Raw genomic sequence first — 115343 nt, 5'->3', positions numbered from 1 at the left:
CTGCGCGCCCTGGGCGTCCCCGAGAGCGACCTCCGCGACCCGGACTACGTGAAGGCCAAGGGCCGGATCGCGGACGTCGACGTCTTCGACGACAACCTCTACGGCATTCCGCCGGCCGAAGTGGAGGCGACCTCCCCGCAGCTCCGGCTGCTGTACAAATGCTTCTGGCAGGCCTGCGAGGACGCCGGATACGACCCCAGGTCGATCCCGGGCCGGACCGGGGTGTTCGCCGGCGGGAGCGACGACTTCGCCTGGTACCGGAGAGCGCTGCTCGGCCCCTCGGCGTTCGGCGACCTCTACCAGAACTTCACGCTGGCCACCAACCACTTCCTGAGCACGCGCCTGTCCTACCACTTCGACCTGACCGGGCCGTCCATCTCCACCCTGACCGGCTGCTCGACCTCGCTCCTCACCGTCCACCAGGCCGCCCAGTCGCTGCGCGCCGGCGAATGCGACACGGCCGTGGCCGGAGGCGTCACCATCGAACTGCCCAACGAGGGCGGATACCGCTACGTCGACGGCATGATGCTGTCCGCCGACGGGCACTGCCGCCCGTTCGATGCCGCCGCCGACGGCACCGTCTTCTCCAACGGCGCGGCGCTCCTGATGCTCAAGCCGGTCGACGCGGCGCTCCGGGACGGCGACCCGGTCTACGCCGTCATCAAGGGGTCGGCGGTCGGCAACGACGGCAAGCGCAAAGCCTCCTACACCGCCCCCAGCGAGGACGGCCAGTACGAGACCATCCGCGCGGCCTACGAAACGTCCGGCATCGACCCCTCGAGCGTGACGTACGTGGAGGCGCACGGCACCGGCACGCTCCTTGGCGACCCGATCGAGGTCGCGTCGCTGACCCGCGCCTTCGACGGCGGCCCGGAAGGCGGGTGCCTGCTCGGATCGGTGAAGGGCAACGTGGGCCACACCGACACCGCCGCCGGTGCGGTGGGACTGAGCAAGGTGGCGCTCAGCCTGAAGCACCGCTACGTGCCCGGCACCCGCAACTACGACAAGCCCAACCCCAACATCGATTTCGACGCCACCCCCTTCGAGGTCACCGGCGAAGGCCGGGCCTGGCGCGGACGGCGGCTGCGGGCGGGCATCAACTCCTTCGGTGTCGGAGGCACCAACGTGCACATGATCCTCGAAGAGGCGCCGGAGACCCGGCCGACGGACGACAACCCCTACGAGCTGCTGCAGTTCTCCGCGGCGAGCCGGGAAGCGCTGGACCGCACCGCCGAACGCGTCGTCCGCCACGTCGCCGACCACGACGACGTATCGCTGAGCGACGCGGCGGTCACCCTGCGCCGCGGGCGCGCCGAACTGCCCTACCGGAAGTCGATCGTCGTGGCCGCCGACGAGGACCGGGACGCCGAGGCCTGGAGCGAGCGGATCGCCGCCGCCGGCGCGGCGAAGGCCGCCGACGGCGGTAAGACCGCCCTGCTGTTCTCCGGCCAAGGCAACCAGTACCGCGCGATGGGCCTCGGCCTCTACCGGAGCCCGAGCCCCGCGGGCGCGGTGTTCCGGCACTGGATGGACGAACTGACTGGCCTGCTGCCCGGCGCCGAGGCGGCCGAGTTCCGGGACCTGCTGTACGGCGATGACGACGACGGTCGCGTCGACCGCACCGAATGGTCGCAGTACGCCCTGTTCAGTACCCAGTTCGCCATGGCCAAGGTCCTGGAGTCCCTCGGTATCGAGCCGGAAGTCCTGGTGGGGCACAGCATCGGCGAGCTGACGGCCGCCGCCCTCGCGGGAGTGTGGCGCCTCGAGGACGCGGCCCGGCTCGTCCGCGAACGCGGCACCCTCATGCAGCGCCAGGAACCGGGCGTGATGGTCGCCGTGACCTCGCCCGCCGAACGCGTCCGATCCATCGTCGACGGCATGCCCGGCGTCTGGGTCGCGCTGGACAACTCGGCCGAGCGCTCCGTCCTCGGCATGACCCGGGAGGCGTTCGGCGACGTGGTGGGGCGGCTCGAGGACCACGGCGTCCAAGGCAGCAGGCTGCACACCTCGCACGCCTTCCACACCCCGATGATGGCCGACGCCGCAAAGGCCTTCGAGGCGGTCGTGTCGGGCGTCGAGTCCCGGGACCCGTCCGTCCCCATCATCTCGAACCGGTCCGGCCGCATCGCGCGGCCGGGGGAGATGACCGCCCCCGCCTACTGGAGCGACCACATCACCGACGAGGTCCACTTCGCCGAGAGCGTCCGGACCCTGCTGTCGGAGGGACCGCTCTACGGGATCGAGCTGGGCCCCGGTCGCACCCTGTCCACCTTCGCCGCGCACGATCCGCAGCGCCGCCCGGACCAGAGCTTCCAGAACCTGCTGCGCCACGCCGCCGAGCCGACGCCCGACGACGCCTACCTGCTGAACTCGCTCGGCAGGCTCTGGGCCGCCGGGCTGCCGATCGACTGGAGCCGCCACGACACCGGCCGCAGGATCTCCCTGCCCGGGTACGCCTTCGACCCGGTCGCCCACCCGCAGGACACCGGCGTCGCCACCGAACCGTCCACTCCGGAGGAGACACCGTCCGCCTCCGCGGCCGACGCCCCGGAGGGCGTCCTCGACGCCTTCCGGCAGGTGCTCGGGTACCGGGACATCACCCCCGACGACGACTTCTTCGCCCTGGGCGGCGACTCGCTGAAGGCCACGGGACTGGCCACGCACCTGCGGAGCCGCCTCGGCTTCGACGTCGCCGTCGCCGACATCTTCACCGCCCCGACTCCCGCGGCGCTGGCCGAACGTTTCGACGGGACCGGCACCGCCGAACGCCTCCGCCCGGCCCCCGCAGCCGACGACTACCCGCTGAGCCCGGCCCAGACCCGCATGTACATCGCCGCGCAGATGGACCCCGGCCGGCTCATCTACAACATGCCGTCCGCGACACGGCTGGACGGCTCGCTCGACCCCGAGCGGGTGCGGACCGCACTCCGGCGGCTGATCGAACGGCACGAACCGCTCCGCACCACCTTCGCCATGCGCGGCGGCGAGGTCCGGCAGCGGGTGGCCGACACCGGGTCACACCCGGAGCCGCCGCTCCGGTTCACCCGGGGCGACCTCCCCGAGGACGACGCCGTCGACGATCTGATGGCCGAATTCGTCCGGCCCTTCGACCTCGAGCGCGGCCCCCTGTTCCGCATGGAGATCGTCGACGGCGGGCCCGACGGCAGCCTGCTGCTGTTCGACATCCACCACATCGTCGCCGACGCGGTGTCGGCCGAGGTCCTCACCCGCGACTTCAGCCGGCTGTACGCCGGGGAGCTCGATCCGCTCCCCCTGCAGTACAAGGACTTCGTCATGCACGAGGGGGACCCCGAGCGCCGGGACGCCCGATCGGAATCCGAGGACCATCTCGCGGCCGCGCTCGCCGACGCGCCGGTGCGCGATCTCCTCCCCACCGACCACCCGCGCGGGCGCCGGGACGCCGAGGCCGGCCGGGTGACCCTGCGCCTGGGCCCGGACCGCGTGGACGCGGTGAAGGCCCTCGCGGAGGCCCACAACGCGACGCCGTTCATGGCGATGCTGTCGGCGTGGGGCGCGGTGTTCTCCCGCTACGCCGAAACCGAGGACCTGGTAATCGGCGTACCGGTCACCGGCCGGACCATGGCCGAGACGCAGGAGATGATCGGCATGTTCGTCAACATGATGCCGATCCGGCTCCGGCCGGACGCCCGGACCGCCTTCGGCGAATACCTGGACGCCGGACGCGAGGCGGTGCTCGACGCCCTGACCCATCAGGACGTGCCCTTCGACCGACTGGTCGAAAAGCTCGAACTGCGCCGGGTCCCCGGCCGCCACCCCCTGTTCGACGTCTCCTTCGACTACCACAACATGGACCACCATGACCTGCGGATCGACGGGATCGGAGCGCGGCCGCTCGAGGTGATGCCGCCCGCGGTCGGCATGGACCTCGTCATCACCTGCACCGAGGCCGAGGACGGGCTGACGGTCGACATCGACTACGCGGCCGACCTGTTCGAACGGCCGACCATCGAGAAGCTCGCCGCCCACTTCGATACGCTGCTGGACCGCGCCTGCGCCGACGACTCCCGGCCGATCGGCCGGATCCCGCTGCACGCCGACGCCGAGCACGAGGCCGTCCGCGCCCGCCTGACCGCCGCGCCGTTCACACCGATCCACGAGCTCATCGCCCGGAACGCGGCACAGACCCCGGACGCGACCGCCGTCATCGACGCGGACGGCGAACGGTACGGCTACGCCCGGCTCGACGCCCTGGCGAACGCCCAGGCCGCCCGCCTCCGCGCGGCCGGGCTGGAGACCGGCGAAACCGTCGCGCTGTTCACCGTCCGCGACGTCAACCTCCTGATCGCGCAGCTCGCGATCCTCAAGGCCGGCGGCGCCTACGCGCCCTTCGACCCCTCCCAGCCCGAGGCGCGACACGAACGCATCATCGCCGACATGAGGCCCAGGTTCGCCTTCGCGCCGGCGGGCCTGGCCGCGACCTCCCGCATCGACACGGTCTTCGACATCGGCACCTGCACCGACCAGGCCCTGCCGGAGTTCGAGGCTCCCCCGACCGGGCCGGACGATCCGATCTACACCATCCACACGTCGGGGACGACCGGAAACCCGAAAGGCATCGCGGTCAGGCACCGCGGCGTGTGCAACCTCTTCGCCGACCACCGGGAGCGCGACCTGTTCGGACCCGGGGACGTCATCATCAGCCTGGCCGACCCCACCTTCGACATCTTCGCCTTCGAGAGCCTCATCCCGCTGGCCTCGGGCGCGGCGGTGCACATGTGCCCCGCCGGCGACCACAAGGACGCGGCGGCGATCGCCGACCGCATCGCCGCCCACGACGTGACCCACATCCAGGTACCGGTGTCGAAGATGACCGCGATGTGCGGCAACCGCCGCTTCGGCGCCCAACTCCACAAGCTGCGGGTCGTCGTCTGCGGCGGCGAGCACTTCTCGGAGAACCTGCTGACGCACCTGCAGGAGGAGACCGGTGCCCGCATCTTCAACATGTACGGGCCCACCGAGACGACGGTGACCGCCACCGTCAAGGAGTTCGCACCGGGCGACGAGGTCACCATCGGCAGCGCGATCTCCGGCGCCGAGGTGCTGGTGGTCGGCGACGACGGGATGATCCGGCCCGACGGCGTGCCCGGCGAGCTCTGCATCGCCGGGGAGGGCCTGGCCGCCGGCTATGTGAACAATCCGGAGGAGACCCGGCGGGCCTTCACCGCCCTCCGGGAACTGCCGGACGTGCCCGTCTACCGGACCGGCGACGTCGGCGTCCGCCTCCCGAACCGGGAGATCGCCCTCAAGGGCCGCCTGGACCACCAGGTGAAGCTCAACGGCAACCGCATCGAACTCGGCGAGATCGAGAAGACCGCGATGCGCGCCGACGGCGTGTCCTACGCGGTAGCCGCCGCCGAGGACGACGACCTCGTCCTCTACTACACCTCCACCGGCGCCCGGGACCTCTCGGCGCCGATCGAAGCCGAGATCGGCCGGGCGCTCCCGGCCTACATGAAGCCCACGCGACTGCAGCGAGTGGACCGGATGCCGCAACTGCCCAACCACAAGATCGACCGCCGGGCGCTGCGGAACGCCGCCCGCGCGCAGGACGCGCCCGAGCCGGACCGGGCCCCCGCCGCGCCCGCCCCGGCCGACGTCCTGGAGACCATCCTCGCGGCGTGGGAGGCGGTGCTCGACCGCCCGGCGGCGCCGTCGGACAACTTCTTCGACATCGGCGGGAACTCCTACAAGCTCATGCTGGTCAACAACCGCCTCGGCGAGAGCCTGGGCACGGACGTGCCGCTCGTGAAGCTGTTCGAGAACCCGACCCCGCAGAGCCTGTCGGAAGCGCTGGGAACCCCCGCGGCGCCCGAGCCCCGCGACGCGCCCGACGCCATCACCCTCGGGGACCTCACCGGCTTCGACGACTGGGCCGACGACGACCGGCCCGCCGACGGCCGCGAGATCGCGGTGATCGGCGTCTCCGGCGTGCTCCCGGGGGCCGCGAACATCGCCGAGCACTGGGCCGACCGCTCGGCCGGCAGGGTCGGCATCTCCCGCTTCACCAGGGAGGAGATGCTCGAGGCGGGCCTCGACGAGGCCGCGATCGACGATCCGCGCTACGTGAACGCGCGAGGATTCGTGGACGCGTCCACCTTCGACGCCGACTTCTTCGGCTACTCCGCCAAAGAGGCCGAGACCATGGACCCGCAGATGCGGCTGCTCCACGAGACCGCCTGGCACGCCCTGGAGGACGCCGGATACGTCCCGGGCGAGCACCCCGGCGACATCGGGCTCTTCGCCGGCAGCGGAACCAACTTCGCCTGGATGGCGGGCTTCCTGAACCGCCGGGACGACCCGCTCGGGGCGTTCGAGGCGATGACCATGAACGAGAAGGACTTCCTGGCGACCAAGATCGCCTACAAGCTCGACCTGACCGGACCGGCCGTCACCGTCCAGTCGGCCTGCTCCACCTCGCTGGTCGCGATCCACGAAGCGGTGCAATGCCTCCGCCAGGGCGAGGCCGCCATGGCGCTGGCGGGCGGCGTGGCGCTCAACTTCCCGCGGAAGGAGGGCTACGCCTCTCACGAGGGCATGATCTTCAGCCCGGACGGCGTGTGCCGCCCCTTCTCCCGGGACGCCGACGGCACCGTCCCGGGCCAGGGCGCCGGAATGGTGCTGCTGAAGCTCCTCGACCGCGCCGTGGCCGACGGCGACCACATCTACGCGGTGATCGCCGGCAGCGCGACCAACAACGACGGCAACGGCAAGGTCGGGTACACCGCCCCGAGCGCGCGCGGCCAGGAGCAGGTGATCCGCGCCGCGCTGGCCGACGCCGGCGCCGACGCCGACGAGGTCGGCTACGTGGAGACCCACGGCACCGGCACCGAACTCGGCGACCCGATCGAGTACGAGGCGCTCTCGGCGGTGTACGGCAAGCGCCGCCCGTGCGCCCTCGGCGCCGTGAAGGGGAACATCGGCCACCTGGACGCGGCGGCGGGCGTCGCCGGATTCCTCGGCGCCGTCGGCGTCCTGCACCGCGGAGCGATCCCGCCCATGCCCAACTTCCTGGACATGAACGAGCGGATCGACCCGTCCGGCTCGCTCTACGTCCCGACCGGAGAGACCGTGCCCGAACCCGGCGTGCGGACGGCCGCGGTGAGCTCCTTCGGCATCGGCGGGACCAACGCCCACCTCGTCCTGAAGAGCGCGCCGCCGCGCCCGGACGAACCGGACGAGGACGGGGAGTACCTCTACCCCGTCTCGGCCGGGACCGAGCAATCCCGGCGCCGCATGCAGGAGACCCTGGAGGACTTCTGCCGGGAGGCCCGCTCGGCGAGGGACGTCTCCCACACCCTGGCCCGCGGCCGCGCGGAGCTGGAGTCGCGGGCGGTCGCGATCGCCGAGCCGGGTAGGCCGCTCGCATGGATCGAGCCGTCCGACCCGCCGCTGGCGGTCGACGCCTCGGACGGGGCGCGCCTGTCCGTACCCGGCGAACCGGCCGCCGACCGGAGCCTGGCCGGGGCGGACTTCCGCGAGGCGGTCGAGCGCGAGCTGCGCGTCTTCGACGACGGACTTCGCTCCGCGCTGCGGCGGGGCGTGTTCGAGGAGCCCTCCTCCGACCGGGCGATCGACCGACTCTCCCAGTTCGTCATCCGGGCCGCGCTCATCCGCGTCGCCGGACCCGGGAGCCTCCACGCCCCCGCCGGAGCCGACCGGCTGCTGCGGATCGCGCACGCCTCGGCCGTCGGCGAGATCGGCCCGGCCGAAGCCGTGCAGTGCCTCAAGTCCGGCACGGTCCCGGCCGGCGCCCCGCCGCGCCCGGACCGCTCGCCCGAGCTCGTCGCCGACCCCCTGGACCCGGCGCGGCTGCGGCGGATCCTCGCCTCGCAGTGGGTCCACGGCGGGCAGGTCGACCGGAGCCGGTTCTGCGCGATCGGCAAACGCATCCCGATGCCGGGGTACGCCTTCGCCGAACGCCGCTTCACCTCCGACATCCGGCTGGACGAGCTGGGCGGGGACGCGGGCCGGCCGGCACCGCCCGCCGCCGCGGCCGCGGAGGTGCTGCGCGAGGCCTGGACCGAGGTGCTCGGGACCGAGCCGAGCGACGACGACGACCTCCTCCGGTCCGGCGGCGACTCCCTGACCGCCGTGCGCCTCTGCGCCCTGATCGAGGACCGCACCGGCCTCTCGCTCACCGCCGGGGAGGTCTTCGCCGACCCCCGGTACGCCGCGATCCGCGAACGCCTCGCGAAGCAGGGCGACCCGGCCCCCACCGAGCGGCCCGAACCCGCGGCCGCGCCGCCGCCGTCGACCGCCCCGGCCTCGCCCGCGCAGAAGCGCATGTACGCCGTCTGCGCGATGCAGAACGACACCACCGCCTACAACCTGGCGACCGCCTACGAGATCACCGGCCCGCTCGACGTCGAGCGGCTCCGGACCGCCTTCGGGCACCTGGTGGAGCGGCACGACCAGCTCCGCACCTCGTTCCACCTCGACGGCGGCGCACTGATGCAGCGCGTCCACGCCGACGTCCCGGACGTCGTGTCCGTGACCGAGCTGACCGCCGAAGCGGCGGACGCGAGGCTCGCGGCGGAACCGCGGCCGTTCGACCTCGCCGCCGCTCCGCTGATGCGGGTGGAGGTCCTGTCGGTCGACGGGGCGCCCCGCTACCTGCTGATCGACATGCACCACATCATCGGCGACCAGCGTTCCCTGGCGATCTTGGTCGACGACATCGCCGACGCGCTCGGCGGGAAGGCGCTGCCGGCCGCCCCGATGCGCTACGCGGAGTATGTCGAAGCGCTCGAGAAGCTGGAGGCGGACGGCAAGTTCGACCGGGACGTCGAGTTCTTCACCGAGATGCTCGGCGGGGAGATCCCCAAGCTCGAACTGCCCGCGGACAAGACCCCGCCGGAACCGGCCACGTTCGACGGCGCCCGCCACGGCTTCGTGAGCGAAGCCGGGCGGCGGGCCGTCGCCGACCTCGCCCGGGACTGCGGAGCCACGCCGTACATGGTGTTCCTCACCGCGCTCACCAGGCTCCTGGGCCTGTACAGCGGCCAGCGGGAGTTCGTGCTCGGCACGGCGGTCTCGGGGCGGACGGTCCCCGGAACCGACCGCACCGTCGGCATGTTCGTGAACACCCTGCCGCTGCGGGTCACCGACGACTCGCGCCGGACCGTCCGCGAGGCGGTCACCGCCTCCAGGGACGACGCGCTCGCCGTCCTCGGCCACCAGGACGCGCCGTTCGAGGCGGTGCTGTCCGAACTGGGCCTGCAGCCGGGCGGCGACGCCCACCCGCTGTTCGACGTCCTGTTCAACTACGTGAACACCGGGACCGAGGAGCTCGAACTCGACGGCGTGCGGCTCGAGCCCCTGCCGCCCGGGCGCATCAAGAGCCGGTACGCGCTGTCGGTCAGCGTGGCCGAGCGCGAGGACGACTTCTCGGTCGACATCGAATACCGCACCGAGCTGTTCGACGGCGCGACCATCGCCCGGATGGGCCGGCAGCTCGACCGGCTGCTGGTCGAGATGGCCCGGGACGCCGACCGCCCCGTCTCGCGACTGCGCCCCGAGACCCCCGCCGAGCACGGGCGGCGCCGGGCGGCGCTGACCGCCGCCGGACCGGTGATCGACGAATCCCTCCTCGACCGCGTGCGCGCCTCGTTCGCGCACCACGCCGATCGGCCCGCGTTCCGCTGGGAGCGGCGCGAATGGAGCTACGCGGAGGTGGACCGCCTCACCGACGCCGTGGCCGGCGGCCTCCAGGCCGCGGGCGTCGGCCCGGGCGACTTCGTCGCGTGCCACCTCGACAGGGGACCGTGGCAGGTCTTCACCCGGGTGGCGCTCATGAAGTGCGGAGCGGTGGAGATCCCGCTGGACCCCAAGGCCCCCGCCGAACGGGTCGCCCACGCCCTCGAGGACAGCGGCGCCGCGGTCGCCCTGTGCTCGGACCCGCGCGCGCACCCCTGGCCCGAGGACGTCGCGGTCCACCAGCCCGAGCGCCTGTCGGGGACCTACGAGGCTCCCGACGGCATCACCGCCGCCAGCCCGCTGATCATGATCTACACCTCCGGGACCACCGGGCAGCCGAAGGGCACCCTGGTCACCCACGGCGGGGTCCTGAGCACGTGCGCCGACAACGGCTACATGGACTACCGGCCCGGCGAACGGATCCTCCACCTCACGGCGAACACGTTCGATCCGTCGCTGCTGGACGTGTACAGCGCCTTCCTCAGCGGCGCGACCCTGGTGATGGGCGGCCACGCCCTCAACATGGACATGCGGCTCCTGGCCGACTTCCTCCGCCGGGAGCGGATCGACAAGGGCATCCTCATCACCGCCGTCTTCCACCTGCTGATGGCCGAGGACCCCGCGGCGATCGACGGCATGTCGGGCCTGTACGTCGGCGGCGAGGCCATGCAGCCCTGGGCCGCGAAGCGCGCCTTCGAGGTCCTGGGACCGGGCGGGCTCTACAACCTGTACGGCCCCACCGAGGCGTCGGTCTGCACGACCTACTTTCGGGTGGACGAATCGCCGGACTTCGACCGCATGCCGATCGGCGTCCCCGCCCGCAACCGGGAGCTGTACATCACGCACCCCGACGGCACGGACGTGCCGCGCGGCGTCCCCGGCGAACTCCGCATCGCGGGACCCAGCGTGGCCATCGGCTACCACCGGCGGCCGGAGCTGACGGCCGAGAAGTTCACCGACGCCCCCGGCGGGACCACCGGACGCCTGTACCGCACCGGCGACCGGGTGGTGCTGGACGAGTCCGACCGCATCGTCTACATCGACCGCGTCGACCGGCAGATCAAGCACGCCGGGTACCGCATCGAGCTGTCGGAGATCGAACTGGCCCTGCAGCGCTGCACCGGCGTGACCGAGGCGGTCGTCATCCACACCAACGAACGCGACGACAGCCGACTGACCGCCTTCTACACCGGCGAGGCGGCGCCCGCCGAAGCCGAGCTGCGCCAAGCGCTCCAGGCGAAACTGCCGCAGTACATGGTCCCGCAGCGCGCCTTCTGGAAGCGGGCGCTCCCGCTGACGCCGCACGGCAAGGCCGACCGGAAGCGGCTGGCCGCCGAGATCGAGCGCGCGGAGGCGCCGCCGGCACCGTCGCCGGGCGCGGACCCGGCTGTCCTGGACGCCTTCCGCGAGGCCCTCGGCGCGCCCGACCTGCAGGCGACCGACGACTTCTTCTACGCCGGAGCCCAGTCGCTCCAGGCGATCGCGGCCGTCCGCCGCCTGCGCGAATCCGGGATGGACCTCCAGGTGAGCGATGTGTACCGGAACCCCACCGCCGCCGGGCTCTCGTCGGTGCTGCAGAGCGCCCCCGACCCCGAGCCGGAACCGCCGCAACGCAAGCGGCGGGACCTGCCCGCCGAGCAGGTCCGGCGGATGGTCGACTGGGCGGCCGAGGACGGCCGCCGGGTCGCGGCGGCCTTCGCCGCCGAAGAGCCGGAGTACCGCTTCGACATCGGGGCCGTGGCGAGGCTGCACCGTTCCAGCGGGGCCGAGACCGGCGGCTGCATGCAGACGGTCACCGGCCTCGACGCCGCGGACCTGCGGGAGGCGATCGCGGCGCTGGCCGGCCGGCACGAGGTCCTGCGCGCCCGCCTGGCCGGCGACGAATTCGAGATCCTCCCACCCGAAGCGGTCGGAAGCCTGCCCGAGCTGGTCGCGGTCCAGGACCTCCGGCGGCTCGACCCGGGCCGGATCCGCGACTTCACCGACGCGCTGGCGCACGCCCTCCAGGCGGAACCGTTCGACGAGGGCCTGCTGTGGCGCTGTGTGATCGTCCGCGAGTCCGACCGGACGCTGCGGCTGGTCTGGGCCTTCCACCACGGCGTTTTCGACGGCTTCAGCGCCGGAATCCTGAGCGACGAACTCCCGCGCCTGGCGCGGGGCGAGGCGCTCCCCGACGCGCAGCGCTACAGCCGGTTCCTGACCGCCCTGGAACCGGACCGCGACTGGCGGTCCGAACTGGACTCCTTCGACTACGCGGGCTGGACCGACTCGAACCGGGCCGTGATCGAGGCGCTGGCCTCGCGGAGCGACGCGGTCCCCGCCGGACGCGCCAGCGTCCCGCTGGGCGGCGAGCACCCCCTCGAGGCCGCCCTCCGGCAGGTGCACGGGCGGTTGTCGGAACTCACCGGTGAGAAGCGGATCGCCGCCGGCCTGGTGAACGACTGCCGCCGCTGGAAGGGGCACGACTACGCCCACTGCATGGGCGAATTCCTGGACGTGGTCCCGGTGCTCCTGCAGGGGGACGGCGACCAGCCGGCCGTGGCCGAACGGCTCGCCCGCGCCCAGGAGCAGGGCATCCACTACCTGCATTCCCTGTCCGAGGCGGGGCGGGACGGCCTCCCGGAGGAACTGGCGGCCGCCTACCGGAACCGGGAGGGCCGCCTGGGCCTGGCGCTGGTCAACTTCCAGGGGCACATCGCGCCCGCCGACGTCCCGGACGGCCCGACCGGCGGCCCGGCCCTGGCGCCCGCCCACGTCAACGTCTGGCACGACGACGAGTTCCTCCACCTCGAGTGGATCACCGACGACGCGACCCAGGACACCACGGGAGACCGCCAATGACCGAACCATCAGTCGTCATCACCGGGCTGTCCCTGCGGCTCCCGGGAGCCGACGACCAGGACGAGTTCTGGAAGCTCCTGATCGACGGCGTCGACCGCACCCGCACCGTCAGCGAGGAGCGCCGCAAGCTGGCCCGCGCCCCCGAATGGCGCGACACGATCGGCGAGGTCGACCGGATCGACCGGTTCGACTCGGAGTTCTTCGGCATCGAGGACGACGAGGCCCGGTTCATGGACCCCCAGCACCGGATCGTGATGGAGCTCGCCTACGACGCCGCCTGCGACGCGGGGCTGCTGGAGGCCAACCTCACCGCCGACCGCCGCTACTCGGTGTACATGGCGATCTGCACCAACGCCTACTACCCGATGGTGTGCCGGTACATGGACGAGCACGGCATCGACGACCTCCACCCCCGCACCATCATGAACAGCATCAACAGCGCCCTGGCGGCGCGGGTGTCGCACCAGTACAACCTCACCGGCCCGGTGATGTCGGTCGACACCGCCTGCTCGTCGTTCCTCACGGCCCTGGCCCAGGCCGCCGACTCCATCCGGCACCAGGACTGCCTGGGCGCGGTCGTCGGCGGCGTCAACATCCTCAGCGGGGCCTACAGCACCATGCTGTGCAACTGCGGCGGCATCATCAGCTCCAACCCCTTCACCCGCGTCTTCGACGAGGAGGCCGACGGGACGCTCATCGGCGAAGGGGCCGTCGTCTGCGTCCTCGAACGCGAGGACATCGCCAGGAGCAGGAACCGGAAGATCTACGGGCGGGTCCAGGGGTACGCGGTCAACAACGACGGCTCGTCGCTGAACATCATGGCGCCCAACCCGCGCGGCCAGGCGGACGTGATCCGCGACTGCTACGCGACCGGCATCGACCACACCCGGATCAAGTACGTCGAAACCCACGGCACCGGCACCAGGATCGGCGACCCGATCGAGCTGAACGCGCTCTCGAAGGTCTACCGGAAATCGGACTTCGGCGACGCCAAGGTCGGCATCGGCTCGGTGAAGACGAACATCGGGCACCTGCTCGCCGCCGCGGGCGGTGCGGGGCTCGCGAAACTACTGCTGAGCATCCGCAACGGCCGCATGGCCCCGAACCTGAACCTCAAGACCATCAACCCGCTGCTCGAACTGGAGGAGACCCCGTTCGAGGTGGTCACCGAGCCGACCCCGTGGCCCCGCGACGGGAACCAGCCGCGGGTCGGCGCCATCACCTCCCTCGGCCTCGGCGGCACTAACGTCCACTTCGTCATCGAGGAGGGCGAGGCCGAACGCGCCGGCACCGAACCGCCGGCGCCGCTGCTCTGCCTCTCCGCCAAGTCGCCGACCGCCCTCCACCGCATGATCGAGGACGTGCGGCGCCACCTGGCGGCCGAGCGGTGCGATCCGTACAACCTCGCCATGACCCTCGCCCGGTTCCGCCCCGCCTACGGCTGGCGCGCCACCGCCCGGCTCGACGCCGCCTCGGGAACGCTGTCGCAGGTCCGCACCACCGACGACGACCGGATCGTCAAGAAGATCGTGCTGCGACCGAACCCGGACACCCTCGCGCGGGCCGAATCCCTCCGCCGGGCACTGGCCTGCAAGATCCGGACCTCCGAAGACGAACCGGGACGGTCCGAACTGGCGGTGTCGATCGGCGACGCCGGCCCCGGGACCCTCGCGATCGATCCGGGGCTCTCGGAGTTCGAGACCGCCGCCGAACTTTTCATGAACGGATGCCCCGTCGACTGGGAGCACTTCTTCCCCAACGAGACGGGCACCGTCCTCACCCTTCCGCCCTACCCGTTCGCCAGGCAGACGCACTGGCTCGAATCCTGAAAGGAGAACCCGTGGACAAGGACCACATCACCGCCGTGCTCACCAAGGAGATCGCCGAGGAGCTCTCGATCGCCCCGGGGGAGATCGACGACCGGGCCAGCTTCATGCGGCTCGGGGTGTCCTCGGTCCAGGCGCTGAAGATCATCAACCGCCTGCGCAAGGAGCTCGACATCGACATCAACCCGGTCGCGCTCTTCGAATTCAAGACCGTCGACGACATCAGCACCTACCTCGCCGAGGAGCACGAATGATCCGCCCGGCCGCCCGGCCCCGCCGACCGCACCCCGACCACCCGCGTTGAGGAGGAGCACCGTGACCCCACCCCAGCAGTCCGCGAACCTCCGCTACCACGAGCGACTCAAACAGGTCCTCCCCGGTGGCGTCCACTACAACTTCAACATGCCGTGGGAGGAGGTCCCCCTCCACTTCGTGGACGGCCGACGCAGCCGCCTGTTCGACATGGACGGCAACGAGTACCTCGACCTGTACGCCCGCTTCGGGGCCATGATCCTCGGGCACGGACACGAGGAGTACCTCGAGGCGCTCCAGAGCGCCATGCGGGTCCTCTGCGTCAGCCACTGCGACTTCGACGCCGACCCGCTCGAACTGATGCGGACCCACATCCCCTCGGCCGAGATGATCCGGTTCGGACTGTCCGGCACCGAGATCCTGCAGGCGGCGCTGCGACTGGCGCGGGCCTACACCGGACGGAACCGCTTCCTCCGGTTCGAGAACCACTACCACGGCAACGCCGACAACATCATGGGCGGCCGGGTCGCCGACCCGGCGAACCCGGTCCCGGTCGACTTCAAGGGCGACTACAAGGGAACCGACGGCCGCGCCGACAACGTGATGGCCGACCAGTCGTACATGCTGCCCTGGAACGACACCGAGCGCCTGGAGGCCTTCTTCCGCGAACACGCCGAGGAGCTGGCCTGCGCGGTCACCGAACCGGTGTGCGTCAACGGAGGCTCGATCGACCCCGCCCCCGGCTTCCTGGAGAAGCTGCGGTCGCTGTGCACCGAGCACGGTGTGGTGCTGATCTTCGACGAGATGATCACCGGCGTGCGCATGGGCGTCGGCGGCGCCCAGCGCCAACTGGGGGTCACACCGGACCTGACCACCTTCGGCAAGGCGATCGGCGGCGGCGGAGTACCGGTCTCGGCGCTGGCCGGCAAGCGCGAGATCATGAGGCTGCTCGAAGGCAAGAAGGTCATCCACGCCGGGACCTACAACGGCTACCCCCTCGGCAGCGCCGCGGTGAAGGCGACCTTCGAGATCCTGTCCCGCAACGACGAGGCCGTGCTGCACCGCATGCACGACCGGGCCTCGGAGCTGCAATCGATCCTGGTGGCGGCGGCCGAGGCCGTCGGCCTGCCCCTCATCGTCCAGGGGCCCCCGGGAGTGGCCTCCTTCCACTGCTGCCCGCAGCCGCTGGAGCACCCCGGCCAGTACGACTTCGAGCTCATGGGCAAGGACATCATGGTCGCCACCGCGCTGCAGCGGCACGGCGTGCTCGTGTCGAGCGTGTCCCGCATCTACCCCAACGCCCAGTTGTCGGACGACGATCTGGAGTTCTTCCAAGTCCGCGCCGAGAAAGCGCTCGGCGAAGCCAAGCAGTCCATCGATGAGATCTTCTGACCCCCGGAAAGAGATGACCGAACCCGTGTCTGAATCCTCCCCCTCGACCAGGCGGGCGGCCAAGCCGTACGCCAAGTACCTCGTCCTGTACCTGATCCTGACCATCGGCTCGGTCTGGGCGCTGACCCTGTTCTACCTGCTGGCCTACGACTTCGCCGTGGACACCCTCGGCGAGCTGGGCCTGAGGAACCCCGTCGTGGTCGTCATCCTCCACAGTCCGGCGATCGCGGCGCTGCTGGTCCTCTTCCTCTACGACCGGTGGCGCGGCCTGGCGAACTTCGGCCGCTCCCTGGTCCCGCGCAAGAAGGACCTGCTGTGGATTCCGGCCCTGCTCGCGCTCATGTTCGGGTACATCTTCGCCATCCGGTACCTGTGCATCCTGTTCGGCATCGACGTGCCGCCCGAACCGCAGAGCCCGGTCCAGATGGTGCTGACCTTCCTGGAACTGTTCTACATGGAAGTCGGGATGGTGGCGATCGCGATCGGGTGGTTCGGCTTCTTCCTGCCGTTCATGCACCGCCTCACCGGCAAGCACGTCTCCTCCGGCGTCCTGACCGGCCTGGGCATCGCCGTCTTCGTGGCGCCCGGAAACGTCTTCGCCTCCTTCGAGCTGGCCATCGCCTGGCCGCTGTACGCCGCGCAGCTCTGCGTCCTGTGCATCGGCATGAGCTTCCTGCTGAGCAGGATGAAGGGCAACGTGCTGTTCTTCCTGCTGCCGTTCTGGGCCTCCGCCTCCGGCAGCGCCATGCAGCTCTACTACTTCGCGATCCCCACGCAGTTCGTGCAGTTGACGCTCTTCGCGGTCCTGGTCGCGGCCCTGTACCTGGTGCTCAAGCGCCAGGCCGGCGGCGGCGAGCTGGACCCGCCGTTCGCCTTCCCCGGCTACCTGGAACGCGAGTACACCGTCCGCATGGGCGCCGTGTTCCCCGGATCCGGGGACAGGAGCCGGGAGGGCCGCTCCGAGACCCGGAGCGAGGCGGAACCGGTCGGGGCCGGCCGGGAGGCGACGAGTTGAGCGCCTCCGACCTCCTCTGGAACCTCCGCCCCTCCGAGACCGGCCGCCAGATCGTGATGTTCCCGTTCCTGGGCGGCTTCGGAGCGTCCTTCAACCACCTGGTCAAGCGGTTGAGCGGGGACTGGGACGTGTGGACGGTGAACCCTCCCGGGCACGGGCCGTCCACCCGGCCGCCGCTGCGCCGGCTCGGCCCGCTCGTCGACTGCTACCTGGAAGGCCTCCGCGACGTCCTCAAACCCGGCGCGGTGTTCTTCGGGCACAGCATGGGCGGCGTCGTGGCCTACCACGTGCTGCTGGCGATGGGCGCGCGGCCGGACTTCGAATCGCGGCGGCCGCCGGACCTGGTGCTGTCCGCCTCGAACGCGCCGCGGCACCTCCCGGTCGTCGGGTACGCGACGCTGCCCGAACCGGACCTGCTGGGGCGCCTGTCGGCGTTCGGGGCGATCTCGGAGGAGATGGTGAGCGACCGGTCCCTGGTGGACCTGTTCCTGCCGGCCTTCCGCGCCGACTACCACGTCCTGGAGGAGGCCCGGCGCCTGCCGCCGACCAGGCTCGACGTCCGCACCCGCCTGATCCTGGGCGGCCGCGACCCCCACACCGCCGACGGCGCCCCCGAAGCGTGGCAGGACTACATCGGGCCGCCGATCCGGACCCACGTCCTGGAGCGGGAGGAGCACATGTTCGTGCTCAGCGCTATCGAGCCGGTGGACCGCATCATCAACGACCTGAACGAGGTCCCCGCGTGAGGACGAGCATGTGGCGGGCCGCCGGATGAGCCAGGTGATCTCGTCGGAGCGTCCCCCGGAAGGGGCGCGGACCGAGGCGGAGGTGGCGCGCAACTTCCGGGGCTTCATGGTCATCTGGGCGGCGCAACTGGTCGCGCGCCTCGGCAACGGGCTGACCGCGTTCGGCCTGGCCGTGCACGTCTACCAGTTGACCGGGCGCAGCACCGCGGTCGCGATGGTCACCATGGCCGCGTTCCTGCCGGCGGTGCTGCTGGCACCGCTGGGAGGGGTCCTGGCCGACCGGTTCGACCGCCGGCTGCTGATGATCCTGGGCGACGCGTTCTCGGCGGTCGGCCTCGTGGCGCTGCTGCTGGCGATCCACAGCGGCTTCGGAGGCGTGTTCGTCGTCTACGGGTGCGTCGCGGTCAGTTCGGTGTTCACCTCCGTCATGGACCCCGCCTACCGGGCCACCGTCACCGACCTCCTCACGCCCGAGCAGTACGCGCGGGCCGGCGGACTGGTGCAGTTCGCCACCGCCTCCCAGTACCTGGTGTCGCCCGCCATCGCGGGCGTACTCATGGCCTGGTCGGGGATCGCGCTCATCCTGGCGATCGACATCGGCACGCTGGCGGTGACCACGCTGTGCATGGCGATGGTGTGGCGCACGCTCAACACCGAGAAGACGGCCTCCGAACGCGGATTCTGGGCCGACTTCCGCTTCGGCGTGGCGTTCCTGCGGCGGAACCGGGGCATCACCATGCTGATGCTGCTGGTGACCCTCGTGACCTTCTGCATGGGGTTCCTCCAGACGCTCCTGACCCCCTTGCTGCTCGACCTGTCGAACGAGGCGGTCTCGGGGGTGGTCCGCTCGGTCGCGGCGGTCGGCATGGTCGTGTCGAGCCTGGCCATCGGCATATTCAACATGGGCAATCGGCATCTCACCTACATCGCGGCCGGCCTGACCGTCGGCGGCGTCGTGGTGCTCCTGATGGGCGCCACGGTGAACGTGCTGGTCATCGGGGTGCTCGCCTTCGTCTTCTTCATGACGCTTCCGCCGCTGAACACGAGCGTCGAGGTGCTGGCCCGGCATTCGATTCCCAATGAGACCCAGGGCAAGGTCTGGGGCCTGATGGGGCTGATCTCGCAATTGGGCTACATCATCGCCTACGCCGTCTCCGGCGTCCTGGCCGACGCCGTCTTCAACCCGCTGCTCACACCGGACGGTGCGCTGGCCGGGAGCCTCGGGCTGCTGATCGACGTCGGCCCCTCGCGCGGGATCGGGCTGATGCTGATGATCGTCGGCGTGATGCTCATCGGAACCGCCGTGGCGATACCGCGGGTCAAGAGCGTCAAACGCATTGGGGACAACTTGCTACAGCAAACCGTGGAAACAAAGAGGTAAATACGATGTGGATTGTCGTAATCATCGGCATAGGGCTGCTGACCGCGGTCGTGCAGCTCGCCGTGCAAGGATTCTCGGCCGATTACGCGCAGGTGATGAAGACCTTCCTGCTGCACCAGTTCGCGGTGAGCCACGGGATCATCGCGGTCGGCGGGTTCATCATCAACGTCCTCCAACCGGAGAAGACCGCCGAGAAACTGGGCTGGCCGAGCGGACCCTTCCAGGTCAAGTACGGGTTCTCCCAACTGGGCCTGGGCGTGATGGGCGTCCTGGCGATCTGGTTCCAGGGCAACTTCTGGGTCGGGGTGCTGGTGACGCTGTACATCTACGGCATCAGCGGACTGTGGACCCACACCCAGGAGGTGCTGCGGAAGCGGAGGGCCGGCGGTAAGACCGACTGGGTCGAGGTCGGCAACATCGTTCTCGACGTGGTCTACCACGTCGTCCTGACGTGGATGTCCACGCAGATACCGGGAGTTTGGAGCTTCGAGTGAACAAGAGGGAGTCCCTGTATCTCCGATACGCCTCCAACGATCTGATCAAGAACAAGGGCGTCAACACCGCGCTCATCGTGATCCTGGTCCTCAGCGCCTTCCTGATGGCCACCGGGGCCATGGTGATGGAGCGCCTGATCGGATCGGTCGACCAGCTCTTCGACGAGGCCCAGCCGCCGCACTTCCTCCAGATGCACAAGGGCGACTACGACCCGGACGCGCTGGAGCGGTTCGCCGCCGAGCACCCGGAGATCGACGCATGGCTGGTCGAGGAGATGCTCGGCTTCGACGGTGCCGCCATCGCCTGGGACCGTCCGGAGACCGACGAGTCGGGCGATCTGGCCGACAGCCTGATCGACAACCTGTTCGTCACGCAGAACCGGGAGTTCGACTTCCTGATCGACGAGTCCGGGGCGATCCCCGAACCCTCCCGGGGGGAGGTCTACGTCCCGGTCGCCTACAAGCAGCAGTTCGAGTTGCGGGCCGGCGACGAACTCCAGGTCAAGACCGACTCGGGGACCCTCGACCTGCGCGTCGAAGGGTTCGTGCGCGACTCGCAGATGGCCTCGTCGCTGTCGTCGGCCACGCGGTTCCTGATCTCCGAGGACGACTTCGAGGAACTGGAGCGGTCCGGAGGCGGCGCCCCCGAGATCATCGTCGAGTACCTGCTGACCGACGCGGCCCTGATACCCGACTTCCAGCGGGCGTACGAGTCCGACGAGTCGCTGCCGAAGAACGGCCAGGCGGTCACCTACCAGATGATCCGCATCATCAACGCCTTCAGCGACGGCCTGGTGGCGGTGGCCCTGGTGTTCCTGAGCCTCCTCCTGATCGCCATCGCCCTGCTCAACGCGCGCTTCGTGATCCGCGGGAAGCTCGAGGACGAGGTCCGCGAGATCGGCGCCATGAAGGCCATCGGCCTTCCCGACAAGTCGATCGCCCGCCTGTACCTGGCGAAGTACAGCGTGATGACCCTCCTGGCCTGCATCGTCGGCGGGCTCCTCGCCGTGGTGGCGACGAACCTGCTGACCCGCGGCGTCCAGGTGAACTACGCCGAGGCGCCGGTGGGCGCCGCGACCGTCCTGGTGCCCGTGATCGGGCTGGCGCTGGTCTACCTGTTCGTCATCGCCATCTGCCGCCGCGTCCTCGGCCGGGTCAGGAAGATCCAGGTCGTCAACGCCATGGTCCACGGCAGCACCCTCAGCGACCGGCAGACCGCGCGCCGCGCCAAGCGGCAGGCCCGGCGCGTCCGGCGCTCCGGCCTCGCCTCGTTCCGCGGCCGCAGCGTCAACGGCCGCCTGGCGCTGCTGGACATCAGGGCCGACGCCAGGCAGTGGATCCTGATCCCCGTCGTCTTCTTCCTCGTGGCCGTCCTCATCACCCTCCCGATGAACCTGCTCAGCACCTTCGAGAGCCCCCGGTTCGTCACCTACATGGGCGCACCCGAGAGCGACATCCGCGCCGACCTGCAGTTCTCGGAGCACGTCGACCGGCTCCGCACCGAAGTGCTCTCGGACATGCGGGAAGACGACCGCCTGACCGACGTGCGGGCCTTCTCCAACCTGCTCTACGAGATCGAAGGGGAGGAAGGGCTGGAGACCCTGCGCGTCGAGGTCGGCGACTACTCCGGCGACACGGTCGAGTACCTGCGGGGCGAGCCGCCCGAATCCGGGCAGATCGCCCTGTCGGTCCTGAACGCCGACAAGTACGGGGTCTCGACCGGCGAGGAGATCACCGTCAGTCTCGGGGGCGAGGCGACCCCGGTGGTGGTCAGCGGCGTCTACCAGGACGTGACCAGCGGCGGGCACACCGCCAAGATGCAAGGGGAGGTGGCGACCGACGCGGCCGGCTACGTGATCTACGCCGACACCGTCGACGGCACCGACGCCGCCGCCGTCGCCGACGACTACGGCGAGCGCTTCCCGGCCGCCGCCGTGATCCCCATGCGGGAGTACGTCCAGCAGACACTGTCCTACGTGACCGGCGCCTTCCTCAGCGCCGCCGTCCTGTCCCTCATCTTCGGAATCGGCGTCGCGGTGCTCATCACCAGCCTGTTCCTCAAACTGCGCCTGACGAGCGAACGGAGGAAGATGGGCACGATGTCGGCCATCGGCTTCTCGACCGGCGAGATCATCACCCAGGTGAGGCTCAAGACCCTCGTCGCGGTGGCCGTCGGGACGCTGGCCGGCGTCGTGTTCGCGGCGACGGCCGGAGAATCCCTGGTCGGAGCCTTCATCTCACTGGCGGGACTCGGCATCGCGGACCTCTCGTTCATCCCGAACCCGCTGCTCGTCTATGCGGCCTACCCGCTGATCCTGATCGCGGCCGGATACCTCGGCGCGGTCACCCTCACCGCGGGTCTTCGCGGCGCCGACAAGAGCTCGTGGCTCAGAGGTTGATTGGAGCACTCATGACACAAGCAGACCACGTCACCCTGGAATCCCGGGACCTGACCAAAACGTACTACTCCACCGACCCTCCGACCCAGGTCCTCAACGGAATCGACCTGTCGGTCAGGGAGGGCGAGTTCCTGGTCGTGATGGGAGCGTCCGGATCCGGGAAGTCGACGCTGCTCTACAGCGTCAGCGGCATGGACCGCCCGACCGGCGGGAGCGTGCTCCTGGAAGGACGGGACCTGACCTCCCTGAGCGACAAGGAGGCGAGCCGCGTCCGGCTGACGACGATGGGCTTCGTCTTCCAGCAGGCGTTCTTCCTGAACAACCTGAACATCCGGGACAACATCCTCCTGCCCGCCCTCAAGGCGGCCCCGAAGGAGAAGGACGCCGCAATCGCCCGCGTCGACGCGCTCCTGGAGCGGTTCGGCATCGCGCACGTCAAGCAGCACGGCATCACCCAGGTCTCCGGCGGCCAGTTGCAGCGGGCCTCGATCTGCCGGGCCCTGGCCTGCGAACCGTCCGTCCTGTTCGCCGACGAACCCACCGGCGCGCTGAACAGCAGCATGTCGGCCGAGGTGATGGACGCGCTCACGGACGTGCACCGGGCGGGGACCACGGTGGTCATGGTGACCCACGACCCGGCGTGCGCCGCCCGCGGCGACCGGGTGATCTACCTCCGCGACGGCCTGCTGGTCGATACCCGCGAGCTGGGGACGTGGAGCGAGGACGAGGCGGGCCGACGCGAGGACGACCTGTTCGCGTGGCTGAGGAAAAAGGGTTTCTAGAAGGGATCGAAACGGATCATGACCGAATCAGAGTTCAAGAACGCGCTGGCGGAGTTCACCACCAAGACCGCCGGCGAGCTGGCGATGACCGACGACCTGGAGGAGATCGGCGTGGATTCGATCGGGGTCTTCGAGTTCATGATGAAGATCGAGGACACAGTCGGCAAGCAGGGCGTGGAGGTCACCGACTCCCTCGTCAGCGTCCAGGACCTCTACGACCGCGTGCAGGAGGCCGCCGAACGGCAGCACGCCTGACCGCCTCCGGCGCCGATCGGCGTGACCGGCGGCGACGGGCCACGGCCGGCGCCCGGACGGCACCGGCCGTGGCGCCGCCGTCGCCTCCGGGCGGTACCAGTGGCGGTCCACCGCAAACCCCCCAGTCGCAACCCGATGGAGAAGCATGGAAAAGGCTGTAATCACCGGAATGGGCGTGGTCAGCCCAATCGGCAACGACCTCGCCGAGCTCGAATCGAACCTCTTCGCCGGCCGCCACGGCATCGTGCCGATCGACCACTTCGACACCTCCGACGTGGCCGTGCGCGTCCACGCCCCCGTCACCGACCTCGACCCCGCGGCGCATTTCACCGGCCCCCAACTGCGGCGCCTGGACGGCTACAGCCGGTTCGGCCTGATAGCGGCCAGGCAGGCCGTCCGGGATTCGGGCCTGCTCGATTCGATCGACCCGTACCGGCTCGGCGTGTTCATGAGCAACTCGGGACTCGGCGGCGTCGGGACCGTCCTGGGGGAGTCCGAGACCATGCGGGAGCAGGGGCCGCGGCGCGTCTCGCCCGCCCTCATCCCCAAATGGACCGCCAACATCCTGGCCGGCCTCGTCGCGATCGAGGCCGGCGCACGAGGACCGGCGGTCTCCCACACCGCCGCGTGCGCGGCGAGCTCGGTCAGCGTCGGCGAAGGGCTGCGCGCGATCCGCCACGGGTACGCCGACGCCGTGATCTGCGGCGGCGGGGAGGCGAGCTCCCACAAGCTGGTGATGGCCGGGTTCCAGAACCTCCGCGCGCTGACCGCGTCGGAGGATCCCGACCGCGCGAGCATCCCGTTCGACCGCGAGCGCGCCGGATTCGTGATCGGCGAGGGCGGGGCCGCCCTCGTGCTCGAGAGCGAGTCGCGCGCACGATCGCGCGGCGCCACGATCTACGCGGAGGTCTCGGGCTACGGCACCACCAGCGACGCCTCGCACATCACCGCCCCGGCCGAGGACGGCGAGCCCATCGACCGCGCCATCGCCGACGCGCTCGCGGAGGCCGGGGAGAAGGACGAGACCGTCTACGTGAACGCGCACGGCACCGGCACCGTCAAGAACGACCAGGTCGAGGCCGCGTCCATCGGGCGCATGTTCGGCGACCGGGCGCTGGTGTCGTCGACGAAGTCCATGACCGGTCACATGCTGGGGGCGGCCGGGGCCGCCGAGGCCATCGCCGCGGTGCTCTCGATCCGGCGCGGGGCCGCGCCCCCGACCGCGGGGACGGCGGAGATCGACGAGGACATGAAGATCGACGTCGTGCGCGGCCGGGCCCGGACCGCGGAGCTCTCCCGCGCGGTCTCCCTGTCGCTGGGGTTCGGCGGCCACAACGTGTGCCTCGTGGTCGACCGCGCTGAGGGATGATCGACGTCGCCATCGCCCGCTCCGACCCGCTGGACGAGGCGACGTTCCAGCGGCTCCGCGCGGAGGTGCCGGCCGAGCGGCGGCGTAAGACCGACCGCTACCACCGGCGGCAGGACCGGTACGCCCGCGTGGTCTCGTTCGCGCTGCTGCAGTACCTCTGGCGGGAGCGGTCGGCCGACCCGATGCCCGAGGTCGTCAGCGGGGAGTTCGGGAAGCCCCGGTTCCGGGGGCTTCCCGAAGCGCATTTCAACTGGTCGCACGATGCCTCGGTCTGCGTGTGCGCCTTCGCCTCCGTGCCGATCGGCATCGACCTCCAGTCGCGCGTGCCGTTCGATGGGGGCCTCTTCGAGTGCATCGCCGCCCCGGGCGAGGAACGCGTGAGGGACCGGCTCCTGAGGGCCGACGACCTCAGTTCGCTGTGGACGCGGAAGGAGGCCCTCGTGAAACGCACCGGCCGGGGCCTGTCGACCCCGCTGCAGGCCGTCGACACGCTCGCGGCACCGGATCTGCTCACCCTCTCCTGCGACGAGATGGATTTCCGGATCAGTGTGAGCGCCGAAGGGCTGAGCGAGCGGGAGCTCCGTTCCCGGCTGCGAACCCGCTGGGTGCGTCCGAATCCGGCACCGGGCGGGTGGTCGGAGGAACCGCACCGCGGGTCCCTGCGCCGATTGCCGTTCCTCGCCTGAGACTCCGGCGGGCGCCCGCTCAGTCGTGTTCCTCGCCGGGGGCGTGCGTGTGGTCCTCCTCCTCGGTGCCGGCCGGTTCGGTCGTCGCCTCGCCTTCGGTTTCGTCGTCGGTCTCGCCGTGGTCGTGCTCGTCCTCCCCGCCTTCGCCGTGGTGGCCGCCGTCTTCGGCCGGGCCGTGGTCGTGCCCCTCTCCGCCGTGGCTCAGCGCGCCGTCGATGCCCGGGATCAGTGCCACCGCCATCGCCGCCCCGGCGAGGAAGACCACGGTCCGGTAGCCGCCGGCCTTGAGCACCCCGTGCCGCTCGCGCGGCAGCAGCGCCCAGAACGCCCCGGCGATCACCACGGCTCCGAGCCCCGCGGCCAGGACGTCGGCGAGGCCGATCGCCTCGGGCGCACCGGCGTGCGGGCCCATCGGCAGTCCTTCCCAGCGGCTGTAGGCCCACAGCCCCAACAGGCCGCCGTTGGCGAGTATGCCGACCGCGGCCAGGAACCGGCCCGCCAGCGGCAGTGCCACCACCGCCCACACCAGTTGGAACAGCGCCACGCCTGCGAAGAACACCCCCGAGATCGGCCATTCGTCCCAGTGGGCGGGGGCGGCCGCGCCGTGGATGATGCCGGCGGCGGCGCTGGCCAGGGACGCCAGGAGCAGCGCCAGTCGCGCGTCGGTCGGCCGCCCGTTCCGCGGCGGGGGTTCGTCGATCTGCGACCGCTCGGGGGCGCGGTCGGCGGCGTGCGGTGACCGGCTGTAAGTGTCGGTGGGATGCACGATGCTCCTTCGGATCTGTCCGACCTCGGGTCCGCGCGAAGGCGTGCCGGTATCACCTTCCCGCTCGGGGTTTCCGGACATGCTAGGGCAGCACCGGTGAGCCCCTGCGAGTGAGCCTCATCAAGTGCCGCCTCTGTGAGCAGCGCCATCGCCGGAACGAGGTTTTTACCGGGCGTTGTCGGCGAAGTCTTCGGGCGTAACGCGTCGGTGACTCCGGCCCGGCAGTATCGGTTCCGAGGCCGGGGCGGCGTTCCGCCGGAACCCGGACTCGACGCCGCACCGGCGCGGCACGCATTCGGCATCACCGCCCGGAAGGAACACCACTATGGAAACGTACGCGATCCTGGGACTCCACCTGGTCAACGACGAGGCGCGCTCGGCCCTGCCGGACGCTCCGGTGGTCGAGGACCGCCCGTCGGCGTTCGCCCGGCTGGCGTCCGGAGTCGCCGCGGCGCGCCGCGGCCTGTTCGCGCGCCACCTGCGCAACCCGGCCGCCGTGCCGTCGCCGGGGGAGGTCCGGCGGGCCGCCTGAGGAAACCCGGTCGGCCGGGGAGTCGCGCGACTCCCCGGCCCGCCGTCACCCGGCCCAGCGGATGATCTCCTTGGTGACCGTCTCGGGGATCTCCTGCTGCGGGAAGTGCCCGACGCCGTCGAGCAGTTTCCACTCGTAGCGGCCGTGGATGTACCGGCCCGAGCCCTGGGCGGTGCGCGGCAGCACGCACGTGTCGAGCGCCCCGTGCAATTGCAGGGTCGGCACCGGCGTCGGCTGCTGCAGCAGCCGGACGAATCGCCGGCCGCTCAGTCCGAGCGCGGTGCGGAACGGCCACCGGAACGCCTCCAGGGCGCAGAACGCCGCCTGCGGGATCTGGATGACGTCGCGGCAGGCCCGCACGTACGCCTGGAAGTCCCGGGTGCTCCGCCATCTCGGCCCGGACCACCAGTACATGAGGTCGGCGACCTTGCGCGCGTCCCAGGCGGTCAGCCGGTGCTCGTAGCGCGGCATCTGGAACGCGAACAGGTGCTTGGAGGCCGACAACTGGCCCTTCGGGTCGACCGCGAGCGCGGCCCGCTGCCGCAGCGGGTGCGCGGCCCCGAGCACCACCAGCGACCGGAACTGCCGCGGGTGGAAGGCGGACGCCGCGAACCCGAGGATGCCGCCGAGGTCGTGGCCGACCACGGTCGCCTCGCGCTCGCCGAGGGCGCGGACGAGTCCGACGACGTCGGCGGCCATGGTGTAGGCGTCGTAGCCGCGCGGCGGCTTGTCCGAGGCGCCGTAGCCGCGCAGGTCGGCCGCGACCACGCGGTAGCCCGCGTCGACCAGGGCGGGGATCTGGTGGCGCCAGGACCACCAGAACTCGGGGAAGCCGTGCAGCATGAGCATCAGGGGGCCGTCCCCGGCCTCGGCGATGTGGAATCGCGAGCCGTTGGCGTCGATGTGCCGGTGCTGCCAGGGCCCGGCCTTGAGCGCGGTGCTGTCGGCGAAAGTCCTGCGGTTCACGCTCAAAGCGTACGAGGTCAGGCGGGCGAGTGGTGACGCCGGACGGCGCGGGAGCGGGCGTTGAGCACCGCCGCGCCGATGAGCGCCGACACCGCCGAGCCGGCCAGGACGCCGGTCTTGACCAGTTCCCGTTGGGCCGCATCGGCGAACGCCAGTTCGGCGATGAGCAGGCTGACGGTGAACCCGCAGCCGCACAGCACCGCGACGCCGGCGATGTCGGGCCATTTCAGGTCGGGCGCGAGCCGGCCCCAGCCGAACCTGTGGGCCACGTACGCCCCGAGGGTGACGCCGACGGTCTTGCCCAGGAACAGGCCGGCGACGACCGCGAGCGCGACCCGGTCGGTGGCGAACTCGCCGAGGGCCTCGCCGTTGAGGGCGACGCCGGCGGAGAAGAACGCGAACACCGGGACGCAGAATCCGGCGCTGAACGGCTGGAGGGCGTGCTCGGTGGCGAGTGCGGGGGCCTCGTGTTCGCCGGGGTCGGGCTTGATGCGGGTGGCCAGCCCGAGGGCGACGCCGGCGATGGTGGCGTGGACGTTGGCCTCGTAGAGCGCCACCCAGGCGGCGAGGCCGAGGGGGATGTAGATCCAGAGGGTCTTGATCCTCCTGGCCTGCAGGAAGACCCAGAGGCCGATGACGGCCGCGAAGATGAGCAGGGGGATGAACGCCGGCTCGGAGTACAGGACCGCGATCATGGCGATGGCGCCGATGTCGTCGGCGATGGCGAGGGTGAGCAGGAAGATCCGGAGGCTCGAGGGGAGGTGGCGGGCGCACAGCGCGAGGACGGCGACGGCGAAGGCGATGTCGGTGGCGACCGGCACCGGCCAGACGTCGGCGGCGCCGGGCTCGCCCCAGGCGACGGCGACGGCGACGAACGCGGGCACCAGGACGCCGCCGGCGGCGGCGATGACCGGGAGCATGGCCTTCTTGATGTCGCGCAGTTCGCCGACGACCAGTTCGCGCTTGAGTTCGAGGCCGACCACGAGGAAGAAGAACGCCAGCAGGAAGTCGGCGGCCCAGTGCTGGACGTTGAGCGTGAAGACGTCCGGGATGCCGATGTAGGTGTGGCGGACGTCCTCGTAGAGCTCGGACAGGGGGGAGTTGGCGATGATCAGGGCGAGGGCGGCCCCGATCAGGAGCAGGACGCCGCCGGTGGTCTCGATGCGGAGGAAGCGGGCGACCTCGTTGCCGGCCTTGCGCACCTTCCGCACCACGTGGCGCCGGGGCATGCGGGGCATCGGCTGCATGGGGCGCCGATCGGGTTTACGCCTCGTCTCTGGCGGTTCAGGGGTCTCGGACATGAGGCTCCTTTCGACGGGCGCATCTATTGGGGTAGTGACGGAACCCTATCGAAAAGTGAGGCTTTGCCGCTACTGAGTGACGGGACGGCTACCAGCCGTCCCGTCCTCGTCATACTGGTTTCTATGGGGAACTCGAACCTCGGATCTCAGGTGGCGGAGATCACGCGGTCTCAGTCGTCCTGACCGAGCGACAGACCCTGCTTGATCCGGTCCATCACCGAGTTGTCTTGCAGGGTGCTGACGTCGCCGAGCTCGCGGTCCTCGGCGATGTCGCGCAGCAGGCGCCGCATGATCTTGCCCGAGCGGGTCTTCGGCAGCTCGGAGACGACCATCACCTGCCGCGGCTTGGCGATCGGGCCGAGCGTGTTCGCCACGTGCTGGCGCAGCTCCTTGAGGTGCTCGGGGCTCGACTCGACGTCGCCGCGCAGGATCGTGAACGCCACGATCCCCTGGCCGGTGACCGGGTCCGAGGCGCCCACCACCGCCGCCTCGGCGACGGTGTCGTGGCTGACCAGTGCCGACTCGACCTCGGTGGTCGAAATGTTGTGGCCCGAGACCAGCATGACGTCGTCGACCCGTCCCAGCAGCCAGATGTCGCCGTCGTCGTCGCGCTTGGCTCCGTCCCCGGCGAAGTACATCCCCTCGAAGCGGGACCAGTAGGTGTCGATGAACCGCTGGTCGTCGCCCCAGATGGTGCGCAGCATCGACGGCCACGGCTCGCGGATGGTGAGGAACCCGCCGTCCCCGGGAGGCACCGACCGGCCCTCGTCGTCGACCACGTCGACCGAGATCCCCGGCAGCGGACGCTGGGCCGAGCCGGGCTTGGTCTCGGTCACGCCCGGCAGCGGCGAGACCATGATCGCCCCGGTCTCGGTCTGCCACCAGGTGTCGACGATCGGGCAGCGGTCGCCGCCGATGTGCTGGCGGTACCACATCCACGCCTCGGGGTTGATCGGCTCGCCGACGCTGCCGAGCACCCGCAGGGTCGACAGGTCGTAGCGGGCCGGTACGTCCTCGCCCCACTTCATGAACGTGCGGATCGCCGTCGGGGCGGCGTAGAGGGCCGTCACCCCGTACTTCTGGACGATCTCCCACAGCCGGCCGGTGTGCGGCGTGTCGGGGGTGCCCTCGTACATCACCTGCGTCGCCCCGTTCGCCATGGGGCCGTAAACGATGTAGGAGTGGCCGGTGACCCAGCCGATGTCGGCGGTGCACCAGTACACGTCGGACTCGGGCTTGAGGTCGAAGACCGCGCTGTGGGTGTAGGACGCCTGCGTCAGGTAGCCGCCCGAGGTGTGCAGGATGCCCTTGGGCTTGCCGGTGGTGCCCGAGGTGTAGAGGATGAACAGCGGGTGCTCGGCGTCGAACGGCTGGGCCTCGTGCTCGCCCGAGGCGCTGCCGACGTGCTCGTGCCACCACAGGTCGCGGTCGTCGTACCAGTCGACCTCCTGGCCGGTGCGGCGCACCACCAGCGACTTCTCCACCGTCGGGCAGCGGTCCACCGCCTCGTCGACGGTCGACTTCAGCGGAAGCGGCTTGCCCTTGCGGAACCCGCCGTCGGCGCAGATGACGAGCTTGGCGCCGGCGTCGTCGATGCGGGTGGCGAGCGCGTCGACGCTGAACCCGCCGAACACCACCGAGTGCGGCGCCCCCACGCGGGCGCACGCCAGCATCGCGACGGCCGCCTCGGGGATCATCGGCATGTAGATCACGACCCGGTCACCCGGTGCCACGCCGAGCTCCAGGAGCGTGTTGGCGGCGCGCTTGACCTCGTCGAGCAGCTCGGCGTAGGTCACCGCCCTCGAATCGCCCGGCTCGCCCTCGAAGTGGATCGCGACCCGGTCACCGTGCCCGGCTTCGACGTGGCGGTCGAGGCAGTTGGCGGCGACGTTGAGCTCGCCGCCGACGAACCACTTCGCGAACGGCGGGTTGGACCAGTCCAGCGTCCGGTCCCACTCCCGCGACCAGTCGAGGCGGCGGGCCTGCCGCTCCCAGAACGCCAGCCTGTCGGCCGCCGCCTCGTCGTAGGCGGCCTCCGTGACGTTCGCCGATCGGGTGAATTCCGGGGGAGGGGGGAAAGTGCGCTTCTCCGAAAGGAGGTTGGCGAGTGTCTCGTGCGGGGTATCAGTCACGGGTATTCGCTCCTTACAGCGGCGTTACTGTGAGGCGGGTCTACTTTCGGATACCCTACTCCGAAACGCCGCCTTTACAAGCCGTGACCTGCCGATCATCGCCCAACGGCAGGCGAAGGCGCGCCGAACGGTCGACGAGCGGACCGGCGCCCGTCCTGCACCGTTTCCCCCGCCCGGCCCGGCGCCGGCGCGGCCCCCGCATAATTCGGCCGAAAGGCCAGCGCATCCCGCAGGCGGCACCGACGATGGCATTTGCCACGAGCCGGGAGTTAGCGCCCGTTCTCCAACATCGGTAGCATCTGTGACTGCCCTCTAGCTCATCTGGTGCGGCGTTTCGGCCGCGCCTCCGACAGGTAAGGTTCCGCCCGTGGATCCTCTCGCGCCTCTCCTCGAACTCTCCGAGGTAGCCGACTCCCTGGAGAACGCCAGGACGAACGTCGACCGCATGCTCTGGCACGAGGCACTCCGCGGCGACAATCCCGGGGTCCTCGCCGAGGTCGCCCTGCACGACGCCTCGGCGACGCTGGCGCTGGAGGGCTACGACTGCGACGTCGAACGGCTGCGCGCCGGCGGCTTCACCGACCCGATCGTCTCCGGCACGATGCGCGTGTCCGAAGCCCTGCCCCGCCTGGTCGACTTCTGGTCGGTCTCGCCGCGCTTCGTCCTCGCCAAGCTCCACCTGCTCGCCTCGCGGGACTTCCCCGACTCCGGCCAGGACTTCGAGCCCGGCCGCATCGAGGTCGACAAGGCCGGCGCCGCGCGCATCGACGCCATGTGCGCGCTGGTCTCCAACCCCACCAAGGAGATCCCCGCCGCCCTCAGCGCCGCGGTCGTCCACGGCGAACTGGTCGCCGTCCAGCCGTTCCCGGTGGCCAACAACGTCGTCGCCCGCGGCGCGGCCCGGATCGCGCTGGCCAGCAAGGAGCTCGACCCGGATCTGCTGATCACGGTCAACGCCGGGCACCTGGACCGGCACCCGGAGTACGTCGGCGCCCAGCGGGCCTGGTCGACCGGCACGCCCGACGGCGTCCGCTCCTGGCTCAAGCACTACGGCAAGGCGCTGGAGGCCGGCGCGGCCGAGACGCTCCAGATCTGCACCGAGCTGATGCGCAGCCGCTTAGGAGTCGCCGCGCAGCTCGGCGCGCAGCCGCTTCTTCTCCTCCCGGCGCTCCTTGAAGCGCCGGTCGATGTGGTCGATCATCTCCTCGCGCATGCCCTTGAGCAGCAGGAACGACGCCAGCATCGAGGCCAGCAGCCCGACCGCGAGCGCGAGCAGGAGGTTCATGAACAGGCTCAGGGGTGCGGCGACGGCGGCGAACAGCGCCAGCCGCGCCAGGAAGTACTTTGCGACCGGGTTCAATGCCGCTCCTCTCCGTAGATGCTGATTCCGGTATGCCACAGCGTGGCGTACACCAGCGCGGCCACCAGGCCGCCGATCCCGCCGGCGACCATCGGCAGCCAGGTCGGCGGCGCCAGCGCCGCCGCGGCGGTCCCGGCCCCGAGCCCGAGGACCACGCCGGTCAGCGACACCGCCCAGCGCGAGGGGCCCTCGTAGCGCCGGAACTGGTCGGTGAAGACGAACACGGTCGGCAGCGCGGCCATCCAGCCGGAGATCCGGCCGAATCCCTGGCCGGTGGCCGAGCTGAACAGGAAGTCGATCACCACCAGGGCGATCGCGCCCATGACCACGTAGGCCAGGACGGTCCCGATCAGCTCCCGCAGCGTGTCGATCCGCGGCTTGTCCCGGGCCTGGTCCGGTGGCACTAGAACTGCACCGACTGCGGTCGGGCGCGCCGCTCGGCGAGCGACTCGGGCGGGTCGTATTCGCGCATGATCTCGTAGTGGGTGTTGCGCTCGACCGGCTGGAATCCGGCGTCCCGGATGAGTTCGAGCAGGTCCTCGCGGCTCATCTTGTCGGGGGTGCCGTAGTTGTCGGCGTCGTGGGTGATCTTGTACTCCACGACAGACCCGTCCAGGTCGTCGGCGCCGAACGACTGCGCCAACTGGGCGACGTCGAGTCCGTGCATCACCCAGAAGCACTTGACGTGGTCGAAGTTGTCCAGCAGCAGCCGGGAGACGGCGAAGACCCGAAGCGATTCGGCGGGGCTGGCCATGGTCGTCCGCGGCTGGAGCCGGTTGCGGATCTTGCCGTCCTGGGAGTCGTGGAAGTCGTGCTGGTAGCGCAGCGGGATGAACACGCTGAAGCCGCCGGTCTCGTCCTGGAGCTCGCGCAGCCGCAGCACGTGGTCGACGCGGTGCTTCGGGTCCTCTATGTGTCCGTACAGCATGGTCGCGGGGGTCCGCAGGCCCTTGTTGTGGGCGGCGCGGTGGATGCCCGACCACTCCTCCCAGTGGCAGTCGTGGTCGACGATGTGCTGCCGGATCTCCCAGTCGAAGATCTCGGCGCCGCCGCCGGTGAGCGAGGCGAGGCCGGACTCGATGAGCTCGTCGAGGATCCGGTCGAGGCCGAGTCCGGAGATCTTTTCGAACCATTGGATCTCGGTGGCGGTGAAGGCCTTGAGGTTGACCTGGGGCAGGGTCTCCTTGAGCGCGGAGAGCACCCGCGGGTAGTAGCGCCACGGCAGGGTCGGGTGGAGGCCGTTGACGATGTGGAGCTCGGTGGGGGCGTCGTCCTTCATCTGCTCGGCGAGGGCGACGGCCTGCTCGACGCGCATGGTGTAGGCGTCGGCCTCACCGGGCTTGCGCTGGAACGAGCAGTAGGAGCAGGAGGCGGAGCAGACGTTGGTGAGATTGAGGTGCCGGTTGACGTTGAACATCGTCCGGTCCCCGTTCTTGTCGATGCGTACCTGGTGGGCGAGCCGCCCGAGCCAGGCCAGGTCGTCGATCTCGTAGAGCCCGACGCCGTCCTCGAACGTCAGCCGCTCGCCGGCGGCGAGCTTCGCTTCGATCTCGGCTTTGAACGCCGCTGAGTCGCTCATACCTCATCCCCTTCCGGTTTCCGCCAGCGTAACCCCGCCGCCACGCGGTGGCTCCGGGGCACGAGTGCCGTGTGACGGGCGAGAATGCGAATTTGGCGAGGCTTCGGTACAGTATCGGTGGCATCCACCACAGAAGGACTCCTCATATGCGCGTGAAACGGTTCGGGGCGACCGCGCTTGCCGGCGCGGGTGCGGCGATCGTCCTGTTCGGAGGTGCCCTGCCGGTCCTCGCCCAGCCCGGGGACACGGTTCCCGACGAAGGCTCGCGCCCGCTGGGCGAGGCGACCGACGAGGCCCCGGTCACCAATCCCGAGTCCGCCGACGGGCCGCTGGCCGAACAGATCGACGCGGCCTCGATCGAGGTCGCCCAGTTGGCGCAGGAACGGGAGTCCGCCGAAGAGGAGTGGCTGCTGCGCACCGAGCGGCTCGAGAGCGCCGAGACCGCGTGGCTGGAGGCCGAAGCCGAACTGGAGACCGCCCGGCAGCGCCTGGAGGAGGCCGCCGGCGAGGCCTACGCCGAGCTGTCGGCCGAACCCGACACCGAACTGCCCGACCTGACCGGACTGACGCCGCTGGGCGGGGAGTGGGACCTGCCGGGGTTGTCGTCCGATGTAGAGGAAGCCGCGACCGCCGAGTCGGTCGCGCGCGCCGCCCGCGACGCCGCCGAGCTGTCGTCGTCGCGGTCCGAGGAGCGCTTCACCGCCCTCGACGACGCCTACCAGGAGGCGCAGGCCGAGCTCGACGAGCTCATCGAGGAGAACGAGGAGGAGCTCGAGGCGCTGGAGGCGGCCCGCGAGGAGGCCGCCCAGGAGCACTCCGGCGACTTCTCCTCCGAGGTCGAGGGCTGGGACGCCGCGCCCGAGGCGAAGCAGGCCGTCGAGTACGCCCTGCTGCAGTTGGGCAAGCCCTACGAATGGGGCGCCGAGGGGCCGGACACCTTCGACTGCTCGGGCCTGACCCAGCAGGCCTACGCCTACGCGGGCGTCTCCCTGCCGCGCGTGGCCGCCGACCAGTTCAACTTCACCCGGGACCGGCCGGTCGACACCGAGCACCTGCTGCCGGGCGACCTGCTGTTCTGGTGGGACATCCCGGGCGACTGGCAGTCGGTCTACCACATGGGCATGTACGTCGGCGACGGCAAGATGGTGCAGGCCCCGCGCACCGGCGACGTGGTGAAGATCAGCAGCATCTGGTTCGACAACTTCGCCGGCGCCCACCGCGTGGTCGACGCGGTCAAGACCGGCGAGGGCGACGACGATGCGACCGGCGACCCCGGCGGCGTGCCGTCCCCGTCTCCGTCCCCCGACGACGAGCCGAGCCCGACGCCCAGCCCCACGCCGAGCCCGACTCCGACTCCCTCGCCGAGCCCGACGCCGAGCCCTGAGCCCTCGCCGACGCCGACCGAGACCACTCCCGGCGAGCCGTCGCCGACCGAGACCTCGCCGGAGACCCCGTCGCCTCCCGAGGACGATCCTTCGGACGACCCGCCGACGCCCACCGACGACCACACGTCCGAGAGTCCGTCGCCGCCGGAGGACGACTCCACGCCGACCGACGAGGAGTCGTCGGACGAGCCGACGCCCACCGAGGACGACCCGACCGAGAGCCCGTCTCCGGACGACGTCAACGCGCTCGCCGGATGGTTCGGTCGGCAGTTCGCCGCGGTCGCGGGTTCGAGCCGGTTAGGGCAAGGCGGATACCGAGTGCCACCGGATGATGGCACGATGGTGGCGAGGTAATCCGATCAACGACGCTCCATCCCCGAGGAGGCTCCCGTGGACGACAAAAGCTGCAGCGCTTGCGGTAAGTACTTGGCGTCCATGCAGCGCCGCTGCCCCCAGTGCGGCGTGCCGCTGCCGCCGCCGCTGGGAGGCTTCCCACCCGAACCGCAGTACGCGCCGCCGTCGTACGGCCAGCAGGGGTCCTACGCGCCGCCGCCGGCCCCGCAGGGCCGGCCCGCGCCGCCCGGTCGGCCGCCGCAGCCGCCGGCCCCGGCGCCGGTGGCCCCGCCGCAGCAACCGCAGCAGTACCGGCCCCCGCAGCCGCCGCCCCCCGGGCAGGGGCAGGCCGCCGCGGCCCGGCCGCCGCAGCCGCAGCAGCCGTCTGTTCCCCCGCCGGCCGCGGTCCCGGCGCCACCGCAACCGCCCGGTCCACCGGTCGAGTCGCTGCCGCCGGTGCCCGCCGGAGACGGCTCCCCGCCGCAGGCGCAGCCGGCCCAACCCGCCCCGGCACAGCCTTCGGCCGCCCAGCAGTCGCCGTACGCCCCGCCGCCGGGCTTCTCCGTCCCGTCCGCCGACGGACCGGCACCGAGCGCCGAGCCGACGCCGCCGCAGCCGCCGGTCCCCGAGGTCAGCCTCCAGACCGATCCCGGCCCGGAGCCCGAACCCGCCCCGGCCCCGGAACCGCGGGCCGCCGAGTCGGCCGCCCCCGCGACCGAGAACGACGACGCGCCGCTGTGGGACGACGACGTCCCCGAGCCAGAGGCCGAAGACGACACCGGCGAGCTCTCCGAGGAGGACGAGTCGGTGCTCGGCGACCTCGGCGACGACGTCCCCGGCGAGTCCCTGCCGCCGGCCCCGCCCTCGGAGGACGAACCCGAGCCCGAGGAGGCGCCCGAAGGAGCCGAGGCCGCCTCGCCCGAGCCCGACCGCTCGATCGAATCGGGCGAGACCATCCGCGAACCCCGGGCCGACCAGACCGACCCCGGACCCGAGCCCGAACCCGAGCCGGTCCCCCACCCCGAACCGGCCCCGCCGGTGCCCGATCCCGAGCCGCAGCCGGCCCCGCCGCCCGAACCGGGACCGCCTCCCGAACCCGAGCCGGGGCCGCCGCAGCCGTCTTCGGACGGCGACAAGCCGATCGCCGAGGCCGCCGCCCCCTCCGCCTCCGAGCCCGAACCGGCGCCGGAGCCCGCGGCCGAAGCCGCGCCCGCGGGCGAGTCGACCCCGTCGAAGAAGATCGTCGACGCACCCGACATCAGCCTGTTCGAGGAGCCGCCGAGCAAGTCCGCCCGCCCCTCCGAGCCGCCGGCCTCGTGGCCGCCGGAGGAACCGGACGACGGCGCGTACCGCGCCGGACGCGCCAGGGTCAAGGGGCTGGTCGAGCGGGCCGACCTGCCCGAGCACATGCCGCTGCCGCGGCCCACGGTCTACGGCGGCCCGAAACCGGACACGGAAGAGGAAAACTAGCCGAAACCCCACCGTTCACTCCCGCACCGGTCCATGCTGGAACTGCGTCGGTCGATGACGCGCACATCGCGCCACGGGGGTGAGCAACATGGCGGAACGCCGTGTGAAAGTGACCACGGAAGTAGGGATCCAGGCGCGGCCCGCCAGCGCCTTCGTCGAGGCCGCCGGTGCATCGCCGGAGGAGGTCGCCATCGCCAAGCCCGGTGGCGAACCGCACGACGCCAAGTCGATCCTGCAGGTCCTGCTGCTGGACGTCCGCGCCGGCGACCAGGTCGTCCTCGAAAGCGACGACGAGGCCGTCATCGACCGCCTCGCCGCCCTGGTGACCGGCGAGGTCCCCACCGACACCGAGAACGACCGGGCCGAGGAAGAGTGAGCCGCGCCCGGCGGTGCGCCGAGTGTCACCGCCGCCGCGGCGGCGCCGCACCGCCGACCGACCGGATACGGTCGAGAGCGTGAACATCGCACGGCGCCCCAGGGTAGGTCATATCGCGTTCCTCAACTGCCTGCCCATCTACTGGGGTCTGGCCAGGTCCGGGGCGCTGCTCGACGTCGACCTGCACCGGGCCCCGCCCGACGAGCTGTCGCGGCTGCTGGTCGACGGCGAGCTCGACATCGGCCCGATCAGCCTGGTCGAATACCTCCGGCACGCCGACCGGCTGCTGCTGGTGCCCGACATCGCCGTGGCCGCCGACGGCCCGGTCCTCAGCGTCAACCTCGTCTCCAAGGCGCCCCTCGACCGGCTCGGCCCGGCCCCGAAGGTCGCCCTGGCCTCCACCTCCCGCACCGGCGTCCTGCTCGCCCGCATGCTCCTGGAGCAGCGGTACGGCCTCGCACCCGAGTTCGCGACCACGGAGCCCGAACTCGACGCCGCCCTGTCCGGCGCCGACGCGGCCGTGCTCATCGGCGACGAGGCCCTCCGCGTCCACCACGACCCGCGCGGCCACCACGTCCTCGACCTCGCCGCCGCCTGGAAGGACTGGACCGGCCTGCCCATGGTCTTCGCCGTCTGGGCCGTCCGCCGCGACTACGCCGAAGCCCATCCCGGCCTGGTCAAGGACGTCCATCTCGCCTTCACCGACTCGGTGCGGCGCTCCCGAGAGGGGATCGGGGAGGTCGTGGCCTCGGCCGCCCGCTGGGAGCCGTTCGAGCCCGCCGCGCTGGCCGACTACTTCGAACGCCTCCAGTTCACCCTCGACGACCGGCACCTCGCGGGCCTGCGGGAATTCGCAAGACGCGCGTCCGGTTACACAGATGTGGCCCCGGCACCCGAGCACGGGCCCGAATTCTTCTCGGCCGGAAGGGAGAGCGCATGAGCGTCGAGCTCAAACCGCAGCGGAAACGGCGGCCCGCCTGGCACAAGCTCACCGTCGACCGGGTGCGCGCCCTCACCGACGACGCCGTCGAGGTCACCCTCGACGTCCCCGAAGCGCTGCGCGAGACCTTCGCGTTCAAGCCCGGCCAGCACCTGACCTTCCAGCGCGTCGAGCCCGACGGCAGCGAGGTCCGCCGCTCCTACTCCCTGGCCTCCTCCCCGCGCGAACTGGCCGATCTCGGCGAGCTGCGCCTGGGCATCAAGTCGATCCCCGAAGGCAGCTTCTCCGGCTACGCCAACCGCCGGCTCCAGCCCGGAGACGTCCTCGAGGTCCTCCCGCCGCTGGGGAACTTCTGCACCGACATCCGGCCCGACCGCCACTACGGTTCGATCGTCGCCGGCTCGGGCATCACCCCGATCATGTCCATCACCGCCGCCGCCCTCGACGCGGGCGCGACGGTCACCCTCCTCTACTCCAACCGGACCGAGGACTCGACCATGTACGCCGCCGAACTGCGGGAGCTCCAGGCCGAGCACGGCGACCGGCTGCGCCTCCACCACATCCGGACCCGATGCGAAGGCGCCGAGCCGCTCCTGACCGGTCGGCTGAGTCCCGACAGGCTCCGCCGCATCTTCGAGGAGCTGGTCGACCCCGGCGAGATCGACGAGTGGTTCCTCTGCGGCCCATACGAGCTGATCCTGGGCGTCAAGGAGGTCCTCGAGGAGACCGGCGCGTCACAGATCCACACGGAGCTGTACTACGTCGATTAGCCCGGATAGGCTCGGGCCATGGCCGAGATTGACGAGGTACTCACCCACGCCGCCGACGGCGGCCGCATCAGCGCCGAGGAAGCCGAACTGCTCTACACCGAGGCGCCGTTCCACCCCCTCGCCGAGGCCGCCGACACGGTGCGGCGCCGCCTGGTGGGCGACAACATCGTCACCTACCTCATCGACCGCAACGTCAACTACACGAACGTGTGCGTGACCGCCTGCAAATTCTGCGCCTTCTACCGCGCCCCCAAACACGAAGAGGGCTGGGAGCACTCGCTCGAGGAGGTCCTGCGCCGCTGCGGCGAGGCCGCCGACCTCGGCGCCACCCAGGTGATGCTCCAGGGCGGCCACCACCCGGACTACGGCGTCGACTACTACGAGCGGCTCTTCTCGGCGGTCAAGGGCGAGTACCCGGAGCTGACCATCCACTCCATCGGCCCCTCGGAGATCGCGCACATGGCGACGGTCTCCGACGTCTCGGTCGAGGAGGCCGTCCGCCGCATCAAGGCCGCCGGGCTCGATTCGATCGCCGGGGCCGGCGCCGAGATGCTGCCCGAGCGGCCCCGCACCGCGATCGCTCCGCTCAAGGAGTCCGGGGAGCGCTGGCTCGAGATCATGGAGACCGCCCACAACCTGGGCCTGGAGTCGACCGCGACGATGATGATGGGCACCGGGGAGACCGCGCACGAGCGGATCGAGCACCTGCGGATGATCCGCGACGTGCAGGACCGCACCGGCGGGTTCCGGTCGTTCATCCCGTGGACGTATCAGCCGGAGAACAACCACCTCAAGGGCCGCACCCAGGCGACGCCCATGGAGTACCTGCGGCTGCTGGCGGTGGCCCGGCTGTTCTTCCACAACGTGCGGCACCTGCAGTCGTCCTGGTTGACCACCGGGAAGGCCGCCGGTCAGTTGAGCCTCCACCTCGGCGTCGACGACCTGGGTTCGATCATGCTGGAGGAGAACGTGATCTCCTCGGCCGGGGCCCGGAACTCCTCGCGGCTCTCGGAGCTGGTCGAACTCATCCGCACCGCCGACCGGATTCCCGCCCAGCGCAACACCGTCTACGAGCGCCTGGCGGTCCACTGGGACCCCGAGGACGACCCGACCGACGACCGGGTCCGGTCCCACTACTCCACGATCGTCAAGGAACTCCAGGTCACACCCGAGTCTGCCTGATGCAGTCCCGGCTCGTGGCACACGGCGAACGGGCACGGACCGAACTCACGGCAGTGGTGCCCCGCCCCAGAGGGCGGAGAGGGGGACGGCCGCCATGTCAGGTCCGAACGGCCGCATCTCCTCGCCCAGGTACAGGACATAGCCCGCACGGAACCGGTCGCCGAGTCGATCTCGGAGCCAGTGAAGATGCTTGAACGAGTCGGACCGCACCGTTTCCGAGGCTTTGACCTCGATGGCGACCACCGCTCCGTCCCGACGTTCGAGCACGAAGTCGATCTCGCGGCCGTCCCGGTCACGGTAGTAATGCAACCCCGCTCGAATCGAACTCACCGTCAACTGCCGGGTCAGCTCGGCGAAGACGAACGTCTCCACCAGTGGTCCCGCAAGCGGGTGACCGGGGGCGGACACGGCTTCGAAGTCGGCTCCGAGCAGCGATGCCGTCAGCCCCGAGTCCGTGACGTAGGCCTTCGGAGTCTTGATGAGCTTCGCGGTCAGGTTGGTCGACCACGCCGGCAGCTTCGCGGTCAGATAGACGATGTCGAGATACCCCAGGTAGTCCCGGACCGTGGCTTGGTTCAGCTCCAGGCTCTTGGCGAGATCGGACTGGACCAGGTTCGACCCGGAACGCGCGGCGACCAGCCGCAGGAGATGCGGCACCAGATTGGCATGGCGCACGTCGGCGAACTCAGCGACATCCCGCAGAACCACTGTGGATACATAACTGTCGAACCAGTCAGCGCGAAGTGACTCGGAGCCGATTCGGACCGCCTCCGGATAGCCGCCCTCGCAGATGAGCTTGAAGTAGCCGCCCCGGTCCCACTGCGAAACCGGCGCTGAGTTCAATAGGCGCTCCCGGTCGAACAAGAGCGCTGGAGCGTCGACGCCTGATCTGGTCCGTTCGACGGCGCTCAGCGGCCACAGATCGACGAACACGGCTCGCCCCGCCAACGATTCCGACAACGTCGGGACAGTCAGAAACCGGGTCGAACCCGACAGGACGAACTGGCCGGGCGCATCGTCGAGATCCATGAGCCGCTTGACCGCCAGCAGCAGATCGTCGCCGCCCCGCTGCACCTCGTCGAAGATCCGCGGCGCCGCACCGTACCCGGCGAACCCCGACGGATCGGACCGGACCGTCTGGAGGGCCGTCGGGTCGTCGAGTGTCGCGAAGGTCCCGCCTCGTTCGGCATGCAGTTGCCGCAGCAGGGTGGTCTTTCCGGCCTGCCGAGGGCCACCGACCACGACGGCGCGGAACGCATCGACGCGCTCGTTCAGATGGGTGAGCGCTCGACGAGGCAGGAGGTTCGACATGAAGCGAGCATAGCAGGCAGAAACTTGATCGTAATAACATATTCGCCGACGCTCTAGTCACATATTCGCCGAACTCTTAACCCGCCGCCGCGTTGACCGGCGGGCCCTCTACGCACGGACCCTCACCGCCGAAGAAGCCCACGAGCCCCGGTCTCCACCCGCCGAAGTGGTCTACGGGCCTTGATCCCCACCCCAGGCCGGTCCACTCACCGGCACCACATGGGGGTTCAACGGTCCGAGCCACCCGATAAAGCTGCGTACGAGCGGCTCCGCCGCCTCGGAAGCATTACGCCCCCACGAACACCAGGCCCGTCGATGACACCCCGAACACCCGCACCCACATCTGGAAACCCAGTCGGCCCCGGCCGGAGGCCACGACCACGCCCGGGGACGGGGGCACCGGGCGTCGGTCGCCCGACCGGCCCAGCCGGACCCACCGAGCCGGTCGCAGGACCCGCTGTGTCGGGCTGGACTCGGGTTGCCGGTGCCAAGAGCCGTGAACGGGCATCATCGACCCAGTTTGCACGAAAGCGTGCGTAATGCTTCAGAAAGCGGCGGAGCCGCTCGCACGCAGCTCTTATGGGTGGCCCGGACCGTAGAACCCCCGTGTGGCACAGCGACGTGAACCGGCCCGGGGGTGGGGATCAAGGCCCGTAGACCACCTCGGCGGGTTCGTCCCGGGGCTCGTGGACGACTTCGGCGGGTGGAGATCGAGGCCCGTGGGCTACTTCGGCGACAGTGTCACCGACCAAACCGAGCAATAGAAGGATCAGAAGCGATCGCCTCGACCCACAGAGGTTCTGACAATCCCCGCTGTGTCGGCTTCGACTTTGAGAAGTGGCCTAAAGCACGGTACCTTCACTGGTTGCGGCGATGAATCTGCCCGACTCGCAGAGTCTCATTATTGTCATCACCATGACCAACAGTGAAGAGGAATTACATGAGCCAGCTTCTCAGGGTGCAGAATTTCACCGTCTCGCTAGACGGATTCGGAGCAGGCGAGGGTCAGAGTCTCGAGCGGCCGTTCGGTCACGCCGACCCTCGGGAACTGATGTCCTGGGCCATCGACACGGCGAGCATGCCCGGCCGCACCGATCCCGGTGGGAGCCGCGGACTCGACGACTACTTCACGCGCGACTTCGCCAACAATATCGGCGCGGAAATCATGGGCCGCAACAAGTTCAGCCCCCAGCGCGGCCCCTGGGAAAACCACGACTGGCAGGGCTGGTGGGGTGAGGAGCCGCCGTTCCACACTCCGGTGTTCGTCATGACCCACCATCTGCGTCCCTCGTTCACGCTGTCGGACACCACATTCCACTTCACCGACGGCGACCCCGCCGCGGTCCTCGAACAGGCGCGAGAGGCGGCGCAGGGCAAGGACGTCCGGCTCGGCGGCGGGGCCACCACGATCCGGGAATTCCTCGATGCCGACCTGGTCGACACCATGCACGTGGCCGTCTCGCAGGTCGAACTTGCTTCCGGAGTCCGGCTATGGCAGTCGCCGGACGAACTGCTCGACCGGTTCAACCTCGAGACCGTGCCCAGCCCGAGCGGCGTGACGCACCACCTGTTCTGGCGGAAGTGACACGAATCGACCCAAGCGGTGGTTCTCCCCTACGAGGGAAGAACCACCGTCTCGACTATCGATTGCTAAACCCGACGCCGTCACTACTCCAACCCTCACCAGGAGGTTCCCTCTCGTCCCAATCGGTTCCAGTCACACTCAGTACCAACCACCTTGCCCGGAAAGGCCTCAGTGCCTCGTTGCTGTCGTCGTGCGGTGTTCCGCAGGTCGTTGAACACACGACCCGCCGTCGTGTCTCGAGAGGGAGTCGGCATCAGCCGAGTATCACCCGCATCGCGTCGATCAACGCGGCGGCGCGGCCAAATGAACAGGGAATACATTGCGCGCGACTCGCAGACCGGTCGATCGATGACCTCATGAAGGATCTTCCGGCTGTGCTCGTCGTCGGACTGCGAGCTTGCGGCAAGACGACGACGGCTCGGCGTCATGCACGGACCGTGATCCAGCTCGACCGCAACGCCCAAGCGGCACATCATTGATCCGTCGCGACTGCCGTCCTTCAGGTAGACCGCCTGGACTTCCGTCGCGACGCCGGTATGGTCGGGCGGATGCGGCCGACGGGCCAAGCGCGATGGCGCCTACGAGAACGAATCGGAACACTGCGTTCATTCGTCCGAGCAGGGAGTCGAAGGCAATCGCCGACGCAGGCCACTGCATTCGCTGCTAGACAATGATGAGACTGGAGAGTTCAATTGGGGAAAATGTCACGATTCGGGTCGAATGGACTGGAACGGGAGATAATCGTCTCGCGTGCTTTTAAGCAGTCTGTGGTCGTAGCTAGAATCGGCCTATCCTGGGTTCTCGGAGCGATTGGTACCTTCATTGTTTTCAGCCAGGGTGGGTCGGACTTCGGCTTTCTGGGTGGCATTGCGCTCATCGGTACCATACTTATGGTGGGTGTCGCCGGTGCATCCGCTGTAGATCTGACAGCTTATATAACCGGACGCCGAGGTTACGTTGGGCTGGGAACAGCGGGTCCAGCAGCGGAGGAAGCCGCTAGGCGAGCCGTAGCGGATGCAATGAAGCGTGGAGTCTTTCTGATTCGTGACTAGTGGCGTTTCCCTGAAATTCGTTCTCTGGGGGAGCGAGTGCGACTGCCGCAGTACGCCGTAGGGTTCTGGGACGCCTGTTCCGAGCCGTTCCCCGAGGTCGATCCCCAGGCGCTGGCCTCCTTGGTCCACGGGTCGGCGCGGCCTTCTGGGGTATGGATCGAACATGTAGACCCGCTCGCGTACCCACGCAGTTTCCATGTCATTCGGCTCAAGAGCCGCACCGAGCAGTACGACCTGCTCTGCCTGCAGCACCTGGCCTGGGTCGGTTTCTGCCATTCGGCACCAGACTCCATGGGATTCGATACCGACGCCACGTTCAGGGAACCGCCGCCGTGGTCGAACCTCCTCGCCGAGAACGGGTACCGCGTGCTTACCGGCAGCGAACTTGCCTTGCGGTACTCCGAGATCGACCTCTCTGAGCTGACCGAAGTTGCGCGGTCCTCATGCCGGTACTGGAAGCCCGATACCCTTGCGGCGATCCTCTTCAACTGGTGGGACTGAGAACCGGGCTGCACCCTCGTCAGCCAAGAAGTCAAGGGGCGAGCGCATGCGTCCTTCAACTTCCGGATCGACCCTCGGTTGCGGATCAACAGGTCGGCGGGGAGGGCCGCGGCGGCCTTTGCGCGTGCGCGATCCATCGGGGCGTCGTATCCGCCTGGTTGAGACGGTGCGGTACGGGCGGACACCGCAGGGGAGGTTCACAGACGAATCCGGACGAACCGGCGTGTCAATCCGGGGCCGATCGTCACCGCTGTGCGACGGTGAGGTCACGCGCAGTGCGCGGAGTCGAAGCACAAGTGAATAGGCAGACGCGGGCCGCCGCGCTAGCGCTCAAACAAGTTCGGCGGCCCGCTCCATAAACCAGAGAGGAGAACCTCCCGTGGTTAGCGTCAGCCTACGCCAAAATCAGGCCCCGATTCAGCAGCGAAACGCCCTTCACCGCGACGGGACGCCCACCTGGGCGATACCGGGATTCAGGAGTGAACCCGGTGCCCCCGCACCGGCCAAGCCCTGGGAGGAGTGGACCGTCCCGCCCAAGCGGCCCCGCCAGTTCATGGCCAAGATCAGACCCTGCCCGGTGGCCGACCCGCGCCACCGGCAACCCGAACCCGCGGCCGAGCCGAACGGCGTCCGGAAACGCCTGCTCCTCCTGGCCGGGCTCACCTGGCTCATGCTCGTCGCCCTCGCCGTCGGACCCACCTGGAGCGCCTACGCCACCGCCGCCCCACCGCGAATCCCGACACCACCGCCGCGGCCCCCGCGGCAATCGCCCTGCCCGGCGCTCCTGCCCTCACCGCACCCGGCCGGAGGAGTCCGATGAGCCCCGCGCCGAACACCATCCGGCCCACGACCGTCCCCGACCCCGGACGGCTCACCGTCCTCGGCCACGACACCGTCGCCGACCGCCGCATCCGGTTCGGCACCCACGCCGAACTGCCCCGCCTCTGGATCGCCTTCACCGACCACCGGCCCGCCCTGCTCGGATACGTCTCGGGACTCGTCGTCGGCAGACCGACCCTGTGGATATCCGAACCCGCACACGAACCCTGGGCGCACGAGGGCGCCACCGCATCCGAATTGAAGGAGGCCGCCGAACGCGTCTGGGCCTCCTGCCTCCGGGTCTGCGACGGATGGACCGCTCAGATCAGGTGGCGGATCTCCTGTTCGACGAGCGGCGCGCTCACCCCCGAATTGGGGCAGCCGCCGAAGTGGTGCAGCGCCACCACCTCGTGCGAGTCGCGCGACAGCACCGGCGATCCGGACGAGCCGAACTCGGTGTCGCAGTAGTAGGCGACGTCGCTGTCGGCGACATAGCCGTCGTAGACCGGCTGCTTGACCACGCATTCGCCGCCGTCCACCGACGACTCCATCGCGATCTCGGTGGGCCGCCCCGCCGGGTGCTGCGGGATGTAGATCGCATCGCCGCGGCGAGCTGCGGATGTCGACAGCTCCAGCGACCCGAACCGCTCGATCGCGGTGAAGTTGGTGACGCTGAACAGCGTGTAGTCCAACTCCTGCGAACTCGCGTGGACGCGCCGCCCGGTGACCTTCACCGGGGCGGTCGCCTCCTCGCCGCCGCAGTCGGTGCAGTCGTAGCCGAACCAGGCCTCGGTGCGGCGGGCCTCCCAGGACTGGGAGAAGCAGTGGCTGTTGGTCAGCATCCGGTTGCGCTCGCCGACGCGGAAGGCCGTGCACAGCACCGTCCCGTCGATCAGGAGCCGCGCCACCGGGTCGGTGTGCCCGACCGCGCCGGGATGGGACTCCTCATAGCACGGTGAGGGCCGCTTGTCGTCGTACTTGCAGATGCTCTCGGGCGCACGCGGAGCCGCGCTCTCCCGGTCCTCGATGATCCGGTCGACCACCTCGGCCGGATAGCCGTAGGCGGCCCGGTCGATCACCGCGCCCAGCGCAGCGGCGGTGCCGCCGGAGGTGCCGTGCAGCTCGACGACGGCGGTGTCACCGGTGATCGAGGTGGCCCACCGGTCGATTCCCGATTCCTCGTACCGGTGCGACTCGGTCCCGTCGGGACTGGCGACGGTCACGTAATCGCCCTCGGCCAGCAGCAGCCGCTCGAAGTGGACCTTCACGTAGCTGGCGCCCGGGTCGTGCAGCTCCACCGTCCGCTCGGCTCCGCCGGTGAGCGACTCGGCCACGTCGGCTACCTCGCCGACCTGGACGACCCCGAGCAGCGATTCGTCGACCGGCAGCCGCACCACCGAATCTCCCAGCTCGAGCGTCTGCTCGTCGGCGAACGCGCCGGGCACCGTGACCGCGGTGACCGTCGCCGTAGCCGCGGCCGCCGCCGCGATCGCGAACCGGCGCCACCGCCGACCGCGTCCTGTACCTGCGTTCCGTTCCGCTCCGAGCACCACCGGCCCCTTTCACCACAGTCGCGTCGGTGGTTCAACGAGCGGGATACGCAGAAGTTGCGGCGGTCCCCCGTCAAGGTGGGGGCGCCTGGCCGTACAGACTGCGGTTCTGGACGTCCTTGTACCCGTCGCGGGTGGCCATCACCAGCAGCTTGTCGCCGGCCCGGATCCGGAAGGCCGCGTCCGGGTCCCACCTGACCCCCTCCGGGTCGCGCCTGACCGCCAGCAGCCGGTGCGAGCCCTGCACCGTGGCCTCGCGGGCCTCCGCGTCCCCCAGTGGCGCGCCCGGGGCGACCGTCACCTCCCCGATGTAGACCAGGTGCCCGCGCACGGGGATCACCTCGTGGATCTCGTCGTCGGTGAGGGCCGCCGCGAACGAGGCCGCGGCCACTTCCGGTGCGCTGTACGACCGGTGCTGCAGGGGGTCCCTGGGGCTCCGGCGCTTGTTCAACCTCCGCCGCACCAGTCTGGCGAAGTCGTCGCTGTAGATCCGCATCACCGTTCGCAGGCCCCGGTTGCACTCCAGGCCCGACAGCGCCGCCTCGAGGTTCGCCGAATCCTCGTTGGCCATCGCCACCAGCGAGAGGCAGTGATCGATATCGGCCTCCCGCAGCGTCTCCGGGCGGCTCGCGTCGCCGAGCAGCACCTGGGCCCCGACCGCGCGGGCGGCCTGGATGCCCACCGCGCGGCGGTCCTTCTCGATGGCCACCACCGGGATCCGCTCCTCCCGCAGATGCTCCACCACGCGCGTGCCGATGTTGCCGAGCCCGACCACGATCACGTGGTCCCGCACCGACTCGACGATCCGCCCCTCCGAGAGCGCGTAGCGCCGCGCCACCATCGCCTGCACGATCGCACCGGTGACGATCGGGATGATGAGTGAGCCGCTCATGACCACCACCCCGTGCGTGATCTTGACCGCCGCCGCCGACTCCAGGTCGGGGTCGATGCCGCCGCCGGCGATGAGCGTGATGATGTAGAGCGCGTCCCAGCCGTTCTCGACCGGGTTGACGCGGCTGCTGAAATGCGCCAGCGACCAGATTCCGGCCGACATGATCGCGATCAGCGCCAGCGCCGCGATCCGCAGCTTGGTGTCGACCGCCCGGCGCAGCCCGTTCTCGGTCCGCCGCAGGAACCGCAGCACGGTCCCGGGTTTGGAGCGGAAGCGGCGCCGCTTCCGCTCGGGCACCAGGCACAGCACCCGCACCGACTCCTCGGGATTCTCCGAGATCATCTCCACGCCGCCGCCGTTGCCGCTCGCCACCACCCACTGCGCCCCCGCGCGCGGGTCGGGCTCACGTTCGAGGTACAGGCGCCGGTCCCAGATGTCCATCTCGCCGGGCGGGATCTGCCCGAGCGCGGCGGCCCCGTAGGTGCGGGCGACCATGTCGGCGTCGGACTCCACGTACACGCCCTCGTCCAGCAGCAGCTTGATCCGGTCGCGCAGTTGCCGGTTGTACATCCTGATGACGAGCTTGGGGAGGGTCTCGTCGGCCAGGTCGTACGACATCTCGCGGATCTTCAGCGCCAGGTGCAGGTTGCCGACGTCGTTCTGATCCATCAGCGCCACCGCGTAGGCCTCGATGAGGCCGGCGTCCCGGATGGTCTCGGCGGTGATCCGGGCGCGCTCGAAGACCTCCAGGGAGGGCGAGCGCGAGGCCCACCGGCGGATCTCCTCGCGCTGCCCGCCCGGCCCGGGACCGATGATCACCATGACCCGGTAGCCGTACCGCTTGATGAGGTTGTCGATGAACCGCAGCGTCAGCCGGTTGTCGCCGACGACGATGATCAGTCGTTCGGGCGGGCTCCCGTTGTCGCCCTTCCGATCGGGGGGCAATGTATTGGGGTGCATACAGGCAGTCTAAGGACGGGGCGCCAGCGGCGCTCGCCCGCGAGTCACCGCCCCAGCCGCTCCAGCAGCGCGTCCACGTCGGTCTCGTAGTCGTACCAGTCGACGTCGTGGACGAAGCCGAGCTCGGAGTTGATCCACCGGACGTCGTCGGCGGCCTCCATCGTCCAGGTCTGGACGTCGACCAACTGCGGCTCGGCCCGCCGCAGCTCGGTCAGCAGCCGGGCCTTCATCGACATCGCCAGCCCGTACGAGCGGTGGGCGGGGTCGACGACGGTGTCGTACTGGTCGGCCCGGGTCGGCCGCTGCGCGGCCACCACCAGCTCGGTGAGTCCGACGACGGTGCCGTACGGCTCGGAGAGGGCCACGACGATGTGGGAGCGCATGCCGCGGCGGTTCAGGGTGGTCAGCGAGTCGCGCAGCCGGTCGGCCTGCGCCGATCCGCGCCACTCGGGCACCACCGCCACGTCGTCGCTGGCGCGCAGGTTCGCCTTGACCGCCGTGTACGAGTCCAGCAGCCGCTCGGGCACGCCTCCGGCGTGGTATTCGAGCCGGTAGCCGGCGGCCAGGCGTCCGGCCGCGAGCTCGATCTTCTCCCAGTCGATCTCGGTCCACCGCAGCAGGTGCCGCTGCTCGACCACGGCCCGCTCGAAGCCCATCCGGTCGTAGAAGCCCACCGCCGGGGTGGTGGCGATGACCTCGACCGACAGGGACCGGCAGCCGTGCGCGGAGGCGCATTCGGCGACCGCTCCCAGCAGTGCCTTGCCGACGCCCCGGCCGCGGGCGCTGGGGCGGGTCGACATCTCGATCACCCCGGTGCCGGCCTGCTCGCCGCCGAACATGATGAGGCCGGCGTGCCCGATCAGGTCGCCGTCGTCGTCGCGGTAGAGGAACACCAGCCGCTCGTCGTCCGGGAGCGTGGCGGTGAGGTAGTCGTGCAGCCGCTCGGTTCGCCAGCGGGGCTCGCCCGGCATATCTGCGGCGGTCATGTCATTGAGCACCGAACACCAGTCGCGGATGTCGTCGGCCGTCATCTCGCCTGGAGCGAGCTGCTTCAGGGGCATCTTTTATCCTTACCCGATTTCGTCACCGCACGAAACCCCCAAGTTACCCGGTGGGGCAACCGAGGGGGCGGGCGGTCAATGCTGCGTGCTCTTCGCGCCGTAGTCGTCGGCGCGGTCGTAGACCTTCTGCACGTACTCCTCGACGGGGTTGTAGCTGTGGACGGCGGCGTACCAGTCGGCCGGATCGGTCAGGTCGCGGCCGCCGGTGCACAGGTAGTCGGCCGCGGCGGTGGTGGCATCGTCGATGTTGTGGGGGTCGGCCGCGCCGTCGCCGTTGCCGTCGGCGCCCCACTCGTCCCAGGTCTCGGTCATGAACTGCATCGGGCCCTGCTCGTTGTGCTCGGGTCCGACGATCGGACTCAGCGTGCCGCCGTCGGCGGTGATGCGGTTGCCGTCGACGGTCCCGTGGTCGGACTCGGTGGCCCCGATGCCGGCCAGGGTCGTCCACGACAGGTTGCAGCCGGGGTTCTGGTAGGCCGAGACCAGCTCGGCGCGCCCGTAGGCGAGCAGGGCGCGCTGGGGGATGCCGAGGAACTCCAGGCTCTGCGCCCAGCCGTCGAGATCCTCGGCGGCCTGCTGGGTGGCCTCCTCGGTGGGGTCGCCGCCGGCGGCGTCGATCGGGTCGATGCCGGTGTCGGTCTCTGCCGGGAGGCCGGGGTCGGGGGCGTCCTCGGGGGTCAGGAACAGGGGGCGCTCCTCGGGCTCCGGCGACGGTTCGACGCCGAACGACCAGGCCGGACCGGCCCCGGGGACGACGTGGTAGCCGGCCGTGAGCGCGCCGGCGAGGACCGTCGCCGTCACCGCGCATTTGACCGCGAGGCGTCCGACGGGGGAGCGGAGCCACCGGGCGCAGCCGCGCACGCCGCGACCGAACCCTTTGAGCGCCTTCCACGGCAGCGACGCGAGTCGGCGGAGGAGCAGTGCGAACCACACGGAGGCGAACATTCCTTTCCTGTCGCTACGGCAGCGACGGGAGCAAGTATCTGTCATGGAGCGGTGCGGGCGGCGCTGAAGGTGGGAGTGGGCCCCGCCCGCGGGGAAAGCCACGCTGAAGGCGAGTATTCCCTATATGCCATCCCCCGGGCAACGCTCGACCGCGAACAATTCTGTTTCCAGGCCGCTACCAGCGGCGTTCATGATCGTTTTCCTAGAGGATCGACGGTGGCCACGAGCCGCCCGGAGCGAACCCGCGGGCGAATTCGCCTCCCCTGCCGCGCCTGGGCGCGACCGAGCCAGCCGTGCGGCGTCTGAATGCCCATCACATCCGGTAACCGACTGAGATGGGGGAGACATTGTGAGGCCGCTGGGTTGTGCCCGCGCACCAGCGCGCCATGGCCCGGCATACGGGGGCTGAACGAAAGTTGATCGACACGTGGATACGACTACCGCTATAACGGCACCGCATACTACACAGACGGCTCATCGGACACTGACCGCAGATTTGCTCCCCGCCGGTGACGTGACGTTCATGTTCACCGACATTGAAGGATCCACCCGCCTCGCCTCGGGCCTGGGCGCCGAGCCCTACCGGATCGTGCTGCACCGCCATCGGGCGCTCATCCGGGAGGTCCTCCGGACGCACCAGGGCACCGAGATCGAAACCGAGGGTGATTCGTTCTTCGTCGTCTTCGCCGACGCCGCCGACGCAGCCGGCGCCGCCGTGGAGATCCAGGCGGCCCTGCGCCGGGCCCCGTGGCCCGACCTGGGTCTGGAACGCGGTCCGATCCGCCCCCGCGTGCGCGTGGGACTGCACACCGGCGAGGCCTGGCCTTCGGCCGGGGGCTACGCCACCCCCGAGGTCCACCGGACCGCCCGCATCTGCGCCGCCGCCCACGGCGACCAGATCCTCGGCTCGGCCCAGTTCGCCTCCGCCGCCTGCCTCGGCCCGCAGCGACTGGAGCGACTGGGCTACTTCGAACTGCGCGGACTGCCGGGCACCACCGAGCTGGTGCAGTTGACCGCGCCGGACCTGCCGGCCGAGTTCCCGCCGCCGCCGATCCGGCCGCTGCGGCACAATCTCCCGGCCGATCTGAAGCCTCCGGTGGAACGGCCCGGCGAGCACCGCGAGCTCGACCGGGCCTTCGCCGGCCACCGCCTGGTGACCGTCACCGGGCTCGACGGTTGCGGCAAGACCACCTTGGTGCGGGCCTGGGCCAGGGGCCGCGTGCCGCTGCATCCCGACGGCGTCTGGTACTGCCGCCCCGGTGACGACCTCGGGGCGTCCCTGCTCGAGGCCATCGGCAAGCGGCCGGATCAACTGCGGCACCCCATCGAGACCGCCGTCGACCACCTCCGGGGCCGCGAGGCCCTGCTGGTGCTGGACGACGTCGACCGCTCGCACGCCTGGGCGGTGGAGAAGCTCCTGCGCGAATGCCACCGGCTGAACGTACTGGCCGCCGGCATCCGGCCCCTGGAACTGCCCGGCGAGGCCAAGCGGGCGCTCCAGTTGCCGCCGGTCGAGGTCGCCGCGGCGATGCTCGCCGGGTTCTGCGAGGAACGGGGCGCCGCCTGGAGCGCCGCCGACTGCCGCGCCCTGGCCGCCGCCGTCGAGGGCTTCGTGCCGGCCCTGCGGCCCCTGGCCGACGTCACCGCCTTCAGCTCCCCGGCCGCGGCCCTGCGGCGGTTGCGGGAGCACCCGGTGGCCACCCTCGACTCCGCCGGCGGCTTCCAGGCCGCCGTCGACGAGGCGGTCGGTCTCATCTCCGGCCCGGCCCAGGCGGTCCTGCTCGAGCTGGCCGCCCGCGGCGGCGGGGCCACCGTCGACGAGGTACTCGACCTGTGCCGGCAGCGCGACGGCAGCCTGGAGGCCCTGGTGGAGCTGGTCGACGTGGCCCTGGTGGTGATCGAGCGGCCCACGATGGAGCAGGCCCTCTACCGCGTCCCGAGACCGCTGCGGTGGCTGCTGTGCGGTCCGGGAGCCGAGTCCCGCCAGTTGCCGGTCAGTCTCGCCCGGCGCCTGGTGAACGCGGTCAAGGCCGAAACCGGCTTGGTGAAGAGCCGCTGACCCGTGTGAGAGGCTGAGGCCGTGTCGGACAAGAATGCGCAGCAGCACACGACCTCAGCCGCCTTGAACGAGCGCGCCTCCCGGGTCATCCCCGGGGGCGTGAACTCGCCGGTCCGCGCCTTCGGGGGCGTGGGCGGCGAGCCGGTCTTCATCGCCGACGCCTCGGGCGCGCGCATGCGCGACGTCGACGGCAACTCCTACCTCGACCTGGTGGGATCGTGGGGGCCGCTCGTCCTCGGCCACGCCCACCCCGAGGTGGTCGCGGCGGTCACGCGGGCCGCCGGGAAGGGCACCTCCTACGGGGCCCCGACCCTCGGCGAGATCGAGCTCGCCGAACAGATCGTCGGCCGCACCCCCTGCGAGAAGGTCCGCCTGGTCTCCTCCGGCACCGAGGCGACCATGAGCGCCGTCCGGCTCGCCCGCGCCGCCACCGGCCGCGACGCGGTCCTCAAGTTCGCCGGCTGCTACCACGGCCACGCCGACTACTTCCTGGCCGCCGCCGGCTCCGGCGTCGCCACCCTCGGCCACCCCGACTCGCCCGGCGTCCCCGAGACCGCGACCGCCGAGACCGTCGTGGTCCCCTACAACGACCTCGCCGCGGTGGAGGCGGCCTTCGAGGCCCACCCCGGGCGCATCGCCGCGGTCGTCACCGAGGCGATCCCCGGCAACATGGGCGCGGTCGCCCCGGCCGACGGGTTCAACGAGAAGCTGTTCGACCTCGCCCACGCCCACGGGGCGCTGCTGGTCTCCGACGAGGTCATGACCGGCTTCCGCGTCGGCCCCGGCGGCGTGGCCGCCCCCGCCGACCTCTACACCTACGGCAAGGTCATGGGCGGCGGACTGCCGGCCGCGGCCTTCGGCGGCCGCGCGGACCTGATGGACCGCATCAGCCCGGCCGGGCCCGTCTACCAGGCCGGGACGCTCTCGGGCAACCCGCTGGCCGTCGCCGCCGGCCTCGCCACGCTCCGGCTGCTCGACGAGGCCGCCTACCGCAAGCTCGACGCCACCGCCGCCGAGATCCAGCGCCTCGCCGGCGAGGCCCTCACCAAGGCCGGCGTCCCCCACCGCGTCTCGGCCCCGGCCAACCTGTTCAGCGTCTTCTTCGGCGAGCGCCCGGTCCGGAACTTCGACGACGCCGCCGCCCAGGACACCGAGGCGTACGGCGCGTTCTTCCACGCCATGCTCGAAGCCGGCGTCCACCTCCCGCCGAGCGCCTTCGAGTGCTGGTTCGTGTCGACCGCGATCGACGAGGAAGCCCTGTCACACCTCGCACAGGCGCTGCCACGCGCCGCAGAAGCGGCCGCTAGGGTGCGGTCATGAGCGGCTCGAAGACCATCGTCCACCTGCTGCGCCACGGCGAGGTCCACAACCCGGACGGCGTCCTCTACGGCCGGCTGCCGGGCTACACCCTGTCCGACCTCGGCCGCGAGATGGCCCTCGCCGCCGCCGAGAAACTCGCCGGCCGCGACGTCGTCCACGTCGGCTGCTCGCCGCTCCAGCGCGCCCGGGAGACCGCCGAGCCCATCGCGGCCTCCCACCGCATGGACGCCACCGTCTACGACGACCTCATCGAGGCCGACAACTCCTTCGAGGGCCTCCGCGTCGGAGTCGGCGACGGGGCCCTGGGCCGGCCCAGGTACTGGTGGCGTATGCGCGACCCGTTCAAGCCCTCCTGGGGCGAGCCCTACGTCGACATCGCCCGCCGCATGATGCGCGCGGCCCAGGCCGCCCGCGAGGCCGCCGAAGGCTCCGAGGCCGTCCTGGTCAGCCACCAGCTCCCGATCTGGACCCTCCGCCGCTTCGCCGAGCGCAAGCGGCTCTGGCACGACCCGCGCCGCCGCGAATGCGGCCTGGCCTCGCTGACCAGCCTCGTGTTCGAAGGCACCGGCATCGAGCGGGTCGAATACTCCGAACCCGCGGCCTACCTGGTGCTCAAGTCCGAGACCGCTAAGCGGGCCAAGGGCGCCTGACGATGGGTCTCCAGCGACGGGCACTGCTGGCGGCGGCGCCGCTCGCGGTCCTCGCCGCCTGCTCCGACGACGGGGCCGACCCCAACCGGGTCAACCAGATCAACCGCGACCGGTTCGTCTCCGGCGACGGCTCCAACTACCGGTGGGAGGACCCCGCCGACCGCCCCGAGGCCCCGCACGTCTCCGGCCGTTCCCTCGACGGCGAACCGCTCGACACCGCCGACTGGGCCGGATCGGTCATCGTGATGAACTTCTGGGGCTCGTGGTGCCCGCCCTGCCGCACCGAGGCCCCGTTCCTCGCCGAGGCCGCCGAGCACTTCCGGAGCGAACCGGTCGAGTTCGTCGGCGTCAACATCCGCGACACCGTCGACGCCGCCCAGGCGTTCGAGCGCCGCTACGGCATCGAGTACCCGTCCTTCAACGACGCCGGCGGCGAGATCGCCCTCCAGTTCGTCCACTACGACATCTCACCGACCACGATCCCGGTCACCTTCGTCATCGACGCCGAGAACCGCATCTTCAGCGTCTGGCGGGAAGACTTCCAGGACGCCGAGACCCTCATCGCCGACGTCAACAAGGTGCTGGAGCCGTGACCTACGCGCAGACCGGCTTCGCCGAGACCGCCGCCTCCGGTCCCCTGCTGGCGGCCTTCGGCGTCGCGGCCCTGGCCGGACTGGTCTCCTTCGCCTCCCCCTGCACCCTCCCGCTCATGCCCGGCTACGTCTCCTACGTGACCGGGATGTCCGGCACCGATCTGGCCGAAGGCGGCAGGCGCGGCCGCGTCCTGGCCGGCTCGGTCCTCTTCGTCGGCGGCTTCACCGCCGTCTACACCACCGTGGTCTTCGCCCTCCAGACCGCCGGGCGCGCCCTGCTGACCAACATCTCCGCGCTCGAAACCGCCGTCGGGATCTTCATGATCGCCATGGGACTCATGTTCATCGGCCTGGTCCCGCTCGGCCGCGGCTTCGCGCCCCGCTGGAGGCCCGCGGTCGGCCTCGCCGGAGCCCCCCTCTTCGGCGCGGTCTTCGCCCTGTCCTGGATCCCCTGCACCTCACCGGTGCTGGCCGCCATCACCGGCCTCGCGGTCATCCAGGACGGCACCGCCCGCGGCGTGGGCCTCATGATCGCCTACTGCGCCGGGCTCGGCCTGCCGTTCGTGCTCTTCGCGGTCGGGTTCCGGCGGCTGGCCGGAACGATGGGCTTCATCAAGCGGCACGGCCGCGCGATCGCCGTCGCCGGCGGCACCATGCTCATCGCCGTCGGACTCATGCTCGCCACCGGGGCCTGGACCGAGTTCACCAACTGGCTGCGCGCCACCGTCGGTGCAGGGGAGATCTGGATTTGACCGCAAGAACCGCCCGCCCCCTCCGCTCCTTCGGCCGACGCTGGTGGCACCAGCTCACCTCCATGCGCACCGCGCTGCTGCTCCTACTGGCCCTCGCCCTGGCCGCCATCCCCGGCTCCACCTTCCCCCAGCGCTCCATCAGCCCCACCGACGTCGACGCCTACTACGAGCGCCACCCCGACCTCGCTCCGGTCCTCGACCGGCTCTGGGCCTTCGACGTCTACACCAGTCCCTGGTTCTCCGCGATCTACCTGCTGCTGGTGGTCAGCCTCGTCGGCTGCATCCTCCCGCGCCTGGCCGCCCACCTCAGGGCCCTCCGCGCCGCCCCGCCCGACGCGCCGAAGCGGATGGACATCCTGCCCTACCACCGCCGCCTCGAGGTCCCGGCCGACCGCAACCGCGCCCGCGCCGCCCTCGAACACCACCGCTTCCGCGCCGTCGAACGCGAACACGACGACGGCACCGTCACCATCGCCGCCGAAAAGGGCCACCTCCGCGAATCCGGCAACCTCCTGTTCCACGCCAGCATCATCCTCATCCTCGCCGGCGTCGCCGTCGGCAGCCTCTTCAGTTGGTACGGCAACCGCATCCTCTCCGAAGGCGAGCAGTTCGCATACTGCAACAACCTCCAGCAGTACGACGAATACGGCCTCGGCGCCTACGTCGAGGAGACCGGCCTGCCCCGGTTCTGCATCCGGCTCGACGACTTCGAAGCCGAGTTCACCGACGGCGGGCCCACCGCCTACGACGCCGAGATCACCTACACGCACCAGGGCGACACCGGCACCTACGACCTGCGCGTCAACCACCCGCTCAACATCGACGGCGCCAACGTCTTCCTCATCGGACACGGCTACACCCCGGTGGCCACCTACACCGACCGCCACGGCAACACCTTCGAGACCCACCAGCCGTTCCTGGCCATGGACGACGCGCTCAACTCCGAAGGCGCCTTCAAGTTCCCCGACGCCGGCTTCGACCACGAGACCGGGCGCGTCGACCCCGGCGCCGAAACCGGCTTCGACGCCGTCCTCGTGCCCACCTTCGACGACTCCACCGGGATGCTGCTGGGCGCCCGACCCGAGCTCGGCAACCCGGTGCTCGCCCTGACCGCCTACCAAGGCGACCTCGGCATGGGCGACGGCCTGCCCGAGTCGGTCTACAACGTCGACGAGGACCAGATCGCCTCCGGCGACCTCGAGAAACTCAACGACGAGGTCGAGGTCATCGGCCTCGGCGACACCATGGAGCTGCCCGACGGCTCCACCCTCACCTTCGACGACGTCGAGCAGTACGCCGTCCTCCAGGTCCGCCACGACCCCGGCGGCCCCATCGTGCTCGCCGGCGCGCTGGTGCTGCTCGTCGCCCTGCTGCCCGCCCTCATCGTGCGGCGCCGCCGGTACTGGATCCGCTGGAACCCCGACGGCACCTCCGAGGTCGCCGGCCTCAACCGCAACGACTACGACGGCCTGGCCGCCGAATGCGACGAGCTCACCGCCGACGTCGCACCCGCCGAACCGCCCCGAACCAGAACCGACTCCGAAGACGCCATTGGGAGCACCTCATGACCGGAGCAGCAGCGGCGAACGCCATGTTCGTCGCCACCATCCTCGTCTACGCTGCGGCGATGTTCGCCTACGCCCTCGAATACGCCTTCGACAAGCGCGCCCCCGAACGCTCCGAGGCCCTCATGGCCGCCGGCGGCGAGGGCACCGACGGCGGCACGTTCGCGGACTCCCCGTCCGAAGCCCCGGTCAGCCCGGCCGCCGCCCGCGGTGCCGGACGGATCGGGATCGCCCTGACCTATCTCGGCACCGCCGTCCTGGCCGCCTCGATCATCACCCGCCTCATCTACACCGGACGGTGGCCGTGGGGCAACATGTTCGAGTACACCGTCGGAGTCGCGCTGGCGGGCATGGTCACCTGGCTGGTGCTGGTGCAGGCCGGACACGTCCCGCGCCGCCTCGGCCTGTTCGCGACCTTCGCGGTGACGATGGTGCTCGGCACCTCGGTCCGGGTCTACACCGAGGCCGGCCCGCTGGTCCCGGCCCTGGACTCCTACTGGATCGTCATCCACGTCACCGCCGCGGTCGTCGCCTCCGGCATCCTGCTCATCGGCTGCGTCTTCGCGATCCTGCACCTGCTCAAGCGTCGACTCGACCGGCGGATCTCCGACGGGAAGACGGCGCGGTTCCCGCTCACCGTGGCCGAGCGGCTGCCGGCCGCGGCTGTCCTGGAGCGCCTGACCTTCAAGATCCACGTGTTCGCCTTCCCGCTGCTGACGTTCGGCATCTTCGCCGGAGCGGTGTGGGCGCACTTCGCGTGGGGCCGCTACTGGGCCTGGGACCCCAAGGAGGTCTGGGCGTTCATCGCCTGGGTCGTCTACGCCGCCTACCTGCATGCGCGCGTCTCCGGCAGGTCCGCCCGGTCGCACGCCCCGTGGCTCGCCGTCCTCGGCTACGCGGTCATGCTGTTCAACCTCACCGCCGTGAATCTGGTCTTCCCGGGGCTGCATTCCTACGCCGGAGTCTGAGGCCGACCCGCACGGCCGAGTGCGTTGCGTGACTACCCGTATATATAAGGCATGGCCCGGGGGCGGCGCCGCGGCGCCGCCCCCGGGCCGGCGCTTCAGCGCCGGGCGCGGTCCGAGGCCGGATCGGGCCGGTCCCCGGGCGGAGGCGCGTAGTGCGGGTGGGGCGAGGGGCGGTCCACTTGCGGCGAAAGCGGGGCGAGGTCGTTCGGTTCGGGAGGCGGCGGGTCGGGCTCGAGGCCGAGCCGCTCGCGCCGCGACGCGGGCCTCGGCGCGCTTCCCATGAGCGCGAACAGCAGCACGATGATCACGACGGTCGCCACGCCGAGGATCGGCAGGATCAGCATGATGGGGTCGATCCCGTCGACGGCGCCTCGGCCCTGGTCGAACAGCGTCACTTGCACGCCGGCCATGCCGGTGTAGTGCATGCCCGAGATCGCCGCGGCCATCACGACGGACGCGGCGGAGTGCCACCGCCAGCCGTCTAGGTACATCCCGCAGGCCAGCGCCGCGGTGGCGGCGACGACCGCGATCACGACCGAGGCCCAGAAGTAGCCGCGCTCGTGGGCGATCTCGCCGGAGATGTTGATGGCCGCCATGCCCGAGTAGTGCATGAACACCACGCCGAGACCGGTGAGGGGGCCGGCCATGAGGATCTTCGCGACGGTGTTGCGCCGCCCCATGCCGGCCACGACCAGTCCGAAGAAGACCGAGGCGATCGACACCGCCAGGCTCAGGAACGTGATCGCCGGGTCGTAGGCGATGTCGGACTCGGTGACTTGGAAGCCGATCATGGCGGTGAAGTGCATCATCCAGATCGCGGTGCCGCCCAGCGCGAACGAGGCCAGCGCGATCCAGCGCAGGCGCTGGGCGAAGGACCTGACCGTGCCGGTGTGGCGGCGGGCCTGGGCCATGCACATCAGGGCCAGCAGCGACCCGGCGTACGCGAATCCGAATGCCATGATGGGATTTATCCAGCCGTAAGCAAAGTGACTCACGTGGTCCATGCGCGGTCTTCCTCCCCAGGTCGCCGCCAGTGTGTGGATTGTTGCGCTTGTGTGGTTTTTCGGAACGCTATCCGACTACAGCCCGGTGCCGTTCGCCAGACGGACAGTAGAGTTGCCCGACACGTCCCGATCGTCTCGGTAGTCCAGATTGGGTGCACTGAGCACGCAGAACACCAGGCCGACGATCGCCACCATCGCCAGCAGCAGGATCGGCAGCATGAGCACGAGCGGGCTCAGCCCCTGCACGGGACCGCCGGTCGTCTCCTCGACGCTGACGGCGGCCATGCCGGTGTAGTGCATCCCCACCACGGCCACGCTCATCACGGTCGCGGCGAGCGCCATGGTGCCGTGCCGGTCGACGACCGTTGTGAAGCGCAGGGCCACGGTGGCCGCGACGACGGCGATCGCCACCGACGCCGCCACCAGCCTGGAGTCGTAGGAGATCGTGCCGGAGGTGGAGATCGCGGCCATGCCGGTGTAGTGCATGCCCACCACGCCCGCGCCGCAAACGAGGCCGCCGAGGATCAGGCGCGGCCAGCCGGCGTGGGTGGTTCCGGAGATGAACACTCCGATGCCGACGGCGGTGACCGCCAGGCCGAAGGAGGCGATGGTCAGGGTCACGTCGTAGCCGATGTCGGAACCGACCACCGTGAAGCCGATCATGGCGGTGAAGTGCATCATCCAGATGCCGACTCCTCCGATGGCCAAGGAGGCCAAGAGGACCCAGCGGATGCGGCCGGCCAGGTCGGTGGCGGCGCGTGCGTAGCGGGCGGCGGACAGTCCGAGGAACGAACCGGCGGCCGCGAAGGCTAGGCCCATTGCCGGGTTGAGCCAGCCGTAGGTGAAGTGGTCGTGGTCCAAGGTGGCAGCCAGGTACTGCGGATCCATTTGATGAGGCCTCCTGAAGGGTCAGTTCAACGATGGGGGTACTTCGTGGGGATCTGTCGCACAGGCTGTGCGAGTCTTTGCACGGATTTGCTCCGCATATGGGCGATATGGTGTCATGTTCAGGAATGGTGATTCCTGAGGGGTTGTCGCACTCCGGCGAGGTGAACGCCGGGTTGACCAGGGCTGTCGCCGATCGCCGGGAGTCGGCGACCGCCCTCGGGGCGTCGCGAGGGGAGTCCGAATAGGTCATTCACGGACGGTCATCGGACGCTCGGTAGCGTGAGGACGCCTCGCCCCGCCGCCCGCCGTGACACCGCGGTTCAGCTCGTCCGTGCGGGTCGACTTGCCGCCCGAAGAGCTGAATACGCCCTATGCATGTGTCCGAAATTATGCGGTTTAGGGCGAATGGACCCGTAGCGCGGTGTGTAACGTGGCCGGTTGGGGAACTCCAGTACGCCCCTGGATTTCGGAGCGCACTTTCGTCATGATGGAATCTGCTGGGCTTCACATGCCGACCCGGCCGCCCCGAGCGGCCGGACGGCAGCCGGCGCGCGCCGCCGGCCCGAAACAGCACCGGCCCCAATGCCCGGCGCCGGTCTGAACAGAGGACCACCCCAGGAGGCTAGACAAAGGTGAGCAAGCGCAGCTCGAACCGAGCGGGTTCAGCGGCTCGACGAGGCCCGTTGGGCATGCCCCGCATCGCCGACATGCGAATCAGGTCCAAGCTGGGCCTGATTCTCCTGGTACCGCTCCTAGTCCTCGTCGCAGTCGCCGGGCTCCGCCTCTACGACCTGGCCGATCGCGTCTTCGAATCCGACGACATGGTGAGCCTGGTGGAGTTCAACACCGTCACCGCCGAGCTGCGCTACGAGCTCCAGCGCGAGCGCAGCCTCATCGTCACCTACCTGCGCAAGGACGACGGGCACGTCGAGGGCATCGACCCCGAGGAGTACGAACTCGACGACATCCAGGCCCAGGCCAGGCTGACCGACGACGCGCTGGAGGCATTCGAACAGAGCGCCGGCCAGTTGCCGAACCTGTCCGACGACATCTCCAACCGCATCGCCGCGGTCGACACCCAGTACGAGAGCCTGCTGCAGATCCGGACCGCCGCCGAGGAGAACCCGCTCCACACCTCGATCGACGCGACCTCCCGCGTCTACCAGCGCCTGGTCGGCGAGCTGGTCACGATCACCGACATCTCCGCCCGTATCGTCAACGACCCGGAGATCGCCCGTCAGCTCCAGGCCATCGCCTCCGCCACCATCGTCCTGGAGCAGATGGAGGAGGAGCGCGCGATCGCGATCAACGTCGGCGACGGCAACAACTTCCTCAACACCACCCGCTGGACGAGCTTCATCTCCTTCTCCGAACTGCGGGTGAGCGCCGAGAACGAGTTCAAGACCATCGCCAACCGCGACGAGCAGCTCGCATTCTTCTACCGCTCCGGCGGCCTGGCCACCGAGGAGGCCCGCCCCGCGCTCGACTTCGAGGCCCAGACCGTCGGCGGCGGCACCAGCGCACCGCTGTCGGTCGACGCCGAGATCGTCTCCGCCTACGACGCGATCCTGGACAACGGCCTGACCTACATCGACAACGAGTCCGCCGAAGTGCTCAGCCAGGCCCGGTCCGACCGCGACTCGCAGATCTTCCAGCTCCTGCTCGAGGCCATCCTCATCCTGGCCGCGTTCGTCATCGCGACCGTGATCGCCCTGATCATCGCCCGGAACATGGCCAGCGGGCTGCGGCGCCTCCGCGAGGGTGCGCTGGACGTGGCGCACGTCGGCCTGCCGCAGGCGGTGGCCCAGATGCGCGACACCGAGACCATCGCCGGGCGGACGCCCGACGAGGTCGCCGCCGAGACCGGCGAGGCGATCGACATCGAACAGCGCGACGAGATCGGCAACGTGGCGCACGCGTTCAACATCGTCCACACCGAGGCGATCCGCATCGCCGCCGAGCAGGCGGCCCTGCGGGCCAACGTCTCGCAGATGTTCATCAACCTCGCCCGGCGCTCCCAGAACCTGGTCGACCGGCTCATCGGCCACCTCGACCACCTGGAGCGCGGCGAGGAGAACCCCGACCGCCTGGCCGAACTCTTCCAGCTCGACCACCTGGCGACCCGAATGCGGCGCAACGACGAGAACCTGCTGGTGCTGGCCGGTGCCGACTCCACCCGCCAGGAGCGGCACCCGGCGCCTATCGGCGACATCCTGCAGGCCGCCCAGTCCGAGGTGGAGCAGTACACCCGCATCGAGTTCGGCCAGGTCGACGCCCAGCGGGAGGTCAAGCCGGCCGCCGTCAACGACCTGGTGCACCTGATCGCCGAGCTGATGGACAACGCCACCGCGTTCTCCCCGCCGGAGTCGGCGGTCATCGTCACCGCCGACCAGATGCGCACCGCCGAGAACCCGACCGGCGCGGTCCGGATCCGCATCATCGACTCCGGCATCGGCATGCCCGAGGCCCAACTGGAGGAGATCAACCGCCAGCTCGGCGAGACCGCCGACGTCATCGACCTGGCCTCCTCGCGGATGATGGGCCTGGTCGTGGTCGCCCGCCTGGGCAAGCGCCACAACGTCGGCGTCGAGCTGCGGCCCGGCGACCAGCGCGGTATCGTCGCCGAGCTCGTCCTCGGCGAGGCGGTCCTGTCCGAGCCGCGGCTGCCCGAGCGCGGACAGCCCGACAGCGGCGAGACCATGGGGCTGGACCGCGAGCGCGGTCCCCGCGGCGAGCTGCTGGCGAACGACACCGGTTCCCTGCCGCGGGTCCCCGAGAGCCCGGCCGGGCTGTTCGACACCGTCGCCCCGCAGGGCGGGCCGCAGTCGCCGCCGCAGCAGCAGGAGCGCCCGCCGTCGTTCCGGCCGCCGGAGCCGACCGCACCGCCGCAGCAGCCGCCTCCGGCGCCTCAGCCGACCCCGCACAGCGAGCCGCGCACCGGGGAGTACTCGACGCAGACCGGGCATGAGCCGGGCTTCATGTTCCGGCCCGGCGGGCTGACCGAGGAGCCCCGCCCCAACGGCAAGGTCATGGAGGTCACCGGCGAGATCGTCTCGTCCGAGCACGTGGCGCTGCCGAAGATCCAGCTCGAGGCCGCCCCGCAGCCGGAGGAGAACGCGCCGCCGTCGTGGCCCGACGCCGCCGCGGGGTCCGGTACCGAGGCGCCGCGCAAGACGATGCGGTCCGACCGGGTGTCGGCGGTCGACGCCACGACCGAGCTGCCGATATTCCGCGAGGTCGAGTCGGCCTGGTTCAAGGCGGTCACGCCTGCTCCGAAGCCGGTCGAGGAGCCCTCCGCGAGGGTGGCGGACGAGCCCGGGCCGCGGTACGGTGATGGCTCAAGTGCGAGCGGATCACCCGCTTCGGCTTGGGACGACTCCTCCCAGTCTCCGCAGCCCACGGAAGGCGCGACCATGCACAGCCCGCCCCCGAGCGCCGAGCCGCCCGAGCCGGCTAGCCGGCCCGGCCCCGAACGGCGGCGCCTGCAGACCGATGAATCCGAATCAGACTCGTCATATGCCTGGCGCACCGCCGCCGACGACGGCTGGAGCCGGGTCAACGACGCCTTCGCCGAGCCGGCAGATGAAACCACCTCGGCGGGGCTCCCCAAACGCCGCCCCATGGAACGCCTCGTTCCGGGCGGTGTTGAGGAGACGCAGGAGACCGTCAGCGCGCAGAAGCGCAACCCCGAAGGCATTCGGGGACTGCTGTCGGCCTATCACCGCGGGGTGCAGCGAGGACGTGGCAATGATGGGAACTGACTCGCTGAGCTACACGGTAGACGCTAAGGAGCGCATACGATGAGCACTGGTGGAACGACAGTCCAGGACTTGGGCTGGCTGCTGGCGGGATTCGCCGAACGCGTGCCGGGAGTGGCGCACGCCGTAGCGGTCAGCGCCGACGGCCTGCTGATGGCGTCGTCGCGGGACCTGCCCAGGGACCGCGCCGACCAGCTTTCGGCCGTCACTTCGGGCCTGGTGAGCCTTACCCAGGGGGCGTCGCGCTGCTTCGAAGGCGGTGCGGTATTGCAGACGGTCGTCGAGATGGACCACGGCTTCCTGTTCCTGATGTCCATCAGCGACGGATCGTCGTTCGCCGTCCTGGCCTCCAAGAATTGCGACGTGGGCCAGGTCGGTTACGAGATGGCGTTGCTGGTGGACCGGGTCGGCCAGGCCCTCACCCCGTCGGCGCGGAGCTGACGGGCCCTCCGGTCCGCGGCCCAGGTCGGCAGGGTGTGCGACCAATGGCGGTTTGTCTCTTGGGACACCGGCACGGTAGGCTCCACTCGATGCGGTTAACAGGCGCGAGTGGGACAAACTGAAGAGTTACCCCTCCGTCGTCTCCCCAGACGACGGGACCACTGTCGCCCCAGGCGGTGGTTACGGAAAACTGACATGACTGCTCGTCGTTCCGGGTTGTGGGACCTGGACGGCGGCGGTTGGAGGTAGAAATGGTCCTCGGTGGAGATGAGCCGACAGGCTCACTCGTCAGGCCGTATGCGGTCACGCGCGGCCGCACGCGACCCCAATTGGAGATCGCCCTCGAAGCGCTGGTCGAAGCCACCGCTCGCGGCAGGTCGGGGCAGTTCCTCGGCGGTCGCGAGCAGAAGGTGATCGTTGATCTCTGCGGCGGCCGACTGCAATCGTTGGCGGAGATCGCCGCCCGTATGGAAGTGCCTTTGGGCGTTGCTCGCGTGTTGGTGGCCGACATGGCGGCCGACGGCTTGTTGGCAGTGCACGAACCCACTGGATTCAGCGGCGACGACGGCGCCGACGAATCCGTCGGAACCGAACTCCTCGAGCGCGTTCTCAGTGGACTCAGGAGGCTTTAGACCCTAATGAACTCACCCGCAGACACCTCTCGCGTGACCTCTGCCAAGATCGTCATCGCCGGCGGCTTCGGCGTCGGCAAGACGACATTGGTCGGTTCGGTCTCCGAGATCACTCCGTTGACCACCGAGGCGATCATGACGTCGGCCTCCGAGGGCGTCGACGACAACAACCTCGTGCCCGACAAGGCGACCACGACCGTCGCCATGGATTTCGGCCGCATCAGCATCGACCAGGACCTGATCCTGTACCTGTTCGGCACCCCCGGCCAGACCCGGTTCTGGTTCATGTGGGACGAGCTGGTGCGCGGCGCGATCGGCGCGATCGTGCTGGTCGACACCCGGCGGCTGGCCGACTGCTTCTCGGTCATCGACTTCTTCGAGCACCGGAAGCTCCCGTACCTGGTGGCCGTCAACTGCTTCGACGGCAAGCAGCTCCACGAGCTCCAGGACATCCGGGACGCCCTCCAGGTCTCCCAGGATGTACCGCTGATGTACACCGATGCGCGGAACCGCGAGTCGACCAAGCAGGTGCTCATCAAGCTCGTCGAATACGTCTTGTCCATGCGGCGAACCCGCACCGTCGGCGTCGGTTAGAGCCCACATAGCGACGCCGGCCGTACCTGTCTAGGCTGACCCGAACCACCTGGACCAGAGCGAAGGGCCCGGGGCGAGAGCCCCGGGCCCTTCGCTTGCCTCAAACGACCTTCGGGATCGAGCCGGTGTTGGTGAGCGCCTCGTTCAGCAGGGGGCCCACCTGCATGGTGAACTGGCCGAGCTCGTAGCCGAGCTGCTCGCGGTCGCACTGCGACACCGCCAGCAGCGTCAGGCAGATCTGCGGCCCCACCGGGGCCGCCAGGAGGACGCCCTCGGCCATCTCGACGATGACCTGCTGGGTCGGTCCGTGGTTCATCGCCCGTCCGGCGCCCTCGCCGATCGACAGCAGCCCGGAACCGATACTGGCCAACTGGTCGGCGCGCTCCTTGGGGAGCCCGGCCGACACGGCCAGCGGCATACCGTCGACGCTCACCAGCACCGCGTGCGACAGGCCGGGGGTCCGGGCCACCAGCGACCCCAGCAGCATGCTCAGCGAGCGTTCGTAGACTCCCAGGTTGGCGCTCATCGCGCCGCCATCCTCTCATTCCGGCGCGGGGCCTGGTTGCGGCCGCCGCGGGCCTTGCCCCACCCCTTGAAGTACCCGGCGGTGTTGTACGCCAGGACCTCGGGGTCGCGGTCGATCGGTTCGTCGGAGCCGGGTACGGCGTCGGGGATGACCGAGCCCGGCACCAGGTTCGCCTGCGGCTTGCGCCGCGGGAGCCCCGCGGGGGTCGTGTCGTCCTCGGCCTCGGGCGACTCGGTGACGTGGCGGGCGGTGCGCCAGCCCTCGTCGCCGGGCACGTGCCAGCTCGCGGCGTCCGGCTCCTCGGTCTCGGGCCGCTTGAACCACGCCGACCGCGCCTGCCCGAAGATGAGCAGGCCGTCGTCGTCGCCGGCGAGGGCGGCCAGGTCTTCGAAGGTGTCCTCCTTCGGCTGCCACGGGTGGCGCCGGCCCTCGCCGCCGAGCGGGTCCTGCTGCGGCAGCCCGGCCGCCCTGTCGCGGCGGCGCCGGATGCCGCGGGTGGGGGCGTCGCCCTCGAGCGGGTCGTCGTCGGGGAGCACTTGCGTCGCTTCGAGGTCGGGGGAGACGAACGAGTGCATCTGCGAGTTCGGGTCGAGCGAGCGCAGGCTGGAGCGGTCCGGCAGGTCGCCGGGGAGCCGCATCTTCCGGTGCGGCCCGTCGCGGAGGCCGTGGCGCGGCTCTGAGGGCTCGGGAGCGGCCTGGGGCGGCCCGGCTTCGGTCCGCGGCCGGCGGGACTGCAGGAGGCCGATGAGGCCCTCCAGGGACCGGTCCCAGGCGGCGACCGCCTCGGCGGCGCCCGAGACCGACGGCGCCACCGCCGGGTCGTCGCCGCCGCCGATCTCGCGGATCGCCTCGGTCAGGGCGCCGGCCATCGCCGCGACCTGGCCCGGGTCGGCCACGGTCGCCAGGTCGGCGGCCAGGTCCTCGGTCGAGATCGAATGGATCGCGCCGGGTTGGGGCAGATGGGTCAGGATCGCGACCGCATTGGTCTCACTGGGGTCGTCCCAGGCGGCCAGGGCCGCGGGGAAGACCGCGCGCAGCAGGCAGGTGAGCGCCTCGGCCGCCTCGTGGCGGGCCCTGGAGGCGACCGCGACGGTGTCGAGGACCGGACGAAGGGCGGCGGTGTCGGGCCGCGTGACGAGCGGCTGGGCGCATTGGACCTCGCCGGTGGCCAGGCCGCGGGCGAGCGCCACCGCGTCGTCGAGGGCGTCCTTGGAACGGGCCAGCGGGCTCTCCGCCTCGACCACGAGGTGCCCGGCGGCGGCGGCGAACTCGGCGATCTGGCCGATCTCGCCGTCGACGGCGATGGAGACGGGGGAGGGGCCGGCGGTCTGGCGGGCGAGCAGACCGGCGAAGCGGACCCAGCCGCGCGGGCCGTCGGCGAAGGTGTCGGTGGCGAGCAGCCCGCCGCCGGCGGCGACGAGGGCCACCGCGCGCACGGCGTCCTGACCGGTGTCGGCCCCATGATCTGTGGTGATGCCGCAGAAGACTTGCACCCGCAGAGCTCCTCTCGTAGGGCGCGCCCGTACAGACACCAACCCTGTCAGCGTGGACTTTCGCCCCGAGCCGTTTATAGGTCCGTTACTCAGTTTTCCGCAGAATACTCTGATCCGCAAGCGGGAGGCGAGCGTGGGGTGGCACGCGAAATTGCGGCCATAGCACGCAAATCCGTCAACCCCGTCCGTCTGCGGACCGGTTCGAGTCCGGTATGGAATTACTCGGATCGAACCCCGCCGTTACCGTCCGAGAGCGGAGTCGATCTCGGGCTATTCGGTCTCGCCGTGCCATTCGGTGGATTCGGTGATCTTTCCGATCACGCCGCGCCAGGCGATGGCCGCCTGCTCGGTGCCGGTCTTGCGAAGTCGGCGTTTGGCGAACATGCCGCGAAGCCCGCCATCCACAATGGCTCGGAGTGCCTCGTCGATGTCGTCGAGGGGCGAACCCGGGGAGAGCGGGTCGATCACCGAAGAGTTGCGCAATGCGTACCCCAAGTCGCGGCCGATCTCGGCGGCCTTGATGAGCAGCTCGGGGTCCCACGATTCGTGGCCGCCGCGCAGATTCGTCGTGACCAGGTCCAATTCATAGATGTCGGCTTCGTCACATACGACGGCGTCGGCGGTCAGCCGCTTCTGCAGATCGCCGTACTCCTCGACCGCGGCCAAATCGTTGTCGTCCGATTCGCGCACATAGCGAACCAGTGACTCGGCGTCACGGAACAATTGCAACTTGCCCTTGCGGACCAGGAACACCGGAACCTCTTCGGGCTCGGCGTCGAGCACGTCGAGCTCCTCGTCGAGGAAGTCGGACTCGTCGGGCGCCTCGTTGTCCTCGTCCTCGGGGCGCTCGGCGATGTCGGGGCGCTTGGCGGCCTCCGCCTTCTCGGCGGCCTCGGCCGCCCCCGGAAGCGTGTCCGACATGCGGTACGCGCGAAGGGTGTAACCCGAGTCCTTGCCCAAGTGGATCTCGACCGGTTCGATCCCGGTCTCGTCCCAGAGCTTTTCGGAATCGGCTGCCATGTCGCGGTCCTTCCGTAGTCGTCAGATGTGGATCAGCCTACGACCCGACCGCCGCCCGCGAACCGGCCGGTGGGCCTCCCGTGGGGACCGGCGCGTCAGTATCCGCCGCCGACGCCCGCGGCCATCCCCGCCGGGTGCCACACGGTCTTGTACTCGATCCACTGCCGCAGCAGGTCGAGGGGGCCGCCGCTCCCGCCGGGGCGGCGCACCACCTTGAGCGTCCCCGCCGCCTCGGCCTCCAGCTCGGCCGCCAGGTCGGCGTCCTCGACGCCGCAGAGGTCCAGCCCGTTGAGGTCGGCGTGGCTCGCCAGCCACGGCGCCAACTCGGCGACCTTGCCGCTCAGCACGTTCACCACCCCGCCGGGCAGGTCCGAGGTCGCCAGCACCTCGCCGAAGCTCAGCGCCGGCAGCGGGCGGGTCCCGCTCGCGACCACCACGACCGCGTTGCCGGTGGCGATCGCCGGAGCGAGGGCCTCGACCAGGCCCACCAGCGGATCGTCCTGCGGCGCCACGACGCCGACCACGCCGAGCGGCTCGGGCTTGGAATGGTTGAAGTACGGCCCCGAGACCGGGTTCGCCCCGCCCAGGACCGAGGCGACCTTGTCGGTCCAGCCCGCATAGTGGACCAGCCGGTCGATCGCCTCCTCCACCGTCCCGAGCGTCTCCCGCGCCTCGGCACCGGCGGCCTCGGCCAGCTCCGCGGCGAACTGCCCGGACCGGCCCTCCAGCATCTCGGCGGCCCGGTACAGGATCTGCCCGCGCAGGTAGGCGTTCTGCGCCGCCCACGGCCCCTGCGCCTTCCGGGCCGCCGCGACCGCGTCGCGGACGTCCTTGCGGGAGGCCAGGGCCGCGTTCGCCAACTCGGTTCCGTCCGGAGTGGTCACCGGATAGCTCCTCCCGGATTCCGACCGCGGGAACTTCCCGCCCACGTACAGCTTGTAGGTCTTCTTGACGCGCAGTCGCTCAGACATCGAGGTAGGCCTCCAGCCCCTGGCGGCCGCCTTCGCGGCCGTAACCGGACTCCTTCACGCCGCCGAACGGGCTGGCGGCGTCGAACCGGTTGAACGTGTTGGCCCACACCACGCCCGCGCGCAGCCGCTCGGCCGTCCACAGGATCTGCGAGCCCTTGTCGGTCCACACCCCGGCCGACAGCCCGTACGGGGTGTTGTTGGCCTTCTTGATCGCCTCGTCCGGGGTCCGGAAGGTCAGCACGCTCAGCACCGGCCCGAAGATCTCCTCGCGGGCCACCCGCATCGACTGCTGCACCCCGGTGAACACCGTGGGCCGGAACCAGTAACCGGTCTCCGGCAGCTCGCAGGCCGGCTGCCACGGCTCGGCGCCCTCGGCGCCGCCGGCCTCGGTCAGCTCCCTGATGCGCTCGAGCTGCTCGGCGGAGTTGACGGCCCCGACGTCGGTGTTCTTGTCGAGCGGGTCGCCCACCCGCAGCGTCGAAACCCGGTCCTTGAGCTTCGCCAGGACCTCCTCGGCGACCGACTCCTGCACCAGCAGGCGCGATCCGGCGCAGCACACGTGCCCCTGGTTGAAGAAGATCCCGTTCACGATCCCCTCGACCGCCTGGTCCAGGGGCGCGTCGTCGTAGACGATGTTGGCGGCCTTGCCGCCCAGCTCCAAGGTGACCCGCTTGCGCGACCCGGCCACCGCCTTGGCGATCCGGCGGCCGACGGCCGTCGAACCGGTGAAGGCCACCTTGTCCACCGGGCTCTCGACGAGGGCCGCCCCGGTCGCGCCGGCCCCGGGCAGGATGTTCACCACGCCGGGCGGCAGGCCCGCCTCGGCGCACAGCTCGGCGAACATCAGCGCCGTCAGCGGCGTCGTCTCGGCCGGCTTGAGCACCGCCGTGTTGCCGCAGGCCAGTGCCGGAGCGATCTTCCAGGCCAGCATTAGCAGCGGGAAGTTCCACGGGATCACCTGGCCGACCACGCCCAGCGGCCGCGGGCCGGGGCCCAGCCCGGCGTACTCGAGCTTGTCGGCCCAGCCGGCGTGGTAGAAGAAGTGCTGCGCGGCCGTCGGCACGTCGAAGTCGCGGGTCTCCTTGATCGGCTTGCCGTTGTCGATCGACTCGGCGACGGCGAACTCCCGGGACCGCTCCTGGAGCAGGCGCGCGATCCGGAACAGGTACTTGCCGCGCTCGGTCCCGCTCATCGGCCCCCACACCGTGCGGTGGGCCCGCCTCGCCGCCCCGACCGCCGCGGCGACGTCGGCCTCCCCGGCCTCGGCGACGCTGAACAGCACCTGCTCGTTCGCGGGGTTGATCGATTTGAAGGTCGCCCCGTTCTCGGCGTCGACGAACTCGCCGTCGATGAACAGCCCGTAGTGCTCCCTGATGTCGGGGCGGTGCGACTCGGGCGCCGGCGCGTACTCGAACATGATTCAGTCCACCGTGACGTAGTCGGGTCCGGAATAGTGGCCGGTCGTGAGCTTCTGGCGCTGCATGAGCAGGTCGTTGAGCAGGCTCGAGGCGCCGAAGCGGAACCAGTGTGGCGAGAGCCAGTCCTCGCCGAGGACCTCGTTGACCGAAACGAGGTACTTGACGGCGTCCTTGGTGGTGCGGATGCCGCCGGCGGGCTTGACGCCCACCTGGACCCCGGTGGCGGCGCGGAAGTCGCGGACGGCCTGCATCATCAGCAGCGTCACCGGGAGGGTCGCGTTGACCCCGACCTTGCCGGTGGAGGTCTTGATGAAGTCGGCGCCGGCGTGCATGGCCAGGAAGGAGGCCCGCCGGACGTTGTCGTAGGTGACCAGCTCGCCGGTCTCCAGGATGACCTTCAGCCGCGCCTCGCCGCAGGCGGCTTTGACCGCCCGGATCTCGTGGAAGACCCGCTCCAGGTCCCCCGAGAGGAACTGGCCGCGGTTGATGACCATGTCGACCTCGTCGGCCCCCTCGCGGACGGCGGCCTCGGTGTCGGCCAGCCGCACCTCGAGGGGCACCTGCCCGGCGGGGAAGCCGGTCGCCACCGACGCCACCTTCACCGGCGAACCGGACAGCGCCTCGGAGGCGACGCCCGCCATCGCCGGGTAGACGCAGACCGCCGCGACCGGCGGGGCCTCGAGGTCGGGGCGGACGGCCTTGGCGCAGAGGTTCCGGACCTTGCCGGGGGTGTCGGCCCCCTCCAGGGTGGTCAGGTCGATCATCCCGACGGCGGTGTCGATGGCCCACGCCTTCGAGTCCTTCTTGATGGAGCGGCTGCCCAGGTCCGCGGCGCGCGCCTCCAGGCCGACCGCGTCGACCCCCGGCAGCGACCGCACGAGGGAGGCGGCCTCGGCACCGCTCAGAATAGATCCCATGATCCGATGATATCCGTCCTCGAGAATCGTGTCGCCCTCACGTGCCGACCAGCTCAGACTAGCGCGGCGAGTAGGCCGTTAAGGTGGGGAACCGTGGATGTACAGATCGTCGATCACCCGCTCGCCGCCGAACGGCTGACCGCCATGCGAGACGAGCGGACCGACTCCCCCCGGTTCAGAGCCGCCCTGCACGAGCTCACCACCATGCTCGTCTACGAGGCCACCAGAGACCTGGCCGTCACCGAGTACGACATCGCCACCCCCGTCGCCCCGGCGAAGGGCCACCGGCTGGCGAACCCGCCGGTCCTGGTCCCGGTGCTGCGCGCCGGACTCGGCATGGCCGACGCCGCGCTCGCGATGATCCCGGACGCCACGATGGGCTTCGTGGGCCTGGCCCGGGACGAGGAGACCCACGAGCCGTACGCCTACATGGAGTCCCTGCCCGACGACCTGTCCGACCGTCACGTAGTCGTCCTCGACCCCATGGTCGCCACCGGCGGATCGCTCCTGCGCTGCTGCGAGATGATCGCCTCGCGCGGCTGCGGGCACATCTCCCTGGTCTGCGCCCTGGCCGCGCCCGACGGCATCGAGAAGCTCCGCGCCTCCGGGCTCGGCCTGGCGATGACGACCGCCGCGGTGGATCCGCAGTTGAACACCAAGGCCTACATCGTCCCCGGCCTCGGCGACGCCGGCGACCGCCAGTTCGGCGCCTACCGCCGCTTCTGACCGGCCCCGTCCCAGGGGAGCTCAGGCGACCGGTGGCTCGATCACGTCCACGCCGGGAAGGCCCCCGAAGTCGGCGGGCCACGGGTCCTCGATCGCCACCGGGCCGTTCAACTGGTCATGCACCTCTTGCAGTGCGTCGGCGAACTCCTCGTTCCGTCTCCGGGACGCGTAGGCGTCGATGATCGCACCGCCGTTGGCGCGGTGCGGCGGCGAGGTCATCGCCATCTGTTCGCCTCCCCGTATGAGCTCGAATACGGACCCGTGCCTTGATTCATCCAAGATCACCGAGAATCTCTTGGTGGACGCGGTGGGGCCGGACGCGCTCAGCGCCCGGCCCCACCGGATCGAGGTCGTTCAGATGAAGACGTCTTCGCTGGACTCAGCCCTGATCGCGTCGAGATGCCAGGCGCGGAGCTGTTCGAGGTCCTCGGTGGACTCGACCCGTTCGCGCTGAACGGCCGAGACTTCAATCGAACGCGCGGCGAGGACCTCGAGCAGCATCCTCCGGGTCGCTCTGAGTTCCCCTTCCTCCCGGAGACTGTCGGTCCAGGCCGAGTGGTATTCGAACTTGGTCGTCGCCATGATCGCCTCCAAGACTTTCGCGGAATCGTAGTCGCGGTCGCTGATCACGACCATCGCGGCAGCGGCTCAGTTCTCCACCCCGAGGGTCTGGGCGACCTCGGCCCGCAGGGCGGTGATGCTCGCCCGGGCCCGTTCGCGGGCGGCGTCCAGGTCGTTCCCGGCCTCCTCCCTGACCTCCAGGTAGGCCTTGAGCTTCGGTTCGGTGCCCGAAGGCCGCGCGACCACCCGGGCGTTGGCGGACTCGACGATCACCACGTCGGCGTCCGGCAGGCGGTCCTCGTAGACGGCCACCGGTTCGTCCAGGAGCGTGCTCGGCCGGTGGGACCGCAGCCGCTTCATGCACGCCTCGATCTCGCTCAGGTCCTCGACGCGGATCGACAACTGCCCGGTCTCGTAGACGCCGAACTCCTCGGCCAGCTCGTCCAGGCGGTCGTCCAGCGTCGCGAACTTCGCGGCCTGGCCCGCCGCGATCTCGGCGATCACGAGCGCGGCCGATATCCCGTCCTTGTCGCGCAGGAACTCCGGGGCCACGCAGTAGCCGAGGGCCTCCTCGAACGCGAACGCCAGGTCGGCGCCGGCGCGGGCCAGCCACTTGAAGCCGGTCAGGGTCTCCTCGTATCCGAATCCGCGGGCCCGGCACATGGCCTTGAGCATGGTCGTCGACACGATCGTGGTCGCGTAGGTCCCCCTGCGGCCCTTGCGCATCCAGTGGTCGGCCAGTAGGACGCCGACCTCGTTGCCGGTCAACTGCCGCCAGGACCCGTCGGCGGTCGGCACCGCCGCCGAGCATCGGTCGGCGTCGGGGTCCAGTGCCAGGGCCACGTCCGCGCCCTCCTCGGCCGCCAGGGCCTTGAGCCGGTCGATCGCCCCGGGCTCCTCCGGGTTGGGGGAGGCCACCGTCGGGAAGTCCGGGTCCGGGTCGGCCTGCTCGGTCACGAGCGTCGGCTTGCCGAATCCCGCCAGCTCCATCGCCCTCGCCAGAGTCGCGCCGCCGACCCCGTGCATCGGGGTCGCCACCGATCCCAGCCGCTTCGGATCGTCGGGGTCGACCACGGAGGTGACCGCCGCCAGGTATTCGTCCACGATCGACTCGTCGACGGTCTCGCCCTCGTCGCCCAGCGGGATCTCCGAGAGCGGGCCGAGGCCGGCGATCGCCCGCTCGATCTCGGTGTCCGCCGGCGGGACGATCTGGGCGCCCGCCCCCAGCTCGCCGCCGAGCCCGCGGCCCAGGTAGACCTTGTAGCCGTTGTCCTGCGGCGGATTGTGGCTCGCGGTCACCTGCACGGCCGCGGCGCCCTCGAGCCTGGTCACGGCGAAGGCCGTGATCGGCGTCGGCAGCGGGCCGGGCATGACCAGCGCCCGGCGGCCGGCGCCGGTGACCACGCGCGCGGTCTCGGCCGCGAAGTCCCGGCTGCCGTGCCTCGCGTCGTAGCCGATCACGACCGGGCCCTCGGCCTCCTTGGCGCCCAGCCAGTCCACCAGGCCCGCCGCCGCGGCCCGCACCACGGCGCGGTTCATCCCGTTCGGCCCGGCCCGGAGCGGGCCGCGCAGCCCGGCGGTGCCGAACCGCAGGCGCCCGGCGAAGCGGTCGGCCAGTTCCCCGGCCGAGTCCGGTAGCCGGTCGAGCAGGCTGTAGAGCTCGTCCCGACTCGACTTGTCGGGATCGTCGGTGATCCAGGTGAGCGCCTCGGCGCGCAACGCATCGAGGCCGTTGGTCACGTCTGCAGTGTGCGAGGACTCCATGCCGAAATCCTCGCACACCCGGACCCGGAGGGACGGGTGTTGCGGACGGTGCGCCGTCAGCCTGTTCGGAACGTGCGCAGGGCCTCGTCGAAGACCTCCTGCGACAGGTCCCAGGCGTCGGCGGGGCCGGTCACGAACACCGCGTGGGAGGTGCCGTCGCCGGCGTCGACGATCGCCCAGATCGAGTGGCGCTCGGCCCCGTCGCTGTTGTTCACGCCGGTGTACTCGAGCACCGCTCCGCTCATGCCGCCGAACTCGATCGGCTCCAGGCGCTGCTGCTCGAGATCGCTCATCTCGCCCGGCAGCCCGTCGTAGTACTCGCTCAGGTACTGCTCCGGATCCGGCAGCCCCCGGTCGGAGCCGCCGTAGAACCGCATCCAGTGCGACTCGTCCTCGGGGTTGAACAGGGTCGCGAAGTCCTGGTCGGCGAGCCCTTCGCCCCAAGTGGACGGATAGTCGGCGCTGAATCCGTCGCCCTCGAAAACGGCGGTCTCGAAGCTCGGCTCGACCGGTTCCTCGTCTTCGCCCTCGTCCTCGCCCTGGTCCTCGGGCGGCGGCTCGCTCGCGGTCGGCTCGCCCGCGGTGGGCGGGGCGTCGGCCGGCCCGCCGTCGTCGCCGGCGAACTGCCACTGGTACACCACGTAGCCCAGTCCGAGGACGACCAGCAGAATCACCGCGGCGACCGCCGCGTTCCGGCCGGCGTTCGACTTCGGCTCCGGCTCGGGTTCGCGCGGCGGCGCCCGGCGCGGCGACGGGACCTCCCGGTGGGCGTCGGTCGGCGGACGCGGCTCGGACACGTGCGGCGGCGGCGAACCGGACGGCGGCGCGCCGGGCCCGGCCAGCGGCCCGGACACCAGCGCGGCCAGCTCCTGGCGCACCTGCTCGAGCGTGTACCGCTGGTGGGGGTCCTTGGCGAGCATGCCGCCCAGCAGTGGCGTCAGCGGTCCGGCGTTCCGGGGGCTCTCGGGCGGCTCCTGCACGACCGCGCGCATGGTCGAGACCGCTTCGCCGCGGTCGAACGGCGGCCGCCCCTCCAGGGCCGCGTAGAGGGTCACTCCGAGGCTGAACACGTCGCTGGCCGGCTCGGCCGGGTGCCCCACGGCCCGCTCCGGAGCGATGTAGTGGGCGCTGCCGAGGACCTTGCCGGGGGTGGTCCCGCCGGAGGCCTGGTTCATCTGCGCGGCGCCGAAGTCCGAGAGTACGCACCGGCCGTCGGTGGAGATGAGTACGTTGCCGGGCTTGACGTCCCGGTGGATGATGCCGGCCTCGTGCGCGGCCTGGAGCGCCCCGACCAGCGCCAGTCCGATCTTGGCGCCCACGCGCGGCGGCAGCGGTCCGTCCGAGGTGAGGATGTCGGCCAGGCTTCGGGCCTGGAGCAGCTCCATCACGATCCAAGGCAGCGTGCCGTGCTCGATCACGTCGAACACGCGGATCACCGACGGGTGCGACAGGCCAGCGGCGATCTGCGCCTCGCGCCGGGACCGCTCGATGAGCTGGACGCGTTCGCCCGGCGGCAGGTCGGGCGGCAGGAAGACCTCCTTGAGCGCCACCTCGCGGCGCAGCACGGTGTCGTTGGCGCGCCACACCGACCCGTTGCCGCCCTTGCCGACCAGGTCGATAAGCTGGTAGCGCTCCCCGACCACGTCGCCGGGGGCGGCGTAGTTCCCGCCGCCGGTGTTGTAGCCGAAGGACGTCTGCCGCTGCGCGCCGTAATCGTCGCCGACGGCGAAGCTCTGCCCGTATCCTCCGAAGTTGCCGTACGACCCGGAGCTGCCGCCGTACCGGTCCTGACCGTAGGCGCCCGAGCCGCCGTAGGGCTGCGAGCTGGAGGGGTGGGGATCGTATCCGGTCACGCCCGGTGACCCGTACGATGAGACTCCGTACGCCCCAGAGGGATCGCTGGGGTGCCGTTGGGAGGGCACGGTCCCGGAGCGGGGGTCCTCATAGGCACCTTGACCGCCGCGTCCGTAGTCAGGTGAATACGTCATCCGGCAACTCCTCGCGAGGGATCCTCACCAGTGTGCCGTGTCGCGACCACCGTCCGCACGTCAGGGTACATTTCCGGCTTCCTGGTCCCGCCGAGGCCAGCCCTCTCCTCGGCGGCGTTCAATGGCTAGGATCGCAGTCATGGAGCCCTCATCGCAAGGCCGCGGCGGGATCGAGATCCGGCCCGTCTACGGCCCCGACGACCGCGCCGGGGACCTCCCGGAGCGGCTCGGAGAACCCGGGTCGTTCCCCTACACGCGCGGCATCCACCCGAGCATGTACACCTCCCGCCCCTGGACGATGCGCCAGTACGCGGGATTCGCCAGCGCGGCCGAGTCGAACCGCCGCTACCGCGACCTACTCCGGAACGGCACCACCGGGCTCTCGGTCGCCTTCGACCTGCCCACGCAGATGGGCTACGACTCCGACGCCCCCGAGGCGGCCGGCGAGGTCGGCAAGGTCGGGGTGGCCATCGACTCCCTCGACGACATGCGGGCCCTGTTCGACGGCATCCCGCTCGACGAGGTCTCGACCTCGATGACCATCAACGCGCCCGCGGCGGTCCTCCTGCTGCTCTACCAGCTCGTCGCCGAGGAGCAGGGCGCCGACCCGGCGCGGCTGCGAGGCACGGTCCAGAACGACGTGCTCAAGGAGTACATCGCCCGCGGCACCTACATCTTCCCGCCGGCGCCGAGCCTGCGGCTGGTCAGCGACACCTTCGCCTACTGCGCGGAGAGCCTGCCGAGCTGGAACACCATCTCGATCTCCGGCTACCACATGGCCGAGGCCGGTGCGACCGCCGCCCAGGAGCTGGCCTTCACCCTCGCCGACGGCATCGAGTACGTCAACTGCGCCCTCGACGCCGGCCTCGACGTCGACGCCTTCGCCCCGCGCCTGTCGTTCTTCTTCGTGGCCCGGTCCTCGGTCCTCACCGAGGTCGCCAAGTTCCGCGCCGCCCGGCGCCTGTGGGCCCACATCATGCGCGACCGGTTCGGCGCCACCGAGCCGCGCTCGATGAAGCTGCGCTTCCACACCCAGACCGCCGGGGTCGAGCTGACCGCCCAGCAGCCCGAGGTCAACATGGCGCGCGTGACCGTCCAGGCGCTCGCCGCGGTCATGGGCGGCACCCAGTCGCTGCACACCAACTCCTACGACGAGGCCATCGCGCTGCCCACCGACAAGTCGGCCCGCCTGGCGCTGCGCACCCAGCAGGTCATCGCCGCCGAGACCGACCTGACCGACACCGTCGACCCCTTCGCCGGGTCGTACGCGGTGGAGGCGCTCACCGACCGCGTCGAGGAGGAGGCCCGCGCCCTCATCGACGCCGTGTTCGCCCACGGATCGGCCGTTTCCGCGATCGAAGCCGGCTTCCAGAAGGGCGAGATCGAGCGCAGCGCCTACGCCACGGCCAAGCGCATCGACGCCGGCGAGCAGCTCGTGGTCGGGGTCAACGCCTACACCGGCGACGGCGAGGACGCCCCCTACCAGCCGCTCAAGGTCGACCCGGCGATCGAGGCCGCGCAGGTCGAACGGCTGCGCGAGTGCCGCTCCGCGCGCGACGGAGAGGACGTGCGGTCGGCGCTGTCGCGATTGCGGACGGTGGCGGCCGGTACCGGAAATGTGCTGTATCCGTTGAAGGACGCGCTCGCCGCGGGCGCCACGGTGGGTGAGGTGTGCGGGACGCTCGCCGAAGAATGGGGCCGATACGTTCCCGCCGACGGTTTGTAGTCCCATTGTCACCGAATGGCGAAAGCGCACATCGTGTGTGTTCCGGAGATCGAAATCACGTGTAGAACTTGCGTGCAGGCGCGTCGAAAGCCTCCGGCGCGTCCATCCTCTGTCTGAAAACTCGGATCAGGGCCGTAACTTTTGATTCCGGTAAGCGTTATGCACCATGACGGCGCCACCGGAGGCGGGATCGGACGGCGGGTGCGCAACCTCGCGCCCTTCGGCCGACCACGCTGAGTGGCTGGGTCGATTCTCGGCTCGGAAGCGTCGCCACGAGCGCGTTTCGATTGTGCGGCAAGCGTAGCCGCTGGCTAACCCGGAGCAGCCGGCAGTGTCGCTCAACCCGGCGTCCGCCGCGACGGAGAGCGATCGGGTTTAAGCTTGCTCAATCGGTCTCTTATCGGCGCTGATTCATTGAAGCGATTTGAGAGGCGCGAAGGAATGCACACGCTCACTGCGGAGAATGTCGACGAAATGGGAACCGCCGCGAAGTCCACTGAGGCCCAGCTATCCGACGCCTCGGCGCCAGAGCCCCGCCTCCTGGTGCCGGCTGCGTTCCCCTCGATCGGCGCTTCACCGGAAACCACCGCATCGGAGCCTTCCGCCATGTCCATATCTCTGCCAGAGTTCCTCGACGCGTGGCTCGACGAGCATTTCGACGAAGTCGTCGCCACCCGCCGCCACATCCACGCCAACCCGCGGCTGTCGCGCCGGGAGCACGACACCGCCGAGTTCGTGGCCGAGCAGCTCCGACAGGCCGGTCTCAAACCGCAGTTCATTCCCGACGGTACCGGTCTGACCTGCGACATCGGTGACGGCGACCGGGTGATCGCCATCCGGGCCGACATGGACGCCCTGCCGATCCACGACCCCAAGGACGTCCCGTACCGGTCCACGGTCGAGGGGGTGTGCCACGCCTGCGGCCACGACGCCCACACCGCGATCGTCATCGGCGTCGGCCGCGTGCTCGCCGAACTGGCCGCCGTCGGCGAACTCCCGGGCCGCTTCCGCCTGGTCTTCCAGCCCTCGGAGGAGCAGTTCCCCTCCGGGGCGCCCACCATGATCCGGCACGGGGCGCTCACCGACGTGGCGGCGATCTTCGCCTTCCACTGCGACGCGCAGTTCCCGGCCGGCCAGATCGGCATCCGCAACGGGGCCCTGACCGCCGCCTGCGACGTCATGGAGATCAAGATGCGCGGCCGCGGCGGCCACACCTCCCGGCCCCACCTGACCACCGACATCATCAACGCGATGGGCCGCATCATCGTCGACGTGCCCTCGCTGGTCGGCCGCCGTCTCGACCCGCGCCAGGCGGTCGCGATCGTGTTCGGGGCCGTCCAGGCCGGCGAGGCCGCCAACGCCATCCCCGAGGAGGCGGTCGCCCGCGCCACCGTCCGCATGCAGGGCCGGGAGACCTGGCAGCAGGTGCCCGACCTGGTCAAGGAGGTCACGCACTCGGTCGCCCGCTCGGCGGGCGTCGAGGTCGAGATCGACTACCGCCGCGGCGTGCCGCCGGTCGTGAACGACCGGGCCGCCTCGGCGATGTTCGCCGGCGCCACCGCCGCCGCCCTCGGCGAGCAGGCCGTGGCCGAGGCCCCGATGTCGATGGGCGGGGAGGACTTCGCCTACTACCTCGAACAGGTCCCGGGCGCCCTGGCGCGCCTGGGCATCGGCTGGCCCGGCGCCGCCTCCGACATCCACCAGGCCAACTTCGACATCGACGAGGCCGCGCTGGGACACGGTGTGCGGGTCATGGTCCACACCGCCCTGGCCGCGGCCGCCGGTCTCTCGCTCTGATCGGCGCGAGGCGGCCTCGCCCGGAGTTGCCGAACACCGCCTAATCCGCGGTCGGGCGCTTCCGCAGGTCCTCCACGTAGTCCTCGGGTGCGCCCGCGGCCTCCGCGGCGTGGACGATCTCGTCCAGGTACCACTGGCTCGGCAGGCCGCCCTCGAAGCCTTCGAAGATGTACATCCACACCGGCCGGTTGGCCTCCAGGGTCGCCGCGATCGCGTGCATCCGGCGATAGAGGCCGGAGTTGCAGCCCTCGAGTTCGTCGAGCACCGCCTTGTCGGCCGGGTCGAGGTCGTACAGGGCGGCGAACACCCGGTCCCCGGGCGACTCCACGACCGTGGCCACCGCCGACTCCCAGCCGAGGTCCTCGCCGGCGAACGTCAGTCGCCAGCCTTCGAGCCACCCGGTCGCGACCAGCGGCGATCGCGGACTCATCGCCCGCATCCGGGCGGGGTCCAGGTTCGATCCATACGCGGCATAGAGATGCACGCCTCGACGATACCCTTGAACCCGCCCGCACTAAAGCATCCCAGACATCGAAAGGCGCAATCGTGGCTCGAGTAGCGATCATCGGCGGCGGACCGGCAGGATACGAGGCGGCGCTCGTCGCCGCGCAGTTGGGCGCCGAGGTGACCCTCGTCGAGGCCACCGGCGCCGGCGGTGCCTGCGTCCTGGCCGACTGCGTGCCGTCCAAGACCTTCATCGCCGCCTCCAACGTCCTCACCGAGATCCACGAATCCACCTCGATGGGCGTGGGGGCGGTGGACACCACCATCGACGCCAAGGCCGTCAACGCCCGGGTGCGCCGCCTGGCCGGCCAGCAGTCCGGCGACATCGCCGGCAAGCTCGCCGCCGCCGGCGTCGAGGTCGTCCACGGCCGCGGCACTCTCCTGGACAACCAGATCAACTACGTCCACCGCATCCGCATCGCGCCGGTCGACGGCGAGCCGTTCGACCTCGACTGCGATGTCGTCCTCGTCGCCACCGGCGCCACGCCCCGCACGCTCCCCTCCGCGCCGACCGACGGCGAGCGCATCCTCTCCTGGCGGCAGCTCTACGACCTCGACGAACTGCCCGAACACCTGGTCGTGGTCGGCTCCGGCGTCACCGGCGCCGAGTTCGCCTCCGCCTACCTCGCCATGGGCAGCCGCGTCACCCTCATCTCCTCGCGCGACCGCGTCATGCCCCACGAGGACGCCGAGGCCGCCGAGACGGTCGGCAAGGTCTTCGAACAGCGCGGCATGGACATCCGGAACCACTCCCGCGCCGCCGCGGCCCGCCGCGTCGGCGACGGCGTCGAGGTCGAACTCGACGACGGCACCGTCGTCGAGGGCAGCCACGTCCTCATCTGCGTCGGCTCCACCCCCAACTCCGACGACCTCGGCCTGCACTCCTACGGCGTCAAGCTCGACGAGCGCGGCAACCTCCCGGTCGACAAGGTCTCCCGCACCAACGTGCCCGGCGTCTACGCCGCCGGCGACGTCACCGGCGTCCACGCCCTCGCCTCGGTCGCGGCCATGCAGGGCCGCATCGCGATCTGGCACGCCCTCGGCGAGGCCGTCCGGCCGCTCAAGCTCGCCAACGTCGCCGCGAACGTGTTCACCGACCCCGAACTGGCCTCGGTCGGCGTATCCCAGTCCGAGGTCGACTCCGGCAGGGTCGACTGCCGGTCGGTGATGCTGCCGTTCACCTCGAACCCCCGCGCCAAGATGGTCGACCGCACCGAGGGCTTCGTGAAGATGTTCGCCCGCAGCGCCTCCGGCATCGTCGCCGGCGGCGTCGTGGTCGGCTCCCGCGCCTCCGAGCTCATCACCCCGATCGCACTCGCCGTGGAGCAGCGCCTGACCGTCGAGCAGTTGGCCCGCACCCTGACGATCTACCCGTCCCAGTCGGGCTCGATCACCGAGGCCGCCCGCCAGCTCATGCAGTACTGACCGAAAGCCCCGCGTTTCCGCCGCGCGGCCCGACCTCTGAGACCCGAGGCGGCCGGCGGCTCACCAGCCGCTCGGGGCCGGTGCGCCCTCGCTGTAGCCGGCGGCCGACTGGACGCCCACCGCGGCGCGCTCGTGGAACTCGGCCAGATCGGTCGCGCCCGCGTAGGTGCAGGCCGAGCGGACCCCGGCCACGATCGAGTCGACCAGGTCCTCCACGCCGGGCCGCCGCCGGTCCAGGTACATCCGCCCCGAGGAGATGCCCTCCTCGAACAGGGCCTTGCGAGCCTGCTCGAATCCCGACTCGGCGGTGGTGCGGGCCTTGACCGCCCGCGAGGAGGCCATGCCGAAGCTCTCCTTGTACGGCCGGCCCTCGGCGTCGTAGTGCATGTCGCCGGGGGACTCGTGCGTCCCGGCGAACCAGGACCCGATCATGACGTTCGACGCCCCGGCCGCGAGCGCGAGCGCCACGTCCCGCGGGTGCCGGATGCCGCCGTCGGCCCACACGTGCCTGCCGTGGCGCCGCGCGGTCGCGGCGCATTCGAGCACGGCCGAGAACTGCGGCCGGCCCACGCCGGTCATCATGCGGGTGGTGCACATGGCGCCGGGCCCGACGCCGACCTTGACGATGTCGGCGCCCGCCTCGATCATGTCCGTGGTGCCCTCGGCGGTCACCACGTTCCCGGCCGCGATCGGCAGGTCGCCGGCGGCGTCGCGGGCGAGCTTGAGCGCCGAGAGCATCTTCTCCTGGTGGCCGTGGGCGGTGTCGACCACGATCAGGTCGGCGCCGGCCTCGACCAGGGAGGCGGTCTTGCCGGCCACGTCGCCGTTGATGCCGATCGCCGCCGCGACCCGCAGGCGGCCCCGCTCGTCGGTGTTCGGCGTGTAGAGGGTGTTGCGCAGCGCCCCCGCCTTGGTGAGCACCCCGCGGAGGCGCCCGTCCTCGTCGAGGACCGGCGCGAGTTTGACGTTGGCGCCGTCGAGCACGTCGAACGCCTCGGCGTCGCCGAGCCCGGCCGGCAGCGTCACCAGGCGGTCGGAGGCGACCTGCTCGAGCTGGGTGAACCGGTCGACGCCGCGGCAGTCGGCCTCGGTGACCACGCCGAGCGGCCGGTTCTCACCGTCGACGACGATCACCGCGCCGTGGGCCCGCTTGCCGAACAGCGCGATCGCCTCGGCGACGGTGGCGTGCGGCGGCAGCGTCAGCGCGGTGTCGCACTCCAGGGGGCGAGACTTGACCTTGTCGACGACGTCGGCGACGACGCCGACGGGGATGTCCTGGGGGACGACCGTCAGGCCGCCGCGCCTGGCGAGGGTCTCGGCCATGCGGCGGCCGGACACGGCGGTCATGTTCGCCGCGATGATCGGGACGGTGTTGCCGGTGGCGTCGGCGGTCGACAGGTCCACGTCGAGCCGCGAGACCACCGCCGACCGGTTGGGGACCATGAAGACGTCGGAGTACGTCAAGTCGTTCCGGGGCTGTTCGTCTATGAAGCGCATGGTTGAGTCCCCTCAGGCGTTCCGGCATCGTCGCCGGCGGCCGCGGTGTTCGCGATACTGCGCACAGCGGCCTCCATTATCGCTCGTGAACCCTGGGAACGTAAGTCCGAGATCTGACAAATCGGGGCCCCGGCCGAGACCACGTCGCCGATGGCGACCTCCAGGCCGGAGACGATCCCGGACTTGTGGGCCTCGATCGGCTGCTCCATCTTCATCGCCTCCAGGACCACGACGGTGTCGCCCTTGACCACCGAATCACCGTCGGCGACGGCGGCCTTGACGATCGTGCCCTGCATCGGCGACGTCAGCGCGTCGCCGCCGGCGGCCGCTCCGGATTCGGAGCGCTTCTTCGGACCCCGCTTGCGCGGCTTGTTCGAGCTCGCCGGGCTCAGCAGGCCGGCCGGGATGCTCACCTCCAGGCGCTTGCCGCCGACCTCGACGACCATGCTGGTGCGCTCCTCGCCGGGCTCGCCGACCGCGGGAGCCGCGTCGTAGGGCTGCAGGGGGTTGTCCCACTCGGTCTCGATCCAGCGGGTGTGGACCGAGAAGTCCCCGGCGAAGGCCGGGTCGTCGAGCACCGCGAGGTGGAACGGCAGCACCGTGGCCAGGCCCTCGACCTCCATCTCGGCCAGCGCCCGCCGCGAGCGCCGGATGGCCTCGTCGCGGGTGGCGCCGGTGACGATGATCTTGGCCAGCAGGGAGTCGAAGTTCCCGTCGATGAGGGTGCCGGCCTCGATGCCGGTGTCGACGCGCACGCCCGGACCCGAGGGCAGTTTGAGCGTGGTGACCGTCCCCGGCGCCGGCAGGAAACCGCGGCCGGGGTCCTCGCCGTTGATGCGGAACTCGATGGAGTGGCCGCGCGGGGCCGGGTCCTCGGTCAGGTCCAGCTCCTCGCCCGAGGCGATCCGGAACTGCTCGCGCACCAGGTCGATCCCGCTGGTCTCCTCCGAGACGGGGTGCTCGACCTGGAGCCGGGTGTTGACCTCCAGGAAGGAGATGGTGCCGTCGGTGCCGACCAGGAATTCCACGGTCCCGGCGCCGTGGTAGTCGGCCTCCTTGCAGATCGCCTTGGCGGCGCTGTGGATCGTGGCGCGCTGCTCGTCGGTCAGGAACGGCGCCGGAGCCTCCTCGACCAGCTTCTGGTGGCGCCGCTGCAGCGAGCAGTCGCGGGTGCCGATCACGGCCACGTTCCCGTGGGTGTCGGCCAGGACCTGCGCCTCGACGTGGCGGGGCCGGTCGAGGTAGCGCTCGACGAAGCACTCGCCGCGTCCGAAGGAGGCTTCGGCCTCGCGGACGGCGGAGTCGAACAGGTCGGGGATCTCCTCGCGCTCGCGCGCCACCTTGAGGCCGCGGCCGCCGCCGCCGAAGGCGGCCTTGATGGCCACCGGCATGCCGTGGTCGTCGGCGAAGGCGAGGATCTCCTCGGCGTCCTTGACCGGCTCCTTGGTGCCCGGCACCAGCGGCACTCCGGCCCGGATGGCCAGGTGCCGGGCGGTGACCTTGTCGCCGAGGTCGCGGATGGACTGCGGGGTGGGGCCGATCCAGGTGATACCGGCGTCGAGGACCGCCTGGGCGAATTCGGCGTTCTCCGAGAGGAAGCCGTAGCCGGGGTGGACGGCGTCGGCCTCGCTGCGTTCGGCGATGCGGATGAGCTTGTCGATCCGCAGGTAGGTGTCGGCGGCACTGGTGCCGTCGAGGGCGAATGCCTCGTCGGCCAGGAGGGTGTGGGGGGCATCGCGGTCGCCGTCGGCGTAGACGGCGACGGACTCGAAGCCGGCGTCCCGGCAGGCCCGGATGACTCTCACCGCTATCTCGCCGCGGTTGGCGATCAATACCTTGCGCACGTTCCGCAGTGTAATGGTCCGGGCTGCGAGCGCGGTCCGACGGCGAACCGTGATGGAACGTCAAAGGCCCTTAAACCGGGCAGATTTTAGAGAACGTCGACAATTCTCTTTGTGGATTTTTTGAGGTGATCTGCCGAACGTTCGTTGGGGAGCGGTTCAGTCCATCGCCCGGTGCCACTGCTCGACCACTTCGTGGTGGCACCCGTCGCGGATCGATTCGCGCCAGGCCGCGGCCTGCTCGGGGCCGATCTCGCCGCCCAGGTCCAGCTCCCCGGCCTCGATGCGCCCGGCGGTCGACTCGCACCACTCGGCGTCGGCCAGCCACAGGTCGATCTGCCTCCGGAGCAGCGCGCGCACGTGGGCGGGCATGTAGAGCTGCTCCCGGCCGGTCGTGAACCGGTCGGTAGAGGACGCCAGCAGCGCGGTGCAGGCGTCGATGCGCCGGTAGAGCGTATCGGCCCGCTGCCGCAGCAGCGCGGTGTTCTCGGCGCGGCCGAGCACGTTGGCGAACGACCAGGCGGTGTGGAACGGGTCGTCGATCGGCGCCGCCTCCCAGAGTTTCTCGCGCAGCAGCCGCTGGAATTCGGCCTCGCCCTCCACGGTGATCCGGTAGGAGGTCCGGGCCGGGCGGTCGTCGACCGACTCGGTGGAGTCGACCTCGATCAGTCCGTCGCCGGTCAGTTTCTTGAGCGCGTGGTAGACCGAGCCGGCGCCGACCTCGGAGACCCCCGGCATCCGCCAGGAGTCGATCTCGCGGCGGACCAGGTAGCCGTGGACCGGGCCGAGCCACCGGACCAGGCCGAGGACGAGAAGTCGGGTGCTCCACATGCCCGCCATAGTATAGCGTTGACTATCGATTCCTCGGCACGGGATACCTGGTTGCAGCCGCTTTCCCGGCATGTTTATAGTCAATCTTTAACAACACCCTCAGCGAAACCACCGGAAACCCACCCGAGAGGCACCGATGCTCATAGAGACCAAGGGGCTGAGGAAGACCTTCAAGTCCCGCGGGAAGGAGGTCGAGGCCGTCCGCGGCGTCGACCTTTCCGTGCAGGAGGGGGAGATCTTCGGCCTCCTCGGCCCCAACGGGGCCGGCAAGACCACCGCGATGCGCATGCTCTCGACCCTCATCGAGCCCACCGACGGACGCGCCGCCGTGTGCGGGCACGACCTGGCCAAGGACCAGGCCGCCGTCCGGCGCGACATCGGCTACGTCGGCCAGGAGGGCGGCACCTGGGGCGAGGTCACCGCCCGCGAGGAGCTGATCATGCAGGGACGCCTCTACGGCATGTCCAAGCGGGACTCCGCCGCGCGCGCCGGGACCGTCCTGCGGGCCTTCCAGCTCACCGACTTCGCCGACCGCAACATCAAGACCTACTCGGGGGGCCAGAAGCGCCGCCTCGACATCGCCCTGGGCGTGATGCACGAGCCGCGGCTCCTGTTCCTCGACGAGCCCACCACCGGTCTCGACCCGCAGTCGCGGGCCCACATGTGGGACGAGGTCCGCGCCCTGCGCGAGCGGGGCACCGCGATCTTCCTGACCACCCACTACCTCGACGAGGCCGACGCCCTGTGCGATCGGCTCGCCATCATCGACCACGGCGAGATCGTCACCGAGGGCACCCCGATCGAGCTCAAGAAGGAGGTGGCCGGCGACGTGGTCGGCATCGGCGTCAACGGGCGGGCCGAGGAGGCCCGGGCCGTGCTCGAAGGCCGCGGGTCCGTCCGCGAGATCGAGGCCGGCGAGCCCGACCCCGCCACCGGCGTCGCCGAGCTCCGCCTCTATGTGGACGACGGCTCCGCGGCCCTGCCCGAGCTGCTCCGCGCCCTCGACGGCGCCGACATCGCCGCCGCGTCCATCGAGCTGCACCGGCCCAGCCTGGACGACGTGTTCCTGAAGCAGACCGGCCGCTCGCTGCGAGAGGAGTCCTGACCGTGAAAGCCCTCCGCGACACCTGGCTCGTCTACTCCAGGGCCATGAAGCTCAACCTGAAGCAGCCGGTCTGGCTCGTGGTCATGCTCGTCCAGCCGCTGTACTTCCTCATCTTCTTCGCCCCGCTGCTGAACTCCTTCGACGACGTGCGAGGCGGCGCGATGCCCGGCTTCGAGAACGGCGCGATGGAGACCTTCGTGCCCGGCCTGATCATCATGATGGCCCTGTTCGGGTCCACCTTCGTCGGCTTCGGCCTCATCGCCGAGCTGCGCCAGGGCGTCATCGAACGCATGCGGGTCACCCCGGTCAGCCGCGTCGCGCTCCTGATCGGACGGACACTGTCGACTGTGACGACCACGATCTTCCAGGCGCTCATCCTGGTCCTGCTGGCCTCGCCGATCGGCGGCCTGACCATCTACTGGCCCGGCGTGTTCCTGATGTTCGGCATCATCGTCCTGACCTCCTTCATGCTCGGCGCGCTCTCCTACGGCGTGGCGATCGTGCTCAAGAGCGAGGACACCCTCGCGCCGGTGCTCAACACCGTGGTCCAGCCGGTCATGCTCCTGTCGGGCATCATGCTGCCGATGGCCCTGGCCCCGACCTGGCTCCAGACCGTCGCCGACTTCAACCCGTTCTACTACGCGGTCGAGGCCGCCCGGTCCCTGTTCGCCGGGGACCTCGACAGCGACTTCATCTGGCAGGCGGCGGCCTTCATCGGCGGCCTGGCGCTCCTCCTGGTGTGGTGGGCCGGCCGCAAATTCGCCCGCGCCGTCGCGTAGCGACGGCGCCGAACCGGGAAACCGGGGGCCGCGACACCGCCCCGCGGCCCCCGCCGCATCAGAGCGTCTCGACGCCCGCGGCCCCCCGCAGCGAGCCCCTGGTGTCGAGCACCGGGACCCCCGCCGGGAGCGAGTCGGGGGTGTACTCGCGGTGACCGGTGAGCAGGACCACCAGGTCGGCCTTGGCCGCGTTCGGCTCGAGGACCCGCTCGATCTCCCGGCCGCGCACGGACCAGGCGGCCACGTGCGGGTCGTGGTAGACCACTTCGGCGCCTGCGTCGATGAGCTTCTTCGCCACCGGCTCGGCCGGCGACTCGCGCTGGTCGGCGATGTCGGGCTTGTAGGTGACGCCCAGCAGCAGCACCCGCGCCCGCGACAGCGCCAGGCCGTGCGCGTTGAGCCGCGCCATCGCCCGGTTCACCACGTACTCGGGCATCCGGTTGTTGATCTCCTGGGCCAGTTCGACGAAGCGGAACGGGTAGCCGAGGGTGCGGACCTTGTACGACAGGTAGTTGGGGTCGATCGGGATGCAGTGCCCGCCGACGCCGGGGCCGGGGTAGAACGCCTGGTATCCGAACGGCTTGGTCCCCGCCAGGCCGATCGCGTCCCACAGGTCGATCCCGAGCTCGCGGCAGAACACCGCCATCTCGTTGACCAGCGCGATGTTCACGTGCCGGTAGGTGTTCTCCAGCAGCTTCGCCATCTCGGCCTCGCGCGTGCCCGCCGCTTCGACGACGGTTTCGATGAATTTGCTGTAGAAGGCCGCGGCGGTCGCGGTGCACTCGGGGGTGAGGCCGCCGACGACCTTGGGGGTGTTGACGATGCCGTACACGGGGTTGCCCGGGTCGACCCGCTCGGGTGAGAAGGCCAGGTGGAAGTCCTTCCCGGCGGTCAGGCCCGACTCCTCCAGGATCGGCCGCACCACCTCGTCGGTGGTGCCCGGATAGGTGGTCGACTCCAGCACCACCAGGGTCCCGGGACGCAGGTGCTCGGCGACCGAGCGCGCCGCGGAGGTGACCGCGGTCAGATCCGGCCCGCCGGTGTCGGACAGCGGGGTCGGCACGCAGATGACGACGGCCGCCGCCCGGGACTGCACCGAGGCGTCGGTGGTGGCGCGGTACCCCTGCTCGAGCATGGCCGCGAGCTCGTCGTCGGAGATGTCGTCGATGTGGCTGGTGCCGGAGTTCAATGCGTCGACGACCGGCTGGGAGCGGTCGAGGCCGGCCACGCCGAGGCCCTCGCCGGCCGCGGCCTGGGCCAGCGGCAGACCGACGTAGCCCTGCCCGACCACGACCAGATCGAACGGCGTACCGCTCGCGATATCCTTGGGTGCCACAGTGGATTCCTTTTCGCTGCTGTGGGGGTGTTGACTAGGTGATGATTCCGAGATTAGCAACGGCGAAAGGCGGATTTCCGGCCAGGGCGACGGGGGATGGATGTTTGACTTCGGTTCACACTTCGTCCATCTGTTGGAAACTATACAGACAAATGTCCAAACAATTCACTTGCTGGACCACAAGAGTTCACCCGCCTTACGTTTCCGCCGGCGCGTCGCGGTCGATCGCTACGCGGCTTGCGAAGTCCCCCTTCCACGTGCAGGAATACGGCTCGACAAAAATGATCCCGGCCGCATTCGATGTACTCCTGGCCGGGCATTCGCGGGCTAATATCGGGGCATGCCTTCATTGAGCATCGTCATCCCCGTCCACCGGGCCGAGGATTACCTCGCGGGGTGCCTCGACACCATCGTCGGTGGCGGCGGAGACCGGCTCGAAGTCGTCGTCGCCGACGACTGCTCTCCCGACGGCTCGCGCGGCATCGCCGAGCGCTACGCGGAGGCCGATCCGCGCGTCCGCGTCGTATCGACACCCGAGAACGCCGGATCGGGCCCCGCCCGCAACTTCGGCCTCACCCACGCCACCGGGGACTACGTGTGGTTCGTCGACGCCGACGACGAGCTGGAGCCCGGCGCCGTCGACCGGGTGATCGCCGCCGTCTCCGACTCCGAGGCGCGCCCCGACGTCGTGCTCGTCCAGCACCGGAAGATCCGCGAAACCGGCGCGGTCGAGCCCGGCGAGCTGGTCGACCTCGCCCGGGACTGCCCGGCCGATCCCGGCGACTTCACGCTCGAGCAGTGGCCCCGGATCGTCGACTACACCCACACCCCCTGGACCAAGGTCTCCCGCAGGGAGTTCCTGACCTCGATCGACCTCGAATTCCCGTCCGGCTGGTACACCGACATCCCGTGGACCTACGGCCTGTTCCGCCGCGCCAAGCGCATGGCCGTGGTCACCGAGTGCTGCTACCGCTGGATCCAGCGCGCCGGGTCCTCCATCACCCGCACCCGCGACGACCGCCACTTCGACGTGTTCACCCAGTGGCGGCGCACCTGGGAGGACCTCGAGCCGGTGGCCGACCCCGGCGTCCGCACCGCGCTGTTCGACCACATGGTCCGGCACCTGCTGCTGGTCATCGGGAACACCGAACGGGTCGACCCCAAGCTGCGACGCGAGTTCTTCGACCGCACCTCCGAGCTGTTCGGGCGCTACCACCCCGGTCAGGACGCCTGGCGCCCCTCCGGCGGTGTCGACGGACTCAAGCAGCGCCTGCTGGCCGCCCGCGCCTACCGCAGCTACGAGCTGTTCCGCCTGGGCTGGCGGTTCGGGCGGTTCCTGCGAGCCCCGCTGGCCGGGCGCCGGGCCCGCGCGGCTTCAGCCGGCGAGCCGCCGCAGGGCGCCCCGCGCCCGCCCGAGCAGCCCCTTCGGGGCCGTTCGGCGCGGGCCGGCCGCTCCTGATCGCTCCCGCTGCCCGGTGAGGGCCTCCACCGGCGGCCCCTCGGTGACCCGCTCCGAACCCCACACCCGGGCGATGTCGGCCCCCAGGTGGTCGGCCCTGGCCCGGGCGGCGGTCCGCTCCAGCCGCGCCGTGCCGACGGGCAGCTCGACCTCGAGTTCGCCGAGCATCCGGTCGTTCGCGTAACCCACCAGCGTCGCTATCGCGTCCCGGCTCGGCTTGGCCCCGGGCGGCAGCCGGATCCGGTATGGCACCGACTGGTCGCGCCGCGCCTGCTCGTCCAGCAGCACCCGCGGCTCGCCCCGGAAGGACTCGGCCAGCAGCCGCAGCCGGAGATAGGGGTCGTCCAGCGGCCGGTACCGCTCCGGCGGCGGCTCGGGCCAGTCGCCCAGCAGCGTCACCCGCACGTCCGGGACCGTTCCGCGCAGCAGGCGGTCGGTGCAGGTTTCGGCGCCGTCGGCGGCGTCGATGAACACGTCCGCCAGCGGCGTCGCCCACGAGCGCGCGGCCCGCGGCCGCTTGAGGTCGAGCTCGGGTACCCGGTTGGCGATGAACGGCCGGCGGTAGCGCTTGGCGAGGTCCCCGCGCGCGGTGATCTGCCGCGGCCCCAGGTGCCACGACGAGGAGTCGAGGTCGGGCACGAACGCCGCCCCCGCCTGGTGGAGCCGGTAGCCGAAGATCGTGTCCGAGCCGAGGAGCACGTCCGCGTCCATGCCGCCGGAGGCCTTGTACAGCGCCCTGGGCACCGAGAACGTGGCCCCGACCATCACCCGGAAGGCCCGGTGGTCGGCTTGCTTGAGCCCGTCGGTGCGGTCGATGATCGACTCGATCCACTGCGGCTCGGACGACTCGGCGTCGAACAGCTCGCCCGCCCGCCCGGCCCGCACCGCCTCGTGCACGGCCTCCGGGGCCAGGTCGCCGTCCGCCCAGTCGACGAAGCGCTTGTGGCCGAGGACGGCCAGGTAGTCGGCGGCGTGGTGCCAGCGCATCTGGGCCTCGATGTGGTCGCCGAAGGCCAGCATGTCCGAGTCCAGCCGCATCACGACCTCGCCCTCGCTGCGCTCGACGCCCGAGTTCGTGGCGTGCGCCGAGGCCCAGCCGCCCGGCAGCGGCGCCACGATCCTGGCGTGCCGGGGCCGCAGCTCCGGCAGACGCAGGGCCGGATCGGAGCCGTCGTCGACGACGACGACCTCCGTCAGCTCACCGGGGTAGGTCTGCGCCGCAAGCGCGGCGAGCACGACCGCGAGCCGCTCCTGGCCGCCGTGAGCCGGGATGACGACGCTGACGCTCAGCCGCGGCGTCCACGCCCCGACCGGCCGCGACAGCTCGCCGTAGTCGTTGCGGCGGATCGTGGGACTGGCCATGACGGTCTCCAATCGCTTCAGGCGGGGCGTTTGAACAGCGTGCGCAGCCGGGCGCGCCGGCGGGCGCTGAGGAACCTGCGCGCCAGGCGCCGGGGGAGGCTCGCCGGCGGCGGGGTGAAGGCGGTGTTCCCCGGTTCGCGCGCCGCCAGGCCCCGGTGGTTCGCGACCCCCCAGATGCCGGCGACGATCCGGTCGAGGTCGGCCTCGCCGCCGGCGATGTGGCGGGCGCGGGCGAAGGCCGCGGTGCGTTCCAGGCGCGCCGGCGGGGCGCCGGGCAGCGCGGCCAGCACCAGGCCGGCGTCCTCGCGGTGGGCGGTGCCGAGGATCTTCGACATGGCGTTCTCGCGCAGCGGCGCCGGCGCCGGCAGCAGCAGCCGGTAGGGCACGGCCGGGTCGGCCGGGGGAGCCTCGGAGGCGATGCGGACCCGCGACTCGGCGTCGTACATCTCCTCTATCAGGCGGGCCTGGGCGCCCTCGCCGGAGAGGATCGCCTCGCGGTCGTGGCGCGGCCGGTCCTGCCCGGTGACCAGGGTGATGCGCACGTCGCCGTCCGGCCCGGCCAGGATCGGGGCCACGGCGGCGTCGACGTCGGCGACGTCGGCCGCGGCGACGTCGATGACCACGTCGACGTGCGGGACGAGCCAGCCGCGGGTGGGGGCGCTGCGGCGCATGCCGTGCAGCGGCACCCGCTGGGCGATGTAGGGGAGGCGCTGCTCCCGGCCCTCGGCCTCCTTCGCCTGCATCTGCGGGATGCCCAGGTGCCAGGCCGAGGAGGTCGTCTCGGGCACGAACACCGCTCCGGCCTGGGCCAGCCGGTAGGCGAACTCGGTGTCGCTGCCCAGGCGCAGCCCCGCGTCGAGGCCGCCGGCGGTCTTGAACAGGTCGCGGTGCAGCGAGCCGGTGGCCCCGATGAACACCCGGTAGTTCCCCGGGTGGTGCACGGTCAGCCCGTCGGTGTCGGCGATGACGTGCTCGATCCACTGCGGTCGGGAGCGCTCGCGTTCGAACAGGGACCAGCCTTCGCCGGAGACGACCTTCTCGTAGACCTGCTCGGGGGTCAGATCGCCGTCCGCCCAGTCGACGAAGCGCTTGTGGCCGAGGACGGCCAGGTAGTCGGCGGCGTGGTGCCAGCGCATCTGGGCCTCGATGTGGTCGCGCCAGGCGACCATGTCGGAGTCCAGCCGCAGGATGACCTCGCCCTCGCTGTGGGCGACGCCGGTGTTGACCGCGTGCGCCGATCCCCACGACTCCTTGTCGGCGACGACCAGTCGGGTCCGTTCGGGGCGCAGCTCGGGCAGGCGCAGCGGGGGCGCGGAGTTGTCGTCGACGACTACGGTCTCGGTCAGTTCGGCCGGATAGGTCTGGGCGGCGAGCGCGGCCAGGACCAGATCGAGCTTCTCTTGGGAGCCGTAGGCCGGTATGACCACGCTCACCGCCAGATTCGGCCGCCAGTCCGTGGTATTCGGCGGCCGCAGCGCCCTATAGTCATTCCGGACGATGCGCGGGTGTCTCGGGGAGTCGTTCATTTCAAGCTCACGATATCCTGTTCCCAACCGCGATCAATGACCGGATGCCGAGTTAAGCGGTTGTTTACTCGAAAGCGGAATTCTGTTTGAATTCAATTAACGAGCGTGGCGGACAGGGTCTCGACGATCAGGGCGAATTGGATTTGGAGACTGCAGCCTTCATGGACGTGAACGACGCGACCGAGCGATTCCCGGCGCGATTGATCGACGATTACCTGGTGCGGACCGAAACGCGCCGACCGGGGACCCTGAGCGCCACCGCACTGCGCACCCGGTCACCGAGCGCCCGCCATCTGCTCGCCCGCGGCGCCACCCGCGATCTGACGCTTCCGGAGCTGCTCCAGGCCGCCCGCCGCGGCGACGCCGGCACCGCCCGGGTGGAGGGCCGCGGACTGTGCGAGCTGGCACGCGTCGTCGGCCTCCAGTTCGGCGGCGAAGCCGACCGCCGCGACGCCCTCGCCCTCTACGACCTGGCCCTCGAACTCGCCGGGCCCAAGCACATCGGCCCCCGCCACCAGGCCGTCCACGCGCAGTTGGCGCTCTCACTCGACGAGGCCGACCGCGCCGCCGCCCTGCTGCGCCGCTACCGCCGCCGGATGCCGCCGCTCGAACGCGGCGCCCTCGAGGCCGACCTGGCCCACCCCGACCGCGGCGGCGACGAGCGCGCCTGGATCAAGCGACTCGGCCGCCTCTGCGGCCACCCCGGACTGCGGCTCGACCCCGACCGCGACCTGCCCCGGTTCGACCGGCTGCGCGCCGACGCGCCCCGCACGATCGCCGACGGCCCCAAGATCACCGTCGTCACCTCCTGCTTCCGGCCCGACCAGGGCCTGGTCACGGCCGTCTCCTCCCTCTTGGCCGGCACCTGGCGGCACCTCGAGGTGCTGGTGGTCGACGACGCCTCCGGCCCCGAGTACGCGCCGGTGCTCGACCGGGTCGAAGCGCTCGACGACCGCGTCCGGGTCATCCGCAAGTCCGTCAACGCCGGCACCTTCGCGGCCCGCAATACCGCCTACGCCGAGGCCACCGGCGACTTCATCACCGGCCTGGACTCCGACGACTGGGCCGCCCCCGCGCGGCTCGAGCACTCGGTCGCCCCGCTCCTGGCCGACCCCGAGCTGATGCTGACCTACTCCGACGCCTTCCTGTTCCTCGAGGACCTCACCGTCACCCGGCCCGGCCGCGTCCTCACCACCCCCTCGACCGCCTCGATGATGATCCGCCGCCGACCCGTCCTCGACCGCATCGGCTACCTCGACGAGATCCGCAAGGGCGCCGACACCGAATACCTCCAGCGGGCCGCGGCCGCGTTCGGCAGGGACCGCGTCCTGCGGATGCAGGGCACCTGCGACACCCTCATGCGGCAGGCGCCCGGCTCGCTCTCCCGCGAGGAGTTCGGCCCCGGCTGGAAGCACCCGTCCCGCCGCGCCTACCAGTCGGCCTACCCGCCGTGGCACCGGAGGGTCGCCGCCGGCAAGGCCGACCCGCGCCTGCCGGCCGGCGGCGCCGACCCCCGCCCGTTCTGGGCGCCCCGGCAGGACCGGACCCCGGCCCGCCGCCGCTTCGACGTCGTGTTCACCCTCGACTGGCGGCCGTTCGGCGGTCCCCAGAAGTCCACCATCGAGGAGATCAGGGCCCTCAAGGCCGACGGGCTCGACCTGGCGGTCATGCACCTGGAGTCCTGGCGGCACATGACCACCGACGACCGCGTCCTCTGCGAACCGGTCCAGCGGCTCATCAACGACGGCGTCGTCGACCACGTCCTGCCCACCGAGGAGGTCGACTGCGACCTGCTGGTCCTGCGCTACCCGCCGATCCTCCAGTACCGCACCGGCGAGCGGCTCGCTGTCCGCCCCCGGCGCATGATCGTCCTGGCCAACCAGGCCCCCGCCGAACGCGACGGCTCCGACCTGCGCTACCTGCCCGACGCCTGCCACGCCAACGCCGCCGAGATGTTCGGCGTCGAACCGCTCTGGGTCCCCCAGGGGCCCCAGGTCCGCGAGGCCCTCGCCGACTTCACCGCCACCGCGCCCCTGGCCGGATTCGACATGCCCGGCATCCTCGACGAGGCCCACATCGCGCCGCCGCGCCGCGGCTTCCGCTCACTCCTGCCGGTGGTCGGCCGCCACTCCCGCGACGACCTCACCAAGTGGCCGGTGGCCGAGGACCTGTTCAAGGTCTACCCCGGCGACGGCCGCTGGGACGTGCGCATCATGGGCGGGGTCAAGTCCGTCCGCCGCCTCACCGGCGAGGAGGCCCCCGCCGAATGGACCTGCTACAACTACAACGAGACCGACGTCGACTCGTTCCTCTACCAGCTCGACTTCTGGATCTACTTCCCCCATCCCCGGCAGTACGAGGCGTTCGGGCGCGCCGTGCTCGAAGCCCTCGCCTCCGGGTGCGCGGTGGTCCTGCCGCCGCGGTTCGAACCGACCTTCGGCGACGCCGCCCTGTACTGTGAACCGGCGGAAGTGGTCGACCTGGTCGACGCCCACTACGCCGACCCCGAGCGATTCGCCGCCCGCAGCGCCCTCGCCCAGCAGCGGGTCAGGGAGCGCTTCAGCCACGACTCCTACCGCAAACTCGTAACGGGCCTGCTGTCCGATTCCATCACCGCCTGAAGGACCGCACGTGAAGTCAATCCTGAGAGCCGCCTACAACCGCCTGGGACGCCCCCCGCTGCGCCGCGTCGCCGCCGCACTCGGCCTGCTCGCCGCGGCGGCGCTGGTCGCCGTCGCCTTCCTCGGCGACCAGCGATTGGTCTCGGCGCTGGCGCTGCTGATGAGCCTGGCCACCCTCGGCGGCCTGGCGCTGGTGTGGAACGACGGACGCAAGGCCCGCGCCGAGGTCCGCGCCTCTGCCGAGCGCTCCGAGGTCACCTTCCGCCGGATCCTGGCCGCCATCGAGGTCGAGCGCCTGGCCTCCGAGCGGCGCTACCGAGAACAGAACCGCCGATAACGGGCGCCGCGCACCACCGGGCTCGGCCGGAATCGCTCTACCAGCCTCGGGCGGTAGTATTGGCGCGCCGTATCAACCACCTGTTCTGGGAGGGCCGACCCGATGGAGGAGCCGATCATCCAGGCTCGGAACCTCGGCATACGCTTCGCCAAGGGCAAGCAGCGCAAGGGCCGGGTCAAGGACCTGTTCGTCCGTCGCTCCGCCAACAAGCAGGGTGCCGCGAGCGACGACTTCTGGCCGCTGCGGCACGTCGACTTCGACATCTTCCCGGGCGATTCGGTCGGCGTCATCGGGCGCAACGGCACCGGCAAGTCCACCCTGCTGCGCCTGATCACCGGCGTCCTGATCCCCGATGAGGGCTACGTCCGCCGCGAAGGCCGCGTCGCCCCGCTCATCGCCCTGTCGGCCGGCTTCTCCGGCGACCTGACCGGCCGCGAGAACGTCAACCTCGTCGGCGCCCTCCACGGCATGACCAACAAGGAGATCAGGTCCAAGTTCGACGAGATCGTCGACTTCTCCGAACTCGAGGAGTTCATCGACACGCCCGTCAAGCACTACTCCTCGGGCATGAAGGTCCGGCTCGGCTTCGGCGTCATCACCCAGCTCCCGCACCCGATCCTGCTGGTCGACGAGGCCCTCGCCGTCGGCGACAAGGCATTCAAGAAGAAGTGCCAGGGCGTCATCCGCCGCCTGCTCGACGAGGGCCGCACCCTGGTGTTCGTCTCCCACTCCGAAGGCGAACTCAAGAAGTACTGCCGACGCGGCCTCTTCCTCGACGCCGGCCGCGTCGTCACCGACGGCACCGTCCAGGAGGCCCTCGACTCCTACAAGGAGGCCGAGGAGGCCGAGGCCAAGCGCAAGGCCGAGAAGCAGAAGGCCAAGGAGGCCGCCAAGCGGCCCGCAGAGGCGGTTTCGTGAGCCGAGCCGTCATCCTCCCTGCGGACGGCGGCACGATCGAACCGACGACCAGCGACACCACGGTCCTCGACCGGCTCATCGGGCAGTTCCGCGAGGCCGGCTGCGACGACGTCACCGTACTGACCCGCCCCGGGACCGATCTCACCGTCAAGGCCGACCAGATCGAATCGGCCGACGCCGCGGCCGACGTCGAACACCTCCGCCGCCTCGCCTACGACACCCCCGGCGCCGTCTTCCTCGCCTACGCCGACCTCGTGGCCTCGCAGACCACCGTCGCCACCGTCCTGGCCGACTCCTCCCGCCGCTCCGGCGTCCTGGTCGGCGCCGACGACCCCGCCGCCGCCCCGGTCGGCGTCGAACGCGGCCTGGTCACCGGCCCCGGACCCGGACCGGCCCGCCTCGGCGGCCTCGCCAAGATCTCGGCCGCCCACCTGGCCCGCCTGCGCCGCCACTGGCCCACCGAGCCGCAGGGCGACGCCTTCGAGACCGTGCTCGCCTCCCTCCAGGCCCGCGCCGTCCCGGTGACCGCCTACCGCACCGCCGGCCTGGCCCACCGGCGCGCCCGGACGGCCGAGGACGCCGAACGCACCATCGCCGAGTTCGAGGCGGTCGACCTCGACCGCTGGCGGATGCGCAACGCCGTCAAGCGCGACGACGACCTCTTCGCCACCTACTGCGTCTCCTCCTGGTCGCCGAAGCTGGTCCGCCCGGCGGCCGCGCTCGGCCTCAGCCCCACCACGATCACCTGGATCTCCATAGCCTTCGCCGGGGCCGCCGCCGCCATCTTCGCCACCGGTTCCTCCGAGCCGATGTTCGGCGCCGCCGGCCCCACCGTGCCGTGGTGGTACCTCCTGGCCGCCGCGCTGATGTACTTCAGCTTCGTCCTCGACTGCGTCGACGGCCAGCTCGCCCGCTACACCCAGAACTTCTCGGCCTTCGGCGGCTGGCTCGACATGATGGCCGACCGCGGCAAGGAGTACGCCATCTACGCCGGCCTCGCCGCCGGAGCCGCCCTCGACAACCCCTCCACCGCGGCCTGGGGCCTGGCCATCGCGGCCATGACCGTCCAGACCGTGCGCCACACCGCCGACACCTGGTACGCCGTCCTGCTCGACACCGCCGTCATCCGCCAGGCCCGGCAGCGCGAGACCGCCCCGCCGGCCGGCCGCGCCGCCCACCTCGGCCGGCGCCTCGGCTCCGCCTCCGAACAGGTCATGGGCGCCCACCGGTCGTTCCTGTACTGGGCCAAACGCACCGTCGTCGCCGGCGTCGGCGACCGCTGGATCGTTCTGGCGGCCACCGCGGTCGCCTTCGGCCCCCGCCTCGCACTCACCGTGCTCCTGGCCTGGCAGCTCCTCGCCCTCGTCTACACCGGCGCCGGCCGGACGCTGCGCACCTTCGCGGCCCGCACCGCCGCCCTGCGCCGACCCGACCGGGCCGCCCACCGCGACGACGGCCCACTGGCGCGCCTCATGCCGGCGAACCGGAACCGCCTCAGCCACGTCCCGATCGTCGCGACCGCGCTCGCCGTCGCCGCCGCGTTCCTCGCCGTGTGGCAGGCCGCCACCGGTGCCACCGCGATCTCACTGGCGGTCGCTCTCGCCGCGATCGGCATCGGCCTGGCCGCGGCCCGCAGCGACCACGACGGGATCTTCGACTGGCTCGTCCCGGCCGGGCTCCGCGCGGTCGAACTCGGCGTCATCACCGCCGCCGGCCTCACCGCCGAGGTCGCCTGGCCGGTCCTGTTCGCGCTGCTGGCCGTCGTCGCCCTCTACTTCTACGATCTGGCCGCAGGCCTCGACAAGGCCGCCTCCCCGGTCGAGCGCCGCGACCTCGCTCTCGGCTGGCCCGCGCGCGGACTGATCGCCGTCGCCGCCGCGGCCGCGTCCCTCCCGACGGGGCCGTTCCTGGCCACGGCGGTGTTCGCCGGCCTCGCCGCCTACGTGGCGGCCACCTTCATCGGCGCGATCCTGGTGGGCGCCCGACGCGCCGCGACCGCCTGAATCCCACGGCCGCCGACTCCCGGCGGACTCGAACGGGTTACTGATGCCAACAGGCGGGCGCGCGTGGGCCATTGGAACTAAGGTGTACCTGTGCGCAAGAACCGGCTACTGCGTCTGGTGCTCGCCGCGGCCTTCGTCGTCGCGGCGGGTGTTTTCGTCTTCCCAACGCCCAGCGCCGAGCCGGAACGCGTCGAATGGACGCTGGCGGACGAGACCAACCCCCTCGTCCCGCCCGAATCGCCGAGCCCCGGCCAGGAGGGCGGCGGCGCGTCCGATCCGGACGGCGACGGGAACGGCGGCGAGGGCGATCCGTCCGATCCGGACTCCGAGGGCGCCGGTGAGGCCGGAGAGCCGGAGGTCGAAGGGCCGGGCGCCGACGGCGACACCGACGACGCCGCCGGCGGGATGCTCGGACTGTCGGTCCCGGCCCAGACCGGACTGTCGGTCGGCGTGATCGCCCTGGCGTTCCTGGCGCTGCTGCCGGGCCGCCGCATGCCCGAGCGCCTGCGGTGAGCGACTTCGCCGGTTCCCGGACCGGGTGGCGGCCGACCGCGCGTCGGATCTACGGTTCAGTCGTGAGATTGATCGTCGGCATGACCGGGGCGACCGGGGCCGTGTTCGGGGTCCGGATGCTGCAGGCGCTGCGCGAGATCGACGGGGTCGAGACGCACCTGGTGATCAGCAAGTGGGCGCGGACCACCGTCAAGCTGGAGACCGGGTGCACCGTCGCCGAGGTGGCCGCGCTGGCCGATCACAGCTACGGCCCCACCGAGCAGGCCGCGCCGATCTCGTCGGGGTCGTTCCGCACCGATGGGATGGTGATCGCGCCGTGCAGCATGAAGACCGCGGCCGGCATCCGCACCGGCTATACCGAGGGCCTGATCGGCCGGGCCGCCGACGTGGTGCTGAAGGAGCGGCGCAAGCTGGTGCTGGTGGCGCGCGAGAGTCCGCTGTCGGAGATCCACCTGGAGAACCTGCTGGCGCTCTCGCGGATGGGCGCGGTGGTGATGCCGCCGGTGCCGGCGTTCTACAACCACCCCGAGACCGTCGACGACCTGGTCGACCACGTGGTGGTGCGGGTGCTCGACCAGTTCGGCCTGCCCAGCCCGAAGGCGCGCCGCTGGTCCGGGCTAGGTTCAGAGGGTCCCCATCCCTCCGACCCCTAGGAATCGAGGCGCGATGGACACGCTGATGTGGGAGGCCAAGGCCCGCGACGGGCTCGGCCCGGAGCTGCTGCGATGGGTGCTGACCGCGGGGGTGGCCGACTTGGGCGAGTCGCTGCGGACCGAGGTGTTCACCGCCTCGGACCGGATCGTGGTGATCGTGGTGGGCCACTCCGCGCCGAGGTCCCTCCCGGAGCCCCCGGACGACCTGATCGAACGCCCGCCGCACGCCTGGCCGTTCACCAGGATCACTTCGAACGCCCGCCAGCCGAGCCTGTGAGCCGCGGCGGACTCGACGTCAGCGGCCGATGCCGCGGTAGCTCCAGCCGTGGGCCCGCCACTCGTCGGGGTCGTAGGCGTTCATGCCGTCCAGCAGGCGCCGCTGGGCGACCTGCTGGCCCAGGGCCTCGGGGTCGAGGGTGCGGAACTCCTCCCACGGCACCATCGCGCACACCGCGTCGGCCTCGGCCACGGCCTCGGCCAGGGTCTTGACGTAGGTCAGCTCCGGGGCCTCGGCCTTGGCGTTGTCGATGCCCTCGGGGTCGTAGACGACCACCTCGGCGCGGGCCTGGCGGAGCTTGCGCGCGATCGCCAGGGCGGGGGAGTCGCGGATGTCGTCGGTGTCGGGCTTGAAGGTCGCCCCCAGGTAGGCGACGCGCACGCCCTCCAGGTTGGGCCCGGCCGGGCCCGACGGGCGGTCGACCAGTTCGGCGATCGCCCGCACGGTGTGGACGCGGCGCCGGCTGTTGATGTGGTCGACCTCGCCGAGGAACCGGAAGGACTCGCCGACGCCGAGCTCCCCGGCGCGGGTGACCAGCGCCCGCAGGTCCTTGGGCAGGCACCCGCCGCCGAAGCCGATGCCGGCGCGCAGGAACTTGTTGCCGATGCGCGCGTCGTAGCCGATCGCGCGCGCCAGGTCGGTGATGTCGCCGCCGGTGGTCTCGCAGAGGTCGGCCATGGCGTTGATGAAGGAGATCTTGGTCGACAGGTACGCGTTCGCCGCGACCTTGACCAGCTCGGCCGTGGACAGGTCGGTCTCGACGATCGGTACCTCGCGGTCCTCGACCGCGGCCAGCTCGAGGATGCCCTTGTGCACGTCCCGGAGCAGCTTGGAGGCCCACTCGCTCTGGGCGGCGTAGACGATGCGGTTGGGCCGGAGCACGTCGTGCATCGCGTTGGACTCCTGCAGGAACTCCGGCGACCAGCCGACCTCGACGCCGAGTTCGGCGGGGGCGTGGCGGTCGATGATCTGCTGGACCCAGGTGGCGGTGCCGACCGGCACGGTCGACTTGCCGACGACGAGGCATTTGCGGTTGAGGTGCCGGGACAGTTCGGTGACGGCGGCCTCGATGTAGGACAGGTCGGCGCCGTGGTCGCCGGGCCGCTGCGGGGTGCCCACGCAGATGAAGTGGACGTCGGCGAAGTCGGCGACGGCCTGGACGTCGGTGGTGAACCGCAGGCGCCCGGAGTCGAGGTTCTTCTTCAGCAGCTCCGGCAGCCCGGGTTCGTGGAACGGGACCGTCCCGGCCGAGAACGCCTCGATCTTGGCCTCGTCGACGTCGTAGCCGACCACTTCGTAGCCGAGTTCGGCGAAGCAGATCGCGTACGTGGCGCCGAGGTAGCCGCAGCCCAGGAACGAGATGCGGGGCCGGGTGGTGGTGTTCTGCGGGGTCTCCGGGGACTGCGTCGCGTTTCCCATCTGATGCGTGCCCTGTCTGTGCTCGTCGTCGGTGTCCGGGGCCGGTTTGCAAGCTGGCCGCCGAACCGGTCCGATTCGCGGCGCTCCGCGGCTTGCGCCATCGTATATTCAGCTTCACGCATGAACTACCGACAACGTTGCGGGAAAGTCGCGGAGAATTCCGGGTGTTCCGTGTCACCGCCCACCCGGGCGGTGGGTTACACTCTGCCTATCTTACTCTCGAGTAACAAACGGGGGCCGCCGATGGCCCCGCCCAGCGCCCTCCCGGCCGCTCGCTTCGCTCGCGTCCCGAGAAGGAGTAAACCCTATGAGCAACGGCTTCAGCCCCTACCAGATGCCAGCAGAATACTCCGAAATCCGGAACGCCGCCCGCGACGTGTGCGACTCGGGAGTCGCGCCTCACGCCGCCGAAGCCGACGCCACAGCGACGTTCCCGGCCGCCTCGTACGAGGCGCTGCGCTCGGCCGACCTCCACGCCCCCCACATCCCGACCGAATACGGCGGGGCCGGCATCGACGCGCTCGGCACCGCCATCGTGATCGAGGAGGTCGCCCGCGCCTGCGCCTCCTCGTCGCTGATCCCGGCGGTCAACAAGCTGGGCACCGTGCCCCTGCTCCTGGACGCCTCCGAGGACCTGAAGCAGCGGTACCTGCCGCCGGTGGCCACCGGCGAGGCGATGTTCTCCTACTGCCTGTCCGAGCCCGAGGCCGGCTCGGACGCCGCCTCCATGAAGACCCGCGCCGTCCGCGACGGCGACGCCTGGGTCCTCGACGGGGTCAAGCGCTGGATCACCAACGCGGGCGTCAGCGAGTACTACACCGTCTTCGCCGTCACCGACCCCGAGGCCGGCTCCCGCGGCATCTCGGCGTTCCTGGTCGAGAAGGGCGACCGGGGCGTCTCGTTCGGCAAACCGGAGAAGAAGCTCGGCATCAAGGGCTCGCCCACCGCCGAGGTGTACTTCGACTCGGTCCGCATCCCCGCCGACCGCCTCATCGGCACCGAAGGCCAGGGCTTCTCCCTGGCGATGCGCACCCTCGACCACACCCGCGTCACCATCGCCGCCCAGGCCCTCGGCATCGCCCAGGGCGCGCTGGACTTCGCCGTCGGCTACGCCGCCGAGCGCGAGCAGTTCGGCAGGCCCATCTCGGGGTTCCAGGCGATCCAGTTCATGCTGGCCGACGCCGCCATGAAGGTCACCGCCTCCCGAGAGATGACCTACGCCGCGGCCGCCAAGTCCGAACGCGTCGACCCCGACCTGACCTACTTCGGCGCCGCCGCCAAGTGCTACGCCTCCGACGCCGCCATGGAGATCACCACCGACATGGTCCAGGTCCTCGGCGGCTACGGCTACACCCAGGACTTCCCGGTGGAACGCATGATGCGCGACGCCAAGATCACCCAGATCTACGAGGGAACGAACCAGGTCCAGCGGATCGTCATGGCCCGCGAACTCATGAAGGGCGTCCTGAACAGGTAATTCGGGCTAGCCGTCGATTTCGCCGCACGGAAGGGCGAGGCAGGACTCACCGTGAGTTCCGCCTCGGTCCTGCCGGACGGGGGATGGTCGGTCGCCGGACCGATCGGGATCGGTTTTCTTCAGCACAAGTGGTATCCCGGAGTCGCACCCGCTCGTTAGGGTAGTTGTAATGATTCCACAATCCCCTTGGTAGTGGCTGGAGGTGCTGAACGGTGGCCACCATCGTCGACGTTGCGGCCTACATTCTGCAGCACGCAGGCCCCATGACGTCAATGAAACTGCAGAAACTCTGCTACTACTCCTACGGTTACCACCTCGCTTGGGAAGACCGCAGACTCTTCGACGAGCACTTCGAAGCATGGGCCAACGGCCCGGTCTCGCCCCAGTTGTACGCGAAACATCGCGGCCGGTTCGAGCTCTCCAGCGAAGACGTCCCCTGCAACCCCGACGCCCTCGACCACGGTGAACGCGAATCGATCAACCTTGTCCTCCAGGGCCTCGAGACGTTCACTGCGCACGAGCTGTCGGCGATGACTCATCGCGAACCGCCGTGGAAGGAGGCCCGTAGGCGCTCAGGTGCCGAGCCCTTGGAGCGGTCGAACGAACGTCTCCGTGATGACGAGATCGCCGAGTTCTTCATCGACTTGACCACCCGTGACTCCGAGGACGAGTAAGTTCTCAGTGAGTCGAAAGCAAAAACCCAACCGCAAGCCCCCGACCAAGGAGGCGCCGAAGCGGCTGGCGCGGCTCGGGCTCGACGATCAGACCCAGATCTGGAGGCTCCGTACCAATGGACCTGGGAGGCTGTACGGCTACCGGGTCGGGTGCGTGTTCCACCTGGTGTTCTGGGACCCGCGACACGAGATCTGGCCGTCGCAGAGGTGAGCGAGCTCGGATGGCGTGTCCTTCCCGCGGATCGATAGCCCGCTGCAGCTCGACCGAGTGCCACTACGGCCGACGTGCCGTCACCGCTCCAGGTAGGCGGCGAGGTTCGCGAGGGAGGACGCCAGTCCGGCGGCGTGGTCCTCGGCCGAGATCCCCGTCGGCACGTCGGCGGCGGTGATCTCGACTCGTGATCCCGCAGCGCTCGGGGTGACGCTCCACGTCATGGTCATGGTCCCGGCGAAGGCCGGGTCGTCGGATACGAACTCGATCGCCTGCACGACACGCTGACCGGGGGCGAACTCCACGAACCGGGCCTCGACGATGTCGGAGTCGGCGGTGGCCTTGCCCGGGGACGCGGAGCCGTCGGCGTAAGTGAGCACCAGGCGGTACGATCCGCCGGGGCGGGCGTCGAACCGTTCGAACCTGCCGGTCATGCCCTCGGGCGGCAGCCACGCGAGCAGTGCCTCAGGCTCAACGAGCGCCGCATACGTCCGCTCGGTGGATGCCGCGATGTTCCGGGAGGCCCGGTCGATTCGTGCCATGAGCGCAATCTAGCACCGGCGGCCGACGTGACGGGCCGTTGGAGATCGCGCGTCTCTCCAAGCCGCGTCTTTCGCCCGGCTGCTCCGCATTTGCGGGCGCCTCATATCCTCCCACCGATGAGCCAGCAGCGATCCCTCTGCCGGGTCCGCGTCCTCGGGGCGGCCGTCCTGGCGGCCCCGGCCGTCTTCCTGGCCGGGTGCGTGAACGAGGTCAAGCCCAAGTCCGAGGCGATCGACGACGTGATCGTCCTCGGCGACCGGGCCGCCGAGGAGCTCGAGGGCACCGGCATCGGAGCGGTCGATTTCCTCGACGCCGTCGACGAAGCGTGCGAGACCGACGAGGACGAGCCGGCCATGTACCGGATGGTCGCCCGCTACACCGTCGACATAGAACCGGTCGCCTCGGTGAGCACCATGCGCACCATCCGGAACCATTGGGTCGACGAACTGGGCTACCAGGAACTCGACGACGGAATCTACTGGGGACGAAGCGGGTACGCGGTCGTGCGGGCCGGCCGCGGCGACGTGGTCTACAGCGCCACCCGCCACCCCGACCACGGCACCGTCACCATCAGCGTCGACTCCGGATGCATCGAGGACCCCGACCCCGAGGATCGGTTCGATCCGGTCGCACCGGCCGCTAGCTGAGCTCGGCCAGGCTCACCGCGAAGCGGCCCGCCTCATCGGTCCACCAGCGCCGCAGCGCGAAGCCGGCCCGCTCCAGCTCGGCCGCCACGCCCTCGCGGCGGAACTTGGTCGAGGTCTCGGTCAGCAGGTCCTCGCCGTCGTCGAAGCGGACCTCCAGATCGAGCGAGGCGATCCGCACCGACTGCGCCCCGTCGGAGCGCAGCCGCATCTCGATCCACTCGCGCCGCGCGTCCCACCGGGCGACGTGCGAGAACCGCTCCGGATCGAAGTCCGCCCCCAGCCGCCGGTTGAGGACCCGCAGCATGTTCTTGTTGAACGCCGCGGTCACCCCCTGGGCGTCGTCGTAGGCCGCCACCAGCGTCCGCTCGTCCTTGACCAGGTCGGTGCCCACCAGCAGCGAGTCGCCCGGTTCCAGGAGCCCGGGGAGCCCGGCCAGGAACCGTTCGCGTCGGCCCGGCGTGAGGTTGCCGATCGTGCCGCCGAGGAACGCCAGCAGCCGCGGCCCCGGCGAGCGCGGGAGTTTCAACTCGTGCTGGAAGTCGCCGACGACCGCGTGGACGGTCAGGTCCGGGTGGGCGCGCACGAGCCCGGCGGCCGCGTCCTCGAGCGCGGTCCGGCTCACGTCCACCGGGATGTAGACGTCCGGCTCCAGCGCCTCGAGGAGGATCCGGGTCTTCTCCGACGAGCCCGAACCCAGCTCGATCAGGCTCGCGGCGCCGGTCGCCGCGGCGATCTCGCCGGAGCGGGCGGTGAGGATCTCGCGCTCGGCGCGGGTCGGGTAGTACTCCGGCAGGCGCGTGATCCGCTCGAACAGGCGGCTGCCCGCGGCGTCGTAGAACCACTTGGGCTGCACGGACTTCGGTCGGCCGGTCAGGCCCGCCCGGACGTCGGACCGCAACTGGTGGTCGAGGTAGTCCTCGGGCAGCAGTGCCTCGATGCTGAATCGGTCGCCCATGCGTCGCTCCTATGCCGCCCGGTCGGTCTCGATCGGCAGCGGCCGCACCTCCGCCTCGGCGGCGGTGGCCAGGATCAGATGGTATTGCGGCACCTCGCGCCAGTCGTCGTCGCCGTCGGTCGGCTCCGAGGCCACCCATACGCGGCCCTCGCCGCGCCGGTACACGAGGCTGTCGCCCCATCGGGTCGCGACGATCGAGTCCGGGCCCACCGCCAGCAGGTTCATCCGCGCTTCCGGCCGGACCGCGGCGATCCGCGCGACCACCGCCGCCACGGCGTCGCCGACGGCCCGCCCGTCCGCCAGGCGCGCGCCGACCATCGCCGCCATCAGGGCCGAGTCGGACAGCGCCTCCAGGCCGGGCGGCAGCGAGCGCCCGAGCCCGGTGTCGATCTGCTCGGGCAGGTCCCGCCAGTCCTCGACCGAGCCGTTGTGGCTGAACAGGATCCCGCCGGCGTCGAACGGGGCGGCGGCGGCCTCGCCGAGCGCCGAACCGGTCGAGGCGTCCCGTACCGCACCCACGACCGCGCCGCTGCTCAGGTTCCGGGCCAGGTCCTCCAGGTTCGGGTCGGCCCAGACGGGGACCGCCCGCCGGTACCGGGCCGGTCTCCGGTCGCCGGTCCACCAGCCGAGGCCGAATCCGTCGGCGTTGACCCGCCCGTGCTCTTGGCGGCGCGGCGCGAACGACTGCTCGACCAGCCCGTGCTGCGGGTCGAGCAGCAGTTCGGCGAGGGTGCGCGGCGGACCCAGGTAGGCCAGGTGGCGGCACATCAGGTCGCGTCGCGGACGGTCCGGAAGCCGCTGAAGATCTGCCGCCGGGCCGGGAAGTCCCAGTTGCGGAACGTCGCCCGGCACGCGTCCGGGTGGGTGCCGAACGAGCCGCCCCGCAGCACCTTGTACCGCCCGTTGAAGAACACCGCCGAGTATTCCGGGCTCGGGAACGGCCGGAAGCCGGGGTATCCGCCGAAGTCGCTGGTGGTCCACTCCCACACGTCGCCGAGCATCTGCCGTGCCCCGCACGGCGCCTCGCCGCCCGGATACGACCCGGCCGGGGCCGGTTCGAGGTGCGACTGGCCGAGATTGGCCCGGTCGGTGCCGGCGGCGTCGCCGCCCCACGGGTTCCGCCGCGTTTCGCCGGTCGCGCCGTCCCAGCGGGCGGCCTTCTCCCATTCGGCCTCGGTCGGCAGCCGCCGCCCCGCCCATCGGGCGTAGGCGTCGGCCTCGTACCAGCTCACGTGCACCACCGGCGTCTCGGCCGGGACCGGTTCGGTGCGGCCGAAGCGGCGGCGCGTCCAGCGGCCGTCCTCGCGGTGCCAGAACAGCGGCGCGTGCAGGCGCGACTCCAGCCGCAGCCGCCAGCCGTCGGGGGACCACCAGCGCGGGTCGTCGTAGCCGCCGTCGTCGATGAACGCCTGGAAGTCGCCGCACGTGACCGGCGCGGCGTCGATCCGGAACGGTGCGACCTCCACCCAGTGCTCGGGGCCCTCGTTGTCGAGCGCCCACTGGTCGGTCGAGGTCCCCATCGAGAACGCCCCGCCCGGGACCGGGACCTCGGTCGGCGGGCCGGGTCCGGCGGCCTCCGGCCGGGGCGCGTCGAGGACCGCCTCGCCGCGGCGCATCTGGTGGGTGATCAGCATCGTCTCGTCGTGCTGCTGCTCGTGCTGGGCGACGAACGCGAGCAGTTCGCGTGTGGCCGCCTCGTCGAGGTCGGCGTCGGCGAGCGCGTCGGCGGCCTGGGCGCGCACCTCGGCGATGTACCGGCGTGCCTCCCGCGGCTCCAGCAGCGGGAGCCGGGGCCGTTCGGGGCGCGGGTGCTCGAGCGCGTCGTAGATCCCGTCGAGGTCGGGCCGGATCGGCTCGCGCCCGCCGATCTGTCGCACCAGATGGATCTCTTCGACGTTGCCGACGTGGGCCAGGTCCCACACCATCGGCGACATCAGCGGCGAGTGCTGGGCGACCAGTTCGGCGTCGGAGAGGCAGTCGGTGAGCGCGAGGCTGCGCCGCCGGGCGGCGTCGAGGGCGCCCAGGACGCGGGCCCGGAACGCCTGCCGGTCGACTCCCGCGGTGGTGGCTTGGGACTGTGTCATGACCGCACCTCCAGATCGGCTGTCACGGGCGGGCTCGGATCGGCCGCGAGCCGGTCGTCGGCCGGGCAGCGGCCGGGTTCGATGTATCGGCGGCCGTATTCGGCGACCGCGTCCCGCGCCCGGTCGGGCGCGTCGCCGCGTTGCAGGGCCGCGCTCGCGGCGGCGAAGCACGCCCGCGCCGCCTCGCGCAGGGCCGGGTCGGCGAGCCCGATGCGCGCGGCGCGCAGCCACAGCGTCCACGAAGGCCGGTCCCGTCCGCGGGTGAGCGGTTCGGTGGCCTCCCATGCCGCGGCCGTGGCGTCGGGGTCGTCGAACAGCATCGTGGCCACCGCGAGCGGGACGATCCAGTCGTCGCCCTCCTGGGCGTCGACCATCCGCAGTTCCAGCCAGCCGCGCGGCCGCACCGGAGGGAACAGGGTGCTCAGGTGGTAGATCAGGTCGTCGACGGTGGGTTCGCGTTCGGTGCAGCGGCCTCGCAGCCACCGCCGGAAGGTCAGCCCGTGCGGCGCCGACCAGTCGGCCGGCGGCTCGCGCCTGAGGCACAGCAGGCGCGCGTCCAGCGCGTACCTCGCCCAGGCCCGTCGGGGGTCGTCATCGCCGTCGACCGCTCTGGTCCGGCCGGGGTCGAGCCTGGCCCAGCTCGCCTGCCTGGTGGACTTCCAGCCTGTCGGGCGCCCGTCCAGCAGCGGCGAGTTCGCGAACGCGGCGGTCAGGACCGGCCCGAGACGGTGCGCCAGCGCCCAGCGGCGCCGGTAGCCGAACCGGCCGGTCTCCTCGCCGGCGTCGAGGTTGATCTGGATCGACGCGGTGGAGCACATGATCCGCATCCCGGACCGGTTGCCGTCGAAGTAGGCCGCCATCGCCCGGTAGCGCGGCCGGTCGACCACCAGGAGCGGTTCGCGGCCGGCGTCCAGGGCGTCGCCGTCGGCGGCCAGGCCGCGCCGCGCCAGCGCCGACCGCACGAGCGCCAGATCGGTCTCGACGCCGCCGATGCAGGCGGCCAGGCCTTCGGCGGGGCGGGAGCTGAGCTCGACCTGCCCGCCGGGCTCGCGGGTGACCTTCCCGCCTCCGGGCAGCGTCCCGGCCGCCTCCAGTGGGCCGATCGCCCGGTCCGAGCGTGGCCCGGCGATGGGCCGGCCCGGGTCGGCCGCGTCGCGGACGAGCCATTCGAGCTCGACGCCGACGCGGTGCGGCGGGCCGGCGGTGAAGCTCCGCTCACCGGTCAGGTCCGCGGCCTCGGCCTCCGACAGGCGATGGTCCATTTCAATCGGTGTCGAGCGCCGAGACGGCCAGGTGGAAGCCCTCGGCGAAGGTCGGGAACTGGGCCACCTGGTCCCGCAGCACGTCCAGGTGGATGCCGGCGCGGACGGCCTGCGCGGCCAGGTGCATCCATTCGGACGCCATCGGGGCGACCGCCCAGGCGCCGACCAGCACCTTCCGGTCGGCGTCGGCCAACAGTCCGAGCGTCCCCGACGGCTCCTTCTCGAGCGTCCAGGGCCGCGCCAGCGCCGCGGTCAGGTCGAGTTCGGTCGCGGCCGTCCGGATGCCCCGCTCCCGCGCCTGGTGGCCGGTGAGGCCGACCGCGGCGACCTCGGGGTCGGTGAACACCACGCGGGGGACGCCGTCGTATCGGGCCGGGTGCGGGTGCCCCAGGATCGCGTCGGCGACCACGCGTCCCTGGTACTTGGCGACGTGCGTGAACGGCATGACGCCGGTGACGTCGCCGACGGCCCACACGCCCTCGGCGGCGCGGCAGAACCCGTCGACCTCGATCCGGTGCCCCTCGGACAGGTCCAGGCCGACCGACTCCAGCCCGAGCCCGGTGGTGCGCGGGCGCCGGCCGGTCGCGGCGACGATGGCGTCGCAGGTGACGGTGATGCCGTCGTCGAGGCTGACCACGCGCTCGGCTCCGCCGTTCTCGACGCATTTGACCTGCGTCTTGGTGTGGGCCTGGATGCCCTCGGCGGCGAAGTGCTCCTCGACCAGTTCGCTGACGCGCGGCTCCTCGCGCACGATGAGCCCTTCGGCCAGTTCGATGATGGTGACCTCGCTGCCGAAGCGGCGCATGAACTGGGCGATCTCGCAGCCGACCGGGCCGCCGCCGAGGATGGCGACCCGGTCGGGCATCTGCGAGGTGCCGGTGGCCCTGCGGTTGGTCCACACTTCGGTGTCCTCGAGGCCGCGGATCGGCGGGATCACCGGTTCGGAGCCGGTGGCGACGACGATGTGGTCGCAGTGCAGGACGCGGTCGCCGACGGTGACCTCGCCGGGCCCGGTGACGCGGGCCTCTCCGCGCACCACGGTGACCCCCTGGTCCTCGTAGGCTTCGCGCTGCCGGTGGTCGTCGAGGCCGCGGGTCATGGCGTCGCGCCAGTCGGCCGCCTCGTACCAGGCGGCGCCGCCGGACCGCACGCCGGGAGTGCGCCGGGCCTGGTCGAGGACCTCCCCGGAGCGCAGCAGCGTCTTGGACGGGATGCACGCCCAGTAGGCGCATTCGCCGCCGATGAGCTCCCGCTCGACCGCGGCGACGCGCTTGCCGGCCTCCCGCAGCCGCCCGGTGACGACCTCGCCGCCGGGCCCCATGCCGATCACGACCGCGTCGAAGTGTTCGCTCAAGAACCTCACCCGCCCGGATTGGAAAGCCAGTGTCCGTGCAGGTACCCACTGTGGCGGGCCGGTAATCGCGGGACCGGTCAGGTCCCGGCTTCGGCCCGCTCCCGGTCCGCGCTCCGGGTGCGCCCCCCGCCGACCAGGACCGCGACCCAGGCCCCGGCCAGGGCCAGGTAGAGGGCGGTGACGACCGGCCACGGCGTGCCGAGCACCCCCAGGAACGTCCGGAGGTTCAGCGCGATGACGACCATCCCGATGGTGGTGCCGAGTTTGACGGTGGGGATCTTGCGGGTCAGCCAGGCCGCGCCCGGGGCGGCGATCATGCCGCCGACGGCCATGCCGGCCACCAGCGGCCACACGAGCTGGAGGCCGTCGGCCAGGGTGATCGAGAAGCCGAGCACGGTCGCGGTCGCGGCGAAGAACTCCGCGGTCGAGACCGACCCGACGACCTTGTGCGGAGGCAGGCGCGAGGTGGTGAGCATGACCGGCATGGTCACCGGCCCCCAGCCGCCCCCGCCGACGGCGTTGAGGAATCCCGCGACCAGCCCGGTGGGCCCGGCGAATCCGGTGCGGGCCCGCCGGCCCGACTCGGCGTGGTCGATGGTGCGGCCCTTGGCGAACCGCCAGACGATGACGACCCCGAGCCCGACGAGGATGGTGCTGGTGACCGGCGTCGCCGCGTCCAGGGACGCCAGCGAGGTCAGGGCCCAGGCTCCGGCGAAGCCGCCGATCGCGCCGGGGACGCCGAGTTTGAGCACCGTAGGCCAGTGGAGATTGCCCATCCGCCAGTGCGAGTAGCCGCTGACCAGGTCCGAGGCGGCGGTGGCGACGTTGACCGACGCCGAGGCGACCGCCGGCAGGATGCCCAGGCCCAGCAGGAAGGTCATGGTGATGGTGCCGAACCCCATGCCGAGGCTGCCGTTCACCAACTGCGCGACGAATCCGGCCAGCCCGGCCAGGACGGCGGTGGTCAGCATCGGGGGCTCCCTCGGTCTGCGGCTTCAGGCCCATACTCCACTTAACTGCTAGGACTTGTCAAGTATATTCCAGTGGGCGGGACGGAGGCGCGTGCCACGCGACCAGGGGCCGGGTGAGCGCTCCATGACCGGAGTCATAGCGTCATGGAGTAGTCCAATTGCAGAGGAGCAACGATGGGTAAGAAAGTCACGGTCGTAGGCGCCGGATTCTACGGCTCCACCACCGCTCAGCGCCTGGCCGAGTACGACGTGTTCGACGAGGTCGTCCTCACCGACATCGTCGAGGGCAAGCCCGAGGGCCTGGCGCTGGACATGAACCAGTCCCGCTCCATCGAGGGCTTCGAGACCACGGTCGTGGGCACCACCACCGACAACGAGGGGAACGGCTACGAGCCGACCGCGAACTCCGACATCGTCATCATCACCGCCGGCCTGCCGCGCAAGCCCGGCATGAGCCGCATGGACCTGCTCGAGGTCAACGCCAAGATCGTCCGCGGCGTCACCGAGAACCTGGTGGCGAAGTCCCCGAACGCCGTCATCATCGTCGTCTCCAACCCGCTCGACGAGATGACCGCGCTCGCCCAGCTCGCCTCCGACTTCCCCAAGAACCGCGTCCTGGGCCAGGCCGGCATGCTCGACACGGCCCGCTTCACCAACTTCGTCGCCGAAGAGCTCGACGTCCCGGTCGGGTCGGTCAAGACCCTCACCCTCGGCTCCCACGGCGACACCATGGTGCCGGTGCCCAGCCAGTCCGCCGTCGACGGCAAGCCCCTGGCCGACCTGCTCCCGGCCGAGAGGATCGAGGAGCTGGTCACCAGGACCCGCAAGGGCGGCGCCGAGATCGTCGCCCTGCTCAAGACCGGCTCGGCCTACTACGCCCCGTCGGCCGCCGCCGCCCGCATGGCCAAGGCCGTCGCGGAGGACTCCGGCGCGGTCATGCCCGTCTGCGCCTGGGTCGACGGGCAGTACGGCATCGACGGCGTCTACCTGGGAGTCAACGCCCGCGTCGGCGCCGAAGGGGTCACCGAGGTCGTCGAGACCCCGCTGACCGACACCGAGCTGGCCAACCTCAAGGAGGCCGCCGAGGCCGTCCGCGCCAAGCAGGCCGACGTAGCCGGACTCTAGGCGCGACCAATAGGGCCGCCGAATATATTCCGGGTCGCCGATCCGTATCGGATTGGCCTCGAATCCAGATGTCGCTAGGCTTACGGCCGTGATCGTCGTTGCCCAACGCCATACCCGAGCCCCCTCGAGCGCGTGGAAGCCGTTCGTGCCGAAGCGCCCGCGCTCGTGGGGGCTCGAGATCGCCATGAGCGCGGCGTTCGCCCTCTGGTCGCTCACGCTGCTGTGGCCGAGCCCGCTGGTGGCGTTGGACATCTGGCTGCGCGACTTCTTCGGTTCCCATCGCCCCGACTGGGCCTTCATCCTGGCCGACCAGGCCAACAAACTCGGCCAGGGCGGCGCCCTCGGCGGCATCGCCCTCGGGCTCGCCGCGCTCATCGCCTGGCGGAGCCGCAACGTCAGACCGCTCCTGGCCTTTCTGGCGACCTACTGCATGACCGGCTCGGTCCTGATCGTCAAGTACGTCCTCACCCGCGTCTTCCCCTATTGGCCCGAACGCGGTGATCCGCCCTACGCCGACCTCTCGCAGGCCACGCTCCTCACCGGTCTCGAACCCTCCCAT

General features: G+C 70.8%; 93 protein-coding genes and 1 pseudogene (2 of these 94 cut by a window edge). 54 read left to right on the top strand and 40 right to left on the bottom strand.

Annotation, left to right across the window (positions count from 1 at the left end; translation table 11 throughout):
* From CUT39_RS17210 to CUT39_RS17150, 13 genes are all read left to right on the top strand, one after another.
* A protein-coding gene (locus tag CUT39_RS17210) for a hybrid non-ribosomal peptide synthetase/type I polyketide synthase (protein ID WP_100448689.1) crosses the window boundary here: on the top strand, positions 1-12579 show its 3' portion. It extends 3279 nt beyond the left edge of the window; 12579 of the gene's 15858 nt are visible here — the last part of the coding sequence; its start codon lies off the left edge, out of view; the stop codon is at positions 12577-12579.
* Positions 12576-14408 carry a beta-ketoacyl synthase N-terminal-like domain-containing protein gene (locus CUT39_RS17205; RefSeq protein ID WP_100448688.1) on the top strand — a complete coding sequence of 611 codons (1833 nt, stop codon included), beginning with the start codon at positions 12576-12578 and terminating at the stop codon, positions 14406-14408. Before CUT39_RS17210 ends, CUT39_RS17205 begins: the two co-directional genes overlap by 4 nt.
* An 11-nt stretch (positions 14409-14419) precedes the next feature.
* Positions 14420-14659, top strand: a complete 240-nt coding sequence (locus CUT39_RS17200) for an acyl carrier protein (RefSeq protein ID WP_100448687.1) — start codon at positions 14420-14422, stop codon at positions 14657-14659.
* A gap of 61 nt (positions 14660-14720) precedes the next feature.
* Positions 14721-16049 carry an aspartate aminotransferase family protein gene (locus CUT39_RS17195; RefSeq protein ID WP_198587239.1) on the top strand — a complete coding sequence of 443 codons (1329 nt, stop codon included), beginning with the start codon at positions 14721-14723 and terminating at the stop codon, positions 16047-16049.
* A 25-nt stretch (positions 16050-16074) separates the two neighbouring features.
* A complete protein-coding gene (locus tag CUT39_RS17190; RefSeq protein ID WP_157930780.1) occupies positions 16075-17064 on the top strand; it encodes a hypothetical protein in 990 nt (329 codons plus the stop codon).
* Positions 17061-17810 (top strand): thioesterase II family protein, encoded by a 750-nt coding sequence (locus CUT39_RS17185; RefSeq protein WP_198587238.1) that lies wholly within the window; start codon positions 17061-17063, stop codon positions 17808-17810. Before CUT39_RS17190 ends, CUT39_RS17185 begins: the two co-directional genes overlap by 4 nt.
* A 25-nt stretch (positions 17811-17835) precedes the next feature.
* On the top strand, positions 17836-19191 hold the full coding sequence (locus CUT39_RS17180) for an MFS transporter (RefSeq protein WP_100448944.1): 1356 nt from the start codon (positions 17836-17838) through the stop codon (positions 19189-19191).
* 5 nt (positions 19192-19196) lie between these two features.
* Entirely contained in the window at positions 19197-19685 is a 489-nt protein-coding gene (locus CUT39_RS17175; protein WP_100448685.1) for a DUF6790 family protein, read from the top strand.
* On the top strand, positions 19682-22084 hold the full coding sequence (locus CUT39_RS17170) for an ABC transporter permease (RefSeq protein WP_100448684.1): 2403 nt from the start codon (positions 19682-19684) through the stop codon (positions 22082-22084). The genes CUT39_RS17175 and CUT39_RS17170 overlap by 4 nt, the downstream gene beginning before the upstream one ends.
* Positions 22085-22095: 11 nt before the next feature.
* The gene (locus tag CUT39_RS17165; RefSeq protein ID WP_100448683.1) at positions 22096-22866 is read left to right on the top strand and encodes an ABC transporter ATP-binding protein; all 771 of its coding nucleotides are present in this window, start codon (positions 22096-22098) and stop codon (positions 22864-22866) included.
* A gap of 18 nt (positions 22867-22884) precedes the next feature.
* Positions 22885-23121, top strand: coding sequence for an acyl carrier protein (locus CUT39_RS17160; protein ID WP_100448682.1), 237 nt, complete (start codon positions 22885-22887; stop codon positions 23119-23121).
* 145 nt (positions 23122-23266) lie between these two features.
* Positions 23267-24490 carry a beta-ketoacyl-[acyl-carrier-protein] synthase family protein gene (locus CUT39_RS17155; protein WP_100448681.1) on the top strand — a complete coding sequence of 408 codons (1224 nt, stop codon included), beginning with the start codon at positions 23267-23269 and terminating at the stop codon, positions 24488-24490.
* Positions 24487-25176 carry a 4'-phosphopantetheinyl transferase family protein gene (locus tag CUT39_RS17150; RefSeq protein ID WP_100448680.1) on the top strand — a complete coding sequence of 230 codons (690 nt, stop codon included), beginning with the start codon at positions 24487-24489 and terminating at the stop codon, positions 25174-25176. The genes CUT39_RS17155 and CUT39_RS17150 overlap by 4 nt, the downstream gene beginning before the upstream one ends.
* Positions 25177-25195: 19 nt before the next feature.
* Here CUT39_RS17150 and CUT39_RS17145 read toward each other — a convergent pair whose 3' ends face one another.
* A complete protein-coding gene (locus CUT39_RS17145; RefSeq protein WP_100448679.1) occupies positions 25196-25942 on the bottom strand; it encodes a hypothetical protein in 747 nt (248 codons plus the stop codon).
* Between the two features lie 325 nt (positions 25943-26267).
* Between CUT39_RS17145 and CUT39_RS17140 the strand changes: the two genes are divergently transcribed.
* Positions 26268-26474 (top strand): hypothetical protein, encoded by a 207-nt coding sequence (locus tag CUT39_RS17140; RefSeq protein WP_100448678.1) that lies wholly within the window; start codon positions 26268-26270, stop codon positions 26472-26474.
* A gap of 45 nt (positions 26475-26519) precedes the next feature.
* Here the strand turns inward: CUT39_RS17140 and CUT39_RS17135 are convergent, their stop codons facing one another.
* The 7 genes from CUT39_RS17135 to mqnE all read right to left on the bottom strand — a co-directional run bounded on the left by CUT39_RS17135 (position 26520) and on the right by mqnE (position 33812).
* Positions 26520-27440 carry an alpha/beta fold hydrolase gene (locus tag CUT39_RS17135; protein ID WP_198587237.1) on the bottom strand — a complete coding sequence of 307 codons (921 nt, stop codon included), beginning with the start codon at positions 27438-27440 and terminating at the stop codon, positions 26520-26522.
* A gap of 17 nt (positions 27441-27457) precedes the next feature.
* A complete protein-coding gene (gene nhaA / locus CUT39_RS17130) occupies positions 27458-28678 on the bottom strand; it encodes a Na+/H+ antiporter NhaA (protein ID WP_232805806.1) in 1221 nt (406 codons plus the stop codon).
* Positions 28679-28911: 233 nt separating this feature from the next.
* Complete coding sequence (gene acs / locus CUT39_RS17125) at positions 28912-30873, bottom strand: acetate--CoA ligase (protein ID WP_100448676.1); 1962 nt, start codon at positions 30871-30873, stop codon at positions 28912-28914.
* Between the two features lie 537 nt (positions 30874-31410).
* Positions 31411-31827: a hypothetical protein gene (locus CUT39_RS21900; RefSeq protein WP_198587236.1), complete on the bottom strand. Its 417-nt coding sequence runs from the start codon at positions 31825-31827 to the stop codon at positions 31411-31413.
* A gap of 163 nt (positions 31828-31990) precedes the next feature.
* The gene (locus CUT39_RS21895; protein WP_408611166.1) at positions 31991-32158 is read right to left on the bottom strand and encodes a DUF4229 domain-containing protein; all 168 of its coding nucleotides are present in this window, start codon (positions 32156-32158) and stop codon (positions 31991-31993) included.
* Positions 32159-32229: 71 nt separating this feature from the next.
* Positions 32230-32637, bottom strand: a complete 408-nt coding sequence (locus tag CUT39_RS20895; protein WP_198587233.1) for a hypothetical protein — start codon at positions 32635-32637, stop codon at positions 32230-32232.
* The gene (mqnE, locus tag CUT39_RS17110; protein ID WP_100448675.1) at positions 32637-33812 is read right to left on the bottom strand and encodes an aminofutalosine synthase MqnE; all 1176 of its coding nucleotides are present in this window, start codon (positions 33810-33812) and stop codon (positions 32637-32639) included. The genes CUT39_RS20895 and mqnE overlap by 1 nt, the downstream gene beginning before the upstream one ends.
* A 146-nt stretch (positions 33813-33958) precedes the next feature.
* Between mqnE and CUT39_RS17105 the strand changes: the two genes are divergently transcribed.
* The 6 genes from CUT39_RS17105 to mqnC all read left to right on the top strand — a co-directional run bounded on the left by CUT39_RS17105 (position 33959) and on the right by mqnC (position 40268).
* On the top strand, positions 33959-35551 hold the full coding sequence (locus tag CUT39_RS17105) for a C40 family peptidase (RefSeq protein WP_100448674.1): 1593 nt from the start codon (positions 33959-33961) through the stop codon (positions 35549-35551).
* A 36-nt stretch (positions 35552-35587) separates the two neighbouring features.
* Positions 35588-37000, top strand: a complete 1413-nt coding sequence (locus tag CUT39_RS17100; RefSeq protein ID WP_157930779.1) for a hypothetical protein — start codon at positions 35588-35590, stop codon at positions 36998-37000.
* A gap of 88 nt (positions 37001-37088) precedes the next feature.
* Positions 37089-37376 (top strand): HPr family phosphocarrier protein, encoded by a 288-nt coding sequence (locus CUT39_RS17095; protein ID WP_100448672.1) that lies wholly within the window; start codon positions 37089-37091, stop codon positions 37374-37376.
* Positions 37377-37455: 79 nt separating this feature from the next.
* The gene (locus CUT39_RS17090; protein ID WP_100448941.1) at positions 37456-38316 is read left to right on the top strand and encodes a menaquinone biosynthetic enzyme MqnA/MqnD family protein; all 861 of its coding nucleotides are present in this window, start codon (positions 37456-37458) and stop codon (positions 38314-38316) included.
* Positions 38313-39086, top strand: coding sequence for an FAD-binding oxidoreductase (locus tag CUT39_RS17085; protein ID WP_100448671.1), 774 nt, complete (start codon positions 38313-38315; stop codon positions 39084-39086). Before CUT39_RS17090 ends, CUT39_RS17085 begins: the two co-directional genes overlap by 4 nt.
* An 18-nt stretch (positions 39087-39104) precedes the next feature.
* On the top strand, positions 39105-40268 hold the full coding sequence (mqnC, locus tag CUT39_RS17080) for a cyclic dehypoxanthinyl futalosine synthase (protein WP_100448670.1): 1164 nt from the start codon (positions 39105-39107) through the stop codon (positions 40266-40268).
* 45 nt (positions 40269-40313) lie between these two features.
* Here mqnC and CUT39_RS17075 read toward each other — a convergent pair whose 3' ends face one another.
* Entirely contained in the window at positions 40314-41579 is a 1266-nt protein-coding gene (locus tag CUT39_RS17075) for an ATP-binding protein (RefSeq protein ID WP_100448669.1), read from the bottom strand.
* Between the two features lie 940 nt (positions 41580-42519).
* Here CUT39_RS17075 and CUT39_RS17070 point away from each other — a divergent pair.
* The 3 genes from CUT39_RS17070 to CUT39_RS17055 all read left to right on the top strand — a co-directional run bounded on the left by CUT39_RS17070 (position 42520) and on the right by CUT39_RS17055 (position 45537).
* Positions 42520-43164: a dihydrofolate reductase family protein gene (locus tag CUT39_RS17070; protein ID WP_100448668.1), complete on the top strand. Its 645-nt coding sequence runs from the start codon at positions 42520-42522 to the stop codon at positions 43162-43164.
* A 1088-nt stretch (positions 43165-44252) separates the two neighbouring features.
* Positions 44253-44717, top strand: coding sequence for a hypothetical protein (locus CUT39_RS17060; protein ID WP_100448666.1), 465 nt, complete (start codon positions 44253-44255; stop codon positions 44715-44717).
* Positions 44718-45270: 553 nt separating this feature from the next.
* Complete coding sequence (locus CUT39_RS17055; protein ID WP_100448665.1) at positions 45271-45537, top strand: hypothetical protein; 267 nt, start codon at positions 45271-45273, stop codon at positions 45535-45537.
* Positions 45538-45856: 319 nt separating this feature from the next.
* Here the strand turns inward: CUT39_RS17055 and CUT39_RS17050 are convergent, their stop codons facing one another.
* The 4 genes from CUT39_RS17050 to CUT39_RS17035 all read right to left on the bottom strand — a co-directional run bounded on the left by CUT39_RS17050 (position 45857) and on the right by CUT39_RS17035 (position 50944).
* Positions 45857-47086: a trypsin-like serine peptidase gene (locus CUT39_RS17050; RefSeq protein WP_157930778.1), complete on the bottom strand. Its 1230-nt coding sequence runs from the start codon at positions 47084-47086 to the stop codon at positions 45857-45859.
* Positions 47087-47159: 73 nt separating this feature from the next.
* Complete coding sequence (locus tag CUT39_RS17045) at positions 47160-48938, bottom strand: potassium channel family protein (RefSeq protein ID WP_157930777.1); 1779 nt, start codon at positions 48936-48938, stop codon at positions 47160-47162.
* Between the two features lie 44 nt (positions 48939-48982).
* Positions 48983-49999, bottom strand: a complete 1017-nt coding sequence (locus CUT39_RS17040) for a GNAT family N-acetyltransferase (RefSeq protein WP_100448662.1) — start codon at positions 49997-49999, stop codon at positions 48983-48985.
* Positions 50000-50074: 75 nt separating this feature from the next.
* Positions 50075-50944 (bottom strand): lytic transglycosylase domain-containing protein, encoded by an 870-nt coding sequence (locus CUT39_RS17035; protein WP_100448661.1) that lies wholly within the window; start codon positions 50942-50944, stop codon positions 50075-50077.
* A 427-nt stretch (positions 50945-51371) separates the two neighbouring features.
* Between CUT39_RS17035 and CUT39_RS17030 the strand changes: the two genes are divergently transcribed.
* The 7 genes from CUT39_RS17030 to ccsB are packed head-to-tail and all read left to right on the top strand — an operon-like array spanning position 51372 to position 58851.
* Positions 51372-53003, top strand: a complete 1632-nt coding sequence (locus CUT39_RS17030; RefSeq protein WP_332870163.1) for an adenylate/guanylate cyclase domain-containing protein — start codon at positions 51372-51374, stop codon at positions 53001-53003.
* 21 nt (positions 53004-53024) lie between these two features.
* Positions 53025-54323, top strand: coding sequence for a glutamate-1-semialdehyde 2,1-aminomutase (gene hemL, locus CUT39_RS17025; protein WP_100448659.1), 1299 nt, complete (start codon positions 53025-53027; stop codon positions 54321-54323).
* Positions 54320-54973, top strand: coding sequence for a histidine phosphatase family protein (locus CUT39_RS17020; protein ID WP_100448658.1), 654 nt, complete (start codon positions 54320-54322; stop codon positions 54971-54973). Before hemL ends, CUT39_RS17020 begins: the two co-directional genes overlap by 4 nt.
* Positions 54974-54975: 2 nt before the next feature.
* The gene (locus tag CUT39_RS17015) at positions 54976-55566 is read left to right on the top strand and encodes a TlpA family protein disulfide reductase (RefSeq protein WP_100448657.1); all 591 of its coding nucleotides are present in this window, start codon (positions 54976-54978) and stop codon (positions 55564-55566) included.
* Positions 55563-56318: a cytochrome c biogenesis CcdA family protein gene (locus tag CUT39_RS17010; protein ID WP_100448656.1), complete on the top strand. Its 756-nt coding sequence runs from the start codon at positions 55563-55565 to the stop codon at positions 56316-56318. Before CUT39_RS17015 ends, CUT39_RS17010 begins: the two co-directional genes overlap by 4 nt.
* Positions 56315-57886 carry a cytochrome c biogenesis protein ResB gene (gene resB / locus CUT39_RS17005; protein ID WP_232805803.1) on the top strand — a complete coding sequence of 524 codons (1572 nt, stop codon included), beginning with the start codon at positions 56315-56317 and terminating at the stop codon, positions 57884-57886. Before CUT39_RS17010 ends, resB begins: the two co-directional genes overlap by 4 nt.
* Positions 57883-58851 (top strand): c-type cytochrome biogenesis protein CcsB, encoded by a 969-nt coding sequence (gene ccsB, locus CUT39_RS17000; protein ID WP_198587231.1) that lies wholly within the window; start codon positions 57883-57885, stop codon positions 58849-58851. The genes resB and ccsB overlap by 4 nt, the downstream gene beginning before the upstream one ends.
* Positions 58852-58946: 95 nt before the next feature.
* Here ccsB and CUT39_RS16995 read toward each other — a convergent pair whose 3' ends face one another.
* Positions 58947-59810: an MHYT domain-containing protein gene (locus CUT39_RS16995; RefSeq protein WP_198587229.1), complete on the bottom strand. Its 864-nt coding sequence runs from the start codon at positions 59808-59810 to the stop codon at positions 58947-58949.
* A 120-nt stretch (positions 59811-59930) separates the two neighbouring features.
* Positions 59931-60743, bottom strand: a complete 813-nt coding sequence (locus CUT39_RS16990) for an MHYT domain-containing protein (protein ID WP_100448652.1) — start codon at positions 60741-60743, stop codon at positions 59931-59933.
* A gap of 707 nt (positions 60744-61450) precedes the next feature.
* Here CUT39_RS16990 and CUT39_RS16985 point away from each other — a divergent pair.
* The 4 genes from CUT39_RS16985 to CUT39_RS16970 all read left to right on the top strand — a co-directional run bounded on the left by CUT39_RS16985 (position 61451) and on the right by CUT39_RS16970 (position 66168).
* A complete protein-coding gene (locus tag CUT39_RS16985) occupies positions 61451-64504 on the top strand; it encodes a sensor histidine kinase (RefSeq protein WP_198587227.1) in 3054 nt (1017 codons plus the stop codon).
* Positions 64505-64543: 39 nt separating this feature from the next.
* On the top strand, positions 64544-64942 hold the full coding sequence (locus tag CUT39_RS16980) for a roadblock/LC7 domain-containing protein (protein ID WP_100448650.1): 399 nt from the start codon (positions 64544-64546) through the stop codon (positions 64940-64942).
* Positions 64943-65193: 251 nt separating this feature from the next.
* Complete coding sequence (locus CUT39_RS16975) at positions 65194-65574, top strand: DUF742 domain-containing protein (RefSeq protein WP_100448649.1); 381 nt, start codon at positions 65194-65196, stop codon at positions 65572-65574.
* Positions 65575-65580: 6 nt separating this feature from the next.
* A complete protein-coding gene (locus CUT39_RS16970) occupies positions 65581-66168 on the top strand; it encodes a GTP-binding protein (RefSeq protein ID WP_100448648.1) in 588 nt (195 codons plus the stop codon).
* Positions 66169-66268: 100 nt separating this feature from the next.
* On the opposite strand, the gene CUT39_RS16965 is transcribed toward CUT39_RS16970, so the two are convergent.
* The 6 genes from CUT39_RS16965 to deoC all read right to left on the bottom strand — a co-directional run bounded on the left by CUT39_RS16965 (position 66269) and on the right by deoC (position 72513).
* Positions 66269-66694, bottom strand: a complete 426-nt coding sequence (locus tag CUT39_RS16965) for a roadblock/LC7 domain-containing protein (RefSeq protein ID WP_100448647.1) — start codon at positions 66692-66694, stop codon at positions 66269-66271.
* The gene (locus CUT39_RS16960; RefSeq protein WP_100448646.1) at positions 66691-68187 is read right to left on the bottom strand and encodes a hypothetical protein; all 1497 of its coding nucleotides are present in this window, start codon (positions 68185-68187) and stop codon (positions 66691-66693) included. Before CUT39_RS16960 ends, CUT39_RS16965 begins: the two co-directional genes overlap by 4 nt.
* A 270-nt stretch (positions 68188-68457) precedes the next feature.
* Positions 68458-69207, bottom strand: a complete 750-nt coding sequence (locus CUT39_RS16955) for a DNA primase (protein WP_100448645.1) — start codon at positions 69205-69207, stop codon at positions 68458-68460.
* Positions 69208-69302: 95 nt separating this feature from the next.
* Positions 69303-70178: an aldehyde dehydrogenase family protein gene (locus CUT39_RS16950; RefSeq protein ID WP_100448644.1), complete on the bottom strand. Its 876-nt coding sequence runs from the start codon at positions 70176-70178 to the stop codon at positions 69303-69305.
* The gene (locus CUT39_RS16945) at positions 70171-71595 is read right to left on the bottom strand and encodes an aldehyde dehydrogenase family protein (RefSeq protein WP_100448643.1); all 1425 of its coding nucleotides are present in this window, start codon (positions 71593-71595) and stop codon (positions 70171-70173) included. The genes CUT39_RS16950 and CUT39_RS16945 overlap by 8 nt, the downstream gene beginning before the upstream one ends.
* Before the next feature lie 3 nt (positions 71596-71598).
* Positions 71599-72513 (bottom strand): deoxyribose-phosphate aldolase, encoded by a 915-nt coding sequence (gene deoC / locus CUT39_RS16940; RefSeq protein ID WP_100448642.1) that lies wholly within the window; start codon positions 72511-72513, stop codon positions 71599-71601.
* 93 nt (positions 72514-72606) lie between these two features.
* Here deoC and upp point away from each other — a divergent pair, with 93 nt between their 5' ends.
* Positions 72607-73239 (top strand): uracil phosphoribosyltransferase, encoded by a 633-nt coding sequence (gene upp, locus CUT39_RS16935; protein WP_100448641.1) that lies wholly within the window; start codon positions 72607-72609, stop codon positions 73237-73239.
* A gap of 21 nt (positions 73240-73260) precedes the next feature.
* Here the strand turns inward: upp and CUT39_RS16930 are convergent, their stop codons facing one another.
* The 4 genes from CUT39_RS16930 to CUT39_RS16915 form a co-directional block, all read right to left on the bottom strand.
* Positions 73261-73464 (bottom strand): hypothetical protein, encoded by a 204-nt coding sequence (locus CUT39_RS16930; protein WP_100448640.1) that lies wholly within the window; start codon positions 73462-73464, stop codon positions 73261-73263.
* A 129-nt stretch (positions 73465-73593) separates the two neighbouring features.
* Positions 73594-73821 carry a hypothetical protein gene (locus CUT39_RS16925; protein WP_157930775.1) on the bottom strand — a complete coding sequence of 76 codons (228 nt, stop codon included), beginning with the start codon at positions 73819-73821 and terminating at the stop codon, positions 73594-73596.
* A 66-nt stretch (positions 73822-73887) separates the two neighbouring features.
* A complete protein-coding gene (locus CUT39_RS16920) occupies positions 73888-75564 on the bottom strand; it encodes a phospho-sugar mutase (protein WP_100448638.1) in 1677 nt (558 codons plus the stop codon).
* Positions 75565-75620: 56 nt separating this feature from the next.
* Entirely contained in the window at positions 75621-77417 is a 1797-nt protein-coding gene (locus CUT39_RS16915; protein ID WP_157930774.1) for a serine/threonine-protein kinase, read from the bottom strand.
* Between the two features lie 274 nt (positions 77418-77691).
* On the opposite strand from CUT39_RS16915, the gene CUT39_RS16910 reads away from it, so the two are divergent.
* Both CUT39_RS16910 and CUT39_RS16905 read left to right on the top strand, forming a co-directional pair.
* Positions 77692-79278 carry an acyl-CoA mutase large subunit family protein gene (locus CUT39_RS16910; protein WP_100448636.1) on the top strand — a complete coding sequence of 529 codons (1587 nt, stop codon included), beginning with the start codon at positions 77692-77694 and terminating at the stop codon, positions 79276-79278.
* Between the two features lie 606 nt (positions 79279-79884).
* Positions 79885-81075, top strand: coding sequence for an amidohydrolase (locus CUT39_RS16905; protein ID WP_100448635.1), 1191 nt, complete (start codon positions 79885-79887; stop codon positions 81073-81075).
* Between the two features lie 40 nt (positions 81076-81115).
* Here the strand turns inward: CUT39_RS16905 and CUT39_RS16900 are convergent, their stop codons facing one another.
* The gene (locus CUT39_RS16900; RefSeq protein ID WP_100448634.1) at positions 81116-81559 is read right to left on the bottom strand and encodes a gamma-glutamylcyclotransferase family protein; all 444 of its coding nucleotides are present in this window, start codon (positions 81557-81559) and stop codon (positions 81116-81118) included.
* Between the two features lie 62 nt (positions 81560-81621).
* On the opposite strand from CUT39_RS16900, the gene CUT39_RS16895 reads away from it, so the two are divergent.
* On the top strand, positions 81622-83004 hold the full coding sequence (locus CUT39_RS16895; protein ID WP_100448633.1) for an NAD(P)H-quinone dehydrogenase: 1383 nt from the start codon (positions 81622-81624) through the stop codon (positions 83002-83004).
* A 60-nt stretch (positions 83005-83064) separates the two neighbouring features.
* On the opposite strand, the gene CUT39_RS16890 is transcribed toward CUT39_RS16895, so the two are convergent.
* The 3 genes and pseudogenes from CUT39_RS16890 to CUT39_RS16880 form a co-directional block, all read right to left on the bottom strand.
* Complete coding sequence (locus CUT39_RS16890; RefSeq protein WP_100448632.1) at positions 83065-84501, bottom strand: GuaB1 family IMP dehydrogenase-related protein; 1437 nt, start codon at positions 84499-84501, stop codon at positions 83065-83067.
* 107 nt (positions 84502-84608) lie between these two features.
* A pseudogene (locus CUT39_RS16885) lies at positions 84609-86345 on the bottom strand (acetyl/propionyl/methylcrotonyl-CoA carboxylase subunit alpha); the annotation flags it as partial.
* A gap of 156 nt (positions 86346-86501) precedes the next feature.
* Complete coding sequence (locus tag CUT39_RS16880; RefSeq protein WP_157930773.1) at positions 86502-87173, bottom strand: PadR family transcriptional regulator; 672 nt, start codon at positions 87171-87173, stop codon at positions 86502-86504.
* Between the two features lie 136 nt (positions 87174-87309).
* Here CUT39_RS16880 and CUT39_RS16875 point away from each other — a divergent pair, with 136 nt between their 5' ends.
* Positions 87310-88278, top strand: a complete 969-nt coding sequence (locus tag CUT39_RS16875; protein ID WP_100448629.1) for an ATP-binding cassette domain-containing protein — start codon at positions 87310-87312, stop codon at positions 88276-88278.
* 2 nt (positions 88279-88280) lie between these two features.
* Entirely contained in the window at positions 88281-89057 is a 777-nt protein-coding gene (locus CUT39_RS16870; RefSeq protein WP_100448628.1) for an ABC transporter permease, read from the top strand.
* 58 nt (positions 89058-89115) lie between these two features.
* Here CUT39_RS16870 and CUT39_RS16865 read toward each other — a convergent pair whose 3' ends face one another.
* Positions 89116-90393: a nucleotide sugar dehydrogenase gene (locus CUT39_RS16865; RefSeq protein WP_198587225.1), complete on the bottom strand. Its 1278-nt coding sequence runs from the start codon at positions 90391-90393 to the stop codon at positions 89116-89118.
* 340 nt (positions 90394-90733) lie between these two features.
* On the opposite strand from CUT39_RS16865, the gene CUT39_RS16860 reads away from it, so the two are divergent.
* A complete protein-coding gene (locus tag CUT39_RS16860; RefSeq protein WP_100448627.1) occupies positions 90734-91852 on the top strand; it encodes a glycosyltransferase family 2 protein in 1119 nt (372 codons plus the stop codon).
* On the opposite strand, the gene CUT39_RS16855 is transcribed toward CUT39_RS16860, so the two are convergent.
* On the bottom strand, positions 91769-93214 hold the full coding sequence (locus CUT39_RS16855; protein WP_100448626.1) for a glycosyltransferase: 1446 nt from the start codon (positions 93212-93214) through the stop codon (positions 91769-91771). The genes CUT39_RS16860 and CUT39_RS16855 overlap by 84 nt on opposite strands.
* A 17-nt stretch (positions 93215-93231) precedes the next feature.
* Complete coding sequence (locus CUT39_RS16850) at positions 93232-94647, bottom strand: glycosyltransferase (RefSeq protein ID WP_198587224.1); 1416 nt, start codon at positions 94645-94647, stop codon at positions 93232-93234.
* Positions 94648-94907: 260 nt separating this feature from the next.
* Here CUT39_RS16850 and CUT39_RS16845 point away from each other — a divergent pair, with 260 nt between their 5' ends.
* The 7 genes from CUT39_RS16845 (at position 94908) to CUT39_RS16815 (ending at position 102062) form a co-directional block, all read left to right on the top strand.
* Positions 94908-97361, top strand: a complete 2454-nt coding sequence (locus tag CUT39_RS16845; RefSeq protein ID WP_198587223.1) for a glycosyltransferase — start codon at positions 94908-94910, stop codon at positions 97359-97361.
* Positions 97362-97371: 10 nt separating this feature from the next.
* Positions 97372-97698, top strand: coding sequence for a hypothetical protein (locus tag CUT39_RS16840; protein WP_100448623.1), 327 nt, complete (start codon positions 97372-97374; stop codon positions 97696-97698).
* A gap of 102 nt (positions 97699-97800) precedes the next feature.
* Positions 97801-98616 carry an ABC transporter ATP-binding protein gene (locus CUT39_RS16835; protein WP_100448622.1) on the top strand — a complete coding sequence of 272 codons (816 nt, stop codon included), beginning with the start codon at positions 97801-97803 and terminating at the stop codon, positions 98614-98616.
* Complete coding sequence (locus tag CUT39_RS16830; protein ID WP_100448621.1) at positions 98613-100619, top strand: CDP-alcohol phosphatidyltransferase family protein; 2007 nt, start codon at positions 98613-98615, stop codon at positions 100617-100619. Before CUT39_RS16835 ends, CUT39_RS16830 begins: the two co-directional genes overlap by 4 nt.
* Positions 100620-100709: 90 nt before the next feature.
* Positions 100710-101132: a hypothetical protein gene (locus CUT39_RS16825; protein ID WP_100448620.1), complete on the top strand. Its 423-nt coding sequence runs from the start codon at positions 100710-100712 to the stop codon at positions 101130-101132.
* A 62-nt stretch (positions 101133-101194) separates the two neighbouring features.
* Positions 101195-101785, top strand: coding sequence for a non-oxidative hydroxyarylic acid decarboxylases subunit B (locus CUT39_RS16820; protein ID WP_100448939.1), 591 nt, complete (start codon positions 101195-101197; stop codon positions 101783-101785).
* A gap of 13 nt (positions 101786-101798) precedes the next feature.
* Complete coding sequence (locus tag CUT39_RS16815; RefSeq protein WP_100448619.1) at positions 101799-102062, top strand: hypothetical protein; 264 nt, start codon at positions 101799-101801, stop codon at positions 102060-102062.
* Positions 102063-102080: 18 nt separating this feature from the next.
* On the opposite strand, the gene CUT39_RS16810 is transcribed toward CUT39_RS16815, so the two are convergent.
* On the bottom strand, positions 102081-103481 hold the full coding sequence (locus tag CUT39_RS16810; protein ID WP_100448618.1) for a UDP-glucose dehydrogenase family protein: 1401 nt from the start codon (positions 103479-103481) through the stop codon (positions 102081-102083).
* Positions 103482-103788: 307 nt separating this feature from the next.
* On the opposite strand from CUT39_RS16810, the gene CUT39_RS16805 reads away from it, so the two are divergent.
* From CUT39_RS16805 to CUT39_RS20505, 3 genes are all read left to right on the top strand, one after another.
* On the top strand, positions 103789-104958 hold the full coding sequence (locus CUT39_RS16805) for an acyl-CoA dehydrogenase family protein (protein ID WP_100448617.1): 1170 nt from the start codon (positions 103789-103791) through the stop codon (positions 104956-104958).
* Positions 104959-105230: 272 nt separating this feature from the next.
* Positions 105231-105632, top strand: a complete 402-nt coding sequence (locus tag CUT39_RS16800) for a Panacea domain-containing protein (protein WP_198587222.1) — start codon at positions 105231-105233, stop codon at positions 105630-105632.
* A 7-nt stretch (positions 105633-105639) separates the two neighbouring features.
* On the top strand, positions 105640-105843 hold the full coding sequence (locus CUT39_RS20505) for a hypothetical protein (protein WP_157930772.1): 204 nt from the start codon (positions 105640-105642) through the stop codon (positions 105841-105843).
* An 80-nt stretch (positions 105844-105923) separates the two neighbouring features.
* Here CUT39_RS20505 and CUT39_RS16795 read toward each other — a convergent pair whose 3' ends face one another.
* Positions 105924-106385: an SRPBCC family protein gene (locus CUT39_RS16795; protein ID WP_100448615.1), complete on the bottom strand. Its 462-nt coding sequence runs from the start codon at positions 106383-106385 to the stop codon at positions 105924-105926.
* Positions 106386-106502: 117 nt separating this feature from the next.
* Between CUT39_RS16795 and CUT39_RS16790 the strand changes: the two genes are divergently transcribed.
* A complete protein-coding gene (locus CUT39_RS16790; protein ID WP_100448614.1) occupies positions 106503-107033 on the top strand; it encodes a hypothetical protein in 531 nt (176 codons plus the stop codon).
* On the opposite strand, the gene egtD is transcribed toward CUT39_RS16790, so the two are convergent.
* The 6 genes from egtD to CUT39_RS16760 form a co-directional block, all read right to left on the bottom strand.
* Entirely contained in the window at positions 107026-107988 is a 963-nt protein-coding gene (egtD, locus tag CUT39_RS16785; protein WP_100448613.1) for an L-histidine N(alpha)-methyltransferase, read from the bottom strand. The two genes, CUT39_RS16790 and egtD, sit on opposite strands and share 8 nt — an antisense overlap.
* Positions 107989-107997: 9 nt before the next feature.
* Positions 107998-108756: an ergothioneine biosynthesis protein EgtC gene (egtC, locus tag CUT39_RS16780; RefSeq protein ID WP_100448612.1), complete on the bottom strand. Its 759-nt coding sequence runs from the start codon at positions 108754-108756 to the stop codon at positions 107998-108000.
* Positions 108756-110072: an ergothioneine biosynthesis protein EgtB gene (egtB, locus tag CUT39_RS16775; protein ID WP_100448611.1), complete on the bottom strand. Its 1317-nt coding sequence runs from the start codon at positions 110070-110072 to the stop codon at positions 108756-108758. The genes egtC and egtB overlap by 1 nt, the downstream gene beginning before the upstream one ends.
* Positions 110069-111334 carry an ergothioneine biosynthesis glutamate--cysteine ligase EgtA gene (gene egtA, locus CUT39_RS16770; RefSeq protein ID WP_100448610.1) on the bottom strand — a complete coding sequence of 422 codons (1266 nt, stop codon included), beginning with the start codon at positions 111332-111334 and terminating at the stop codon, positions 110069-110071. The genes egtB and egtA overlap by 4 nt, the downstream gene beginning before the upstream one ends.
* Before the next feature lies 1 nt (position 111335).
* Entirely contained in the window at positions 111336-112688 is a 1353-nt protein-coding gene (locus CUT39_RS16765; RefSeq protein ID WP_100448609.1) for a dihydrolipoyl dehydrogenase family protein, read from the bottom strand.
* Positions 112689-112765: 77 nt separating this feature from the next.
* On the bottom strand, positions 112766-113659 hold the full coding sequence (locus CUT39_RS16760) for a sulfite exporter TauE/SafE family protein (RefSeq protein WP_100448608.1): 894 nt from the start codon (positions 113657-113659) through the stop codon (positions 112766-112768).
* A 174-nt stretch (positions 113660-113833) separates the two neighbouring features.
* Between CUT39_RS16760 and mdh the strand changes: the two genes are divergently transcribed.
* Positions 113834-114784: a malate dehydrogenase gene (gene mdh, locus CUT39_RS16755; protein ID WP_100448607.1), complete on the top strand. Its 951-nt coding sequence runs from the start codon at positions 113834-113836 to the stop codon at positions 114782-114784.
* Positions 114785-114929: 145 nt separating this feature from the next.
* Positions 114930-115343 carry the 5' portion of a phosphatase PAP2 family protein gene (locus CUT39_RS16750; protein ID WP_100448606.1) on the top strand. Its footprint extends 276 nt past the window's final position, so 414 of the gene's 690 nt are visible here — the first part of the coding sequence; its start codon is at positions 114930-114932; its stop codon lies beyond the right edge, outside the window.

It is taken from the genome of Glycomyces xiaoerkulensis (genome assembly GCF_002798405.1).
Lineage (GTDB): Bacteria > Actinomycetota > Actinomycetes > Mycobacteriales > Micromonosporaceae > Glycomyces > Glycomyces xiaoerkulensis.
Note: the sequence above shows the minus strand (reverse complement) of the source record. Positions and strands in the feature narration are given on the sequence as shown.

Excerpts from the sequence above, each read along its gene's own strand:
- CUT39_RS16800 (WP_198587222.1), top strand. The coding sequence starts at position 105,231 with ATGAAACTGCAGAAACTCTGCTACTACTCCTACGGTTACCACCTCGCT.
- egtC (WP_100448612.1), bottom strand. The coding sequence starts at position 108,756 with ATGTGCCGCCACCTGGCCTACCTGGGTCCGCCGCGCACCCTCGCCGAA.
- CUT39_RS16920 (WP_100448638.1), bottom strand. The coding sequence starts at position 75,564 with ATGGAGTCCTCGCACACTGCAGACGTGACCAACGGCCTCGATGCGTTG.
- CUT39_RS17020 (WP_100448658.1), top strand. The coding sequence starts at position 54,320 with ATGAGCGGCTCGAAGACCATCGTCCACCTGCTGCGCCACGGCGAGGTC.
- CUT39_RS16905 (WP_100448635.1), top strand. The coding sequence starts at position 79,885 with ATGTCCATATCTCTGCCAGAGTTCCTCGACGCGTGGCTCGACGAGCAT.
- CUT39_RS16835 (WP_100448622.1), top strand. The coding sequence starts at position 97,801 with ATGGAGGAGCCGATCATCCAGGCTCGGAACCTCGGCATACGCTTCGCC.
- CUT39_RS17180 (WP_100448944.1), top strand. The coding sequence starts at position 17,836 with ATGAGCCAGGTGATCTCGTCGGAGCGTCCCCCGGAAGGGGCGCGGACC.
- CUT39_RS16955 (WP_100448645.1), bottom strand. The coding sequence starts at position 69,207 with ATGGCAGCCGATTCCGAAAAGCTCTGGGACGAGACCGGGATCGAACCG.
- mqnC (WP_100448670.1), top strand. The coding sequence starts at position 39,105 with ATGGCCGAGATTGACGAGGTACTCACCCACGCCGCCGACGGCGGCCGC.
- egtB (WP_100448611.1), bottom strand. The coding sequence starts at position 110,072 with ATGACACAGTCCCAAGCCACCACCGCGGGAGTCGACCGGCAGGCGTTC.
- CUT39_RS16815 (WP_100448619.1), top strand. The coding sequence starts at position 101,799 with ATGGACACGCTGATGTGGGAGGCCAAGGCCCGCGACGGGCTCGGCCCG.
- CUT39_RS17105 (WP_100448674.1), top strand. The coding sequence starts at position 33,959 with ATGCGCGTGAAACGGTTCGGGGCGACCGCGCTTGCCGGCGCGGGTGCG.
- nhaA (WP_232805806.1), bottom strand. The coding sequence starts at position 28,678 with ATGCCCCGCATGCCCCGGCGCCACGTGGTGCGGAAGGTGCGCAAGGCC.
- CUT39_RS16760 (WP_100448608.1), bottom strand. The coding sequence starts at position 113,659 with ATGCTGACCACCGCCGTCCTGGCCGGGCTGGCCGGATTCGTCGCGCAG.
- CUT39_RS17045 (WP_157930777.1), bottom strand. The coding sequence starts at position 48,938 with ATGCACCCCAATACATTGCCCCCCGATCGGAAGGGCGACAACGGGAGC.
- CUT39_RS16890 (WP_100448632.1), bottom strand. The coding sequence starts at position 84,501 with ATGCGCTTCATAGACGAACAGCCCCGGAACGACTTGACGTACTCCGAC.
- CUT39_RS17175 (WP_100448685.1), top strand. The coding sequence starts at position 19,197 with ATGTGGATTGTCGTAATCATCGGCATAGGGCTGCTGACCGCGGTCGTG.
- CUT39_RS16975 (WP_100448649.1), top strand. The coding sequence starts at position 65,194 with ATGGTCCTCGGTGGAGATGAGCCGACAGGCTCACTCGTCAGGCCGTAT.
- CUT39_RS16985 (WP_198587227.1), top strand. The coding sequence starts at position 61,451 with ATGCGAATCAGGTCCAAGCTGGGCCTGATTCTCCTGGTACCGCTCCTA.
- CUT39_RS16855 (WP_100448626.1), bottom strand. The coding sequence starts at position 93,214 with ATGGCCAGTCCCACGATCCGCCGCAACGACTACGGCGAGCTGTCGCGG.
- CUT39_RS16805 (WP_100448617.1), top strand. The coding sequence starts at position 103,789 with ATGAGCAACGGCTTCAGCCCCTACCAGATGCCAGCAGAATACTCCGAA.
- egtD (WP_100448613.1), bottom strand. The coding sequence starts at position 107,988 with ATGGGCGACCGATTCAGCATCGAGGCACTGCTGCCCGAGGACTACCTC.
- CUT39_RS16945 (WP_100448643.1), bottom strand. The coding sequence starts at position 71,595 with ATGTTCGAGTACGCGCCGGCGCCCGAGTCGCACCGCCCCGACATCAGG.
- egtA (WP_100448610.1), bottom strand. The coding sequence starts at position 111,334 with ATGGACCATCGCCTGTCGGAGGCCGAGGCCGCGGACCTGACCGGTGAG.
- CUT39_RS16950 (WP_100448644.1), bottom strand. The coding sequence starts at position 70,178 with ATGTCTGAGCGACTGCGCGTCAAGAAGACCTACAAGCTGTACGTGGGC.
- ccsB (WP_198587231.1), top strand. The coding sequence starts at position 57,883 with ATGACCGGAGCAGCAGCGGCGAACGCCATGTTCGTCGCCACCATCCTC.
- CUT39_RS16995 (WP_198587229.1), bottom strand. The coding sequence starts at position 59,810 with ATGGCATTCGGATTCGCGTACGCCGGGTCGCTGCTGGCCCTGATGTGC.
- CUT39_RS17040 (WP_100448662.1), bottom strand. The coding sequence starts at position 49,999 with ATGCCCCTGAAGCAGCTCGCTCCAGGCGAGATGACGGCCGACGACATC.
- CUT39_RS17165 (WP_100448683.1), top strand. The coding sequence starts at position 22,096 with ATGACACAAGCAGACCACGTCACCCTGGAATCCCGGGACCTGACCAAA.
- mdh (WP_100448607.1), top strand. The coding sequence starts at position 113,834 with ATGGGTAAGAAAGTCACGGTCGTAGGCGCCGGATTCTACGGCTCCACC.
- CUT39_RS16930 (WP_100448640.1), bottom strand. The coding sequence starts at position 73,464 with ATGGCGATGACCTCGCCGCCGCACCGCGCCAACGGCGGTGCGATCATC.
- CUT39_RS16970 (WP_100448648.1), top strand. The coding sequence starts at position 65,581 with ATGAACTCACCCGCAGACACCTCTCGCGTGACCTCTGCCAAGATCGTC.
- CUT39_RS17015 (WP_100448657.1), top strand. The coding sequence starts at position 54,976 with ATGGGTCTCCAGCGACGGGCACTGCTGGCGGCGGCGCCGCTCGCGGTC.
- CUT39_RS17140 (WP_100448678.1), top strand. The coding sequence starts at position 26,268 with ATGGAAACGTACGCGATCCTGGGACTCCACCTGGTCAACGACGAGGCG.
- CUT39_RS16795 (WP_100448615.1), bottom strand. The coding sequence starts at position 106,385 with ATGGCACGAATCGACCGGGCCTCCCGGAACATCGCGGCATCCACCGAG.
- CUT39_RS17055 (WP_100448665.1), top strand. The coding sequence starts at position 45,271 with ATGGCCAAGATCAGACCCTGCCCGGTGGCCGACCCGCGCCACCGGCAA.
- CUT39_RS16990 (WP_100448652.1), bottom strand. The coding sequence starts at position 60,743 with ATGGATCCGCAGTACCTGGCTGCCACCTTGGACCACGACCACTTCACC.
- deoC (WP_100448642.1), bottom strand. The coding sequence starts at position 72,513 with ATGGGATCTATTCTGAGCGGTGCCGAGGCCGCCTCCCTCGTGCGGTCG.
- CUT39_RS17205 (WP_100448688.1), top strand. The coding sequence starts at position 12,576 with ATGACCGAACCATCAGTCGTCATCACCGGGCTGTCCCTGCGGCTCCCG.
- CUT39_RS17085 (WP_100448671.1), top strand. The coding sequence starts at position 38,313 with ATGAGCGTCGAGCTCAAACCGCAGCGGAAACGGCGGCCCGCCTGGCAC.
- CUT39_RS16860 (WP_100448627.1), top strand. The coding sequence starts at position 90,734 with ATGCCTTCATTGAGCATCGTCATCCCCGTCCACCGGGCCGAGGATTAC.
- CUT39_RS17070 (WP_100448668.1), top strand. The coding sequence starts at position 42,520 with ATGAGCCAGCTTCTCAGGGTGCAGAATTTCACCGTCTCGCTAGACGGA.
- CUT39_RS16875 (WP_100448629.1), top strand. The coding sequence starts at position 87,310 with ATGCTCATAGAGACCAAGGGGCTGAGGAAGACCTTCAAGTCCCGCGGG.
- CUT39_RS17155 (WP_100448681.1), top strand. The coding sequence starts at position 23,267 with ATGGAAAAGGCTGTAATCACCGGAATGGGCGTGGTCAGCCCAATCGGC.
- CUT39_RS16880 (WP_157930773.1), bottom strand. The coding sequence starts at position 87,173 with ATGTGGAGCACCCGACTTCTCGTCCTCGGCCTGGTCCGGTGGCTCGGC.
- mqnE (WP_100448675.1), bottom strand. The coding sequence starts at position 33,812 with ATGAGCGACTCAGCGGCGTTCAAAGCCGAGATCGAAGCGAAGCTCGCC.
- CUT39_RS17035 (WP_100448661.1), bottom strand. The coding sequence starts at position 50,944 with ATGTTCGCCTCCGTGTGGTTCGCACTGCTCCTCCGCCGACTCGCGTCG.
- CUT39_RS16790 (WP_100448614.1), top strand. The coding sequence starts at position 106,503 with ATGAGCCAGCAGCGATCCCTCTGCCGGGTCCGCGTCCTCGGGGCGGCC.
- CUT39_RS17150 (WP_100448680.1), top strand. The coding sequence starts at position 24,487 with ATGATCGACGTCGCCATCGCCCGCTCCGACCCGCTGGACGAGGCGACG.
- CUT39_RS17160 (WP_100448682.1), top strand. The coding sequence starts at position 22,885 with ATGACCGAATCAGAGTTCAAGAACGCGCTGGCGGAGTTCACCACCAAG.
- CUT39_RS17075 (WP_100448669.1), bottom strand. The coding sequence starts at position 41,579 with ATGTCGAACCTCCTGCCTCGTCGAGCGCTCACCCATCTGAACGAGCGC.
- CUT39_RS21895 (WP_408611166.1), bottom strand. The coding sequence starts at position 32,158 with ATGAACCTCCTGCTCGCGCTCGCGGTCGGGCTGCTGGCCTCGATGCTG.
- CUT39_RS16965 (WP_100448647.1), bottom strand. The coding sequence starts at position 66,694 with ATGAGCGCCAACCTGGGAGTCTACGAACGCTCGCTGAGCATGCTGCTG.
- CUT39_RS16810 (WP_100448618.1), bottom strand. The coding sequence starts at position 103,481 with ATGGGAAACGCGACGCAGTCCCCGGAGACCCCGCAGAACACCACCACC.
- CUT39_RS16910 (WP_100448636.1), top strand. The coding sequence starts at position 77,692 with ATGGAGCCCTCATCGCAAGGCCGCGGCGGGATCGAGATCCGGCCCGTC.
- CUT39_RS16980 (WP_100448650.1), top strand. The coding sequence starts at position 64,544 with ATGAGCACTGGTGGAACGACAGTCCAGGACTTGGGCTGGCTGCTGGCG.
- CUT39_RS17095 (WP_100448672.1), top strand. The coding sequence starts at position 37,089 with ATGGCGGAACGCCGTGTGAAAGTGACCACGGAAGTAGGGATCCAGGCG.
- CUT39_RS16925 (WP_157930775.1), bottom strand. The coding sequence starts at position 73,821 with ATGGCGACGACCAAGTTCGAATACCACTCGGCCTGGACCGACAGTCTC.